The 113466-nt window shown below is 69.7% G+C and carries 104 protein-coding genes and 6 pseudogenes (2 of these 110 running past the window's edge); 39 read left to right on the forward strand and 71 right to left on the reverse strand.

All coding sequences use genetic code 11. The features are described from left to right. Positions 1–728: the 5' portion of a transporter substrate-binding domain-containing protein gene (locus QQY66_RS10425; RefSeq protein WP_301978859.1), read on the reverse strand. Its footprint begins 118 nt before the window's first position; the window shows 728 of its 846 coding nt (coding positions 1–728); its start codon is at positions 726–728; the stop codon falls past the left edge of the window. A 181-nt stretch (positions 729–909) separates the two neighbouring features. On the opposite strand from QQY66_RS10425, the gene QQY66_RS10430 reads away from it, so the two are divergent. The 6 genes from QQY66_RS10430 to thpD all read left to right on the forward strand — a co-directional run bounded on the left by QQY66_RS10430 (position 910) and on the right by thpD (position 6048). Further along, positions 910–2010, forward strand: coding sequence for an alanine--glyoxylate aminotransferase family protein (locus QQY66_RS10430; RefSeq protein WP_301978860.1), 1101 nt, complete (start codon positions 910–912; stop codon positions 2008–2010). Between the two features lie 29 nt (positions 2011–2039). Further along, a complete protein-coding gene (locus tag QQY66_RS10435) occupies positions 2040–2567 on the forward strand; it encodes a DinB family protein (RefSeq protein WP_301978861.1) in 528 nt (175 codons plus the stop codon). Positions 2568–2895: 328 nt separating this feature from the next. Continuing rightward, positions 2896–3414, forward strand: a complete 519-nt coding sequence (gene ectA / locus QQY66_RS10440; RefSeq protein WP_301978863.1) for a diaminobutyrate acetyltransferase — start codon at positions 2896–2898, stop codon at positions 3412–3414. A gap of 38 nt (positions 3415–3452) precedes the next feature. Then, positions 3453–4724, forward strand: coding sequence for a diaminobutyrate--2-oxoglutarate transaminase (gene ectB, locus QQY66_RS10445; RefSeq protein WP_301978864.1), 1272 nt, complete (start codon positions 3453–3455; stop codon positions 4722–4724). A 31-nt stretch (positions 4725–4755) separates the two neighbouring features. Next, positions 4756–5154: an ectoine synthase gene (locus tag QQY66_RS10450; protein WP_301987262.1), complete on the forward strand. Its 399-nt coding sequence runs from the start codon at positions 4756–4758 to the stop codon at positions 5152–5154. 6 nt (positions 5155–5160) lie between these two features. Further along, positions 5161–6048 (forward strand): ectoine hydroxylase, encoded by an 888-nt coding sequence (gene thpD, locus QQY66_RS10455; RefSeq protein WP_301978865.1) that lies wholly within the window; start codon positions 5161–5163, stop codon positions 6046–6048. A gap of 3 nt (positions 6049–6051) precedes the next feature. Here the strand turns inward: thpD and QQY66_RS10460 are convergent, their stop codons facing one another. The 6 genes and pseudogenes from QQY66_RS10460 to QQY66_RS10485 all read right to left on the reverse strand — a co-directional run. Continuing rightward, entirely contained in the window at positions 6052–7053 is a 1002-nt protein-coding gene (locus QQY66_RS10460) for a maleylpyruvate isomerase family mycothiol-dependent enzyme (RefSeq protein WP_301978866.1), read from the reverse strand. A 60-nt stretch (positions 7054–7113) separates the two neighbouring features. After that, a pseudogene (locus QQY66_RS10465) lies at positions 7114–7503 on the reverse strand (RNA polymerase sigma factor); the annotation flags it as partial. A 285-nt stretch (positions 7504–7788) separates the two neighbouring features. Then, positions 7789–8838, reverse strand: a complete 1050-nt coding sequence (locus QQY66_RS10470) for an aminotransferase class V-fold PLP-dependent enzyme (protein WP_301978867.1) — start codon at positions 8836–8838, stop codon at positions 7789–7791. A 107-nt stretch (positions 8839–8945) separates the two neighbouring features. Further along, a complete protein-coding gene (locus QQY66_RS10475; protein ID WP_301978868.1) occupies positions 8946–9665 on the reverse strand; it encodes a DsbA family oxidoreductase in 720 nt (239 codons plus the stop codon). Between the two features lie 75 nt (positions 9666–9740). Next, a complete protein-coding gene (locus QQY66_RS10480; protein WP_301987264.1) occupies positions 9741–10232 on the reverse strand; it encodes a GNAT family N-acetyltransferase in 492 nt (163 codons plus the stop codon). 108 nt (positions 10233–10340) lie between these two features. After that, positions 10341–10493 (reverse strand): annotated as a pseudogene (locus tag QQY66_RS10485) (AraC family transcriptional regulator); the annotation flags it as partial. Here QQY66_RS10485 and QQY66_RS10490 point away from each other — a divergent pair. Further along, positions 10487–11184 (forward strand): annotated as a pseudogene (locus tag QQY66_RS10490) (MFS transporter); the annotation flags it as partial. The pseudogenes QQY66_RS10485 and QQY66_RS10490 overlap by 7 nt on opposite strands. Here the strand turns inward: QQY66_RS10490 and QQY66_RS10495 are convergent. Together QQY66_RS10495 and QQY66_RS10500 are read right to left on the reverse strand one after the other, a co-directional pair. Beyond that, positions 11144–11752: a DUF1349 domain-containing protein gene (locus QQY66_RS10495; RefSeq protein WP_301978869.1), complete on the reverse strand. Its 609-nt coding sequence runs from the start codon at positions 11750–11752 to the stop codon at positions 11144–11146. The pseudogene QQY66_RS10490 and the gene QQY66_RS10495 sit on opposite strands and share 41 nt — an antisense overlap. A gap of 103 nt (positions 11753–11855) precedes the next feature. Beyond that, complete coding sequence (locus QQY66_RS10500) at positions 11856–13385, reverse strand: aldehyde dehydrogenase (NADP(+)) (protein ID WP_301978870.1); 1530 nt, start codon at positions 13383–13385, stop codon at positions 11856–11858. A gap of 133 nt (positions 13386–13518) precedes the next feature. Between QQY66_RS10500 and QQY66_RS10505 the strand changes: the two genes are divergently transcribed. From QQY66_RS10505 to QQY66_RS10530, 6 genes are all read left to right on the forward strand, one after another. Next, positions 13519–14292, forward strand: a complete 774-nt coding sequence (locus QQY66_RS10505; protein ID WP_301978872.1) for an IclR family transcriptional regulator — start codon at positions 13519–13521, stop codon at positions 14290–14292. A 4-nt stretch (positions 14293–14296) separates the two neighbouring features. Beyond that, positions 14297–14770, forward strand: coding sequence for a GNAT family N-acetyltransferase (locus tag QQY66_RS10510; protein WP_301978873.1), 474 nt, complete (start codon positions 14297–14299; stop codon positions 14768–14770). A 116-nt stretch (positions 14771–14886) separates the two neighbouring features. Continuing rightward, positions 14887–15891 carry a hypothetical protein gene (locus QQY66_RS10515; RefSeq protein ID WP_301978874.1) on the forward strand — a complete coding sequence of 335 codons (1005 nt, stop codon included), beginning with the start codon at positions 14887–14889 and terminating at the stop codon, positions 15889–15891. Then, a complete protein-coding gene (locus QQY66_RS10520; RefSeq protein WP_301978875.1) occupies positions 15888–17198 on the forward strand; it encodes a sensor histidine kinase in 1311 nt (436 codons plus the stop codon). Before QQY66_RS10515 ends, QQY66_RS10520 begins: the two co-directional genes overlap by 4 nt. After that, complete coding sequence (locus QQY66_RS10525) at positions 17195–17866, forward strand: response regulator transcription factor (protein ID WP_301978877.1); 672 nt, start codon at positions 17195–17197, stop codon at positions 17864–17866. The genes QQY66_RS10520 and QQY66_RS10525 overlap by 4 nt, the downstream gene beginning before the upstream one ends. 65 nt (positions 17867–17931) lie before the next feature. Next, the gene (locus tag QQY66_RS10530; protein ID WP_301978878.1) at positions 17932–19380 is read left to right on the forward strand and encodes a penicillin-binding protein 2; all 1449 of its coding nucleotides are present in this window, start codon (positions 17932–17934) and stop codon (positions 19378–19380) included. A gap of 96 nt (positions 19381–19476) precedes the next feature. On the opposite strand, the gene QQY66_RS10535 is transcribed toward QQY66_RS10530, so the two are convergent. Beyond that, on the reverse strand, positions 19477–20934 hold the full coding sequence (locus QQY66_RS10535; protein WP_301978879.1) for an NCS2 family permease: 1458 nt from the start codon (positions 20932–20934) through the stop codon (positions 19477–19479). Between the two features lie 252 nt (positions 20935–21186). On the opposite strand from QQY66_RS10535, the gene QQY66_RS10540 reads away from it, so the two are divergent. The 3 genes from QQY66_RS10540 (at position 21187) to QQY66_RS10550 (ending at position 25252) form a co-directional block, all read left to right on the forward strand. Then, positions 21187–21753: a SigE family RNA polymerase sigma factor gene (locus QQY66_RS10540; RefSeq protein WP_301978881.1), complete on the forward strand. Its 567-nt coding sequence runs from the start codon at positions 21187–21189 to the stop codon at positions 21751–21753. Beyond that, positions 21750–22607, forward strand: coding sequence for a hypothetical protein (locus QQY66_RS10545; protein ID WP_301978882.1), 858 nt, complete (start codon positions 21750–21752; stop codon positions 22605–22607). The genes QQY66_RS10540 and QQY66_RS10545 overlap by 4 nt, the downstream gene beginning before the upstream one ends. Positions 22608–23053: 446 nt before the next feature. Next, positions 23054–25252 (forward strand): family 43 glycosylhydrolase, encoded by a 2199-nt coding sequence (locus tag QQY66_RS10550; RefSeq protein WP_301978883.1) that lies wholly within the window; start codon positions 23054–23056, stop codon positions 25250–25252. A 73-nt stretch (positions 25253–25325) separates the two neighbouring features. Here the strand turns inward: QQY66_RS10550 and QQY66_RS10555 are convergent. From QQY66_RS10555 to QQY66_RS10635, 17 genes and pseudogenes are all read right to left on the reverse strand, one after another. Continuing rightward, a pseudogene (locus tag QQY66_RS10555) lies at positions 25326–26485 on the reverse strand (dienelactone hydrolase family protein). Beyond that, a complete protein-coding gene (locus QQY66_RS10560; protein WP_301978884.1) occupies positions 26472–27752 on the reverse strand; it encodes a polysaccharide lyase family 1 protein in 1281 nt (426 codons plus the stop codon). Before QQY66_RS10560 ends, QQY66_RS10555 begins: the two are co-directional and overlap by 14 nt. Beyond that, positions 27745–28872, reverse strand: a complete 1128-nt coding sequence (locus QQY66_RS10565) for a pectinesterase family protein (protein WP_301978885.1) — start codon at positions 28870–28872, stop codon at positions 27745–27747. The genes QQY66_RS10560 and QQY66_RS10565 overlap by 8 nt, the downstream gene beginning before the upstream one ends. A gap of 114 nt (positions 28873–28986) precedes the next feature. Then, the gene (locus QQY66_RS10570; protein WP_301978887.1) at positions 28987–30321 is read right to left on the reverse strand and encodes a polysaccharide lyase family 1 protein; all 1335 of its coding nucleotides are present in this window, start codon (positions 30319–30321) and stop codon (positions 28987–28989) included. A gap of 35 nt (positions 30322–30356) precedes the next feature. Further along, complete coding sequence (locus tag QQY66_RS10575; protein WP_301978889.1) at positions 30357–31157, reverse strand: rhamnogalacturonan acetylesterase; 801 nt, start codon at positions 31155–31157, stop codon at positions 30357–30359. Positions 31158–31294: 137 nt separating this feature from the next. Then, entirely contained in the window at positions 31295–32644 is a 1350-nt protein-coding gene (locus QQY66_RS10580; RefSeq protein WP_301978890.1) for a sugar ABC transporter substrate-binding protein, read from the reverse strand. Between the two features lie 63 nt (positions 32645–32707). Then, on the reverse strand, positions 32708–34708 hold the full coding sequence (locus tag QQY66_RS10585; RefSeq protein WP_301978891.1) for a pectinesterase family protein: 2001 nt from the start codon (positions 34706–34708) through the stop codon (positions 32708–32710). Positions 34709–34741: 33 nt separating this feature from the next. Continuing rightward, complete coding sequence (locus tag QQY66_RS10590) at positions 34742–36250, reverse strand: glycoside hydrolase 43 family protein (protein ID WP_301978893.1); 1509 nt, start codon at positions 36248–36250, stop codon at positions 34742–34744. After that, positions 36247–37092, reverse strand: a complete 846-nt coding sequence (locus tag QQY66_RS10595) for a PmoA family protein (RefSeq protein ID WP_301978894.1) — start codon at positions 37090–37092, stop codon at positions 36247–36249. Before QQY66_RS10595 ends, QQY66_RS10590 begins: the two co-directional genes overlap by 4 nt. Then, positions 37092–38243: a Gfo/Idh/MocA family protein gene (locus tag QQY66_RS10600; protein ID WP_301978895.1), complete on the reverse strand. Its 1152-nt coding sequence runs from the start codon at positions 38241–38243 to the stop codon at positions 37092–37094. Before QQY66_RS10600 ends, QQY66_RS10595 begins: the two co-directional genes overlap by 1 nt. After that, positions 38240–39523, reverse strand: a complete 1284-nt coding sequence (locus QQY66_RS10605; RefSeq protein WP_301978896.1) for a polysaccharide lyase family 1 protein — start codon at positions 39521–39523, stop codon at positions 38240–38242. Before QQY66_RS10605 ends, QQY66_RS10600 begins: the two co-directional genes overlap by 4 nt. Continuing rightward, a complete protein-coding gene (locus QQY66_RS10610; protein WP_301987265.1) occupies positions 39520–40410 on the reverse strand; it encodes a carbohydrate ABC transporter permease in 891 nt (296 codons plus the stop codon). Before QQY66_RS10610 ends, QQY66_RS10605 begins: the two co-directional genes overlap by 4 nt. 5 nt (positions 40411–40415) lie before the next feature. Then, the gene (locus tag QQY66_RS10615) at positions 40416–41354 is read right to left on the reverse strand and encodes a carbohydrate ABC transporter permease (RefSeq protein ID WP_301978897.1); all 939 of its coding nucleotides are present in this window, start codon (positions 41352–41354) and stop codon (positions 40416–40418) included. 96 nt (positions 41355–41450) lie between these two features. After that, positions 41451–43181, reverse strand: a complete 1731-nt coding sequence (gene araD / locus QQY66_RS10620; RefSeq protein ID WP_301978898.1) for an L-arabinonate dehydratase — start codon at positions 43179–43181, stop codon at positions 41451–41453. After that, positions 43178–44089, reverse strand: a complete 912-nt coding sequence (locus tag QQY66_RS10625; RefSeq protein ID WP_301978899.1) for a dihydrodipicolinate synthase family protein — start codon at positions 44087–44089, stop codon at positions 43178–43180. Before QQY66_RS10625 ends, araD begins: the two co-directional genes overlap by 4 nt. Then, entirely contained in the window at positions 44086–44766 is a 681-nt protein-coding gene (locus QQY66_RS10630) for a GntR family transcriptional regulator (protein ID WP_301978900.1), read from the reverse strand. Before QQY66_RS10630 ends, QQY66_RS10625 begins: the two co-directional genes overlap by 4 nt. 143 nt (positions 44767–44909) lie before the next feature. Continuing rightward, entirely contained in the window at positions 44910–45500 is a 591-nt protein-coding gene (locus tag QQY66_RS10635; protein WP_301978901.1) for a TIGR03086 family metal-binding protein, read from the reverse strand. Positions 45501–45737: 237 nt separating this feature from the next. On the opposite strand from QQY66_RS10635, the gene QQY66_RS10640 reads away from it, so the two are divergent. Further along, a complete protein-coding gene (locus QQY66_RS10640; protein WP_301978902.1) occupies positions 45738–46958 on the forward strand; it encodes an MFS transporter in 1221 nt (406 codons plus the stop codon). On the opposite strand, the gene QQY66_RS10645 is transcribed toward QQY66_RS10640, so the two are convergent. Beyond that, the gene (locus tag QQY66_RS10645) at positions 46895–48067 is read right to left on the reverse strand and encodes a hypothetical protein (protein ID WP_301978903.1); all 1173 of its coding nucleotides are present in this window, start codon (positions 48065–48067) and stop codon (positions 46895–46897) included. The two genes, QQY66_RS10640 and QQY66_RS10645, sit on opposite strands and share 64 nt — an antisense overlap. Continuing rightward, the gene (locus QQY66_RS10650; RefSeq protein ID WP_301978904.1) at positions 48064–49005 is read right to left on the reverse strand and encodes a 5-dehydro-4-deoxyglucarate dehydratase; all 942 of its coding nucleotides are present in this window, start codon (positions 49003–49005) and stop codon (positions 48064–48066) included. Before QQY66_RS10650 ends, QQY66_RS10645 begins: the two co-directional genes overlap by 4 nt. Positions 49006–49176: 171 nt before the next feature. Between QQY66_RS10650 and QQY66_RS10655 the strand changes: the two genes are divergently transcribed. From QQY66_RS10655 to QQY66_RS10690, 8 genes are all read left to right on the forward strand, one after another. Next, positions 49177–49986 carry an NAD(P)-dependent oxidoreductase gene (locus QQY66_RS10655; RefSeq protein WP_301978905.1) on the forward strand — a complete coding sequence of 270 codons (810 nt, stop codon included), beginning with the start codon at positions 49177–49179 and terminating at the stop codon, positions 49984–49986. Positions 49987–50272: 286 nt separating this feature from the next. Next, the gene (locus QQY66_RS10660; RefSeq protein WP_301978906.1) at positions 50273–51043 is read left to right on the forward strand and encodes a DeoR/GlpR family DNA-binding transcription regulator; all 771 of its coding nucleotides are present in this window, start codon (positions 50273–50275) and stop codon (positions 51041–51043) included. A gap of 120 nt (positions 51044–51163) precedes the next feature. After that, positions 51164–52534, forward strand: a complete 1371-nt coding sequence (locus QQY66_RS10665; protein ID WP_301978907.1) for a sugar ABC transporter substrate-binding protein — start codon at positions 51164–51166, stop codon at positions 52532–52534. After that, on the forward strand, positions 52531–53469 hold the full coding sequence (locus QQY66_RS10670; RefSeq protein ID WP_301978908.1) for a carbohydrate ABC transporter permease: 939 nt from the start codon (positions 52531–52533) through the stop codon (positions 53467–53469). Before QQY66_RS10665 ends, QQY66_RS10670 begins: the two co-directional genes overlap by 4 nt. Then, the gene (locus tag QQY66_RS10675; protein WP_301978909.1) at positions 53466–54311 is read left to right on the forward strand and encodes a carbohydrate ABC transporter permease; all 846 of its coding nucleotides are present in this window, start codon (positions 53466–53468) and stop codon (positions 54309–54311) included. Before QQY66_RS10670 ends, QQY66_RS10675 begins: the two co-directional genes overlap by 4 nt. After that, on the forward strand, positions 54308–55297 hold the full coding sequence (locus tag QQY66_RS10680; RefSeq protein WP_301978910.1) for a zinc-dependent alcohol dehydrogenase family protein: 990 nt from the start codon (positions 54308–54310) through the stop codon (positions 55295–55297). The genes QQY66_RS10675 and QQY66_RS10680 overlap by 4 nt, the downstream gene beginning before the upstream one ends. 189 nt (positions 55298–55486) lie before the next feature. Beyond that, complete coding sequence (locus QQY66_RS10685; RefSeq protein WP_301978911.1) at positions 55487–55708, forward strand: hypothetical protein; 222 nt, start codon at positions 55487–55489, stop codon at positions 55706–55708. A gap of 73 nt (positions 55709–55781) precedes the next feature. Beyond that, a complete protein-coding gene (locus QQY66_RS10690; RefSeq protein ID WP_301987266.1) occupies positions 55782–56999 on the forward strand; it encodes a TerD family protein in 1218 nt (405 codons plus the stop codon). Positions 57000–57059: 60 nt separating this feature from the next. Here QQY66_RS10690 and QQY66_RS10695 read toward each other — a convergent pair whose 3' ends face one another. The 5 genes and pseudogenes from QQY66_RS10695 to QQY66_RS10715 form a co-directional block, all read right to left on the reverse strand. Next, entirely contained in the window at positions 57060–58076 is a 1017-nt protein-coding gene (locus QQY66_RS10695) for a 1-aminocyclopropane-1-carboxylate deaminase (RefSeq protein ID WP_301978912.1), read from the reverse strand. A 14-nt stretch (positions 58077–58090) separates the two neighbouring features. Then, positions 58091–58729 (reverse strand): GntR family transcriptional regulator, encoded by a 639-nt coding sequence (locus tag QQY66_RS10700; RefSeq protein WP_301978913.1) that lies wholly within the window; start codon positions 58727–58729, stop codon positions 58091–58093. Positions 58730–58804: 75 nt separating this feature from the next. Next, a pseudogene (locus QQY66_RS10705) lies at positions 58805–59956 on the reverse strand (TROVE domain-containing protein); the annotation flags it as partial. A gap of 755 nt (positions 59957–60711) precedes the next feature. Next, positions 60712–62160, reverse strand: coding sequence for an alkaline phosphatase PhoX (locus QQY66_RS10710; protein ID WP_301978914.1), 1449 nt, complete (start codon positions 62158–62160; stop codon positions 60712–60714). A 187-nt stretch (positions 62161–62347) separates the two neighbouring features. Next, positions 62348–63772, reverse strand: a complete 1425-nt coding sequence (locus QQY66_RS10715; protein ID WP_301978915.1) for a hypothetical protein — start codon at positions 63770–63772, stop codon at positions 62348–62350. Positions 63773–64099: 327 nt separating this feature from the next. On the opposite strand from QQY66_RS10715, the gene QQY66_RS10720 reads away from it, so the two are divergent. Next, positions 64100–65926: an endonuclease/exonuclease/phosphatase family protein gene (locus QQY66_RS10720; RefSeq protein WP_301978916.1), complete on the forward strand. Its 1827-nt coding sequence runs from the start codon at positions 64100–64102 to the stop codon at positions 65924–65926. Between the two features lie 10 nt (positions 65927–65936). Here QQY66_RS10720 and QQY66_RS10725 read toward each other — a convergent pair whose 3' ends face one another. From QQY66_RS10725 to QQY66_RS10735, 3 genes are all read right to left on the reverse strand, one after another. Further along, complete coding sequence (locus QQY66_RS10725; RefSeq protein ID WP_301978917.1) at positions 65937–66680, reverse strand: SRPBCC domain-containing protein; 744 nt, start codon at positions 66678–66680, stop codon at positions 65937–65939. Positions 66681–66693: 13 nt separating this feature from the next. Continuing rightward, positions 66694–67299, reverse strand: a complete 606-nt coding sequence (locus QQY66_RS10730; RefSeq protein WP_301978918.1) for a helix-turn-helix domain-containing protein — start codon at positions 67297–67299, stop codon at positions 66694–66696. 71 nt (positions 67300–67370) lie between these two features. Beyond that, positions 67371–68054: an antibiotic biosynthesis monooxygenase gene (locus tag QQY66_RS10735; RefSeq protein ID WP_301978919.1), complete on the reverse strand. Its 684-nt coding sequence runs from the start codon at positions 68052–68054 to the stop codon at positions 67371–67373. A gap of 102 nt (positions 68055–68156) precedes the next feature. Here QQY66_RS10735 and QQY66_RS10740 point away from each other — a divergent pair, with 102 nt between their 5' ends. After that, positions 68157–68510 carry a putative quinol monooxygenase gene (locus QQY66_RS10740; RefSeq protein WP_301978920.1) on the forward strand — a complete coding sequence of 118 codons (354 nt, stop codon included), beginning with the start codon at positions 68157–68159 and terminating at the stop codon, positions 68508–68510. 11 nt (positions 68511–68521) lie between these two features. On the opposite strand, the gene QQY66_RS10745 is transcribed toward QQY66_RS10740, so the two are convergent. The 3 genes from QQY66_RS10745 to QQY66_RS10755 all read right to left on the reverse strand — a co-directional run bounded on the left by QQY66_RS10745 (position 68522) and on the right by QQY66_RS10755 (position 69797). Further along, positions 68522–68881 (reverse strand): DUF3618 domain-containing protein, encoded by a 360-nt coding sequence (locus QQY66_RS10745; protein ID WP_301978921.1) that lies wholly within the window; start codon positions 68879–68881, stop codon positions 68522–68524. A 65-nt stretch (positions 68882–68946) separates the two neighbouring features. Continuing rightward, entirely contained in the window at positions 68947–69624 is a 678-nt protein-coding gene (locus QQY66_RS10750) for a hypothetical protein (RefSeq protein WP_301978922.1), read from the reverse strand. After that, positions 69621–69797 (reverse strand): hypothetical protein, encoded by a 177-nt coding sequence (locus tag QQY66_RS10755; RefSeq protein WP_301987761.1) that lies wholly within the window; start codon positions 69795–69797, stop codon positions 69621–69623. Before QQY66_RS10755 ends, QQY66_RS10750 begins: the two co-directional genes overlap by 4 nt. Positions 69798–69939: 142 nt before the next feature. Here QQY66_RS10755 and dapA point away from each other — a divergent pair, with 142 nt between their 5' ends. Continuing rightward, positions 69940–70836, forward strand: coding sequence for a 4-hydroxy-tetrahydrodipicolinate synthase (gene dapA, locus QQY66_RS10760; RefSeq protein ID WP_301978923.1), 897 nt, complete (start codon positions 69940–69942; stop codon positions 70834–70836). A gap of 89 nt (positions 70837–70925) precedes the next feature. Here the strand turns inward: dapA and QQY66_RS10765 are convergent, their stop codons facing one another. The 6 genes from QQY66_RS10765 to QQY66_RS10790 all read right to left on the reverse strand — a co-directional run bounded on the left by QQY66_RS10765 (position 70926) and on the right by QQY66_RS10790 (position 77430). After that, positions 70926–71150, reverse strand: a complete 225-nt coding sequence (locus QQY66_RS10765; RefSeq protein ID WP_301978924.1) for a hypothetical protein — start codon at positions 71148–71150, stop codon at positions 70926–70928. A 301-nt stretch (positions 71151–71451) separates the two neighbouring features. After that, complete coding sequence (locus tag QQY66_RS10770) at positions 71452–72720, reverse strand: MFS transporter (protein WP_301978925.1); 1269 nt, start codon at positions 72718–72720, stop codon at positions 71452–71454. Positions 72721–73331: 611 nt separating this feature from the next. Continuing rightward, positions 73332–73913 carry a dihydrofolate reductase family protein gene (locus QQY66_RS10775; RefSeq protein ID WP_301978926.1) on the reverse strand — a complete coding sequence of 194 codons (582 nt, stop codon included), beginning with the start codon at positions 73911–73913 and terminating at the stop codon, positions 73332–73334. Between the two features lie 66 nt (positions 73914–73979). Then, positions 73980–74819 carry an AraC family transcriptional regulator gene (locus QQY66_RS10780; RefSeq protein ID WP_301978927.1) on the reverse strand — a complete coding sequence of 280 codons (840 nt, stop codon included), beginning with the start codon at positions 74817–74819 and terminating at the stop codon, positions 73980–73982. 380 nt (positions 74820–75199) lie between these two features. Beyond that, positions 75200–76195, reverse strand: coding sequence for a 2,3,4,5-tetrahydropyridine-2,6-dicarboxylate N-succinyltransferase (gene dapD / locus QQY66_RS10785; protein ID WP_301978928.1), 996 nt, complete (start codon positions 76193–76195; stop codon positions 75200–75202). Continuing rightward, positions 76192–77430 carry an MFS transporter gene (locus QQY66_RS10790; RefSeq protein WP_301978929.1) on the reverse strand — a complete coding sequence of 413 codons (1239 nt, stop codon included), beginning with the start codon at positions 77428–77430 and terminating at the stop codon, positions 76192–76194. Before QQY66_RS10790 ends, dapD begins: the two co-directional genes overlap by 4 nt. Positions 77431–77522: 92 nt before the next feature. On the opposite strand from QQY66_RS10790, the gene QQY66_RS10795 reads away from it, so the two are divergent. Next, positions 77523–78416 carry a winged helix-turn-helix transcriptional regulator gene (locus tag QQY66_RS10795; protein WP_301978930.1) on the forward strand — a complete coding sequence of 298 codons (894 nt, stop codon included), beginning with the start codon at positions 77523–77525 and terminating at the stop codon, positions 78414–78416. Here QQY66_RS10795 and QQY66_RS10800 read toward each other — a convergent pair. Continuing rightward, positions 78385–78942: a TetR/AcrR family transcriptional regulator gene (locus tag QQY66_RS10800; protein ID WP_301978931.1), complete on the reverse strand. Its 558-nt coding sequence runs from the start codon at positions 78940–78942 to the stop codon at positions 78385–78387. The two genes, QQY66_RS10795 and QQY66_RS10800, sit on opposite strands and share 32 nt — an antisense overlap. Further along, positions 78942–79262 carry a multidrug efflux SMR transporter gene (locus QQY66_RS10805; protein WP_210575738.1) on the reverse strand — a complete coding sequence of 107 codons (321 nt, stop codon included), beginning with the start codon at positions 79260–79262 and terminating at the stop codon, positions 78942–78944. Before QQY66_RS10805 ends, QQY66_RS10800 begins: the two co-directional genes overlap by 1 nt. A 173-nt stretch (positions 79263–79435) precedes the next feature. Between QQY66_RS10805 and QQY66_RS10810 the strand changes: the two genes are divergently transcribed. Next, positions 79436–80251 carry an AbfB domain-containing protein gene (locus QQY66_RS10810; protein ID WP_301978932.1) on the forward strand — a complete coding sequence of 272 codons (816 nt, stop codon included), beginning with the start codon at positions 79436–79438 and terminating at the stop codon, positions 80249–80251. Positions 80252–80297: 46 nt separating this feature from the next. Here the strand turns inward: QQY66_RS10810 and QQY66_RS10815 are convergent, their stop codons facing one another. The 8 genes from QQY66_RS10815 to QQY66_RS10850 all read right to left on the reverse strand — a co-directional run bounded on the left by QQY66_RS10815 (position 80298) and on the right by QQY66_RS10850 (position 86883). Next, on the reverse strand, positions 80298–80630 hold the full coding sequence (locus tag QQY66_RS10815) for a metal-sulfur cluster assembly factor (protein WP_301978933.1): 333 nt from the start codon (positions 80628–80630) through the stop codon (positions 80298–80300). Further along, positions 80627–81094 carry a Fe-S cluster assembly sulfur transfer protein SufU gene (gene sufU / locus QQY66_RS10820; protein WP_301978934.1) on the reverse strand — a complete coding sequence of 156 codons (468 nt, stop codon included), beginning with the start codon at positions 81092–81094 and terminating at the stop codon, positions 80627–80629. The genes QQY66_RS10815 and sufU overlap by 4 nt, the downstream gene beginning before the upstream one ends. Before the next feature lie 16 nt (positions 81095–81110). After that, complete coding sequence (locus tag QQY66_RS10825; RefSeq protein ID WP_301978936.1) at positions 81111–82367, reverse strand: cysteine desulfurase; 1257 nt, start codon at positions 82365–82367, stop codon at positions 81111–81113. Then, positions 82364–83128: a Fe-S cluster assembly ATPase SufC gene (sufC, locus tag QQY66_RS10830; protein ID WP_301978937.1), complete on the reverse strand. Its 765-nt coding sequence runs from the start codon at positions 83126–83128 to the stop codon at positions 82364–82366. Before sufC ends, QQY66_RS10825 begins: the two co-directional genes overlap by 4 nt. A gap of 7 nt (positions 83129–83135) precedes the next feature. Then, positions 83136–83453 (reverse strand): non-heme iron oxygenase ferredoxin subunit, encoded by a 318-nt coding sequence (locus tag QQY66_RS10835; protein ID WP_048585098.1) that lies wholly within the window; start codon positions 83451–83453, stop codon positions 83136–83138. Further along, positions 83453–84634: a Fe-S cluster assembly protein SufD gene (gene sufD, locus QQY66_RS10840; protein WP_301978938.1), complete on the reverse strand. Its 1182-nt coding sequence runs from the start codon at positions 84632–84634 to the stop codon at positions 83453–83455. Before sufD ends, QQY66_RS10835 begins: the two co-directional genes overlap by 1 nt. Positions 84635–84721: 87 nt before the next feature. Continuing rightward, on the reverse strand, positions 84722–86143 hold the full coding sequence (gene sufB, locus QQY66_RS10845; protein WP_301978940.1) for a Fe-S cluster assembly protein SufB: 1422 nt from the start codon (positions 86141–86143) through the stop codon (positions 84722–84724). Continuing rightward, the gene (locus tag QQY66_RS10850) at positions 86140–86883 is read right to left on the reverse strand and encodes a metalloregulator ArsR/SmtB family transcription factor (RefSeq protein ID WP_301978941.1); all 744 of its coding nucleotides are present in this window, start codon (positions 86881–86883) and stop codon (positions 86140–86142) included. Before QQY66_RS10850 ends, sufB begins: the two co-directional genes overlap by 4 nt. A gap of 161 nt (positions 86884–87044) precedes the next feature. Between QQY66_RS10850 and QQY66_RS10855 the strand changes: the two genes are divergently transcribed. The 4 genes from QQY66_RS10855 to QQY66_RS10870 all read left to right on the forward strand — a co-directional run bounded on the left by QQY66_RS10855 (position 87045) and on the right by QQY66_RS10870 (position 90682). Continuing rightward, positions 87045–87842 (forward strand): aminoglycoside N(3)-acetyltransferase, encoded by a 798-nt coding sequence (locus tag QQY66_RS10855; protein WP_301978942.1) that lies wholly within the window; start codon positions 87045–87047, stop codon positions 87840–87842. A gap of 81 nt (positions 87843–87923) precedes the next feature. After that, complete coding sequence (locus QQY66_RS10860; protein ID WP_301978943.1) at positions 87924–88847, forward strand: ABC transporter ATP-binding protein; 924 nt, start codon at positions 87924–87926, stop codon at positions 88845–88847. Further along, on the forward strand, positions 88844–89617 hold the full coding sequence (locus tag QQY66_RS10865; protein ID WP_301978944.1) for an ABC transporter permease: 774 nt from the start codon (positions 88844–88846) through the stop codon (positions 89615–89617). The genes QQY66_RS10860 and QQY66_RS10865 overlap by 4 nt, the downstream gene beginning before the upstream one ends. A gap of 21 nt (positions 89618–89638) precedes the next feature. Beyond that, positions 89639–90682 (forward strand): heme A synthase, encoded by a 1044-nt coding sequence (locus QQY66_RS10870; RefSeq protein WP_367666965.1) that lies wholly within the window; start codon positions 89639–89641, stop codon positions 90680–90682. A gap of 20 nt (positions 90683–90702) precedes the next feature. On the opposite strand, the gene QQY66_RS10875 is transcribed toward QQY66_RS10870, so the two are convergent. The 3 genes from QQY66_RS10875 to QQY66_RS10885 form a co-directional block, all read right to left on the reverse strand. Beyond that, positions 90703–91809: an amidohydrolase family protein gene (locus QQY66_RS10875; RefSeq protein WP_301978946.1), complete on the reverse strand. Its 1107-nt coding sequence runs from the start codon at positions 91807–91809 to the stop codon at positions 90703–90705. A 196-nt stretch (positions 91810–92005) separates the two neighbouring features. Further along, positions 92006–92326 carry a hypothetical protein gene (locus tag QQY66_RS10880; protein ID WP_301978947.1) on the reverse strand — a complete coding sequence of 107 codons (321 nt, stop codon included), beginning with the start codon at positions 92324–92326 and terminating at the stop codon, positions 92006–92008. A 60-nt stretch (positions 92327–92386) separates the two neighbouring features. Then, entirely contained in the window at positions 92387–93340 is a 954-nt protein-coding gene (locus QQY66_RS10885; RefSeq protein WP_367667076.1) for a heme o synthase, read from the reverse strand. A gap of 399 nt (positions 93341–93739) precedes the next feature. Between QQY66_RS10885 and tkt the strand changes: the two genes are divergently transcribed. The 5 genes from tkt to pgl are packed head-to-tail and all read left to right on the forward strand — an operon-like array spanning position 93740 to position 100459. Then, a complete protein-coding gene (tkt, locus tag QQY66_RS10890; protein WP_301978949.1) occupies positions 93740–95827 on the forward strand; it encodes a transketolase in 2088 nt (695 codons plus the stop codon). Between the two features lie 34 nt (positions 95828–95861). Beyond that, entirely contained in the window at positions 95862–96980 is a 1119-nt protein-coding gene (gene tal, locus QQY66_RS10895) for a transaldolase (protein ID WP_301978950.1), read from the forward strand. Between the two features lie 4 nt (positions 96981–96984). Beyond that, entirely contained in the window at positions 96985–98523 is a 1539-nt protein-coding gene (gene zwf / locus QQY66_RS10900) for a glucose-6-phosphate dehydrogenase (protein ID WP_301978951.1), read from the forward strand. Further along, a complete protein-coding gene (gene opcA / locus QQY66_RS10905; RefSeq protein WP_301978952.1) occupies positions 98520–99680 on the forward strand; it encodes a glucose-6-phosphate dehydrogenase assembly protein OpcA in 1161 nt (386 codons plus the stop codon). Before zwf ends, opcA begins: the two co-directional genes overlap by 4 nt. After that, positions 99677–100459, forward strand: a complete 783-nt coding sequence (pgl, locus tag QQY66_RS10910; RefSeq protein ID WP_301978953.1) for a 6-phosphogluconolactonase — start codon at positions 99677–99679, stop codon at positions 100457–100459. Before opcA ends, pgl begins: the two co-directional genes overlap by 4 nt. A gap of 60 nt (positions 100460–100519) precedes the next feature. Here the strand turns inward: pgl and QQY66_RS10915 are convergent. The 12 genes and pseudogenes from QQY66_RS10915 to rapZ all read right to left on the reverse strand — a co-directional run. Continuing rightward, positions 100520–100642: pseudogene (locus tag QQY66_RS10915) on the reverse strand (carbohydrate ABC transporter permease); the annotation flags it as partial. Between the two features lie 131 nt (positions 100643–100773). After that, the gene (gene pgi / locus QQY66_RS10920; protein ID WP_301978954.1) at positions 100774–102429 is read right to left on the reverse strand and encodes a glucose-6-phosphate isomerase; all 1656 of its coding nucleotides are present in this window, start codon (positions 102427–102429) and stop codon (positions 100774–100776) included. A gap of 73 nt (positions 102430–102502) precedes the next feature. Then, entirely contained in the window at positions 102503–103765 is a 1263-nt protein-coding gene (locus QQY66_RS10925) for an MFS transporter (RefSeq protein WP_301987267.1), read from the reverse strand. 139 nt (positions 103766–103904) lie between these two features. Next, positions 103905–104240, reverse strand: a complete 336-nt coding sequence (locus tag QQY66_RS10930; RefSeq protein WP_003957010.1) for an RNA polymerase-binding protein RbpA — start codon at positions 104238–104240, stop codon at positions 103905–103907. Between the two features lie 199 nt (positions 104241–104439). After that, entirely contained in the window at positions 104440–104670 is a 231-nt protein-coding gene (secG, locus tag QQY66_RS10935; protein ID WP_210576005.1) for a preprotein translocase subunit SecG, read from the reverse strand. A gap of 102 nt (positions 104671–104772) precedes the next feature. Further along, positions 104773–105549 (reverse strand): triose-phosphate isomerase, encoded by a 777-nt coding sequence (gene tpiA, locus QQY66_RS10940; RefSeq protein ID WP_301978955.1) that lies wholly within the window; start codon positions 105547–105549, stop codon positions 104773–104775. Positions 105550–105555: 6 nt separating this feature from the next. Beyond that, positions 105556–106767, reverse strand: coding sequence for a phosphoglycerate kinase (gene pgk, locus QQY66_RS10945; RefSeq protein WP_301978956.1), 1212 nt, complete (start codon positions 106765–106767; stop codon positions 105556–105558). Positions 106768–106890: 123 nt separating this feature from the next. Continuing rightward, entirely contained in the window at positions 106891–107898 is a 1008-nt protein-coding gene (gene gap / locus QQY66_RS10950; protein ID WP_186281558.1) for a type I glyceraldehyde-3-phosphate dehydrogenase, read from the reverse strand. A 235-nt stretch (positions 107899–108133) separates the two neighbouring features. Beyond that, complete coding sequence (locus QQY66_RS10955; RefSeq protein ID WP_301978958.1) at positions 108134–111085, reverse strand: M14 family metallopeptidase; 2952 nt, start codon at positions 111083–111085, stop codon at positions 108134–108136. A 151-nt stretch (positions 111086–111236) separates the two neighbouring features. After that, positions 111237–112220 carry a DNA-binding protein WhiA gene (gene whiA / locus QQY66_RS10960; RefSeq protein WP_301978959.1) on the reverse strand — a complete coding sequence of 328 codons (984 nt, stop codon included), beginning with the start codon at positions 112218–112220 and terminating at the stop codon, positions 111237–111239. Continuing rightward, positions 112211–113278, reverse strand: a complete 1068-nt coding sequence (gene yvcK, locus QQY66_RS10965; protein ID WP_301978961.1) for a uridine diphosphate-N-acetylglucosamine-binding protein YvcK — start codon at positions 113276–113278, stop codon at positions 112211–112213. The genes whiA and yvcK overlap by 10 nt, the downstream gene beginning before the upstream one ends. Beyond that, a protein-coding gene (rapZ, locus tag QQY66_RS10970) for an RNase adapter RapZ (protein WP_301978962.1) crosses the window boundary here: on the reverse strand, positions 113275–113466 show its 3' end. Its footprint extends 822 nt past the window's final position; 192 of the gene's 1014 nt are visible here — the last part of the coding sequence; its start codon lies beyond the right edge, outside the window — the gene reads right to left on this strand; its stop codon occupies positions 113275–113277. Before rapZ ends, yvcK begins: the two co-directional genes overlap by 4 nt.

A 113466-nucleotide genomic window follows, 5' to 3' on the forward strand; every position in this document is an offset into this window, starting at 1 on the left:
AGCTTGGTGTTGCCCTTCTTCACCGAGAAGCCGTACTGCTCACCGGTGTTGATCTGCTCGGCGACGTCGAAGGCGGCGGCGTTGGCCTTGTCCTTCAGCCAGCCCTGGACGACCGGGTAGTCGATGACGACGGCCTCGACCTGGCCGGTGCGCAGGCCGTTGAGGACGGCGTCGGAGGACTCGAAGGAGACCGGGTCGAGGCCCTTGCTCTTGGCGTAGTCCTCGCCGGTGGTCTGCGCCTGGGCGCCGACCTTCTTGCCCTTGAGCTCCGCGAAGGACTTGATGCCGCTCTTCTTGTCGACCAGCACGGCCTGGGTGGCCTCGAAGTACGGGTCCGAGAAGTCGACGTTCTTCTTGCGCTCCTCGGTGATGGTCATGCCGGCCGCGGCCAGGTCGCACTGGTCGGCGTTGAGGGAGCCGCCGGTCTTGAAGTTCTCGAAGGGCTGGTCGACGATGTTCTGCTTGACGCCCAGGTCCCCCGCGACCAGGTCGATCAGGGAGACGTCGAAGCCCTGCACCTTGCCGTCGATCTCCGACTGGAACGGCGGGTACGGCAGGTGCGTGCAGGTGGTGATCTGCCCGCCCTTGACCAGGGTGACCCCGCCGGCGGCGGTCTGCGTGCCGCTCGCGCCGTCGTCGTCCGATGAGCAGCCGGCCACGAGCACCAGCCCGGCCGTCGCGGTGGTGGCGGCCAGAATGCGGGCCCGGCGCCCGAGGACCGTGATCACGGGGACCTCCTGTGAGGGGAACTATGGGAAGACAGAGTTCCGATTATAAGGAGAAGTTTGAGTACCCCAAACCAAACCGATGGCCGAGTGGCCGTCCGGCCTAAGAAGTCGCCGGTCGAGAGGGGACATAGGCGCCCGTTACCCTCGATTCCGTCGGTCCCCGAAGTGAAGAGAGCCCGCCGTGACCCACCCCTTCCTCGATCTGGCCCCGCTGAGCGCCGCGCACTTCGCGTCCATTGAGAACCGCGTGGCACGACTGCTGCGTACCCGGCAGGACGTGGTGATCATGCAGGGCGAGGCGCTGCTGCCGCTGGAGGGGGCGATCCGCGGGACCGCCGGGCCCGGCACGACCGCACTGAACGTGATCACCGGGCCGTACGGGCAGACCTTCGGCGACTGGCTGCGGGACTGCGGCGCCACGGTGATCGATCTGGCGGTGCCCTATCACATGGCAGTCACCCCCGCGCAGATCCGGGACGCCTTCGCCGAGCACCCGGAGATCGACTTCGTGTCGCTGGTGCACGCCGAGGCCGCGACCGGCAATACCAACCCCGTCGGGGAGATCGGCGAGGTCGTACGGCAGCACGGCGCGCTCTTCTACCTGGACGCCGTCGCCTCCGTCGGGGCCGAGCCGGTACTGCCGGACGCGTGGGGCGTGGACCTGTGCGTGATCGGGGCGCAGAAGGCGATGGGCGGGCCCGCGGGGGTGTCGGCGGTGTCGGTGAGCGAGCGGGCGTGGACGCGGATGGCGGCGAATCCCCGGGCGCCGCGCCGGTCGTATCTGTCGCTGCTCGACTGGAAGGAGCGGTGGATCGACGGCGGGCGCCGGGCACTGCTGCACGCCCCGGCCCAGTTGGAGATGCTGGCGCTTCAGGCGTGTGTGGAGCGGATCGAGGCGGACGGTCTGGACACCGTGATGGCCCGGCACGCGGGTGCCGCCGCGGCGACGCGGGCGGGCGCGTCGGCGCTGGGCGGCGGGCTGGAGCCGTATGTGTACGAGGCCGCGGACGCGGCGCCGGTGGCCACGACGCTGCGGGCGCCGGCGGGGGTGGTGGCGTCCGAGCTGGTGTCGCGGGCGCTGGCGTCGGATCCCGCGCTGCCGCTGGCCGCGGGCGGGGGCGCGCTGGCCAAGGAGATGATCCGGGTGAACCACTACGGCGTCGACGCGACGCGGGGAGCGGTCCGGGCGAGTCTGGTGGCACTGGGGGCGGCGCTCGCCGAGAAGGGGCTGGAAGTGGACCTGGACGGGGCCCGGCGGGCGGCCGAGGCCGCCTGGGTGTAGTTGTCAGTGCGCCGTGCCATGCTCGCCCCATGACGTCCAACACATCCCTCACCCTCCCCGACGGTCGCCCCATCCCCCTCATGACCGGCGACGAACTCCCCATGCTCCAGAGTTGGTTGGCCTTTCACCGGGCCACGCTCCAGCTGAAGTGCGCGGGGCTGGACGACACTCAGGTGCGGCTGGCGTCCGTCGAGCCGTCCTCGCTCACCCTCCTCGGGCTCGTGCAGCATCTCGCCGAGATCGAACGGAACTGGTTCCAGCGGGTGTTCGCCGGGCTGGACGTGCCGCCGGTGTTCGGGGAGGAGAGCGGGTATGTCCTGGACCCCGACCGCGGGCTGGACGAGGCGCTCACGGTGTGGCGGCGGGAGGTCGCCCGGAGTGAAGAGCTGATCGCCGGGCGGTCGCTCGACGACACCGGGCGGATGGTGGACGAGCCCGTGGCCGGTCTGGAGGTCAGCCTGCGGTGGGTGCTGATCCACATGATCGAGGAGTACGCCCGGCACAACGGCCATGCGGACCTGCTGCGGGAGCGGATCGACGGAGTGACCGGAGCCTGAATTCGGCATTGAATTCCGGGATTATCGGCCTGCCATTCGAGAATTCAATCGAGAGCAGCTTCCCGTATTCTTCTGCCCGCTTTCCCCCGACCTAAACACAAAGATTTCGCGAACACCAACCGGTGCGTTTCGGGCAGATCTCGCGAGGGTTGCATGGTTGTGACGCGTTACACATCACCGTCGATTTGCCCGTTATGCGCAGGTCAAATCGCACCAAACCCCTCACTTCCATGCATCCGCTCACGCCCGCGCGATAACACATGAACCGCCGACACGTAACCCCGTCCGGCCATGCAATTCGGATTTTCCCTCGGTAAATTCAATTCGCATGACTGCCGCACAAGCAGACTTGCACGCAGACCTGCACATCGACCGTCCGGCGGTGTCGGACGGCGCCGCGCTCTGGCGAATCGCCAGAGACTCGGGGAAGCTCGACCTCAACTCCTCGTACAGCTATCTGCTGTGGTGCCGTGACTTCGCCGGTACGTCGGCCGTGGCGCGCGCCGCCGACGGAAGGCCCGTCGGCTTCGTCACCGGGTATGTGCGGCCCGAGCGCCCGCGGACCCTGCTGGTGTGGCAGGTGGCCGTCGACTCCGAGCACCGGGGACAGGGGCTGGCCGCCCGGCTGCTGGACGGGCTCACCGCGCGCGTCGCGGCCGAGCGCCCGCTGACCGACGTCGAGACCACCATCACGCCGGGCAACACCGCGTCCGAGCGGCTCTTCACCTCGTACGCCGAACGCCACGGTGCGCGCGTCGAGCGTGAAGTCCTGTTCGAGGCGGGGCAGTTCCCCGACGGTCCGCACGATCCCGAAGTGCTGTACCGCATCGGGCCCCTGTCCCTCTGACCTCCCCCACACTCTTACGCTTCGAGGAGCGATTCGTCGTGACCATCACCCAGCCCGACCTCAGCGTCTTCGAGACCCTGGAGTCCGAGGTACGCAGCTACTGCCGCGGCTGGCCCACCGTCTTCGACCGCGCGCAGGGCAGCCGTATGTACGACGAGGACGGCCACGAGTACCTGGACTTCTTCGCCGGCGCCGGATCCCTGAACTACGGGCACAACAACCCCGTGCTGAAACGGGCGTTGATCGACTACCTGGAGCGGGACGGCGTCACGCACGGGCTCGACATGTCGACCACCGCCAAGCGCACCTTCCTGCAGACCTTCCAGGACCTCGTCCTGCGCCCGCGTGACCTGCCGTTCAAGGTCATGTTCCCGGGCCCGACCGGCACCAACGCCGTGGAGTCCGCGCTGAAGCTGGCGCGGAAGGTGAAGGGCCGCGAGGCCATCGTGTCGTTCACCAACGCCTTCCACGGCATGTCGCTGGGGTCGCTCGCCGTGACCGGTAACGCCTTCAAGCGGGCCGGCGCGGGGGTCCCGCTGGTGCACGGGACGCCGATGCCGTTCGACAACTACTTCGACGGCACGGTCGAGGACTTCCTGTGGTTCGAGCGGCTGCTCGAGGACCAGGGCTCCGGGCTCAACAAGCCCGCCGCCGTGATCGTCGAGACCGTGCAGGGCGAGGGCGGCATCAACGTGGCCCGCCCGCAGTGGCTGCGGGCGCTGTCCGAGCTGTGCGAGCGGCAGGACATGCTGCTCATCGTCGACGACATCCAGATGGGCTGCGGACGTACGGGGGCGTTCTTCTCCTTCGAGGAGGCGGGCATCACGCCCGACATCGTGACCGTGTCCAAGTCCATCAGCGGCTACGGGCTGCCGATGTCGCTGTGCCTGTTCAAGCCCGAGCTGGACATCTGGGAGCCGGGCGAGCACAACGGCACCTTCCGCGGCAACAACCCCGCCTTCGTCACGGCCACCGCGGCCCTGGAGGCGTACTGGGCCGACGGGTCCGCGATGGAGAAGCAGACCCGGGCCCGCGGTGAGCAGATCGAGCAGGCGCTGATCTCGATCACCGAGGAGAACCTGGCCGACGTCAAGGAGTACCGCGGTCGCGGTCTGGTGTGGGGCATGGAGTTCCACGACAAGGACCGCGCCGACCGGATCGCGAAGCGTGCCTTCGAACTCGGGCTGCTCATCGAGACGTCCGGCCCCGAGAGCGAGGTCGTCAAGCTGCTGCCCGCCCTCACCATCACCCCCGAAGAGCTCGACGAGGGCCTGCGCGTCCTCGCTCGTGCCGTACGCGAAACCGTGTGAATCACCCCGAGACAAGGAGCTGTTGAGCACCGTGATCGTCCGTTCGTTCAAGGACATCGAAGGCACCGACCGGCATATGAAATCCGCGTCCGGCACCTGGGAGAGCAAGCGCATCGTCCTCGCCAAGGAGAAGGTCGGCTTCTCCCTGCACGAGACGATCCTGTACGCGGGTACGGAGACGTCGATGTGGTACGCGAACCACATCGAGGCCGTCGTATGCGTGCAGGGCGAGGCCGAGCTGACCGACGACGAGACCGGGCGGAAGTACACGATCACGCCCGGGACCATGTACCTCCTCGACGGCCACGAGCGGCACACGATGCGGATCAAGGAGGACTTCCGCTGCATCTGTGTCTTCAACCCGCCCGTGACCGGCCGGGAGGACCATGACGAGAACGGCGTATACCCGCTGCTGACCGAGGAGGGCTGACACCTCATGACCACGATCACGGACCTGTACCCCACCCGAGGCGCCGCCGAGGTGGCCGTACCCCGCCAGGACCCGGTCGTCTGGTCGGCTCCGGGCGCGCCGGGCCCCTTCTCGGCGGCCGATCTCCAGGTGTTCGAGCGGGACGGCTTCTTCGCTCTCGAGCAGATCATCACCGAGGACGAAGTCACCGTCTACCGGCAGGAGCTGGAGCGGCTCGTCACCGACCCGGCGATCCGCGCCGACGAGCGGTCCATCGTCGAGCCCAAGTCCCAGGAGATCCGCTCGGTCTTCGAAGTGCACCGGATCAGCGAGGTGTTCGCCGCGCTGGTGCGGGACGAGCGGGTCGTCGGACGGGCCCGGCAGATCCTCGGCTCGGACGTGTACGTCCACCAGTCGCGGATCAACGTCAAGCCGGGCTTCGGGGCCAGCGGCTTCTACTGGCACTCCGACTTCGAGACCTGGCACGCCGAGGACGGTCTGCCGAACATGCGCACGGTGTCCGTCTCGATCGCGCTGACCGAGAACTACGACACCAACGGCGGCCTCATGATCATGCCGGGGTCGCACAGGACGTTCCTCGGGTGTGCGGGGGCCACACCGAAGGACAACTACAAGCAGTCCCTCCAGATGCAGGACGCGGGCACCCCGTCCGACGAGGCGCTGACCTCGCTGGCCGGCCAGTACGGCATCAAGCTGTTCACCGGCCGGGCGGGTTCGGCGACCTGGTTCGACTGCAACTGCATGCACGGGTCGGGCGACAACATCACGCCGTTCCCGCGCAGCAACGTGTTCATCGTGTTCAACAGCGTGGAGAACGCGGCGGTCGAGCCGTTCGCGGCGCCGATTCGGCGGCCGGAGTTCATCGGGGCGCGGGACTTCACGCCGGTGAAGTGACTCTCACAGCCACGACAGCGACGCGGCCCGCTCCAGTACGTTCCGTACGGCGGCCGCGTCGCCTGTTTCTCCCCTCGGCACCGTCTCCGGCGCGTACCGCCCGCCGACGAGCAGGCAGAAGTCGACGGGATCGAGAGTGAGTTCGGCCTGTACGGGCTCGGCATCGGAACCCAGTACCCACTCCTCGCCCCCGGTGACCGAGAACAGCACCGGGGGCGCGGTGGGTCCGAGGGACAGGCCGAGGACACGGACGGCGAGGCGGACCAGCTGCCCCAAGTGCTCCTGGGGCGGCGGCGGGACCGCTAGGCCGAGGGCGCGGCCGATGTCGTCGGTGTGGATCCACGTCTCGAAGGCGCGTACCAGGAAGTGATCGGCGATGGGCAGCCGCATCCCCATCAACATCATGGCGCGTGCGGCGAGTTCGGCGTCGCGGGCCTCGGGCGTGCCGAGCAGCGCGTCCGCCTGCGCGGCCCATTCGGCCACGGTCTCCTGGGGCGTACGACCGTGCTCGTGGGCGATGACATCGGCGGTACGGCGGTTCCAGGCGTCCTGCCAGGGCGTGCCCTCCTCGATCCGCGAGGGCGGCACGCACGCCTCGACGCCCAGCCGGCCTGCCAGGTGCTCGTCGGCGGCAAGGAGGTGGGCGACGGTGGCATGCGCGTCCCAGTCGTGCACGACCGGTGTGGCCCACCGGCCCTCCAGTTCGGGCAGCAGAGCCTTGAGCCCGGCGACGGTGGCGGCGTAGGGGGCGGCGTGTCCGGCGGCTCGGAAGGCGGCCGGGCGGGTACGCAGGGCGAGGGAGAGCGCACCGTCGGCCGGCCGCGCGGGAGCGTTCAGCGGCGGCCCGTCCAGGAGTCGTACCGTCCCCCGCAGCCGTGCCGCCTCCGCCGCGCAGCTCTCGCACCCCGCCAGGTGCGTCCGGACGGTCTGCTCGTCGGCCGGGTCGAGGACCCCGAAGCCCCAGGCGACGAGCAGGTCACGTACCGCCTCATGATCGTCGGTCATCGCGCGCCTCCTCCCCCGCCTGTTCGTTGTGCCTGTTCGTTGCGAGTACCCCTCCCGCCATCATGCGCCCCTTTCGAGCGCCGGATCGGGCGGGTCGGCCAAAGTTTCCGCCAAGGTGCGCAGGGCGGTGCGCAGCCGGGTCTTGGCCGTGCCCTCGGGTATCCCCAGTTCCGCCGCGGCCTGCCGGTAGGTGCGGCCCGCGAAGTAGGCGAGGTGCACGACCTCCCGTTGCGGCTGCGGTAGTTCGGCGAGCGCGGAGTGCAGCAGCAGGGAGCGCTCCCGGTCGACGACCGTCTCGTCGGGGCCGGGTCCGGCGTCGGGGATGGCGTGCAGCGCGGAGTCGTCGGCGCGGGCGTCCTTGCGGTGCCGGGCCTCGCTGCGCACCCAGTCCACGGCCCGCCGGTGGACGAGCAGGGACAGCCAGGTGCGCAGGCTGCCCCGGCGCGCATCACGGACGGCGGACGGACCCCTGGTGCCCTTCCTAAGACTTGATCCGCAGTTCCCGAAGGAGATACGGACTGCATCCGGTCGGCTGGTCCGGGCGCTCCGGCGTGGTCACCTCGCGGTGTCTCATCCGGGGTTGCTCGGAGCCGGTCCGGAGTTCGGTGAGCAGAGGCCCGCAGGTCGGCGGGCTGCCGCAGGTGCTGTACCAAAGATCTGGCGGGCAGCACCCGATGCGGTTGACTCACACAGGCCGTCTCCTCGGCCGCCGTTGATCTTACCAGGCCGGTTGGTTCAGGAAGACAGGGCGTCCAGCAGGCGGTCGACGTCGGCCGTCGTGTTGTACAGATGGAAGGCCGCGCGCAGGTTGCCCGCGCGGTCGGAGACCTCGATTCCGGCGCTGCTCAGCTCGGGCCGGCGGTGGCCCAGACCGGGCACGGAGACGATCGCCGAGCCGGGGGCGGGCACGGGTTCGTGGCCGAGGGTGGCGAGACCGGTGCGGAAGCGGTCGGCGAGGGCCAGGTCGTGGGCGCGTACGGCGTCCACGCCGATCTCCTCCAGCAGGGCGAGGGAGTGGCGGGCGCCGGCGTAGGCGAAGAGTGCCGGGCTCTCGTCGAACCGCCGTGCGGAGTGGGCGAGTTCCTCGACCGGGCCGTAGCAGCTGTCCCAGGGCTCCTCCCCCGCGACCCAGCCGGCGAAGACCGGGGCGAGACCGCCGAGATCCTCCGGGACGACCAGGAAGGCGACGCCGCGCGGGCAGACGAGCCACTTGAAGGCGACGGAGGAGACGTAGTCGTAGTCGTCCGCGTCCAGGTCCAGCCAGCCGGTGGCCTGGGACGCGTCGATGTAGGTACGCGCCCCGTGCTGCTGCGCGGCGGCGCGGATCGCGGGCAGGTCGGCGATCCGGCCGTCGGCCGACTGCGCGGCACTCACCGCGACCAGCGCGGTGCCGGGCCGTACGGAGTCGGCGATCCGCTCCAGCGGCACCGTGCGCACCTTGAGGTCGCCGCGGATGTGGAACGGGGTCACCGTGGAGCTGAAGTCGGCCTCGGCGGTGAGGACTTCGGCGCCCTCGGGCAGGGAGGCGGCGATCAGGCCGGTGTAGACGGCGACCGAGGCGCCCGCCGCCACCCGGCGGTCGGGCACCCGGGTCAGACGCGCGAAGGAGGCGCGGGCGGCCTCGACGTCGGCGAACATGTCGGTCGGCCGCCCGGCAGCCGAGGCCTCCACGGCGGTCCGCACGGCGGCCACCGTCCGGGTCGGCATCAGCCCGGTGCTTGCGGTGTTGAGGTAGGTGCTCTTCGGGGCGAACTCGGAACGGACCAGGCTCTCGAAGGTCTCCATGGGTCCACTCTGGGCCCCGATGAAGTCGTAGTCCATTGCGTATTTTTGCGTGGTACCGCGAAGGAACGCTTATACATCGTCCCTGACCTGCGAGCTCAGTGCTGATGTCAGTCCTGGGGCACCGCGCAGCCCTCGGGACCGCAGGCCTCTGCCTCGGCTCCCTCGCCGACGAGCTTGAGCGAGGGCCGCTCGCCCCACGCCTGGGTCAGGGCCTGGGCGAAGGCCTCGGGGGGCTGGGCGCCGGAGACGCCGTACTTGCGGTCGAGGACGAAGAAGGGCACGCCGTTCGCGCCCAGTTCGGCGGCCTCGCGCTCGTCGGCACGGACATCGTCGGCGTACGCCTCCGGGTCGGCGAGGATCTTGCGCACGTCGGCCGCGAGGAGTCCGGCCTCCACGGCCAGCTCCACCAGCCGTTCGTCGCCCTCGGAGAAGAGGGAGCGCTCCTCGGCGAAGTTGGCCCGGTAGAAGACCTGGATCAGTTCGTCCTGCCGACCCTGTTCCTTGGCGAAGTGGAGCAGCCGGTGCAGGTCGAAGGTGTTGCCGTGGTCCCGGCCGCGGGTGCGGTAGTCGAGTCCCTCCGCGGCGGCCTGCGCACCGAGGTTGTCCTCCCCGGCCTGCGCCTGGGCCTCGCTCATGCCGTACTTCTTGGTGAGCATCGTGATCACGGGCTGGGTGTCGCCCTTGGCCCGGCCGGGGTCCAGCTCGAAGGACCGGTGCACCACCTCGACCTCGTCCCGGTGCGGGAAGGCCGCGAGCGCCTTCTCGAAACGGGCCTTGCCGACGTAGCACCAGGGGCAGGCGATGTCGCTCCAGATCTCGACGCGCATGTCTCGGCTCTCTCCAGGTCGTACGGGAACGGAGACTCCCTCCGCCGGAGTGTGTGAACATTCAAGCGGTCGTTTTCATTCCCAGCCGGTCGTGAGGTGCAGCCGCAGATGACGGCTCCCGTCGAACGGCTCCGCGACCCAGCCCCGGCGCCCGTAGAAGGCCCGAGCCCGCTGGTTGTCGACATGCACATCGAGTACGGCGGTGCGCTTGCGATCGACTCGCCACTGCTCGACACAGGCCGTGTGCAGGGCCGTGCCGATGCCGGAGCCCCAGTGGTCGGGGTCGACATGGAACTGGAACAGCCTGACCGATTCCGCGGGGGCTCCCTCGGGGGTGCGGAAGGACGCGACGCCGACGATACGGCCGCACTCGACGGCACACAGCACATGGGCGTCCGGCCGCCGGATCACGCCCCGCCAGGCGGCGATCCAGTCGGTGCCGTCATCCGGGACACCGCCCGGGTAGTACGTCGCCCGGGCCCGCGCATGCAGTGCGGCGACGGTGTCCGCCTCGGCGGGCAGGACCGTACGGATCACTCGGTTTCCGGTCAGCGGCTCCCTGATCATGCCACCGAGGACGTGCCGGCCGCCGTCGCGGTTCCGTGTTTTCCTGGTCGCCTCCGAGGCGCTCCAGCCGGTGTCGACGCTCTCGACACCGGCGCGCCTCTCCCGCTGGAGGCGGCTGAACTGGGCCCGGTAGGCGCTCGGGGCGAGGCCGGTGCGGCGGACCACGTGGGCGCGGAGGGAGTCGGCGATGCCCAGGCCGCAGGAGCGGGCCACCTGGTCCATGGGCAGGGAGGTGGTTTCCAGGAGTTCCTTCCACGCTCGCCTCGGCGGCCTGTGGCCTGGCGCCGAATCTGGCCACCCTGATCGGCGCGCGGACGGTGCAGGGCGTGGCGGCGGCCGTGGTCCTGCCGGCCTCGCTCGCGCTGGTGCGGCAGGCGTACGCCGATCCGGCGCGACGGGCCCGCGCGGTGGCCGTGTGGGCCACGGGCGGTTCGGTGGCGGGCAGTGCGCTGACGACGGCCTGGGACTGGCGCGGGATCTTCTTCGTCAACCTGCCGGTCGGTGCCCTGATCCTCGTACTGCTGGTGCGGGCCCCGCGCTCACGGCGCCGCCCGGCACCGCTCGACCTGCCCGGCCAGGTGACGGCGGTGGCGGCGCTCACGGCACTGACCTTCGCGGTGATCGAGGGCGGCACGGCGGGATGGGCGGCGCCGGCCATGGCAGTGGTCGCCGCTGTCGCGTTCGTCAGGATCGAGGCACGCCGACCTCACCCGGTCGTCCCCCTGGTGGCCCTGCTCCTCGTCCCCATGGCACTGGGCTGCGCCCTGACGGTGTCGCCGCTGACCGCGGCGTGCTCAACTCGGCGCGGCAGATGGCCGGAGCCCTGGGGATCGCCGCGTTCGGGACGCTGATCTCCGACGGTTTCGTGGCCGGTATGCGGTTGAGCCTCGGGATCAGCGCGACCCTGCTGCTCAGCTGCCGTCCCTCAGATCCTTCGGCCAGTCGGTCCTGAACTCGATGTGGTCGTACGTCACCACACAGCCCTCTCCCATCGGCGACTGCGTCATGAAGCCGACCAGGGCGGAGCCCGTCTCCGCCGCGTCGCCCAGCGTGAACAGCCGCACGAAGGTCCAGCGTTCACCGTCACGGGAGGCATGGAAGGCGAAGGAACGGCCGGTCCGGCTCACCCGGAGCCAGACCGAACTGCCCTCCACAGTGAAGGAGTTGGCGTCATCGGAGTGCCCCCGGGTGACCACCGTGCACACGGTGGGCACATCCGGGGAGTACTCCAGACACAGCTTCGCCCAGGCCCGCTCCCCGACATGGACGTACAACACCCCCGCGTCAAAGGCCGCGGCAAACCCGACGGTGACCCGAGCGATCAGCTGAAAGTCCCCGACGGGCGCCCCCAACAGCCGCGGCGCGTCAGAGGCGGGATCCAACGCCTCACCGGTGGGCGACACGAACCGATCCTGCCGGGCCCCGGCCCACCCACTGAGGATGCCGTCCTCATAGGCCCAGTGCCCGTCGGGTCCGTAGGTATGGAGGGGGAAAGGCAGTTCGGGAAGTTCCACGTCCATCCACCAAGTGTCTCAGGGGCTGCAACGCCTTAAGGGGCGCGGGGAACTGCGCGACAAGCCACAACGAACCCGCAGCCCGCAGACAACCGCACCCCCAACGGCGCTACCGCTCCAGACTGCCGTTGAACCGCCGAGGCAACCCCAGCGGATTCCCATCCCGAAGCTCCGCAGGAAGCAGCGCCTCAGGCGCCCCCTGATAAACAACCGGCCGCAACCACCGCTCAATAGCCGTACCGCCCACCGAAGTAGAGGTCGACGTCGTAGCCGGGTAGGGCCCTCCATGATGCTGCGCGGGCGCCACCGCGACCCCCGTCGGCCACCCATTCACCAGCACCCGGCCGGCCAGCGGCGTCAGATCGGCCAGCAGCTCGGGCCCACGCCCCTCCCCCGCCGCCTCCTCCGACGACAGATGAACCGTCGCCGTCAGATTCCCCGGCAGCCGGGACAGCACGCCCTTCGCCTCGGCCTCGTCCTCGTAGCGGGCCACCACGGTGACCGGCCCGAAGCACTCCTCCAGCAGCAGGTCGTACGCCCCCTCGCTGGTCAGCTTCTCGGCAGGCACCGTGAGGAACCCCGCACTGACGGTGTGCTCCCCACCCGCGCCCGGCGTCACCGGCGAGTCCACGTCGGGCAGTTCGGCCCGCTCGGCGACCCCGGCCACGAAGTTGTCGCGCATCCGGTGATCGAGCAGAACGCCCGCCTCCGTGTCGCTGACCGCCTCCGTCAGCGACTTGAGCAGCCGGTCGCCCGCCGCGCCCTGCGGCGCCAGCACGAGCCCGGGCTTCACGCAGAACTGTCCGACGCCCAGCGTCATCGAACCGGCCAGCCCCGTGCCGATGGCTTCCGCACGCTCGGCGGCGGCGGCCTCGGTGATGAGCACGGGGTTCAGCGAACCCAGCTCGCCGTGGAAGGGGATCGGGACCGGCCGCGCGGCAGCCGCGTCGAACAGGGCACGCCCGCCTCGTACCGAACCGGTGAACCCGGCCGCGGCGACCTGCGGGTGCTTGATCAGCTCGATGCCCGCCTCGAAGCCGTGGACGAGGCCCACGACGCCCGCGGGGATGCCGTGCGCCGCGGCGGCGGACCGCAGCACGGCCGCGACCAGCTCGGACAGGCCCGGGTGGTCGGGGTGTGCCTTGACGACCACCGGGCAGCCCGCGCCCAGCGCGCTCGCGGTGTCGCCGCCGGCGACCGAGAAGGCGAAGGGGAAGTTGGACGCCGAGTAGACGGCGACGACGCCGAGGGGCACCTTGTAGCGGCGCAGGTCCGGGATCGGCGGGGTCGCGGTGGCGTCGGGGTGGTTGATGACGACGTCGAGGAAGGCGCCCTCGTCGACGATGTCGGCGAAGGCACGCAGCTGGTAGCAGGTGCGCGCGAGTTCCCCGGTCAGCCGGACCGGGCCGAGCGCGGTCTCGGCGTCGGCGGCCTCGACGAGCTGATCCTTGGCCGCCTCGAGCCGGTCGGCGGCGGTCCGCAGGAAGGCCGAGCGGACCGTGCGGTCGGCCAGGGCGCCACGCGCGTCGTGCGCGGCACGGACGGCGGCGTCCACCTCCTGGGCTGTGGCCTCCACCGCAACCTGTTCCCGCTGCTTCCCGGTTCGGGGGTCGACACTCCAGACTGGTGCTGCTGCCACCGCGGGTCCCTCCACATATGTAATGCCGCAGTACTGGGTCATTCACCAGGGTCGTTCGATATGCTGAACGCTGTCTCTGATGGTGAATATGCTGTTGGAGACTATTTCCCGTCGAACGAAGGGGTCAAGGGCGATGTCGGCTGGCGAGACGGGGGGCGGAGCGCAGGTCAAGTCCGCGGTAAGGACTGTTGAACTGCTCGAGTATTTCGCCGGACGCCCCGGAATGCACTCCCTCGCGGCGGTCCAGGAGGCCGTCGGGTACCCCAAGTCCAGCCTCTACATGCTGCTGCGCACGCTGGTCGAGCTGGGCTGGGTGGAGACGGACGCGACGGGCACGCGGTACGGGATCGGCGTACGGGCACTGCTGGTCGGTACGTCGTACATCGACGGGGACGAGGTGGTCACGGCGGCCCGTCCGACGCTGGACCGCCTGTCGGACGACACGACGGAAACCATCCACTTGGCCCGTCTGGACGGCACGAACGTCGTCTACCTGGCCACCCGCCAGTCCCAGCACTACCTGCGCCCCTTCACGAGGGTCGGCCGCCGCCTCCCGGCCCACTCCACCTCCCTCGGCAAGGCGCTGCTGAGCACGTACACGGACGAACAGGTCCGCAAGATGCTCCCGGAGACGCTGCCCGCCCTCACCGAGAACACGATCACCGACCGCGAGAAGCTCATCGAGGAGCTGCACCAGGTCCGGGAGCAGGGCTTCGCCGTCGACCGCGAGGAGAACACGCTGGGGCTGCGCTGCTTCGGCGTCGCGATCCCGTACCGCACCCCGGCCCGGGACGCGATCAGCTGCTCGGTACCGGTGGCGCGGCTGACCCCGGCCCATGAGCAGATGGTGAAGGACGCGCTGTTCGACGCACGGGACCGGCTGACACTGGCCACCCGTAGGCTCTGACGCCATGAATGTGGAACTCCGCGAGGTTCACGACAGCGATCTGCCCGTCTTCTACCGGCAGATGAACGACCCGGAGGCCCTGTGGATGGCGGCCTTCACCCCGAAGGACCCGGCCGACCGGGACGCCTTCGACGCCCACTGGAAGCGGATCCGGTCCTCGGCCGGCGTCCTGCACCGTACGGTCCTGGCGGACGGTGACGTGGTGGGGCACGCGGCGGTGTACGGGGAGCCGGACGAGCGTGAGGTGACGTACTGGGTCGACCGGGCGTACTGGGGACGGGGTGTCGCCACGGCGGCCCTCCGGGTGCTGCTGATTCAGGCCCCTGAACGCCCGTTGTACGCACGGGCCGCGGCGGACAACGCGGGGTCGCTGCGCGTGCTGGAGAAGTGCGGCTTCCGGCTGACGGCCCGGGAAAGGGGTTTCGCGAACGCGCGAGGCGAGGAGATCGACGAGGTCGTGCTGACGCTGGAGGGTTGAGGCGCGGGGCCGCGGCTCGGGCTGAGGCTCTGGCTGAGGCCCCTCCCCCGTCCGGCGGAGGCGGATCGTCGTGGCGCAGGACGTGCCGGTCGGGCTCCGCACGGCAGCGTGGACGTATGACCCCGTCACTCGTCGCCACCAAGCCCCGCCGGCTCCTCCGTGCCGTCGCCGTCGCCTCCTGCGTGCCGTATCTCGCCCTCGAGGTCGCCTGGGTCGCCGGGAGCCGAGTGGGGATTCCGGACGGCGGTTCGCTGCTGGAGCACCGGACGTCCATGGCGGTCGCCAACAGCATCTCCGTGGTGCTGGACAGCGCCGTCATCGTGCTGGCGCTCGTGCTGACCCGGCCGTGGGGGCTGCGGGTGCCCGCGTGGCTGCCGGCGTTTCCGGTGTGGGTCGCGACCGGGCTGCTCGCGCCGATCATGACCGGGTTTCCGTTGCAGCTCCTCGTGAGGGCGCTCGGCGGGAGCGTGTCCACGGCCGCCGGCACCGGGCGTGAGCCCTTCCTCGACGAGTGGGTGTTCGGGGTCGTGTACACCGGGTTCATCGCGCAGGGACTGGCCCTCGGCACCCTGTTCGTGCTGTACGCCCGCGACCGCTGGGGCCACCTGTGGCATGGACGCGTGTGGGAGCTGCCCCGCGGTACGGTCGGCGCCGCCCAGCGCGTCACCGCGGGCGCCGCCGCCGTACTCGCCCTGCTGCCGCTCACCCTGCACCTGCTGTGGGCCTTCGGCGGTACGGCCGGGCTCAGTGCGGGACGGGCCGGCGACCGGACCTCCGACTTCTACGTCCTGGAAGCCATGACGGCCCTCTTCCTCGCCGCCGCCGTGGCCGGCGCCTGGCTGCTCGCCTTCCGGAGCGCCCCGGCGCTGCCCGTGAAGACGCCGCTCGCCCTCGCCTGGGTCGGTTCGGGTGCCGCCGCCTGCTGGGGCGGCTGGCTGGCGCTCGCGTCCCTGACGGGGGTCGACGACATCGCCGACCGCCCGACGCCGGTGATGCACCTCGCCTACGCTGGCCAGATGACCGTCGGCGTCCTGGTGGCGACCCTCGGCGCCCACTTCCTCGCGGAGCGGTCCGCCGGGACGAGGGACGGCTCTTCCGCCGCGGCGAAGCAACCGGCGTGAGCACGATCGCCCGGTTCCTGTTCGGCCGTCGGGCCCGCCGCCGCTGGATCCATCTGATCCTCGGCGGCGCGCTCGCGATGCCGTACGTCCTCGTCGGCTCGTTGGCCGTCGGCCCGGCGACCGGCTCCACGAACGTGTTCGGTTCCTTCACCCTCCAACTCGCCTCGTTCGCCCTGGGGTTGCCCATCGCCGCCCTCACCTCCCTGTTCCCGCTGACCCGGCCGCTCGAGGTCGCCGCCGTGCGGTCGCTGTGCGGTGTGGACGACGACCGGCTCGCCGACGGGCCCGCACGGAGCCGGTCCGCGAAGGGGCGTGCGGCGGCCTGGTTCACGCTGCATCTCGGTTTCGGCGGGATCATCGCCGGGATGTCGCTCGCGGTACCGCCGTTCGCGGTCGTGCTGATCGTGCTGCCCATCTTCGCCGGGCTGCGCGACCCCCGGCTCGGGCTGCCCGAAGCACTCGACCACACCTGGGCGTTGACGCTCGCACCGGTCGCGGGAGCGGCGGTGCTCGTAGCGCTCGCCGCGTGCGCGGCCGCGTCCGGGGCGCTGCTCGCCCGCTGGGCGCCCGCCCTGCTCGGCCCCACGCCCGAGGACCGGCTCGCAGCCGCCGAGGCACGCGCCGCCGACCTCGCCGTACGCAACCGGCTCGCCCGCGAACTGCACGACTCCGTCGGCCACGCCCTGAGCGCCGTCACCCTCCAGGCGAGCGCGGCCCGCCGCGTCCTCGACACCAACCCGGACTTCGTCCGCGAGGCCCTGGCCGCGATCGAGGACACCACCCGCCGCACGGTGACCGAACTAGACGCCGTCCTGGGCGTGTTGAGGAACGGCGACTCGACCGTCCCGGCCCCGACGCTCGCCGCTGACCTCGACGACCTCCTACACCGCACCCGCACGGCCGGCCTGCGCATCACGACCACGATCGACGTCGCCCCCGAGACCCTCCCGCCGGTCGTCTCCCGCGAGGCCTACCGCATCGTGCAGGAGGGGCTGAGCAACGCCCTCAAGCACGCCGACGACAAGCAAGTGACCCTGCACATCGAGGCCACGGGCGGCCACCTGGACATCGCCCTGGAGAACCCACTGAGAGACCTCGGTGGAGCGCCCCAAAGGGGCGCGGGGAACTGCGCGACCAGCCACAACGAACCCGCAGACAAACGACGTCCGGCGGAGCGCCCCCGCGGGCACCATGGACTGCACGGCATAACCGACCGAGCCCGCCTACTCGGCGGCACCGCACACGCAGGCCCCGTCGAAGACACCTGGCGCCTGCACGTACGCCTGCCGAGAAAGGGCCCCGCATGACCAGCCCGACGATCCGTGTCGTCCTCGCCGACGACGAGCGCATGGTCCGCACAGCCCTGCGCGCGATCCTCTCCGCCGAGCCGGACATGGCGGTCATCGGCGAGGCGGCGACCGGCGCGGAGGCGGTGTCGGTCGTACGGGACCTCCTACCCGACGTAGTCCTCATGGACGTCCGCATGCCGGAGGCAGACGGCATCAGGGCCACCGAACAGATCCTCGCGACGCTCGACGCACCACCCCGCATCGTCGTCGTCACCACCTTCGAGAACGACTCCTATGTGTACGACGCCCTGCGCGCCGGAGCCGCCGGGTTCCTGCTCAAGCGGGCGGACGCCGACACGCTCGTGCAGGCGGTACGGCTGGTCGCACGCAGCGACAGCCTGCTGTTCCCGTCCGCCGTACGGACCCTCGCGACCGAGCACGCGCGCGTGCACACCGCTCCGCCCGCCTGGGTGGCGAAGCTCACCGGACGGGAGAGCGAGGTGCTGCGGCTCATGGCGGCCGGACTGACCAACGCGGAGATCGCGCGGCACATGGAGGTCGGCCCGGCCACCGTGAAGACGCACGTGGCGGCGGTCCTGGCGAAGACCGGCACGCGGGACCGTACGCAGGCGGTGATCGCCGCGTACGAAGCGGGATTCCTGAAGTCGCCGCGGCCGGCTTCATGAACACCCGATGAGAAATACGGGCGGAACGGAACGATCCGCAACGCCTCGGTCGTCTTCTTGGCGGGATGAACAAGACGATCAGGCGCGCATCGGTCTTCGCGCTGCTGCTGGTGTTCGCTCTGCTGGTCAGGGCGACCTGGGTGCAGTTCTACGACGGCCAGGCACTCGCGGACGACAGCAAGAACCGGCGGAATGCGATCGAGACGTACTCGTCGCCGCTCGGGAACATCATCGTGGCCGGTGAGTCGATCACCGGCTCGGCACGGACGAAGGGCAGCGACCTCGCGTACAAGCGCACGTACACCGACGGCGAGCTGTACGCCGCGGTGACGGGCTACGCCTCGCAGAGCTACGCGCCCACGCAGTTGGAGGGCATCTACCAGGATCTGCTCAACGGCACGGACACCCGGCTGAAGACCCTGATGGACACGGTCACCGACAAGCGGGCCGATCCGGGCAACGTGGTCACGACGATCGACCCGGCCGTGCAGAAGGCGGCGTACGACGCGCTCGGCGACAAGAAGGGCGCGGCCGTCGCGATCGACCCGACGACCGGCAAGATCCTGGCGGTCGTGTCGACCCCGTCGTACGACCCGACGTCGCTGACCGACGCGGACACCGCCGGGACGGCCTGGAAGAAGCTCAACGCGGACTCCGACAAGCCGCTCACGAACCGCGCCCTGCGCCAGCCGCTGCCGCCGGGCTCGACCTTCAAGCTGGTCGTCGCGGCTGCCGCGCTGGAGGACGGGCTGTACTCGTCGGTCGACGAGAAGACGGACAGCCCCAACCCGTACCCCCTGCCGGGCACGACGAGGGCCCTGGAGAACGAGAACGCGTCCGCCCCCTGCAAGAACGCCACCATCCGCACCGCGCTGCAGTACTCCTGCAACAACGTGTTCGGCAAGATGGCCGTCGACCTCGGCCAGGACAAGCTGAAGGCCATGGCCGAGAAGTTCGGCTTCAACGACGAGACCCAGGACATACCCGTGCGGGCCTATCCCAGCGTCTACCCGTCCGGGATGGACAAGGCGCAGACCGCCCTGACGGGCATCGGCCAGTTCGACGTCACGGCCACGCCATTGCAGATGGCCATGGTGTCCGCCGCCATAGCCAACGGCGGCGAGATGGTCACCCCGCACATGGTCTCCGAGATCACCGACAGCGGCGGCAACGCACTGGAGAACTACGACGACAAGACCGACACCACCCGCATCGTCAGCTCCGACACGGCCGAACAATTGCAGTCCGCGATGGAAACGGTCGTCTCCAAGGGCACCGGCACCAACGCCCAGATATCGGGCGCCACGGTAGGCGGCAAGACCGGCACGGCCCAGCACGGCGAGAACAACAGCAAGACACCGTATGCCTGGTTCACGTCCTACGCGAAGGCCGGGGACAAGGAGGTCGCGGTGGCGGTGATGGTCGAGCAGTCGGACGCGGCAAGGTCCGAAGTAAGCGGCAACGGCCTGGCGGCCCCGGTAGCCAAGGCAATGATGAAGGCGGCGGTTGAGTAGCGCCCCGTCAGGGGCGCGGGGCTGTATCAATATGCGGCTCCGCCGCGTGGGCGCGACCAGCCACAACGAACCCGCACCCGACCGCGCAGCGAATCCTCACTTCACCCCGAGAACCTGCTCAATGGGGTCAATAGCGAAGTACACCAGGAACAACACCGACGCCCCCCACAGCAGCCAGTGAACATCCTTCGCCTTCCCCAGCACCGACTTGATCACCACATACGCCAGGAACCCCGCCCCGATGCCATTGGTGATCGAGTAAGTGAAGGGCATCACCGCGATGGTGAGAAACGCCGGGATGGCGATGTCGTACTTGTCCCAGTCGATGTGCTTGACCTGAGTCATCATCAGGAAGCCCACGGCGACCAGCGCAGGCGCCGCCGCCTGGAGCGGAACTATGGTCAGCAGCGGCGTGAGGAACAGGGCGAGTGCGAAGAGCCCACCGGTGACCAGGTTCGAGAAGCCCGTACGCGCCCCCTCGCCGACGCCCGCCGCCGACTCGATGTACGACGTCGCGGAGGACGCGGACGCCGCGCCGCCCGCGACCGCCGCCGCACCGTCGATGAGGAGGACCCGGCCGAGGTTCGGGACCCTGCCCTGCTCGTCCAGAAGACCCGCCTCCGCGCTGATGCCGACGACCGTGCCCATGGTGTCGAAGAAGTCCGACAGGATCAGCGTGAAGATCAGCAGGATGACCGTGATGACACCCACGTCGGTCGCGCTGAACGCGCCGAACAGGCTGAACTGGCCGATGAGTCCGAAGTCGGGGGTGTCGACGATCTTGTCGGGCCACTCCGGCGTGGTCAGCCCCCAGGCCTTGACGTCGGCGATCGAGTTGATGATGAGCGCGACGATCGTCATGGCGACGATGCTGATCAGGATCGCGCCCTTCACCTTCCGGGCGAGAAGCGCGATGGTGAGCAGAACCCCGAGGCAGAAGACGAGGATCGGCCACCCGGTGAGCGAGCCGGTGCCACCGAGCTGAACCGGCACGGTGGTGTTGGCGGCGTCGGGGATACGGCTGACGAAACCGGCGTCGACGAAGCCGATGAACGCGATGAACAGGCCGATACCGACGCTGATCGCCTGCTTCAGCGGCTGCGGAATGGCGTGCATGACGGCCTCGCGCAGGCCGGTCAGCACCAACACGCAGATCAGCAGGCCTTCGAGGACGATGAGGCCCATCGCGTCGTCCCAGCTCATCAGCGGGGCGATCTGGAAGGCGACGACCGCGTTGAGGCCGAGGCCGGCGGCGAGGGCGAGGGGCAGATTGCCGCCGATGCCCATGATGATCGTCATGACCGCGGCCACCAGGGCGGTGGCGGTGGTGAGTTGGACGGGGTCGAGCTGGTCGCCGAACTTGTCCTTGGCGCTGCCGAGGATGATCGGATTCAGGACAAGGATGTAGGCCATCGTGAAGAATGTGGCGAAGCCGCCGCGTATCTCACGGCCGAAGGTGGAGCCCCGTTCGGAGATCTTGAAGAACCGGTCGAGGCTGCTCACCGCGGAGGGCGCGGGACTTGGCCGGTCGGCCACCTTCTGCGAATCGGACATGGACCGGTACTCCTTGCTGCCTGGTTGATCAGTGTGCGGATGCTGGCTGGATTGTTCCCCTGTCGAACCCGTTTCAGGTTTTCTCCGTGTTACGGAATCAGGGCCGCTCTCACCGTGCGACCTGCCACACGGCGTTCGAAGCCTCGTACGAATCAGTTGTTCGACCACTGCTAGGCTTCCGCATCTCGACCGGATGGTCTCCGGACGATCACACGTCTTCCACATGCCACGCAGAGCCAGGAGAGGTCGCCCGTGGGCACAGTCGTCGACGACGCCGCCTCCGTGGAGTTCCATGCCTTCTTCGAGCGTCACTACACCGAACTGTCCCGTCTCGCCCACCTGTTGACGGGTGAACCGGACGCCGCCGACGATCTGGCGGCGGACGCGCTGCTGGCGCTGTGGCACCGCTGGGACCGGGTGCGCGCCGCCGATCATCCGGTGGCCTACGCCCGCGGAGTCGTCGCCAATCTCGCCCGTACCCGGATCCGCAGCGCGGTCCGCGAGCGGCGGCGGGTCGCCCTGTTCTGGTCGCAGCGCGAGGAGAAGACGGAGAACCCGGATGTCGCGGGCGTGGTCGATGTCCAGGAGGCGTTGCACAGACTTCCGTTCCGCAAACGGGCCTGTGTGGTGCTGCGGCATGCGTTCGACCTCTCGGAGAAGGACACGGCGCTCGCCCTGGGTGTCTCGGTGGGTACGGTGAAGAGCCAGACCTCGAAGGGAATGGCCGAGCTGCAAAGACTGCTCGGCACACAGGGTGCTCCGCAGAGGGTGCACGCGGCGATGGCGCGCACCAGTGACGCCGGAGGGAGGAACCGATGACCATGCGGCGGGACGTGCACGACGAGCTGCGCGCCCGGCTGCACGAGGCGGCCGGACAGCACGAGCCCGACCGCGCGCGCATCCTTGCCCGCGTCGAGCGCGGCATGACCGAGCAGACCCGGCCCGACCACCGGGCCACCCGCCCGCCGGTCTTCGGCTGGGTGCGGGTCGTCAGCGCCACCGCCGCGGTCGCCGGCGTGCTGGCCGTCGGCGGGTACGCGGTCGCCTCCGCCGTGAACGACGAACCCTCCCCGCAGCAGAGGGTCGCCGTCTCGCCGACGCCCACGCCGTCGCCGGACGCGACGAGCCGCGCCCCCCTCCCGCCGGTGGACCCGACGCAGAGCGCGCCGCCGAAGTCCGGGGAACCGAGCACCCCCGAATCGCCGTCCCCGTCCGCGCCCGCCGCCACCCTGGCGCCCGCCAACGGCGAGAAGGACGGCCCGCTCTGGTCGGACGGCTCGGTCGACCCGCACAGCAACGACTTCTGGGCACAGAGCAATGTGACCCTCCGGACGGACGAGCAACTCACCGCGCTGACCGTCCAGTTGAAGGTGAAGCAGACCGGCGGGGTGAGTTCCTCCGGCGCCTGGCGTGCGCTGCCCGAGCAGGACTTCACCTTCACCGTCGGCGAGCGGGACGGCTTCCTCGTCTACACCTGGGTGCTCAAGGAGGGCCGTACGGTCCCGAAGGGCGAGTGGGTGTTCGCCGGGCAGTACAACCATGAGCGCGGCGGGCGCGACGCGGGAGACGACGGCTACGCGGCGACGGCCGCCGCAGGGGGCCAACAGCTGTCCGTGGCGGGCGACTTCGCACGTCATGAGGGCGACGAGTCGGCGTCCGAGGGCGATTCGTAAAGAAGTTCCGAGAACGCGGCAACCTTTTCCGCACGTGTGGCGACGAGGAGACGTAAGGATGGCCCCTGACGCAACGCAATGCCGATTCTCCGCGTCTGACATCACGTACCAGTGATCCCATGGACCTGCTGATCTGAGCCCCCCTCGGTCAGCAGTCGCCGGCCTGAGCCCCCCTCGGCCGGCAAAGAAAGGCCCCGCCGGTGACGACCGGCGGGGCCTTTCGGTGTGCCCGTTGAGTTCATCGTCGACCCGATAGTCGTAGAACCGGTCGTCGATGCAGTCGCCGCCATGACCGGAAGAGGTTGCCGTGGCCTTGGCGAAAGCGACCGAAACTTTCGCCGCCCTCCATCTCATGCCTACCGATTGACGTGCTGTTTCCCACTGGTGACACTCCGAAGGCCGCCGCATCGTCCAACAGAAACGCCCACACTCCTACAGGACTGCCCATGCGCCCCAGAGCCGTGCTCGTCGCCTGTCTCGCCCTCCTCCTCACCCTTGTCACCGCTCCCTCCGGCACCGCGCAATCAGGAGCGCCGCCCGTGAGCAAGTCCAAGTACGCCGGCTATCTCTTCGCCTACTTCACCGGTGAGGGCACCGCCGACGGCGAGCAGATCCGCTACGCCCTCAGCCGCGGCAACGACCCGCTGCACTGGCGAGAGCTGAACGCGGGCAAGCCGGTCCTCACCTCCACCATCGGCGAGAAGGGCCTGCGCGACCCGTTCGTGATCCGCTCCCCCAAGGGCGACAAGTTCTATCTGATCGCCACCGACCTGCGTATGTACCGCAATTCCAGCGGCAGTTGGGACCACGTCCAGCGACACGGCAGCAAGTCCATCATGGTCTGGGAGTCCACCGACCTGGTCAACTGGACCGACCAGCGCCTGGTGAAGGTGTCCCCGGACAGCGCGGGCAACACCTGGGCCCCGGAGGCCTACTGGGACGACACGCTGGACGCGTACGTCGTGTTCTGGGCGTCCAAGCTGTACGCCGACGACGACCCCGACCACACCGGCTCGACGTACAACAGGATGCTGTACGCGACGACCAAGGACTTCCGCACCTTCAGCGAGCCGAAGGTCTGGGACGACCCCGGCTACTCGGTCATCGACTCGACCGTCGTGAAGCACAAGGACACCTACTACCGCTACACCAAGGACGAGCGGGACCCCACCTCCTCCAGCCCCTGCTCGAAGTTCATCACCGCCGAGAAGTCGACCACGCTGACGGACACCTCGTACGACTTCGTCTCGGACTGCATCGGCAGCGGCTCGATCGACCGCGGTGAGGGGCCGACGGTGTTCAAGTCGAACACCGAGGACAAGTGGTACCTGTTCATCGACGAGTACGGCGGCCGGGGCTACGTCCCCTTCGAGACCACCGACCTCGACTCCGGCAAGTGGACCATGTCCAAGAACTACCAGCTCCCCGCGAGTCCCCGGCACGGCACGGTGATTCCGGTGACGCAGGCCGAGTACGACCGGCTGCTGTCGGCCTACCCGGTCACACCGACGTCGGTCGTGGACGCGACGGCGAAGGGCCAGAAGGGGTACGCGGTCGTCACCGAGGCGACGAGCAAGGTCGTGCTGCCGATGCAACCCGGGGCGGATCTCCGGCACTTGGCGCCCCGGCTCGCCGTCGGCGCGGGTGCGAAGGTGACCCCGTCCAGCGGCACGCGCCGCGACTTCCGCAAGCCGCAGACGTACAAGGTGACGGCGGCGGACGGAACGACGAGAACCTGGACGGTCGAGGCGGTGCCGACCCGCAGCCCGGTCCTTCCGGGGCTGTACGCCGACCCCGACATCCGCTACATGGACGGCCGTTACTGGATCTACCCGACCACGGACGGCTTCCCCGGCTGGAGCGGTACGCAGTTCAAGGCGTTCTCGTCGAAGGACCTGGTCCACTGGAAGGACCACGGCGTGATCCTCGACCTGGGGCCTGATGTCTCCTGGGCCGACAAGAACGCGTGGGCTCCCGCGATCGCCGAGAAGGACGGCAAGTACTACTTCTACTTCTGTGCCGAGCAGCAGATAGGGGTGGCCGTCGCGGACTCGCCGGCGGGCCCGTTCAAGGACGCCCTCGGCAAACCCCTCGTCGCCAAGGGCGGTTCCCTCAGCGGCCAGATGATCGACCCGTCCGTCTTCACGGACGACGACGGTACGTCGTATCTCTACTGGGGCAACGGACGCGGCTACGTCGTCCCGCTCAACGACGACATGACCTCGTACGACCCGTCGAAGGTGCGGGACATCACCCCGGACAACTTCCGTGAGGGTGCCTTCGTCGTCAAGCGCAAGGGGACGTACTACTACATGTGGTCCGAGGACGACACCCGTAGCGAGAACTACCACGTCGCCTATGCGACGGGACCGTCCCCGCTCGGCCCGTGGACCAAGCGGGGCACGATCCTGTCCAAGCGCCTGGAGTACGGAATCAAGGGCACCGGCCACCACTCGGTGGTGAACACTCCCGGCACCGACGACTGGTACATGGTCTACCACCGGTTCGCGCTGAACGGCCCCGGCACGGCCGGCGGCGACGGCACGCACCGGGAGACGACCATCGACCGCATGGAGTTCGCGGCCGACGGCACGATCAAGCCGGTGGTGCCGACCCTGGAGTCGATCAGGCCGGTACGGCGCTAGCTCAGTCCGTCGTCGCGCCGATGGTGGTGCTGCCCGTGGTCAGGAACGTGGCCACGGGCAGCGAGCCGTCGGTTCACAGGACGGTGTCGAGCCAGGCGAACACCTCGTCCTGCATGCGGTCGTCGAAGACATGGCCGAGATCGGGCCAGACCTTCAGGCGCAGCCGCTCCTCGGCGTGGCGCGAGCGCCAGACGGCGGTGAGCTTGTCGTGGGCCACCCGTACGCCGTCGGCGGGGAAGAGGGGGTCCAGGGCGCCGCTGAAGAAGAGCATCGGCCTGGGGGCGGCGATGCTCGCCACGTCGGGGATGTCGAGGTGCCGGGCGAGCCCGGGGTGGAGCATGTAGTACGCCGACTGGCCGCGCAGGGTGTTGTTGCCGGGCACCATCATTTCCTTCAGGCCGGTCATCCAGCAGACGGCCGCAGTGGCCGCAACGGAGTCGGTCAGCGCGGCGGTCTGCCAGGCACGGAACGCGCCCATGGAGAACCCGACGGCCGCGACCCGGCGCGCGTCCACCCGGTCGAGGCCCGCCAGGAACCCGGCGGCGCGGGCGTCCTCGCGGGCCATGAGTCCGGCGAGCGAGGAGCCGAGATGGTAGAAGTTGGCGGCCAGCGCCTGCTGTTGGTCGTAGGTGAGCGGGCCCCGGTCGCCCCAGCCGAGCGCGTCCAGGCACAGCACGACGTACCCGCGCCGGGCCAGTTCGTCTCCGACGAACCGCCCGCTGAAGCACTTGTCGGCCCAGGCCTGCGCGGAGGCGAGCCGCGCGTCGTCGTACCAGGGCCGGACGAGCTTCTCCTTGCCGATGTCGAACCTGGCGCCGTGGTCGTGCAGCAGCAGGACCGCAGGGAAGGGCCCGGGGCCGTGCGGGGTGAGCAGGGCGCCACGGATGCGTTCGTAGCCGGTGAGGGAGAGGGTCACCAGCTCCCGCGTACAGCCGTCGGCTTCGGACCTGGCGCCGAACTCCGGGGTGTACGGGGTGTGTTCGTCCCGGTCGACGATCAGCAGCTCCTCGACCTTGGCGCGGGCGGCACGGCGCCAGGCGCGGAAGTCGCGGATCGGTGCCCGTCCCCAGGCGAGCGGGAAGGTGAGTCCGTTCTTGAGGGCGGGATGGAAGCCGGGCAGCGGGCCGTCCACCACGGCCGCCTCCGCCCCGCTCACCGCTCCCCGGCGAACAGCGCCGCTGCCCCGGCGCCGACCACGAAGGCCCGGCGTCCCACCGCGTCATGGCCGCTCATACGGCCTCCCGGTGCCGGCGTGGCGGAGGACGCACGCCTCGACCGCCTGCGCGGACCTGAGGGGCCGGTGGTCGTAGACGTCGGCGGGGTCCCAGCCGACATCGGTGGTGAGGCCGAGGCCGCTCGCCACCGCGTTCAGGTGGGCGGGGCGACCGTTGAACCAGGAGCCGGTGTCGCGGAAGCGCTCACCTCCGTAGTCCGCGACCGTGAGGGACGGGGAGCCCCGCCGGTAGCGGAACACATTGCGTTCGGAGAAGATCGCGGACTCCACGCCGACGCCGAGCGCATAGACGGTGTCGGCCGCCCGTCCCCGGTACACGTTGTTGACGACGTGCACCTGCCCGAAGCGGACGCGCGGGGCGCGCTGCACGATGTCGGTGAAGAGGTTCCGGACGAACGTCACCTTCAGGTGCCCCCGGTCCCGGTCACCGCGCCCGTCGCCGGAGCCGATGAGGATCGCCTTGTCGTGGTCGGTGAACCGGCTGTCGGAGACGGTGATGAAGTCGGAGCCGTCCTCGATGTCCAGCAGCCCGTCGTGCCGCTGGACGCGCTCCCCGTGGAAGCCGACGGGTGCCTCGCGGTCGCGGAAGCGGCCGTTGGTGAACGTGCAGTGGTCGATCCAGATGTGCTTGCCGGTGATGACGGTCATCGCGTCGAAGCGGGCGTCCCAGCTGCCCTGGGTGCCGTCGCCCGGCGACCAGGTGGTGAAGTGGTCCACGGGTGCTTCGAGGTGGAGGTTGCGGACGACGATGTTCGTGCCGGTGTTGACGGTCAGGAAGACCCCGAGGAGCCGGGCGTCGTCGCCGGCGCCGACGAGCGTGGTGTTGCTCGGCACGGTCAGCTGGATCTGCGCCTTCTCCTGGTTCGACCCGGTCTGCCGGAGCTGACGCTGCTGCCTGCAGTAGTCGTAGCGGGTGTCCGACCAGGTGGCGCCGTCCTCGCCGAAGCAGGACATGTACTTCGCGAGGTCGTAACCGGGTGCGTAGTCCTGCTCCCCGAGCAGCGAACCGTCGTCCGCCTCATGCCCGTTGACGTCACCGACGACTCGGATCACCTTGGGCGCGGTGGGGGCGCCGCGGTTGGCGAGTGCCTCCTTGAGCTCGGCGCGAGTGGACACCGTCCAGGTCGTGCCGCCCGCGCCGCCGGTGGTGCCGGGGCCGGTGGCGGCCCAGCCGACCGGCTCCCGCTCGGCGGCGGCAGCCGGAGCCGGCCAGGACAGGCACACGCACACGCACACGCACACGAGAAGGGCGGCGACCCTATGCACCGGGCCGCCAGTCGCCGAGGTACGTCTCCTTGGTGTGCGACCGGGCCTCGGCCGAGGTCAGTTGGGGCCGGTTCTCGTGGACCGTGACGACCGCGCCGGGGCCGTTGTTGCGGTACTCGGCGAAGCGCTGCTCCTGCCAGGGATGGGCGTCACGCATGTTGGCGTAGGGCGCGACCGCGTCGATGCCGGGGCCGAGCCAGGTTTCCCGGACGGTGAGCATCGGGCGGGCCGTGGTGCTGGAGCTGGGCACCCAGGGGCGGGCCACTTTGTAGTAGGCGTCGGGGGCCTCGCTCGTCACCCGGCCGCGCAGGACCAGGTAGCCGTGCGGGTTGGTGCGCTCCGTGGAGGGTGCGAAGACGAAGCCGTACGGGGCCGAGGAGAGGTCCGTGCGGTTGAGCGTGCGGAAGTGGCAGTGCTCGTAGACGGCCGTGGCCCGGCCGAAGACGAAGTCGACGTCGCCCTCGACATAGCAGTGGGAGAAGTACTGGCGGGCGAAGAGAGTGGAGGAGTTGGAGTCGGCGTACAGGGTGTCCTGGTGGCCGAGGAAGCGGCAGTGGTGGAAGGCCGAGCGGTCGCCCTGCACCTTGATGGCGACGGCCTGGGTGCCGCTGATCCCGGGGTGCTCTTCGCGCAGGAAGTCGTTGGCGAAGGTGATCCGGTGAGCGGTGAAGCCGTCCCCTCGGACGGTGGTGGTGGCCGAACCGGTGGTGCCGTAGGTGCCGGAGCCGTCCGGCTTGGGGGTGCCGGCCGCGTTGTCGTAGACGATGACGACGTCGCGCGGGCCGTCGCCGGCGCCGAGCCAGGTCATCTCCGTGCGGGAGCGGTCGACGGAGACCGTCTCCCGGTAGGTGCCCGGCGCGATGACGAGGGTCCAGCCGCTGCCCGGCGCGGCGGTCACGGCGGCCTGGACGGAGGTGAAGTCGCCCTGGCCCAAGGCGTCGACGTAGAGGGTCTGCGGGGTCAGGCGCGCGGCCGGTGAACCGTACCGGCCGAAGGGGCAGGACAGGGCATCGGCGGCCCGGGCAGGGACCGGTGCCAGGGCGAGCGTGGCGCCGGCACCGGCGCTCGCCGTCAGGAACCCTCTTCTGGAGAGGGGCGGCCGGAGGTGGGATGAAGGCATGGGTGTGCTCCTTCGGGGGTGCGGCTCGTGCAAAGGGTGCGTCGGACTGCTGCCTCGCGGTGGGGGTGCGGTGGCCGGGGCGGCGACATGCGCGCCCCGGCCCGGCGTGCTGCGTCAGCGCAGCCGGCCTGCGCCCGCGTGGGTGTCGACGATCCACGGGACCGCCCGTGGCGAGTCGACCTTGGTGCGCAAGGTCGGCGTCCAACCGGCGCCGGACTGGAGGGTCTCCTCGGGGATCTCCGCGTTGTGGACGGCGATCAGGTCGGTCAGCCTGCCGTTGACGTAGTTGTTCTCGGCGGTCAGCGGCGCCTCCTTCCACTTCTTCAGCGTCCTGGCCGGGCTGACCCCCTTCGGCAGCGAGAAGGCGTTGTCCGTGGCGTACAGCCGCGACTCGATGCCGATGCCGAAGGTGTAGACGTAGGGCTGGTCCTCGGTCACCACGAAGTGGTTGTTGTAGGAGTCGACCTGCCCGAACCGCACGCGCGGCGCGCGCTCGACGATGCCCTCGAAGCGGTTGTGGTGGAGGGTGACCTTGAGCTTGCCGGTGTCGTCCGCGGCGGCGCTGTCGCTGTTGCCGATCAGCATGGTCTTGTCGTGGTCCTCGAAGGAGTTCCAGGACACGGTCACGTGGTTGGCACCGCGCACGATGTCGACCAGCCCGTCGTGCTGCTGGTAGATCTCGCCGAAGTACGACGGCAGCGAGCTGTCGGGGTGACGCCCGTCGGTGAACGTGTTGTGGTCGAGCCACACGTGGGTGGAGCCGTAGACGACGACGCCGTCGTACTCGGAGTTCCAGGCCCCGGTGGTGCCGTCGGTCGGGTCCCACTGCGGGAAGCAGTCGATCGGGGCCTCGACGGTGAGGTTGCGGAGGATGACGTTGTCCACGCCCCTGATCTGCAGGCTGCCGCCGAGGATCCCGGAGCCCTTCCCGACGCCGACGATGGTGGTGTTGGCGGGGACGCTCACCTTGATGGCCTTGCCCTGGTTGTCCGCGGACGCGTCGCGCAGGTCCTCCTGCTCACCGCTGACCGGGGTGTCGTTGCCCCAGACGGCGGGGTCGTAGTCGGCGAGGTACTGCTGGAAGTCGTAGCCCTCGGCGGCGAAGGCGTCGCAGCCCTGGGAGACGGCGTCGATCATGCCCTTGACCTTGATGATCCTGGGTGCCGACCCTCCCTCCTTCAGGGCGGCCTGGAACTCCTCCCAGGTGGTGACGGTGTGGACATGCGCGGCGTCGGCGGCCGAACCGCCCGTCGTGCCCGCGCCCTGCGAGCCCCAGCCGTCGCCGGCGGCGAGCACCTGGCGGCCGAGGTCACGGCCCTGTGCCTGGGCACCGGCACCGGTGGTGCCGGTGAGACCGAGGACGAGCGCGGTGCAGCCGGCCAGGACGGCGGTTCTACGGGCGATCGCGGACCGGGTTATGGCATGCCCATGCCATGAATATGCGTTCATGTGAGCGGCTCTCTTCCGTTCTACGGGGGACGGGGCTACGCGGCGGCTTCGGGCCAGGTGATCCAGGACTCCGGGATCGCGTCGTCGAGCCGGCACACGTCCCGTGCTGCCAGCACACCGGTCCGCAGCAGCTCGCGCACCACGAGCCGCGCTACGGCGATCGCACCGGGCGGATTGAAGTGCGTGTTGTCCTGCTCGGTCTCGGTCCAGTTGAAGTACTTCTTCGACTCCTCGACACCCAGCTCCTGCCAGAGCGAGAGGGACAGCGCCTGGATGTCGAGCAGCGCGACATCCTCCCGCTCGGCGAGCGCACGCATCGCCGCGGGATACTCGCCGTGCGTGGTCCTGGCGTTGCCGGCGGTGTCGAACCTGCGGCGTTCGACCGGCGTGGCGAGGACCGGCCGGGCGCCCCGGGCGCGCGCACCGTCGATGTAGAGACGCAGATGGTCCTGGTACGTCGTCCAGGGCTCGGTGTACCGAGCGGGATCGGCGGTCTTCTCGTCGTTGTGCGCGAACTGGATCAGCAGGAAGTCGCCGGGCCGGATGGCGCCGAGGATCACATCGAGCAGACCCTCGTCGACGAAGCTCTTCGAACTGCGCCCGTTCATCGCGTGGTTGGAGACGGGCCGGTCCTTGTGCAGGAGGAAGGGAAGAGCCATGCCCCACCCGGTCTCGGGCGCGGCGTCGGCGTACTTCTGGGCGGCGGTGGAATCACCGGCGATGAAGAGGGTGCGGGTGCGGTGGCCGGAGCCGGCGTGAGCGGTACCGGTGGCCGCGAAGCTGAGCGGAGCGGCGGTCATGGCCGCCAGCGTGACCTGTCTGCGGGTTAGGGACACGGGGAGGTGCCTTTCTGGGAAGGGTCGTTCAGCGGTGCCTTTCAAACGTGGGGGGTGGCAGCGCCCTAGGGGCGCGGGGAACTGCGCGACCGGCCACCAGCAATCCGCAGCCGGCCACGCACAGGTGCGACCGAGATCTAGCCGTTACGCGAATCCCACTCGGTCTGAGCCTCGTTGAGCTGTCCGGCCAACGTGTCCAGGAACTCCTTGGCGCTCATGTCTCCGTTGAGCACCTTCTGGAAGTTCGGCTCGTTGTCGGCCTTGGAGATGGAGTTCCAGTCGGGCAGGTAGTACGGCAGCTGCACGATCGTCGTCGACCCGTCGTTCAGCGCCTCGGCCGCGAGCTTGGTCGGCTCGGCCTTGGAGATCCACGCGTCCTTCGCGGCATCCGTGTTGGACGGGATGGCGCCGGCCGATTCGTTCCACTTGGAGTTCGACTCGTGCGACGCGGCGAACTCGATGAACTTCCAGGCGGCTTCCTTGTTCTTGGAGCTCTTGAACAGGCCGAGCCCGTCGACCGGGTTGGAGACCTGGACCCGCTTGCCGCCGGGGCCCGTGGGCTGCGGGATGCCGCGGAACTTGTCGGCCCCGAGCGCCTTGACGTGGTCCTGATAGGAGCCGAGGTTGTGGTTCAGCATCCCGATGGTGCCGGAGTCCCACTGGGCGACCATCTTGGTGAAGTCGTTGTTCAGGTCGGCGGCCGGGGTGACCTTCTTGTACAGCGCCGCGTACTTCTCCAGCGCCGCGACGTTCTTCGGGTCGTTGACGGTGGTCTTCTCACCGCTGGCGTCCCAGAAGGACGTGATCCCGGACTGCCCGTACATCGCGTCCAGCGCCTGGGCGATGGAACCGGCGCCGCCACGGATCGTGTAGCCGAACTCGTTCTTCTTGACGTCGGTGAGCTTCTCCGCGGCCTCGTAGAACGTGTCCCAGGTGGTCGGCGCGTCCAGGCCCGCCGCCTTGAACAGGTCGGTGCGGTAGTAGAGGACACCGTTGTTGGCGGAGGTCGGGATCGAGTACAGCGCGTCGTCACCGCCCCCGGCGGCCTTCAGCGACGTGACCATGTCGTCGTTGAGCTTGCCGTTCAACGACGACTTGGCGAACCGGTCGTCCAGCGGATCCAGCGCCTCCTGCGCGGCGAAGCCCGCGAGCATCGCCGCGCCGACACCGCCGACGTCCGGCAGGCCGCCGCCCTGGATGGCGGTGTCCACTTTGGACTGGTAGTCGGTGGCGGGGATGCCGACGTACTCGACCTTGATGTCCGGGTTGGCCTTCTGGAAGTCGGCGATGACCTCCTTCCAGATGTCGGTGCGGACACCGCCGTTGTTGTCCCAGAAGACGATCTCGCCCTTGCCGCTGCCCTCTTCGCCCTTGTCTCCGCCGGCGCCGCTGCCGTCGTCACCGCAGGCGGTGGTGGTCAGGGCGAGGACGGAGCCCAGAGCGACGGCCACGGCGGCGCGCCTGCTTCTGCGGATGCTGATCTTCATTGGTCGGCTCTCTTCTTCTGGATCAAACACTTCTGGATCAAGCGAGCTGTGAAGTTGTGGGGGTCAGTGGCGGGCATACGGCGCCCAGTCGTCCGTGCCGTTGAGGTAGTCGGCGACGGTGTGCGTCCTGGCGTCGGCGGCGCTCATCTGCGGCCGGTCCGGGGTCACGGCCGCACCCGGGCCGTCGTTCTCGTACTCGGTGAAGCGCGCGTCCTTCCACGAGAACCCGCTCATGTCGGTCCACGGCGAGGACTTGATCGCGGCGGGCAGCCAGGTGTCGCGGATCAGGACCTGCGCGACGGCGTTCGGCTCGCCGCCCGGGTGCCAGGGCCGTCCCAGGTGGAAGGACCCGGCCGGCGCGTCGCTCACGATCTCCGAGTCGGTGATCAGGAACCCGTAGGGGTTGTCCTTGAAGGTCGAGGCGGCGGTGATCCAGCCGTTGTTGGTGGTTGAGCCGCGGTTGAGCGCGCGGATCACGGAGCGCTCGATGACGGTGGTCGCGCGTCCGTAGATGAAGTCGACGTCGCCCTCGATGTAGGAGTCGCGGACGTAGACCCTACTGATCACGTCCAGCTTGGGGCTGTTGGTCATCAGGGTGTCCTGGTTGCCCAGGAAGGCGGTGTTCTCGAAGACGATCCGGTCACCGTTCGTCTTCATCGCCAGCGCCTGCTCGCCCTTGAGCTCGTGGGCGGCCTCGTCGAAGTCGTTGCTGAAGGTGAGGTTGCGCGCGGTGACGTCGTTGGCGTCGATCCGCACGGTGGCGCTTCCGGTGGAACCGCCGTACTCGGCAGGCGTGTCGTAGACGATGACGGTGTCGGACCGATCCTGTCCAGTCCCCTGCAGCACGATGTTCGGCTTGTTCGAGGGGATGTGGACCTTCGCCCGGTACGTGCCCGGCGCGACCGCGATCGTCACCGTGCTCGCGTTCCCGCTCGGCACGGCGTCCACGGCGGCCTGCACGGTCGGGTAGTCGCCCGGGACGTGCAGCGTCACGGAGTCACCGATCTGCTTCTGTGGCCCGGAGAACCGCGTCACCAGCGCCGGGACGGCGGCGGCCGGGTCCAGCCGGTACCGGTAGAACTCCCGCGGATCGAAGGCGTCACCCCGCTCGTCGTGCCGCCCGGTGGTGTTCCTCAGGATCGACCCGCGCTCGACCAACTCGGCCGTCGCGTCCGCCTGGTAGGGGTGCTGGACGCCGTCGTAATAGCTGTTCTCCAGGACCATCTTGGTCCGGCCGCGCGCCCAGCTGCCGTACGTCCACACCGGGTCTCCGTCGCGCACCTGGTCCGTGAAGTAGTTGTTGTACAGGTGCGCGTAGGCACAGTTGTCGGCGGAGGGATTGCGCTGTTTCGTGCCGGTGAACCAGTTGTGGTCGATCGTGATCTCGGTGAGGACGTTGGTGGTCCAGCCGATCCCGAACGCCTTGTTGTGGTTGGTGAACTGGTTGGAGGAGACAGTGATGTACCGGCTGTCCTTGCGGATGTCGAGCAGCCCGTCACCCATGTGCGTGAAGCGGTTGTGGTCGATCCAGACGTGGTCGACGGTGTCCATCTGGATCGCGTCGAAGTCGGTGGTCTTGCCGTCCCAGTCGCCCTCGACATAGGAGTCGCGGATCGTCAGGTTGCGGATGATGACGTTGCTGGTGCCGGGGTTGAGGTGCAGCTCGCCGTGGACGATCTCGCCGGTGTCGCCGACGCCGATGATCGTCTTGTTCGAGGTCACGACGATGCCCGAGCCGAACGGCTCGACCTCGATCGCCCCCGACACCCGGATGATGTACGGCTCTTCGGCCGCCGCGTACTTGGCCAGCGCGGCCTGGTCGGTGACGGTCACGACCTGGCCGCCCGCGCCGCCGGTGGTGCCGCCGGCCAAGGAGGCGAAGCCGTGCGGCCGGTCGCTCCAGCGGTCGGCGGAGGCCGGGACGGCGGGGGCGGCCGGATCGGGGGTCGCGGCACGGGCGTCGCCGAGGGTCCCGAGGCACAGGGCGCCCACCAGGGCGATCACGGCGGCGACGACCCGGCCGTGCCCGGGTCTCGACAAGCGCTTGCTACGGAAGGGCGTCATTGCGGCTCCCAACAGGCTTACGGGTGACGTGCGTTACGAGGGGGTGATCCGGAACTCGGTGAAGACCGCGGCGCCGGCGTGTCCCCCGCCGACGGGCGCGAGCGCGAACAGTCCGAGCAGGGCGCCGACCCAGCGCCAGGGTGTGGCGGCGAAGACGGGACCGGAGGACGTCCAGCCGTCGCCGATGTCGTACGAGAAGCGGCAGCGTGCCCCGGAGCCGATCTCGATCCGCAGCCGGGCCCGTCCGCCGGGCGCGAGCCGCGGATGGGCGGCGTCCCGTTCGTGCTCGGCGACGGCCTCGGCGAACCGGTGCACCAGGTGGACCGTCCCGTCGGTCCCCCGTTGCAACCCGATCCAGCTGAAGGCGTCTCCGAGCACCGCGAGCCCTGCCCGGGACCCCGGCTCCTCGCTGTGCAGGTGCAGCCCGACCTCCACCGTGCAGGGCGTCCCGGGCAGCCGCTGGGTGAGGACGCTCGGCAGTTTGCGCAGGTCGTGGGTGTCGGCCGAGCGGACGCAGGTGAGGCGGAGGCCGTCGCCGGAGTGCTGGGTGGCCCAGCCGTCCTGCGGGTTGGCGGTCCACTGCCACTGGCGGCCGTGGCGTCCGCCGGGGAAGTCGTCGTCGGTGGCGGGCGCGGCGGCCGGCTGCGGTGGCAGATTCGGGCGCTTGTGTACGGCGACGGGGGCTCCGTCGTCGCCGAGTACCGGCCAGCCGTCCGTGCCCCAGCGCATCGGCTGGAGGTGGACGACCCGGCCGTACGCACCGCGCTGCTGGAAGTGCAGGAACCAGTCCTCACCGGACGGGGTGCGCACCCAGCCGCCCTGGTGCGGCCCGTTGACGTCGGTGTCCTTCTGCTCGAGGACGATCCTCTCCTCGTACGGCCCGAAGAACCCGCGTGAGCGGAAGGCGCCCTGCCAGCCGGTCTCGACTCCCCCGGCGGGGGCGAGGATCCAGAACCAGCCGTCGTGCCGGTAGAGCTTGGGGCCTTCGAGGGTGAACCAGCCGGGGATGCGGTCCCCGTCGACGATCACCTTGCCCTCGTCGAGAAGTGACGTCCCGTCAGGGTGCATCCGGTGGCCGGTGAGGCGGTTCTTGATGCCGGAGCGGGACTTGGCCCAGGCGTGGACGAGGTAGGCCTCGCCGGTCTCGTCGTCCCAGAGCGGGCAGGGGTCGATCAGGCCCTTGCCCGCCTTGACGAGGTGGGGGCGGGTCCAGGGACCGCGGATCTCGGGGGCGTTGATCTGGTGGATGCCCTGGTCGGGGTCGCCCCAGAAGATCCAGAACCGGTCGTCGTGGTGGCGGAGGGCGGGTGCCCAGACTCCGCAGTCGTGGCGTGGGGACCTGAACTCGGCCGCGGGCTCCAGGCGCCCGAGGGCGTGGCCGACCAGGGTCCAGTTGACCAGGTCGCGGGAGTGGAGCAGGGGCAGGCCGGGGGCGCGGCCGAAGCTGGAGGCCGTGAGGTAGAAGTCGTCGCCCACGCGGACCACGTCGGGGTCGGACCAGTCCGCGTCGAGGATCGGGTTGCGGTAGGTGTCGGTCGTCATGCGCTCACCGCCTTGCGCACCAGGGACGCCGCTTCGAGCCGGCTGATGCGGCCGTCGGCGACGACGGTGACGATCCGGCGGACGGCGGTCTCACCGGGCAGGATCGGCAGCCGCTCCTCGGCGGCGAGACAGGAGCCCACGCCGGGATACTCCGTGGCGCGCACGAACCACTGGTCCCAGCGGGTCTGTTCGGTGGCCCCGGCGAAGATCAGGGTCCAGGTGGAGCCCGCGAGAGCCACCCAGGCGGCGCGGGTGCCGTGGACCTCCTGCTCGCCCTCGCGGTCGATGGTGAACACGTCCGGCGTCGTGGACTCCTTGCGCGCCCGCCAGAAGAAGCCGCCGTAGGCAGCGCCGGGGCGGCCGTTGGTGGCCGGGCTGCCGATCGACAGCGGGGCGGAGGTGACGTTGGTGAGGGAGAAGGTGAGGTCCAACGCCCAGGCGGCGTCGGTGAGTTCGGTGGCCGCCACCGTACGGCGCTCGCGCAGCAGCTCAGCTCCCGTGGCCACCCAGCGCAACTCCTCCACGAAGCCGTCGGGGTCGCGGAGCTGGAACGCGGTGTGCCGCTGGGCTCCGTGGTTGTCCAGCTCGGTGGGGCCCCGGTCGCGGACGTAGGTGCGTCCGCCCCAGAAGTTGTGCCCCTCGACGTCGGGAACGGCGACACCGACGCCGAGGTGGTGTGTGTGGTCGGCGGGGCTCAGCTCGGTGACCGCCGTGCCGGCCAGGGTGGTGACGGGGTGCAGATAGGGGCGTGGGGAGAGCCGGGGGGCCAGCTCGGGCCGCGTCACATAGCGGGCGACCGGGCGGCCCGCGACGCGCAGGACCGGGGAGTCGGGGGTCGTCATCAGGTGCTCACCTCTTTCGGGCGCGCTTGCGGGAGCGCCCAGGGGGCGCCCAGCTCGGAGTAGAGGGAGAGGGTGTCGGCGGCAGCGGCGACGAGGCCGTCGACGCCGGGGACCACCCGGCGGCCCTCTGCGGGGACGAAGTGCCAGGCCTCCTCCGGCAGCGGGGCCGGGTCGGGGGCCAGTCGAATCGCTTCCACGACCTTCATGAAGGCGCCCGTCGAGTCCGGCGTGACCAGCAGCTCGGCGCCGGTGGTGACGTGGTCGACGAGGTTCTCCAGCAGGTCCGTACGGCCGTACTCGGTCTCCTCCGGACCGTGGTCGGCACGCTGGAGCAGCACGCGGTCCTGCTTGTACCAGAAGGTGATCCGGCCGCGGCTGCCGTGCACGAGGACGTACGGCTCATCGGGATGCTCGGCGCACAGGGTCGCGGCGACGGTGACCGAGCGGCCCTTTGTGGTGGTGACGCGGACGCAGGAGGTGTCGTCGGACTCGATGTCGTTGGCGCGCAGCAGCTCGGTCTCGATGTCGGTGACGTCCTCGGCGCGGGTCGTGCCGTTCAGCGCGAGGGCGGTGGCGACGGCGTGCGCGAGCGGGTTGGTCAGCACCCCGTCGATCACCTCGACGCCGTTCAGCCGCCGCTTTCCCGCCCAAGGCGCACGCCGGTAGTACGCCTCGGCGCGCGCCCAGGCCCCCGCCCCGCCGATGCCGACCAGTTCACCGATCGCCCCCTCGGCGATCAGCTCACGGATCACCGGCACCGCGTGCGAGCCCAGCGACTGGAACCCGATCTGGCAGGCGACGCCCGCCCGGGCGACCCCGTCGGCCATCCGGCGGAACTCGGCGTACGACGGCGCGGGCGGCTTCTCCAGCAGGAGATGCACACCCCTGGCGGCGGCCGTCAGGGCGAGGTCGGTGTGGGTCGGGATCGGCGTGCAGATCACGGCGATCCGCGCACCGGTGGAGTCGAGGAGGGCGCCGAAGTCGGACGACTGGGCGGGCAGTTCCCGGCCTTGGAGTTCCGCCTCGGTCAGCGGCGTCAGTTCGCAGATGCCGGCCAGGCGTACCAGCCCCTTGTCCTGGAGCCTGCGGATGTTCTCGACGTGCCAGCGGCCATGGCCACGCGCGCCCGCCAGGACGATGTCTACGGTCATGGGATCCTCCCTGCGCCCGCGCCGCGTGCCACCTCTCGGTCGGCCCGCTCGGCGCTGTCGATCTTTGTGTGCAGGGTAGGTGTCCAGCCGACGTCGGCCGTGAGATCGCGCTCGCTACCGGAGTTGTAGGCGTTGTAAATCGCCAGCAGATCGACCGGATAGCCGTTGAAGAGGGTGCCGGTCTGGTGCAGGGCGGTGCCGTTCCAGCTCTTCACCAGGTCGGCGACCTCGATGTGGCCGGGGGTGTGGAAGGCGTTGTTCTCGGCGTAGAGGGCGGACTCGACGGAGATGCCGAGCGAGTACCGGTAGTCGTCCTTGATGGCGTACCGGTTGTTGTAGACGTGCACCTGCCCGAAGCGGACGCGTGGAGCGCGCTGTACGACGGACTCGAACTCGTTGTGGTGCAGGGTCACCCGGAGCTTGCCGCGATCGCCCGTCGCCGAGTCGCCGCTGCCGATCAGCATCGCCTTGTCGTGGTCGGCGAACCGGCTCCAGGAGACGGTGATCAGGTCGGAGCCGTTGGTGATGTCCAGCAGGCCGTCGTGGCGGAGGTAGTTGCGGGCGAAGTAGGTGGGCTCCTTCGCGTCGGGGTGGCCCTTGTCGCTCGCGGTGATGTGGTCGATCCAGACGTGGGTGGCGCCGGTCAGCCACAGGTTGTCGTACGCCGTCTTCCAGTCGCCGAGGCCGCCGGTGTTGGGCTGCCAGACGGGGAAGCAGTCGTAGGCGTCGCGGAGTTCGAGGTTGCGGATGATGACGTTGCCCGCGTTCTTGACCTGGAGGCTTGCGCCTTTGAGTACCGCTGAGGAGCCGAGTCCGACGATCGTGGTGTTGGAGCCGACGTTCAGGACGACCCGTTCGGCCTGCTTCGCGGCGGACGCCTGGCGGGCCTCCTCCTGCGGGCCGCTCGGCTTCGCCCCACCCCAGGTGCGGGGGTCGTACGCGGCCAGGTACTTCTTGAGGCTGTAGCCGTCGGTGGCGTAGTCGGCGCAGTCCAGGTGGTCGCCGTCGTCGTCGGTGTTGGCGTCGATCGTCCCTGCGATCCGGATGATCTTCGGGGTGTCGCTGCCGCCGTCGAGGGCACGGACCAGTTCGGCGCGGTCGGTGACGGTGAAGACATGGGCGTCGTCGGCGGCTGAGCCTCCGGTGGTGCCGGGACCGTACGCCGCCCAGCCGTCGTTGGCGGGCAGGGTGTCGCGGCTGATGTCACGGTCCTCGGCGTGGGCGGGGACGCTGAGCGCGGCCAACAGCGCCAGCGGCACGATGAGTTGATGCTTTCTCATCCCTTCACCGCCCCCGCGCTGAAGCCGGTGATCAGCCACTTCTGGATGAAGGCGAAGACGATCACCACGGGTACGGCCGCGATGATGCCGCCCGCGGCGAGCGCGCCGAGGTCGACGCTGTCCGCGCTCATCAAAGTGTTCAGGCCGACCGGGATGGTCTGCTTCTCCTGGTTGTTGAGGAACATCAGGGCGAACAGGAAGTGGTTCCAGGAGTGCACGAAGGCGAAGGAGCCGACAGCGATCAGACCGGGGCGCAGCAGCGGCAGGACGACGATCCGGAAGGCCTTCATCCGGCCGCAGCCGTCGACCCAGGCGGCCTCCTCCAGGGAGTACGGCACGTTCTTGATGAAGTTGCTGATCAGGATGATCGACAGCGGTAGCTGGAAGACCGTCTCCGCGAGGATGACGCTGCCCAGCGAGTTGATCATCTGCAGTTCGGCGAAGATCTCGAACAGCGGAACCAGGAGCAGCGCGCCCGGCACGAACTGGGAGCACAGCAGCCCCAGCATGAACGCCCGCTTGACCTTGAAGTTGAACCGGGCGAGGGCGTAGCCGCCGGCCAGCGCGACGACCGTCGTCATCACCAGGGTCGCGACGCCGACGAGGACGCTGTTCTGGAAGTAGGTGCCGAAGGCCCGGTCCGTCCACACCTTCTCGAAGTGGTCGAAGGTCATCGGCCAGGGCACGAGCGAGGTGGAGCCGGCCGGACGGAGCGCGAAGAGCAGGATCCAGTAGAAGGGGATCAGGGTGAAGACCAGGTAGATCCCCAGCGGGGTGTAGATCTGCCAGCGTGGGGCCTCGTCCCAGGTGCGGCGCTTCTTCGCCGGACGCTGCGGCTCGGGGACCGGGCGGCGGGCGGCCGGGGCGACCGCGGTGGCCTCCTTGATGGTGCTCACTTGTCCTCACCTCCGAACTTGCTCAGCCGCAGATAGACCATCGAGCAGAAGAGCAGGATCACGAACGCGACCGTGGTCAGGGCCGACGCATAGCCGAAGTTGTGGGCGTCGACGCTGGTGTTGGCGATGTAGAGCGGGAGCGTCGTCGTCTCGCCCGCCGGTCCGCCGCCGGTGAGCGTGTAGAGCAGGTCGACGTTGTTGAACTCCCACACCGCCCGCAGCAGCGTGGACAGGATGATCGCGTCCTTCAGATGAGGCAGCGTGATGTGCCAGAACTGTTTCAGCCGGCTCGCCCCGTCGACCTCGGCCGCCTCGTACAGGTCCTTCGAGACGGACTGGAGGTCGGCGAGGATGAGGATCGCGAAGAAGGGCACGCCGCGCCATAGATCGGCGACGATCGCCGCCGGGAACACGGTGGAGGTGTCCGACAGCCAACTGGTGCCGTAGGTGCCGATGCCCATGTCGGCGAGGTAACGGGTGATGCCCGTCTGGGAGTTGTAGAGCAGCACCCAGATCGCGGAGGTCAGCACACCGGAGACGGCCCACGGCGAGAACACCAGCGCCCGGCCCAGCCCCCGCCCGACGAACGTCTGGTTGACGATCAGCGCCAGTGCCAGACCGAACAGCAGCTGCAGCCCGACCTCGACGAAGACCCACTTCGCGCTGAAGACCAGCGTGTCCCAGAAGACCGGGTCCTCGGTGAAGGCGTGGACGAAGTTGTCGAAGCCCGCGTAGCCGTTCCGCCAGGGTTTGGTGGGGTTGTAGTTCTGCAGGCTGTAGTAGAAGACGCTGAGCACCGGGTAGGCGATGAAGCCGAGCATCAGCACGGCGGCCGGGGCGATCAGCAGGTACGGCAGTCTGCGCGGGGTGGCAGAGGCACGGCGCCGCCGCCTCGGTGGCGCGGGCGGTTTCGCCACGGCTGCGGCTTGGGCCATGACTGTTCTCCGTTCTCGTGCGTTTGCTCGTGCGGGTGAAGCGCTTACCGATCAACGTTCGGGATCTCGGCCAAGAGGGGTCCGGCCGAGAGTGGTTCAGCCCGCGTACGGGTCCTGCACCTTGCCCGGCCGTGCGAGGAACTCGAAGTCGCAGCCGGTGTCCGCCTGGGTGATCTGTTCGTTGTAGAGCGCGCCGTATCCGCGCTCGTACCGCACGGGCGGCGGCGTCCACTCCGCCCTGCGACGCTCCAACTCTGCGTGATCGACGTTGAGTCGGAGCGTTCTTGCGTCGACGTCCAGGGTGATCGAGTCGCCCGTGCGCACCAGCGCGAGCGGGCCTCCGATGTACGACTCCGGCGCCACGTGCAGCACGCACGTGCCGTAACTCGTGCCGCTCATCCGGGCGTCGGAGATCCGCACCATGTCCCGTACGCCCTGCTTGAGCAGGTGGTCGGGGAGGGGCAGCATCCCGTACTCCGGCATGCCCGGACCGCCCTTGGGCCCGGCGTTGCGCAGCACCAGCACGCTGTCGGCGGTGATGTTCAGGTCCGGGTCGTCGATGGTCCGCTGCATCGTCCGGTAATCGTCGAAGACGACCGCGGGGCCGGTGTGCTTGAGCAGGTGCGGCTCGGCGGAGATGTGCTTGATGACGGCGCCGTCCGGGCAGAGGTTGCCGCGCAGCACGGCGACCCCGCCTTCCTGCGCGACCGGGTTGTCGCGTGGGCGGATGACGTCGTCGTCGTGGACGACGGCGCCCGCGATCTGCTCGCCCAGGGTTCCGTTCACGGTCGGCCGGTCCAGGTGCAGCAGGTCGGTGATCCGCGAGAGGAAGGCGGGCAGGCCGCCGGCGAAGTGGAAGTCCTCCATGAGGTACTTCCGTCCGCCGGGACGTACGTTGGCCAGCACCGGCACGGTACGCGCGATGCGGTCGAAGTCGTCGAGGGTGAGCTTGATGCCGGCCCGTCCCGCCATGGCGATCAGGTGGATCACGGCGTTGGTGGAGCCGCCGAGACCCAGGACGGTCGTCACCGCGTCCTCGAAGGCCTCGCGGGTGAGGATGCCGGACGGCTCGATCCCGGTCCAGGCGAGTTCCACGGCGCGGCGCCCGGAGGCGGCGGCCATCCGCTCGTGCCCGGAGTCGACGGCCGGTATCGATGAGGCGCCCGGCAGCGTCATGCCGAGAGCTTCCGCCGCCGCGGTCATCGTGGAGGCGGTCCCCATGGTCATGCAGTGACCCGGCGACCGGGCCAACCCGCCCTGGAGCTCTCGCAGTTCACAGTCCGTCAGGTTGCCCGCGCGGTGCTCGTCCCAGTACTTCCACATGTCGGTACCGGACCCCAGGGTCGCACCGCGCCAGTGCCCCGGCAGCATAGGACCCGCAGGAACGAAGATCGACGGAACATCGGCCGAGACCGCGCCCATGAGCAGCGCCGGCGTCGACTTGTCGCAGCCCCCGAGCAGCACCGCCGCGTCGATCGGATACGACCGCAGCAGCTCCTCCGTCTCCATCGCGAGCAGGTTGCGGTAGAGCATCGGAGTCGGCTTCTGATAGGTCTCCGAGAGCGTGGAGACCGGGAACTCCAGCGGGAAGCCACCGGCCTGCCACACCCCCCGCTTGACCGCCTGGGCGCGCTCGCGCAGATGGACATGGCAGGGGTTGATGTCGGACCAGGTGTTGAGGACGGCGATCACCGGGCGGCCCCGGTACTCCTCCGCCTCGTATCCCAGCTGGCGCATGCGAGCGTTGTGCGACCAGGTGCGCAACTGGCCCTCGGTGCCGTACCACTGGTGGCTTCTGAGTTCTTCCGGGCGCTTTCTGCCGGTCATATGGACCACCCCGCGGCTATCGCGGCGACCTCGGCGCGTTCGTCCTCGGGCAACGGCTTGCTCGGCGGGCGGACGTCGCGGCGGCACAGGCCGAGGGAGGCGAGGGCTTCCTTGACGACGGTGACGTTGTTGGCGGAGCCGTTGGCAGCGCGAAGTTCCTCGAAGCGGCGGATCTGCTCCCAGACCTTCATGGCGGCCGGATAGTCGCCGGATCGAAGCGCCTCGATCATGTTCTGCGAAACGGCGGGGGCGACGTTCACGAGTCCGGAGGTGAAGCCGGTGGCGCCCGCGGAGAAGTAGGAGGGGGCGTAGGGCTCGGCGAGGCCGGCGACCCAGACGAAGCGTTCCAGGCCCGCGTCGCGGGCGAAGGCGGCGAACTTCGCGGCGTCCGGGACGGCGTACTTCACGCCGATGACGTTCGGGCAGGCGTCGGCGAGTTCGGCCAGGCGGAAGCCGCTGAGCTGGGCGTTGCGGATGTACGGGATGACACCCAGCTCGGGCACGGACTCGGCGATGGCGAGGTGGTAGTCGACCCAGCCGCCCTGGGAGACGTACGGGTGGACGGGCTGGTGGACCATCACCATCTGGGCGCCGAGTTCACGGGCGTGACGGGCGGAGGCGACGGCGGTGGGTACGTCGTGGCCGACGCCGACCAGGACGGCGGCGCGGTCGCCCGCCTCGTCGATGGTCAACTCGGTGACGAGCTGCCGCTCTTGGGGCGTGAGGGCGTAGAACTCCCCCGTGTTCCCGTTCGGCGTGAGGATGCCGACACCGCCGTCGAGCAGCCGACGCAGCAGGGCCCGGTGGGTGTCCTGGTCGACGCTGCCGTCCTCGGCGAACGGGGTCACCGGGATCGCCACCACATCGGCCAGGGCCGCCCGCTGGGCCTCGAACGTCACGCTGCTCATTCCTGACCTTCCTCGTCCTGGTGCTCGGCCTGGATCTCTTCATGGGCCCCGGGGAAGGCCCGTTGCACGAACGACGCGATGTGCGCGTGGAGGGCGCGAGCCGCACCGTCCGCGTCGCCCTCCAGGGCCAGCCGCAGGATCTCCCGGTGCTCACCGGCCTCCCTCTCCCAGGAGGGCGAGGCCGCCCAGGCGACGGCGGAGACCAGAGCGGCCTGGTCGCGGACCTCGTCGAGCATCCGGCCGAGCAGCGGGTTGCCGCAGGGCAGGTACAGGGCGCGGTGGAACTCCCGGTTGGCGAGGGATCGTTCGGCGGTGTCGCCGGCCGCGTCGGCGCGGGTCAGCGCGGCGCGCGCGGCGTCGAGCGAGGCGCCGCGCCGGACCGCCCGCTTCAGCGCCTCGGGCTCCAGCAGCAGCCGCACGTCGTAGACCTCGCGTGCCATGTCCGCGTCCACCATGCGCACCGTGACGCCCTTGTACTGGTTCATCACGACGAGCCCGGTCCCGGCCAGGGTCTTCAGCGCCTCCCGCACGGGGGTCTTCGACACCCCGAACTGCGCGGCCAGCTCCGTCTCGACCAGGGCCTGACCGGGCGTCAACTGCCCGGTGAGGATGCGGCGTTTGATCTCCTCCTGCACATATTGCGTGCGGGAGGGGATCGGCGTGGGCACAGAGGTCATGCGCGCCTCTCGGATCTCACATATCGCGTCTCATATATGACGTACGAAGTACGACGCGTTGAAGGTAAGAGGGGCGCCATGTTTCGTCAATGCTTCTGACAGCTTCCGACAAAAGAAGTTGGGGTTGCGGCGAGGGCGTACGGTCACTGCCCGGGCGTCCACCCCGGGTCCCGGCCGCTCAGCCCCACCGCACGGTCGAGCAGCGGTGCGTCCTCCGGCACCGGGACGACCGGGCCGAAGATGCCGCCGCGGGAGGGATCGTCGGCCGCCGCGAGGAGCAGGCCGTAACACAGCCGGAGTGCGGCGGGGTCGGGCTCGTAGGGCTGGCCGGTGGCGCGGGCCAGGTCCCAGCCGTGAATGACCAGCTCGTCCACGGCGACGGCTCCGGCCTCCGCGCCCGACAGCGGAACGCCGCCCGCACGGGTCTCGCCGGTCCAGGCCGCCGGGTCGCGCCAGGCTTCGGCGAGTTCGTCGAGGACCTTGGGCAGTTCCTCGCGCCAGCCGGGTGCGATGTCCGGCACGGATTCGCCGGGGGCGGTGTCCGTGGAGGGGCCGAGGTCCTTGCGGCCTGCGTCGCGGAAGGCGGCGGCCAGGTGGGTGAGGTGCCCGAGCATGTTGCGCACGGTGTAGTCGGGGCAGGGCGTGACGTCCGCGAGCCGTTCGTCGGGCACGCCGTCCGCCAGGCGCGCCAAGATCCTGGTCTGCGGGCCGAGGTCGATGGTCGGCTCGGGCATGGCAGGTCCTCCTGATGTCGGCGATGCGGTCTCTGCTCAGGTGGTGGACCCGACCGCGGCGCAAAACTCATCGGCCGGTCCGTCAGACCATCGCTCAGGTCCGTTCCGTACGGCTGCCTCCTGGTCCGGACGGTCCGGACGACCGACCGGCGCTCGCCCTTCCATCGTCCTTCCGCAGCCGCACTAAGGCATCTGCCCGATGCCCGCCGCCCCGCCTTAGAACCACCATGACCAGGCATGACACCGACCTGGACAGTGCTGCGCGTGCTGCGCGACCGCAACGCGGGGCTGTATCTCTCCGGCGTGGTCGTCTCCGGCTTCGGTACGTCGGCCCTGTGGCTGGCGTCCGGCGTATGGGTCAAGGACCTCACCGGCTCGGACGGCCTCGCCGCGCTCAGCATGCTCGCCATGTGGGCGCCGACCCTGTTCGGCCCCCTGCTGGGCACGCTCGCCGACCGCACCCGCCGCAAACCTCTCCTCATCGCCACCAACGTGCTCCTGGCCGCCCTGCTGCCCACCCTCCTCACCGTCGACTCCGCGGACGGCCTGTGGCTGCTGTTCGCGGTCCTGTTCGTGTACGGCGCGGCGGGCGTCGTCCATGACGCGGCGGACTCGGCGCTGGTCGTCACCGCCGTCGACCGATCCCTCCTCGGCGATTTCAACGGGCTGCGGATGACCGCCACCGAGGGCATGAAACTCGTGGCCCCGCTGGCGGGCGCGGGCCTGTACACGGCGTACGGCGGCCCGAGCGTGGCGCTTCTGGACGCCATGACGTTCGTGCTGGCCATCGGCCTGTACGTCGGCCTCCGCGTCCGCGAGGAGAAGCCCCGGCCGCTCTCCGGCCGGCGTGGGCAGACGTCCGAGGGCGCCCGGCACCTGTGGGCGCACCCCCGGCTGCGCTCGCTCGTCCTCGCGGGCGGCACGACGATGCTCTGCGCGGGCGTGAACGGCGCGCTGGTCTACGCCGTCGTCGACGGCCTGGGCCACTCCCCCGCGTACGCCGGACTGCTCGCCGCCGTCCAGGGCGCCGGTTCCGTGGCGGTCGGCCTGTTCTCGGGCGCGGGGCTGCGACGCCTCGGCGCACCTCGTTTCGCGGCGTGCGGGATGGCGGTCACGGCCGTCGCGGCGGCCCTGCGGGCGGTGCCGTCCGACGCGGTCGCCCTGGTGTGCAGCGCGGCGATCGGCGCTGGGCTGCCGTGCGTGCTGATCGCCGCGCTGACCGCCGTACAGCGGGAGACACCGGATGCACTGCTGGGTCGTACGGTCGCCACGGCCAACACGTTGATGTTCGCGCCGAACGTGGTCGGGCTGGCCGTGGGCGCCGGTCTGGTCGAACTGGTCGACCACCGGCTGCTGTTGCCGTTCCTGGGCCTGGCGTGGCTGGTGGCGGCGGCTCAGCTCGCGGCGAGTGCGGAGCGCACCGTCTCCAGGTCGCCGTCCGACGCCAACCCGGCGTGATACAGCCGGATTTCGGTCGCCCCGAGATCCCGGGCGCGGGTCAGGTCCGCGGTGAGCGTGGCCGGGGTGCCGCCCATGCCGGAGACGACGGTGAAGTTGGCGGCGACGACAGCGCTCCCCTGCTCCACGCTGCCCTGCTCCACGAAGGGCGTGAGCAGACCCGGCCCACCCGCGCACGGCACGACCACACCGTCCGCGACCGACAGGATGTGCTCCGGGTCCACCCCCGCGTTCGCACCGCAGTGGTACGACACCGGGTCGGCGTGCAGCAGGACCTGGAAGCCGTCGGGAGCGGCGGCACGCACCGCTCGGACCGCCGCCTCCTGGAGCGTGCGGGCGGTGTCGTCGCGCCACGCGCGCGTGGCCGTCGCGTTCGTCTCGCCGAGCAGCTTCTCGATCGCCGCCCAGCCTCCGTCGGAGGGTGCGCCCTGCCACACGGGTTCCAGCGCGGTGCGTACGGCTGCCGCCAACTCGTCGGCGTCCAGGCCCTGTTCGCCGTACCCCGTGCGGCAGTCCGGGCAGAAGCAGAGCGACATCAGGTACTGCCCGGCGTCCCCGAGGCCCACCCCGCCGGTCTTGTCGTGGGCGTGCAGGTGCTGCAGCCCGTACCAGCCGAGGGACTCCAGTTCCGTGCCGCGCGCGCCGGGCCGTACCGCAGCCTCGGCGGCCAGGTCGGTCAGGTACGCGCGCGTGGCGGGCTGGGCGATGCAGGGCGCCCACGGGTAGCGGTCGCCGTAGGCGTTGACGACCGAGGTGTCCGGGTGCTCGGCGCCCATACGGGAGTTGTGCGCGAGGACGACCCAGGTGTGCACCTCCAGGTCGGCGTCCGCGAGCGCGGTGGCCGCCTCGCCGTAGGCGTCGCCCGGGGCCCAGTCACCGGCCGGGTACGGGCGCAGCTCCCGACCGTCCCACCGGTCGTCCGTGGGATACAGCACGGCCGCGTGCTCGGCGGTGACGATGCGGTGACGCGGGTGGCGGGGGGTGAGGGCGCGGGTGGAGTGGTAGGCGGCGGCGAGTGTCACCTGCCGCACGCCGAGCGCGGCGATCCGGCCGGGGGCCTCCGGGTCGCCGTTGACGTCCCAGGGGTAGACGAATGTCGACGCCTTCACGCATCCTCCTGCAGCAACTCGTAGCCTCTGTCGATGAGTTCGGCCAGCTGCTTCACATGTTCCCCGGCCGGTTCGTGCAGCGGCGACCGTACCGGACCGACGTCGAGCCCCCGCAGCCGTACGCCCGCCTTGACCAGCGAGACGGCGTAGCCGCGGCCCTGGGCGCGCAGGTCGACGAAGGGCCGGTAGAAGCCGTCCAGCAGCCGGTGGACGGTGGTGTCGTCGCCGGTGCCGAGCGCCCGGTGGAAGGCGAGGGCGATCTCCGGGACGAAGCAGAACACGGCGGAGGAGTAGAGGGCGATGCCGATGCCGCGGTAGGCGAGCTGGGTCTGTTCGGCGGTCGGCAGTCCGTTGAAGTAGAGGAAGCCGCCGGGGGCCTCGGTGCGGACGGCGCTCACGATGCGCTGCATGAGGTCCAGGTCGCCGAGTCCGTCCTTGAATCCGATGATCCCGTCCGTGCGGGCCAGTTCGACGGCCGTCTCCGGCGTGAACACGGCGTTGTCGCGCTGGTAGACGATCACGGGCAGCGCGGTCGCGTCCGCCACTTCCCGGTAGTGCCGCAGCAGCCCCTCCTGCCCGGCGACGACGAGGTACGGCGGCATGGCGAGCAGCCCGTCCGCCCCGGCCGTCGCCGCGAGACGTGCATATCGCACGGCGAGCGCGGTGCCGTAGCCGGCGCCCGCGACGACCGGGACGCGCCCCTCGGCCGCCTCGACGGCCGCGCCTACACAGGTCTCGAACTCCTCCGGCGTGAGCGCGTGGAACTCCCCGGTGCCGCAGCAGGCGAACACGGCGGCGGCCCCGGCCTCGACGCCCCGGCGGACATGGGTGCGGTAGACGTCCAGGTCGACCCCGCCGTCGGGGCCGTAGGCGGTGACGGGGAAGAACAGCGGCCCGCTGGGGATGCTCAGGCGTGCGGCAAGGGGGGCTGGCGTCACGGGCACTCCCTGTAACGAGGACGGCTGCATGCAGGATTCTGATCAGAGTTTACGTTTATGAACACAGGCTGCGCCACCCTTGACGAGCAAGGTCGGTGATCCTTAGCTTGTCCATGAATGTGAATACCGTGTGGTGCATGCATACGGCCCTGGACTCAAGGAGAACCGAGGATGCCAGCCCCCCGCACCGTTCTGCTCACCGGCGCCGTCGGCGGGCTCGGCACCCTGATGCGGGACCTGCTCCCGGACTACGGCTACGCACTCCGCCTGCTCGACCTGCGCCCGATCGAGGGCGAGCCGGACACGATCGTCGCCGACCTCACCGACAAGGGCGCCGTGCGCGAGGCCGTCCGGGGCGTCGACGCGATCATCCACCTCGCCGGCATCTCCCTGGAAGCCCCGTTCGAGAAAATCCTCAGGGCGAACATCGAGGGAACGTACAACCTGTACGAGGCGGCTCACCAGGAGGGCGTCGAGCGCATGGTCTTCGCCTCCTCCAACCATGCGGTGGGCTTCACGCCCCGCCCGCAGGGCGAAGACCCGCTCATTCCGATCGACACCCCGCGCCGCCCCGACACCTTCTACGGCCTGTCCAAGTCCTTCGGCGAGGACCTCGCCCAGTTCTTCTGGGACAAGCACGGCCTGGAGACCGTCTCCGTGCGCATCGGCTCCTGCTTCCCCGAGCCGACCAGCGTGCGCATGCTCTCGGTGTGGATGAGCCCGGCCGACGGCGCCCGACTCTTCCACGCGGCCCTGACCGCCGAGCACGTCGGCCACACCGTCGTCTACGGCTCCTCCGCCAACACCCGCCTGTGGTGGGACCTGACCACCGCGCGGGCCCTCGGCTACGCACCGCAGGACGACTCCGAGCCGTACGCCGAGAAGCTCATCGCCGAACAGGGCGAGCTCGACCCGGAGAACGTGGCGCACGCCTGCCTCGGCGGCCACTTCGTCAGCGATCCGCCGATCTGGCCGTACTGACGTCTGGCTTCACTCATACTTGCGCGAGAGCGCTTCTGCGGCGGGCGGGCACCGAACGGGCCCGCCCGCCGCCGCATCCGGGCACGGGTCCTGCCCGATCTCACGCCCTTTTCGACAGCCGTGCTGGTCCGAGGCGGGCACCGGTAGAGTCGAACGGGCACACACGGGCATTATCGGGCCCCCAACAGGCCTGGTCAGTGTCGGGCGCCCGCTGTAGAACTTCCTCCATGGGTCCCACCGGGCCCGAACGGGCAAGGAGCTCTCAGTACGAAGGCAGGTATCGGCCATGGGCGAGAAGACGGCGGAAGAGCGTCAGCGGGAGATCGTCCGCGTCGCTCGCGCCTCCGGCTCGGTCGACGTCACCGCGCTCGCCGCCGAGCTGGGCGTGGCGAAGGAGACCGTACGACGGGATCTGCGCGCCCTGGAGGACCACGGGCTGGTCCGCCGCACACACGGTGGCGCGTACCCCGTGGAGAGCGCCGGTTTCGAGACGACGCTCGCCTTCCGCGCCACCAGCCATGTCCCCGAGAAGCGACGCATCGCGTCCGCCGCGGCCGAGCTGCTCGGGGACGCCAAGACCGTCTTCGTCGACGAGGGGTTCACCCCCCAGCTCATCGCCGAGGCACTCCCCCGGGACCGGCCGCTGACCGTGGTCACCGCGTCCCTGCCGGTCGCCGGCACGCTCGCCGAGGTCGAAGGCATCTCGGTGCTGCTCCTCGGCGGCCGGGTCCGCTCCGGCACCCTGGCCACCGTCGACCACTGGACGACGAAGATGCTCGCCGGCTTCGTCATCGACCTCGCCTTCATCGGCGCCAACGGCATCTCCCGCGAACACGGTCTGACCACCCCCGACCCCGCGGTCAGCGAGGTCAAGGCGCAGGCCGTGCGCGCCTCCCGGCGCACCGTGTTCGCGGGCGTGCACACCAAGTTCGGGGCGGTGAGCTTCTGCCGGTTCGCCGGGGTCGGCGCACTGGAGGCGATCGTCACGAGCACGCTGCTCCCGACGGCCGAGGCCCACCGCTACTCACTGCTGGGGCCACAGGTCATCCGGGTCTGATCAATCGGGTCTGATCAACCGGGAACCGATCAACCGGGTCCGAAAATCCAACGCACCTCCTGTAGGGCACCCCCACGCCCGGCAACACCCCTTATCTCCCCAAATGTTCAGGAGCGATCCATGCGAACCCAGAGCCGTCGGAGGCCGCGAGCCACACTCGCCGCGGTCGCCGCAGGGACGCTGCTCGCCCCGCTGCTCACCGGCTGCTGGGTCGGCGCGGGCGGGGCCGGATCGGGCGGCAACTCGATCAACGTCCTCATGGTGAACAACCCGCAGATGGTGGAGCTGCAGAAGCTCACCGCCGCCCACTTCACCAAAGAGACCGGCATCAAGGTCAACTTCACCGTCCTGCCCGAGAACGACGTCCGCGACAAGATCAGCCAGGACTTCGCCAACCAGGCCGGCCAGTACGACGTGGCCACCCTGTCCAACTACGAGATACCGATCTACGCCAAGAACGGCTGGCTGCACGAGATGGACTCGTACGTCGCCAAGGATCCGGCGTACGACGAGCAGGACATCCTCAAACCGATGCGCGAGTCCCTGACCGCCGAGGACGGCAAGCTCTACGGCCAGCCCTTCTACGGCGAGTCGTCCTTCCTGATGTACCGCAAGGACGTCTTCCAGAAGAAGGACCTGACGATGCCCGCGCACCCCACCTGGCAGCAGGTGGCGGACCTCGCCGCGAAGGCCGACGGCGCCGAGTCCGGCATGAAGGGCATCTGTCTGCGCGGCCTGCCGGGCTGGGGCGAGGTCATGGCTCCGCTCACCACGGTCGTGAACACCTTCGGCGGCACCTGGTTCGACAAGGACTGGAAGGCCCGGCTCGACTCCCCCGAGTGGGAGAAGGCGGTGAAGTTCTATGTCGACCTCGTCCGTGACCACGGCGAGTCCGGCGCCGCCCAGTCCGGCTTCGCCGAGTGCCTGAACAACATGACCCAGGGCAAGGTCGCCATGTGGTACGACGCCACCTCCGCGGCCGGTTCCCTGGAGTCCGCCGGCTCCCCGGTCAAGGGCAAGGTCGGCTACGCGCCCGCGCCGGTCGAGAAGACCGAGTCCGCCGGCTGGCTCTACACCTGGGCCTGGGGCATCCAGGACGCCTCCCGCAACCCCGACAAGGCCTGGAAGTTCGTGTCCTGGGCGTCCAGCAAGCAGTACGAGCAGCTGGTCGGCGACGAGATCGGCTGGTCGAACGTACCGGCGGGCAAGCGCGCGTCGACGTACGAGAACCCCGACTACCGCGCGGAGGCCGCCGCCTTCCAGGAGATGACCAAGGAGGCCATCGAGGGCGCACGCCCGGGCGACCCGGGAGTGCAGCCGCGCCCGGCACCCGGCATCCAGTTCGTCGGCATCCCCGAGTTCACCGACCTCGGCACCAAGGTCTCCCAGGAGATCAGCGCGGCCATCGCCGGACGCCAGTCCGTCGACTCGGCCCTGCGCAAGTCCCAGCAGCTCGCCGAGAAGATCTCCGAGGAGTACGAGGGACGATGACCGCCACGACCACCGCTCCGATCGCCGCACCATCCGTCCGCGCCGAGAAGCGCCCCTCGGGCCGCATGCGCGCCTGGGCCACCCGTGCCCCCCTCCTCCCCGCCCTGATCTTCATGATCGTCGTGACCCAGCTGCCGTTCGTGGCCACGCTGGTGATCTCGTTCTTCGACTGGAACTCGCTCTACCCCGACGCCCGCGAGTTCACCGGCTTCGCCAACTACTCCGAAGTCCTCACCGACCCGGACCTGCGCCGTTCCGTATGGACGACGGTCCTGCTCACCGTGGCCGTGGTGCTGGCCAGCCTGGTCCTGGGCCTGGCCCTCGCGCTGCTCCTGGACCGGAAGTTCAAGGGCCGGGGACTGGTCCGCACACTGCTGATCGCCCCCTTCCTGGTGGTCCCGGTGGCCGCGGCGCTGCTCTGGAAGCACGTCCTCTACAACCCCGAATACGGCCTGTTCAACGGCCTGTTGCACTATGTCGGCGGCCCCCAGCCGGACTGGATCTCGAACACCCCGCTCCTCGCCGTCGAGGCCGCACTGGTCTGGCAGTGGACGCCGTTCATGATGCTGATCCTGCTGGCGGGCCTGCAGAGCCGCGACCAGCAGCAGATGGAGGCCGCGCGGGTGGACGGCGCGAGCGACTGGCAGATCTTCCGCCATCTGACGCTCCCGCACCTGCGCCGCTATCTCGAACTGGGCGCCCTGCTGGGCTCGATCTACATCGTCCAGAACTTCGACGCGGTCTTCACGATCACCTCGGGCGGCCTGGGCACCGCCAACCTCCCCTACACCGTCTACCAGACCTTCTACCAGGCCCATGAGAACGGCCTCGCCTCGGCCGCGGGCGTCCTGGTGGTCATCGGCTCGATCATCATCGCGACCCTCGCCCTGCGCGTCGTGTCGTCCCTGTTCCGCGAGGAGGTGGGCCGCGCATGAGCGACATCGCCGTACGCATCCGCAAGCGCAAGGGCGCAAGCCTGGGCCTGGTGGCCTGGCTGACCGGCATCGTCTTCTTCCTGCCCATCGCCTGGATGGCGCTGACGTCCTTCCACTCGGAGGAGGACGCGGCGACCAACCCGCCGTCCTTCGGGGCCGCCCTCACCCTGGACGGCTACCGCGAGTTCTTCGGCGCGGGCGGCGGCGCGAGCCCCTGGCCGTCCCTGATCAACTCGGCGGTGGCGTCGGTGGCGTCGACGCTGTTCGTCCTCGTCCTGGCACTCCCCGCGGCCTACGCCCTGTCGATCCGCCCGGTGAAGAAGTGGACGGACGTCCTGTTCTTCTTCCTGTCGACGAAGATGCTGCCGGTGGTGGCGGGCCTCCTGCCCATCTACCTGTTCGCCAAGAACACGGACATGCTCGACAACGTCTGGCTGCTGGTCATCCTCTACACGTCGATGAACCTGCCGATCGCGGTCTGGATGATGCAGTCGTTCCTCTCCGAGATCCCGGTGGAGGTGATCGAGGCGGCAAGGGTGGACGGCGCGAGGCTCCCGACGATCCTGGCCCGCGTGGTGGCCCCCATCGCCCTGCCCGGCATCGCCGCAACCTCACTGATCTGCTTCATCTTCAGCTGGAACGAGCTGCTGTTCGCGAGGGTGCTGACGGGCGTGGTCGCCGAGACCGCCCCCGTCTTCCTGACCGGCTTCATCACCAGCCAGGGCCTGTTCCTGGCGAAGGTGTGCGCCGCGTCGCTCGTCATCTCCCTGCCGGTGCTCGCCGCGGGGTTCGCCGCCCAGGACAAACTGGTCCAGGGCCTGTCGTTGGGAGCCGTCAAATGAAGGCCGCCGTCATCGAGTCCGTGGGCAAGGCCGTCGTCGCCGAGGTCCCGGACCCGACACCAGGACCGCGCGATGTCGTGGTCGAGGTCGCGGCGTGCGGCCTGTGCGGAACGGATCTGCACATCCTCCAGGGCGAGTTCGCCCCCAAGCTGCCGATCGTGCCGGGGCACGAGTTCGCGGGCGAGGTGGTCGGGGTGGGGACCCAGGTCACGGAGCTGTCGGTGGGCGACAGGGTGGCGGTCGACCCGTCCTTGTACTGCTACGAGTGCCGGTGCTGCCGTACGGGCCACAACAACCTCTGCGAACGCTGGGCGGCGATCGGCGTGACGACGGCCGGGGGTGCGGCGCGGTACGCGGTGGCTCCGGTGGCGAATTGCGTACGACTGCCCGAACACGTCCGTACGCAGGACGCGGCGCTGGTGGAGCCGTTGTCCTGCGCCGTCCGGGGCTACGACGTCCTGCAGTCCCGCCTCGGCGCCCACGTCCTGATCTACGGCTCCGGCACGATGGGCCTGATGATGCTGGAACTGGCCAAGCGGACCGGCGCGGCCAGCGTCGACGTGGTCGACGTGAACCCGACCCGCCTGGAGACAGCCCGCCGCCTGGGCGTCTCGTCCTCGGCCGCGAACCCCGACGAACTGGACCGCCCCCAGGGCTGGGACCTGGTCATCGACGCGACCGGCAACGCGGCGGCCATCCAGGACGGTCTGGAGCGGGTGGCGAAGGCGGGTACGTTCCTGCAGTTCGGCGTGGCGGACTACGCAACCCGCGTCACGATCGACCCGTACCGCATCTACAACCAAGAGATCACGATCACGGGTTCGATGGCCGTCCTGCACAGCTTCGAACGCGCGGCGGAACTCTTCGCGACGGGGGTCCTGGACCCCGACATCTTCATCAGCGACCGCATCCCGCTGGACCGGTACCCGGAGGCGCTGGACCAGTTCGCATCGGGGGTCGGCCGCAAAATCGTAGTGGTGCCGTAGCCCTTCCTCGTCCTCAAACGCCGGACGGGCTGAAAGATCAGCCCCTCCGGCGTTTGAGGAGCGGGGGTCCGGGGGCTGGCCCCCGAAACGGGGTCGAAGGGGCGGAGCCCCCCTTCAGGATGGGACGGGTAGGGCGGCGGGGGCGAAAATCGATGGGCCGCACCACTCCGCATCCGTACCATCCCGACCATGCCGAAACCCCAAGGCTTCCGCTACGAGGACCGCCCCGACGGCACCGTCCTGATCACGCACTCCGGCCGCCAGGCCACCATCCTGCGCGGCTCCCGAGCGGACCAGTTCCGCCACGAGGTCACCACGGCCGACCCACAACTCGTCATGGCCCGCTGGACCGGAAACTACAAACGCGGCAACGAACGCACCGCCCGGAATCACCCCCGCAACCGCCGCTGAACCCCAATCAGCCAATCGGCCCCCGGTAAGGGAACGGTAAAACACCCTCGCTCGTTCACCGGGCATGACAGCTATGACCCCCGGCTCGAACATCCCTCTCCCCACCGCGCGCGTGACGGTGGACGTCGCCGCGCCCGTGCGGCTCGACGTATCGGGCCTGCTGCTCACCGCCGACGGCAAGGTGCGCTCGGACGACGACTTCATCTTCTACAACCAACCCGCGGGCCCCGGCGTGACGTACCGCTCGGGCGGCGGCACCGCCCCCGACGCGATCACCGTGGACACCGCGGCCGTACCCCCCGGCATCGAGAAGATCGTCGTCACCGCCAGCCCGGACGCCCCCGGCCAGACCTTCCAGGGCATCGAGCCCACGGCCACGATCCGCAACGCGGACGACAACAACGCCCTGGCCACCTTCACGCCCCCGCAGCTCGGCGCCGAGACGGCCCTGGTGGTCGTGGAGATCTATCTGCGCAACGGCGTCTGGAAGGCCCGCGCGGTGGGCCAGGGATACGCCAACGGCCTGGCCGGCATCGCCACCGACTTCGGCGTCAGCGTGGAGGAACCGGCGCCCACCCCGGCTCCCGTGGCACCGCCCCAGCCGGTCACCCCGCCCCCGGCGGCGCCCACGCCCACGATGCAGCCCCCGGTCACCCCGCCGGCCCCGCCCATGTCCGCCCCGGCGGCGCCTCCGGCCCCCGCCCCCGGCGCCGGAAAGATCAACCTCGACAAGGGCCGGGTCAGCCTCCAGAAGAACCAGACCGTGTCCCTGATGAAGGGCGGCCGCCCCCTCCTCTCCCAGGTCCAGATGGGCCTCGGCTGGGAGCCGGCGTACCGCGGCAAGGACATCGACCTGGACGCCTCGGTCATCGCGTACGGCCCGCAGCGCAACCACATCGACAGCTGCTACTTCGGCAAGCTCCAGATCGTGAACGGCGCGATCCGCCACTCCGGCGACAACCTCACCGGCGAGGGCGGCGGAGACGACGAGGTGATCACCGTAGACCTCGGCCGCCTCCCGCAGGACGTCACCGGCCTGGTCTTCACCGTCAACTCCTTCTCCGGCCAGAAGTTCACCGAGGTCGCCAAGGCCTACTGCCGCCTCCTGGACGCCTCGACCGGCGAGGAACTGGTCCGCTTCGACCTCACCAGCGCCGAACCGCAGACGGGCGTGATCATGGCCAAGCTCATCCGTCAGTTCTCCGGCGAGTGGGAGATGACGGCGATGGGCGACTTCGTCAAGTCGCGGACGGTGCGCGGCATGGTGAAGCCCGCGGCCAAGTCGCTGTAGCGGCCGATACGAACGAACGCCTGGCCGCCCCCGACCCAGGGGCGGCCAGGCGTGCGGTCTCTAAAACAGCGCGCTGTATGCGTTCAGCGCGGGCTGCCCGCCGAGATGGGCGTAGAGCACGGTGGAGTCCCGGCCGATCTCGCCCCGCGAGACCAGGTCGATCATCCCGGCCATCGACTTCCCCTCGTACACGGGGTCGGTGACCATCCCCTCGGTCCGGGCGGCGAGCCGCATCGCCGCGAGCGTCGCCTCGTCGGGAATCCCGTACGTGCCCGCGTGGTAGCGCTCGTCCAGCTCGACGTCCGCTTCCGTCAACTCCTTCTGTACGCCGATGAGTTGCCCGGTGCCCTGCGCGATACGCGCGATCTGCTCCCGGGTGCGGACGGGCTCGGCCGACGCGTCGATGCCGATGACGCGCCGTGTGCGCCCGCCCGCCTCCTCCAGCGCACGGAACCCGGCGACCATGCCGGCCTGCGTCGACCCGGTGACCGAGCAGACGATCACGGTGTCGAAGAAGACGCCCAACTCCCGTTCCTGATCGGCGACTTCGTTGGCCCACGCGGCGAAGCCGAGGCCGCCGAGCGGATGGTCGGAGGCGCCGGCGGGGATGGCGTACGGTGTGCCGCCCGCCTCCTCCACCTCGCGCAGCGCCTGTTCCCAGCTCTCCTTGAAGCCGATCCCGAACCCGGCTCGCACAAGCCGTACGTCCGCGCCGGCGAGGCGGCTGATGAGGATGTTGCCGACCTTGTCGTACACCGAGTCGGGCCACTCCACCCAACTCTCCTGCACCAGCACGCACTTGAGCCCCGCGCGGGCGGCACAGGCGGCTACCTGACGGGTGTGGTTGGACTGCACCCCGCCGATGGAGACAAGCGTGTCGCAGCCCTGCGCGAGCGCGTTGGCGACCAGGTACTCCAGCTTGCGGGTCTTGTTGCCGCCGTACGCGACACCGGAGTTGCAGTCCTCGCGCTTGGCCCAGAGGGATGCGCCACCGAGGTGTTCGGTGAGGCGCTCCAGCCGGTGCACCGGTGAGGGGCCGAAGAGCAGCGGGTAACGCTCGTACGAGGAGAGGGGCATGGAGCCTCCTTGGCTCAGTCGGGGTCGGCCAGGTCCACGAGGGTGCGCCAGATCTCCGCCGTGACGCGGACCGCCTCGTCCACGTCCTTGTCCCCGCAGGCCGCGATCAGCCGTTCGTGCAGCCCGGGCGAACGGCAGGTGCCGCCCTCGCCGAAGCGGCGGCGCTCCAGCCGGCGGATGAGGGGGGTGTAGCGGGCGACGGTGGCTGCGGCGGCGCGGTTGCCGCTGCCCCGGACGAGGACGTCGTGCAGTTCGTCGTCGGCGCGCAGGGCGGTGTCGACGTCGCCCGCGCGGACGGCGGCGGCGAACCGCTCGTTGGCGGCACGCATCTTCTCGATGTCCGCGGCGAACAGCCGGGGCACGGCGACCCGGGTGGCCAGCTCGTGCATGGCTCCGACGACCGCCGCCGCGTCGCGTACGTCGCCCGCGACGACCGGAGTCACCCGTGTGTAGCTCTGCGGCTTGCTCTCCAGCAGCCCCTCGTCCACGAGGCGCGAGAACGCCTCCCGCACCGGCGCCCGCGACAGCCCGAGCAGCTGGGCGAACTCGGCGTCCCGGACGACCGCACCGGGCTCGATCTCACCGGCGACGATGGCGTCCCGGATCGCTTCGTAGGCACGGTCGCGGAGCAAAGTGCGCGGTACGGCTTCCACAAACTGAAATGTTAGATGTCAGTCGCGGCTGCGGACAAGGGTGTACCCCACACCGAAGTGCGGGGCACACCCTGCCTACGCCGTCCAGGGCCAGTCGGCGTCCCGACCGCTCTCCAGAAGCGGCACCATCCGGAACGCCGCGTCCGAGAGGCCGCCGAAGGTGTGGCGGTTGCCCTTGCCCGACGGGCCGTGGCCCGCCCGGTACCCGGCGAGGTTCCAGGTGTAGACCGGCACGTCGGCCGGGACCTGCTCGGTCGGGTCGCCGTAGGGGCTGAGGGCGTACTGCTCGTCGGTGACGATCAGCACCCGGTCCTGCCCCCGGAAGTGCGCGCGGACCGCCGAGGTGGTGTCGGTGCCGCCCAGGTCGCCGAAGCGGCCGAGGATCTTCAGCACCGACTCGCCCTTGCGGAAGTCCAGGCGCCGGCTCGAGGAGCCGAACTCCACCAGATCCGCGTCCGCCGCCCGCAGCGCGAGCGCCGTGCCGAAGATCGCCGCCGCGTCGGCCCTGTCGAGCTCCGAGCGGTCCGACAGGCGCGAGTAGAACATCGAGCCCGAGCGGTCGACGAGCACCAGCGTCCGGCCGGGCAGCGCGGGCACCTGGGCCAGCGAGTGGCCGAGCGCCTGCTCCAGTGGGTACGACCAGCGCAGCGAGGGCGCGTGCCGGTACGCGGCGAGGTACCGGAAGGGGAACTGCCGCGAGCGCGCGACCTCCGCCGGGTCGCTGATCCGGGCGGCCACCTGGGCGGCGACCTCGTCGGAGACACCGGCCTCGTCGAAGTTCCGCAGGTTGCGCACGAGCGCCATCGGGCCCATGGACGGGACGACGGCCTCCCAGGCCGCCTTGTCCATCGGCCCCTGCAGCCAGCCCGCCAGCGCCTCCCACGTCATTCCGGCCGCCGCGAGCCGCTCGGCACCGTCCGGCGCCGTGACGACCGCCCGCCGCTCCTCGACCGGCAGCGCCATCAGCTCGCGATGCGCGACGAGGACACGGCTGGACGCGGGCGCCACCGCCGTGTCCGGGTGATGCCGCCGGTCCAGCGCGTACTGGAACAGCTCGCCCTGCCACGGCTTCTCCGGGTCCGGCGCCGCGTGCACCAGGTTGAGGATGTCGCCGAAGCGGTAGCCCTTGGACGCGGTGTCGTACTTCAGCAGCGACTTGCCGCTGTAGAGCCGTCGTACGGCATCGGCGATGCCCCGCTGGACGGGCTGGGGGACGGCACCGCCGTGCGCCGGGCGAGCCAGACCTCTTGGTACCGGCGGCTCTGCTTCTGGCGCACCGGCTGGACGCGGGGGTTGTTCAGGTGCTGGTAATTAGGCGTCAGCGCATGGCAGTTCGGGCACAGGAGGCGGAGGTCCTCCGGACGGTTCTTCGTACGGTCGCCGTCAATGTGGTCGACGTGCAGAGGAATCCGCCCGGAGACAGGGTTGACTTCGGCCCAGCCGCACTTCTCACAGCGCTGCCCCCTGAGGAGGACGAGCCCCTGGCGCACCCTCCAGTCCGGCCTGCCGTCTTCCCTCGTGCCACTGATCTCGCCCGCTTGCCACGCAGCGAACCATCGCGCGAACGTGCCCGTGCGCTCGTAGCGGTCATCGTTGAAGCACTCCCACGAGCAGTACGGCCCGACACAGCGAGGGCGCCGCTCTGTCGTTCCGCAACGGAGGCACGGCGCGGGCTCCCCACGACGTGCCTCCGCCTCCTGCCTGCGGGTCTCGTTGGCGCAGGCACGGCCGCAGTGGACCGCGCCGCGGGTCAAGACGGGCTTGCCGCACTGAGGACACGGCGGCTTGGGCTTCCGGTGTGACTCAGCGCGCTGCCGCGCCGTCCCCTGGAGACTGCAGCGGTTGCTGCAGTAGCGCCTGCGTTTCTCCTTCACCGGAGTGCCGCACTGTTCGCACAACTTGGACATGCCGGAACGCTATGTCCAGCACCGTCAACCGTCCGCCGAATCAGACAGGCCCACCCGTTCGAGTGACCGTGCGTTCTACCGTTTCTGACGCTTCCAGGGCCCCGTGATGGCGAGCAGGATGCCCGGGTCCTGGATGTTCGCGTACAGGGTGCGGCCGCAGGGCGAGAAGGTGACGCCGGCGAACTCGCTGTACTCGGGCTCCTCTTCGGTGCCGATGTTCAGGTCGTTCCGGGCGATCGGATACGTGCGGCCGCTGTCGGTGGCGCCGAACAGGTGCTGGATGCCCTCGCCGTCCTCGGCGAGGATCAGGCCGCCGTACGGGGAGACGGTGATGTTGTCGGGGCCGTCGAAGGCGCCGTCCTTGGACGGATCGGCGTTCACGCCGAGCAGGACCTTCAGGGTGAGGGTGCGGCGCTTGGGGTCGTAGAACCAGACCTGGCCGTCGTGCGGCTGTCCGGGGCTCTCCGTGCGGGCGTAGGAGGAGACGATGTACGCGCCGCCGTCACCCCACCACATGCCCTCCAGCTTGCGGCAGCGGGTGACCTGGCCGGTGGTGAACTGCTTGCGCACGGAGGTCGTCCTGGCGTCGCGGTCGGGGACGTCGATCCAGTCGACGCCGTACACCGTGCCGATCTTGGTGGCGCGGGAGAGGTCGTCGACGAACTTGCCGCCGGAGTCGAAGCACCTGAAGGCCTCGAACGTGCCCGCGTCGTCGGCGAGGGTGCGCAGCTTGCCGCGGCCGTGGCGGAAGCCCTCGGGCGGGGTCCAGCGGTACAGCAGGCCGTTGGGGTTGGAAGCGTCCTCGGTCAGGTAGGCGTGGCCGCGCTTGGGGTCGATGACGACGGCCTCGTGGGCGTACCGGCCCAGCGCCTTGATGGGCTTGGGGTTCTTGTTGGCGCGCCGGTCGCAGGGGTCGACCTCGAAGACGTAGCCGTGGTCCTTGGTCATGCCCTTGGAGCCGGCCTTGTCCTCGGTCTCCTCGCAGGTGAGCCAGGTGTCCCAAGGGGTGCTGCCGCCGGCGCAGTTGGTGGAGGTGCCGGCGATGCCGACCCACTCGGCGACCTCGCCGCCGGGGCGCACCTCGACGACCGTGCAGCCGCCGGCCGCGGCCGGGTCGTAGACGAGGCCATCGGCGAGCGGGACCGGGGCGTCCGCGTCGGCGTACGGGCCGCCGATCTCGTGGTTGTTGACCAGCAGCGTGGTGCCGCGCGGGCCGTCGAAGGCGGCGGTGCCGTCGTGGTTGGACGGGGTGGTCTCGCCCGACTCCAGCTTGGTCTTGCCGCTGTAGGTGATGACGCGGTACTTGAAGCCGGCGGGCAGCGCGAGGATGCCGTCGGGGTCGGGGATCAGCGGCCCGTACCCGACCCGGCCGTGCGCGGCGTCCGTTCCCTCGGCCTCGCTCTCGACATCGGTGGAGGCGAGCGCGTTCGGTGCGGTGGCGAGGGCGCCGACACTGCCCGCGAGCGCGACACCGGCGCCGGTGATCGCGGAGTTTCTGGCGAAGTCCCTGCGGGTGAGCGACATGCTTACTCCTGTGACGGTGGGTATGCCGTGGAGGGTGGCGGACCTCGGTATGCGGCGCCACGCTCCCGCTCACGCTTTAACAGGAGTTGAATTCCGGGAGTCTCCAGGACACACGCTTCCACGAACGCCATAGGGACGCGGGGAACTGCGCGACCAGCCACAACGAGCCCGCACCCGCAATACGCGCTCAACCCCCTTGTTGCGACCGCGCCTTGAACGCCGCCTTCCGCGCCTCCTTGGCGACCCGCTTGTCCGGATGCAGCCGCCCCATCGCCTCCAGCACATCCGCGGTCGCCGGATGCTCCACCCGCCAGGCCGCCGCGAAAAAGCCGGCGTGCTGCTGAGCGAGCCCCTCCACCAGCCCCCGCAGTTCGTCGGAGTTGCCCTCGGCCGCGAGCTGTGCGGCGAGTGTGTCGATGGTCAGCCAGAACACCATCGCCTCGGACGGCGCGGGCACGTCCGGTGCCCCGTGCTCGGTGAGCCAGACCCGCGCCAGCCCGCCCAGCTCGGCGTCGTCGAGCACCTCCCGCAGCGCGGGCTCGGCCTCCGCGCCGACGAGTGACAGGGCCTGCTGGCAGCGCAGCCTCCGCAGTGGGGCACCCCCGTCGGACCCGCGCGCCGCGGCCAGCAACTCCCGTGCGGCGGCGAGGGGTTCACGGCGGGCCAGCCACTGCTCGGTCTCGGCCTGTGCGGCGGTCGGCGGGAAGCGGGAGGTTCCGTCGAGCAGCGCGTCTGCGCCCTTGTCCGCGAGGTCGCCGACGGCCGGCGCCTCGACGCCGGCCTCCAGCAGCCGCGCCCGCAGTCCGTAGAGCCCGAGCGGGGTCAGCCTGACCATGCCGTAGCGGGAGACGTCCGTGTCGTCGACCGGTGACGCGGGCTCCTCGTCGGCGTCGGCCATCAGCGCCTCGTCGACCGGCTGGAACTCGACGAGACCGGCCGGCGCCAGCATCCGGAACTGGTCGTCGAGGCGCATCATCGCGTCGGAGACCTGCTCCAGGACGTCGTTGGTGGGCTCCCCCATGTCACTGGGCACGATCATGGACGCGGCGAGCGCGGGCAGCGGCACCGGACCGCCGCCCGGACCGTCCTCGCTGACCGTCAGCACATACAGGTTGGCCAGCACCCCGTCGAGGAACTGCGCCTCGGCCTCCGGGTCCCAGCCGAGGGAGGAGAAGTCGATGCCGCCGCCCTCGTCGACCGCCTCGACCAGGTCGTCGAGGTCCGGGACGCTGGCGTCGGCGAGCACCGTCTCCAGCGCTCCGAGCCACACCGCGAGCACGTCGTGGGGCGAACCGCCGGTGAGCAGTGCGAGGTCGTCGCCCGTCACGACTGTGCCCTCTTCCTCGTCGGCGATCTCGACGAGCCCGGTGTCGACGGCGACCCGCCAGGCCTCGCCGGCACAGGCGGCGTCGTCGCCGGTCAGCCCGAGGGCCTCGGCGGCGGAGGGCAATTGCTCCTCGACGAGTCCGCCGCCGGCGTCGACGCGGGTCTCGGGCCCGGCCCAGCGGGCGAGCCGTGCCGCCCGGGACAGCAACGGCGTGGACAGCGCATCCCGCGCCAGCTCCGCTTCGGGGTGCAGCCGCACCGGCGGCAAGGGGGAGCTGTCTGACATGAACTGGTTCTCCTCGGGCGCGTTCTACCACTTAGACGCTCAGCGTAGACGGATTTACACCCATGCCGCCCGGTTCATCTTCCGGTCAGGCCCTGTACATGGCTGAAACCTTGACAACTGGCGTGATCAGGCAGGAGATTGACGCGCGTAGAGAACGGGGGACAACTGTTCACTCTTTCCTGGGCTGTTCACTCTTTCCCGGGCTGTTCACTCTTTCCCGGGCTGTTCACTCTTTTCTACGCGCGTCATACGCGCCTCATGCGCCACCCTTGCACCACCTCGCACCACTCTCGTCCCGGCGCCCACGTACGTCCCCGGAGGGATCCCTTGCCGAGCAGGAGTTCCACGCGCCTCGCCGCGCTCACCGTCGCCGCCGTCTGTTCCGCGGCGTCCACCATCGCCCTGACCTCTCCCGCGCACGCGGACGCCGTGCGCATTCATGACATTCAGGGCAGCACTCGAATATCCCCGTACGCCGGAAAGACGGTCACGGACGTGGCCGGAATCGTCACCGGCGTGCGCGCCTACGGCCAGTCCAAAGGCTTCTGGATCCAGGATCAGAGCGCGGACGACAACCCGGCCACGAGTGAGGGCATCTTCGTCTTCACCAGCTCCATCCCGAAGGTCGCCGTCAGCGACTCGGTGCTGGTGTCGGGCACCATCTCGGAGTACGTCCCGGGCGGGACCTCCTCCGGCAACCAGTCGATCACCGAGATCACCCGCCCGACGGTCACCGTCGTCTCCACCGGCAACGCGCTCCCGGCCGCGACGAAGATCGACGCGAAGTCGGTGCCCGCGGCCTACGCCCCGGCCGGCGACACCACCGCGAACGGTTCGGTCAACGGCCTGCCGCTCCGGCCGTCGGCGTACGCCCTGGACCGCTACGAGTCCCTGGAGGGCATGAACGTCCAGGTCTCCGACACCCGCGTGGTCGGCGCCACCGACCCGCACACCGAGCTGTGGGTCACGGTGAAGCCGTGGGAGAACCGCAACCGCCGCGGCGGCACGGTCTACGGCTCGTACACCTCACAGAACACCGGCCGGCTGCAGATCCAGTCGCTGGGCAAGGTCGCCGACTTCCCGGCCGCGAACGTGGGCGACACCCTCACCGGCGCCACCTCCGGCCCGCTGGACTACAGCCAGTTCGGCGGCTACACGCTCGTCGCCAATGAGATCGGCACGCTGAAGAGCGGCGGTCTGGAGCGGGAGACGACCCGCAAGCAGTCCCGGAGCGAGCTGGCGGTGGCGACGTACAACGTCGAGAACCTCGACCCGTCCGACTCCTCCTTCGAGGAGCACGCGGCTGCGATCGTGAACAACTTGCAGTCGCCGGACATCGTGTCCCTGGAGGAGATCCAGGACAACAACGGCGTGACCAACGACGGTACGGTGGCCGCCGATCAGACGATGCGGAAGCTGATCGACGCGATCGCCGCCGCGGGCGGGCCGACGTACGACTGGCGCTCCATCGACCCGGTGAACAACGAGGACGGCGGCCAGCCGGGCGGCAACATCCGCAATGTGTTCCTGTTCAACCCGGAGCGGGTCTCCTTCACCGACCGCGCGGGCGGCGACGCGACGACCGCCGTCGGCGTGACGAAGGTGCACGGCAAGGCGCGGCTGACCGCCTCTCCCGGCCGCATCGATCCGGCGGACACGGCCTGGGAGGACAGCCGCAAGCCGCTGGTGGGCGAGTTCGTGTTCCGCGGCAAGACCGTCTTCGTGATCGGCAACCACTTCGCCTCGAAGGGCGGGGACCAGTCGCTGCACGCGCAGTACCAGCCGCCGACCCGCAGCTCGGAGACCCAGCGGCACGCCCAGGCGACGGCGGTGAACGCCTTCGTCAAGGACATCCTGGCCAAGCAGCGGAACGCGGATGTGATCACGCTCGGCGACATCAACGACTTCGAGTTCTCCGGCACCACGAAGATCCTCGAGTCCGACGGCGCCCTGTGGTCGGCGATCAAGTCGCTGCCGAAGAGCGAGCGTTACACCTACGACTACCAGGGCAACAGCCAGGTCCTGGACCAGATCCTGATCTCCCCGTCGATCCGCTACAGCTGCGACTTCGCGTACGACAGCGTGCACATCAACGCGGAGTTCAACGACCAGATCAGCGACCACGACCCGCAGGTGCTGCGGTTCCGCCCGTAACACCGTGTGCCTAGGGCTGGCTGAACACTCCGTCCAGCCAGCCCTTCCACAGGTCCTCGTCCGTCTTGGCGTCGGCGCCCGGGGCGAAGTCGTGGACGGACATGCCGACCATGTAGCCCCAGTGGTTGCGGCCGAAGAAGCGGATCAGCGCGTCGTCCGTGCGCAGGCCGAGGAAGTACGGGTTGCGGAAGTCGACGACGGCATCGATGACTTGGCCCTCGGGACCCCGCACCTGCACCCGCTCACCCTCCGCCGTGTCGTCGGCGAGACCGAGCGCACGGCCCACGGTGACGAACGCGTCGGAGGTCTTGGACGCCTCGGGCCCGTCGAAGGTGGCGAACGCGGTGACCGGGCGGCCCCGGAAGCGGGTGAGGTACTCGCGCAGGGTGTGCATGTAGAAGTCGGTGTGCCGGTTGGCGCCGTCGTACTGGTTGTCCCAGTCGTCGACGAAGATGCCGCTGTGCACATACCGCACCCAGGCGCGCCGGCCCTCGTCGCGCGGCTCGATGGTGTAGTCGAGCTGGTTGACGGTCTGCTCGGAGATCCCGTCGACGTCCTCGACGCGGTTGGTGTAGCGGTGCGGCGGGTCCCAGGCGGTGATCGTGGATCCGAAGGGGCCCTTGCCGCCCTCACGCGGCTCGGGCGCCTCCATCGGCCACAGCCAGCCCCCCGTTCCGGCGGTGACGGCCTCCCACACCTCCTCAGGAGTGGCGTCGACTTCAAACTCGCGGGCGATCTCGAATTCCTTGGGCATGGTGCGCTCCTGGTCACTGACTCTCGTGGGTGGTCTCGGGCTTGACCGTGGGATGGAAGGCCACGACGATCCGGTGGTCGCGACCGCCATCGGCGTCCGGGGCGTCGTACTTGCGGATCAGTCCGCTCACGCCGGCCGTGAGTTCCTCGATGAAGGCGGCCCGGTCGGCGGCCGACGCGAACCGCACCTCACCGTCCAGCGCGAAGGTGGCGAGGCGTTTGCGCGCCTTCGCCGCGCCGGTGATCAGCGAGCCGACGTCCCGGACGAGCCGGGCGCCGAGCGCCAGCAGCCAGCGCGCGGACAGCTGGTCCCGGAAGCGGTCCGGATCGGGCTGCACGGAGGCGAGCGCGAGCGGCGAGATGACGTACGACGCCGCGGTCGCTTGCATCAGCCGCTCGGTGACATTGCCCTTGCGGCGCTCTCCGGCCAGCTCGACCAGGCCGTGCCGCTCCAGCGCTTTGAGGTGGTAGTTCACCTTCTGCCGGGGCAGCCCCACCTTGCCGGCCAGCATGGCGGCCGACGCGGGCCCGGCCGCCAGTTCGGCGAGCAGCCGGGCCCTGATGGGGTCCAGGGATACGGCTGCGGCCTCGGGGTCCTCGATCACGGTCACGTCCAGCATGGGTCCACGGTCTCACCGAAAACTTTTTTTGTCCAGGAGAATCGAGTGATCGGTGAATGGCTCCCAGGCGCTCAGTCAGGTACGAGGCCGAGGGCATAGCGGTACCGGGTGCCGGTGAAACCCTTGAGACCGGGATACGCCCGTACCCGCTCCCACTCCGGCGATGCGGGTGCGTCGATGGCCTCGTCGTAGGTCTGATCGCTCTCCCACGCGGCGTAGTTGAGGACGTGCGTGCCGTCGGTGCTCAGGTGGAAGTGCGCCGAGATGAGCCCGCGGTCGCTCTCCGGCGTGGTGGAGGCACCCAGGACGGCGTCCACCCAGTCCCGCCGCTTGTCCGCGGCCTCCGGCTCGAAGTCGATCCGCACGGTCACGATGAGCCCGGGCACCCGGAGGTCGCCGGCCACGCGCTCATGGCTGCGGTAGCGCCGGTACCGGGCGAGCGCCACCCGTTCGATCCCCGGTACGGCGGTGTCGATCTCGTCGTTGCGCTCCTGCCGGTGGGTCCGCGCGAAGCCCTCGTACGCCTGCTCGCTCGCCCACTGCGAGTGGTGCAGCAGCGTGGAGCCGTCGTGCCCGACGTAGACGTAGTAGCCGTACAGGTCGGCGACGGGCCAGGGGCGGTGCTCCCAGGTGTGCGCGATCGCCTCGACGGTCTGCTTCTGCCGCTCGGGCGTCCCCACCCGCCACGTGCTGAAGAAAGGCGCGCCGACCTCCGGGCGCGTGAGGTCGGGGTGGGTGTCGGTACGGCGGGTCATGTCGGCCTCCTGATCGCTGGGCGATGCCTGTACCGACCACCCTCCGACCTCAACCAAGCTTCAGGTCAAGCCCGTTCCCGCCCGCGCACTACCGTCTCCCCCATGAACACACGCAGCGCGTCCGCGGGCATGACCGGCCGACTGATGACCATGACCGCGCACCCGGGCAAGGGCGAGGAACTCGCCGCCCTCCTGCTGAGGGTCGCGGAGGGACTGCACGGCTTCCCGGGCTGTGAGATCTATCTGATCAGCCGGGACTCGGCCGATCCGGACACGGTGCATGTCACCGAGGTCTGGCGGAGCGAGGCCGACGCGCAGGCGGCACTCGCCGCGTCGCCGACCGCCGGTGCTCCGGCGCCCGCGGACGTCCTCGCGCTGCTGTCGTCCCCGCCCCGCCGCACGGATCTCACCGTCCTCGGCGGAGTGGGACTCCCCGCGGCGGACGGCCGGAGCTGACGCGACGCGGCTCAGTGGTGGCCGTTGTGCCGCCGCCGCAGCAGGCCCGCCGCGACCACCGCGCTCGCGGCAGCCCCGGCGACGACGACCGGCCGGGGGTGCCGCCGGCCGGCCTGGACGACGTTCGCGACGGGGCGCGGGACGTTGTGCTCCACGGTGTGGCCGGCCTTGGTGGCGGTGCTGCGCAGTTGCACGGTCATCGCGCCGGCCTTGTCCTTGAGGTCGGCGGCGCGGGTCTTGAGGTGGGCCTTGTCGGCCAACTCCTCGACGGTACGGCCGAGTCGGCCCCTGGCGTGCTCGAGCTGCTGCCGCAGTTCCTCGGGCCCCTTGGCCCCGCCTCCCGTGACCTTCGGTGCTGTCCTGTCCGTCATCGGTGTGCCCTTCCCGGGTGGTGCCCTGCCTCTTCGGAACACCCGGGTACCCGCACCCGCCCCCGCTACCCCTTCCCGCCACCGCCCGTCCCGCGCTCGCCGAGCCGGGCCAGCTGGGTCTGGAACCAGTCGAGGCGGGCCTGCAACAGGGCTGCCTCCGCGACGAGTTCGGGCATACCGAGGCCGGCCGCCGAGACCGCCGTACCGCCACTCCCGGCGATCACCCGCAACCCCTCCCCGGCCAGCCGTGCGAACCCGGCGAGCGACACGGACGTACGACCGCGCACGCAGCCCGCGCAAGAGGGGGCCAGCGCGTACCAGCCGGGCCTGCCCCAGCCGGCGTCGGCGAGGGCCGCCGCGACGGCGCCGCACGCGCAGGGTCCGACGGTCGCGGTGCGCACCCGCTGCCGGGCGTACCGGAAGCCGCGCTCGAACCGGATGTAGGCGCCCAGGACGGAGACTTCGAGCAGCACGGCCGCGCGGTGCTCGGCGGTGGTGAGGAGCGCCTCGGCCGCCGTACGGTCATGCACGCAGTGGAAACCGCAGTCGCAGCGGCGGTGCGGCGCGCGGTGCCGCAGTCCGTAGACGCAGCGTGCCTCGTCGAGGACCCCGTACGGCAGCGCGCCGCCCAGCGACACACCGGTGAACCCGGCCCGGGTGCCGTCCTGGGACAGCATCGGGTGGGCGATCTTGTATCCGGTCGGCGGCTCCGTCGGGCGTTCCTCCGGAAGCCGCAGCCTCATCGGGCGGCCGGCACCTCTTCGGGCGCGGACGCCTCGACTTCCGTGATCTCTTCGGGGAGTTCGAGTTCTTCCTCGTGGTTGAGCGGCTGCTCTTCCGCGACTCCGGTGGCGAGTGCCTTGCCGAGCTTCATGACGCCTCCCATGACCTGCCGTCGGTTGACCGTCTGGGCCATGGTGACCCATGAGGGGCGGGCTTGGACATAGGGCCTTGGGACGATCGTGCGCTCGCCGTCCGCCGATGTCGCAGCAACCCTTAGCCATACCTCGTAGCAGAATTAAGTGGAGCTACGCGATCGCCCTGCCGAGACTACTGCCATGACGACTTCCGGCTCCCCCTTCGGCCGCGCCCTCTGCGCCATGATCACGCCCTTCACCGAGGAGGGCGCGCTCGACCTCGACGGCGCGCAGCGGCTCGCCGAGCGGCTGGTGTCGGAGGGCTGCGACGGACTGGTGCTCTCCGGTACGACGGGCGAGTCACCGACCACCACGGACGCCGAGAAGTCGGCGCTCGTCGCGGCGGTCCGGGAGGCGGTGGGCAAGCGGGCGTCGATCGTGGCGGGCGTCGGCACCTTCGACACCCGGCACACGGTCGAACTCGCGCTGCAGGCCGAAAAGGCGGGCGCGGACGGCCTGTTGGTCGTCGCGCCGTACTACAGCAAGCCCCCGCAGGACGCCGTCGAGGCCCACTTCCGCGAGGTTGCCGACGCCGCCGGACTGCCGGTCGTGCTGTACGACATCCCCGGCCGCACCGGCACCCGTATCGAGCCGGAGACCATGATCCGGCTAGCCGAACATCCCCGAGTCGTCGCGGTCAAGGACTGCGCGTACGACTTCCTCGGCACCCAAAAGGTCCTCTCCCGCACCGACTTGGCGTACTACGCGGGCTGCGACGAGCACAACCTCGCCCTGTACGCGGTGGGCGCGACGGGCTACATCAGCACGGTCGCGAACGTGGTCCCACGCCAACTCCGCTCCGTCCTGGACGCGTTCGACGCCGGAGACACGGCGGAGGCGGCCCGCCGCCAGCAGCGGGCCACTCCGCTCATCGAGTTGATGATGTCGTCGGGCCTGCCCGGCACGGTCACGACGAAGGCCCTGCTCGGCGAACTGGGCCTGCCCGCGGGCCCGGTCCGCGCCCCGCTGCGGCCCGCCGGCCGGGAGGCGGTCGACGGACTGCTGGCGACGTACGAGGAGTTCATGGCTGCCGGCTGATGCGAAAAGGCCCGGGGGCCGTACCGCATGAGTGCGGTACGGCCCCCAGGTCGGGTACGGGCACGGATCGGATACGGATACTGCCGGTGTCAGCCCCAGCGGTAGCCGTCGCCGAACAGCAGGAAGTGCTCCAGTACGTCCTCCATCGGGTCGTCCACCTGGCCGACGTTGATCAGGCCGACCCGAGGGCCGTTGTGCGAGGCCGTATTGGTCTCGTCGGCGTGCGCGGCACCCGCCGGGAGCCAGCACACCATCACCGCGGTGACCGCCCCCGTCAGCATCCGTGCCACGGTCCTCGCCCGCTCGTTCGTCATCGCTCAGTCCCTTGTTACGCGGTTCGGCAGTTGATCGGACGCTGCGTCCACCCGTTCATCTGCCTAAACCTTGATCAGGTCACGTTGAGTAACCCGATCGTGCGGTTCGAGCACTCGGTGTGTACCCGTACGAGTGGGTTCAGTTGTGGCTGATCGGGAACGCAGCCAGACGATGTCGTCGTGGGTCTCTCTCCTTGCGCAAGTTCCTGCAAGTTCCTGGCCTCCACGTGCCATTGGGCGCAAGATCGACCCGGAGAGCCCCGACGGCAAGTCGCCCACCATCTACCTGGACGAGTCTGTTTCAGGATGCCTTTCGGTCGGCGGGCTTCTCGATCCCGGTGGTCACCCGTGCCCCTCGGAAGAGCACCGGGAGCCACAGGAGACATGCCAGCAGGGGGACCGCGGCGTAGGTGGCCATGCCCACACTGGAGCCCAGCCCGTCCATGAGCGCGCCGAGGACGAGATAGCCGATGCCGATGAGCGCCGACTCCACGAATGCGATCATCGACAGCAGACTCGCCCGGTGGCGCGACGGCACGGCCTCGTTGAACACGTTGTCCACGATCACGGCGGTGATCTCGGGAATCCCGACCAAGGCCAGGAACGCGGCGATGGTGACCCAGACAAGGCCGAGGCCGCTGAGGCCGAGTGCCGCGGCGAGCGTCACAAGAGACACCGGGACCATGACCCGATACCCGATGCGCCGGTCCGCGCGGTCCGACAGCAGCGGAGTGAGCCCGCCGGCGAAGAATCCCGCCGATATGACCACGCTGACCAATGCGGTGCCCGCTCCCTGATCGGAGAGGGTCTTCTGCGTAAAGATGATGTACGGCGTCAAAGTCGCATGCATCAATCCGGACACCACGACAAGCGTCACGAGCGCCGGCGTGGCGACCCGAAGCATCGCCCGCCACGCTGTGGCGTCGCCGTGCTCCTCGGCTCCGTCCTGCTCGTCCACCGCGTCCACGCCGCGGATCTCGGGCACCCGTGACATCAGCACCACCACGGCCAGGGCGAGGCACGCCGCCGAACCGGCGTAGACGACTCCCCAGGAAATCTGCTGCAGTTGGCCGCCGAGGACGATGGCGGCTCCGGAGGTGACCGTCCCGAGCATGGTGAACCGGGACTTGATCTTGACGTAGCCGGCCGTTGCACCACGACGCACGAGCAGGTCGTACAGCAGGGCGGTGTCCGAACCGGACACACATGCCATGCCCACGCCCTGCCCGATGAACAGCGCCAGGAACACCCAGTAGTTGGAGAACGCCACCTGACCGAGCAGACATCCAGCTATCAGCACTTGGCCGGTCACGATGCCGGCACGCCTGCCGATTCGGTCGGCGATGACTCCCGTCGGCAACTCCGCAAGTCCGCTGACCAGGTAGAGCAGCGTCTGCAGCAGGGCCACTTGCCCGGCGGAGAAGCCTCGCTGATAAAGGAAGATGACGAATACGCCGCGCTGGAACAGCGTGTTGGCGAGCACGGCGTATACGTAGAGCGGGCGCGTGACACTTCGTGCTGCATCGTCGACTGCAGCCGACCCGCCAAGGGCCTCCGTGGTGCCGGTCATGCCGCGGGCTCCCAGGCAGCCATCGCGGGCTCTACGAGGCCCGTGCGCAGCTGCTCAACGCCGTCTGTGGCGCATCCCACTACCCCAACTACCCCGCAGTGCTTCACCCGTCCACTCCCCCGCCCGCAACATCACGAACTCAACTGCCCGTCAGCGTACGGTCGCTGAACCACGCGTGCCCGATCGGACGGCGGTCTACGGGGAGCCACGGGGAATGTCGGGGAGGCACGCAGAAACTCCCAGGTCAGCAGTGCGCTTGACTGGGTCATCGAAACTCCGGGCCAAAGTCGCTACGCCGACCTCGAAACTCCGGTGGATGGTGGCTGGCGCTTCGGTCCCGGGGTAGGTGTCGAGGTCTTCCGAGGATGGAGGTTCCTACGCCGCCCATCCGGAAGACCTCGACGTGCCTGGGCGTGCCGGGTCCTGGAGGCCGATGACGGCACCGAGGGCTGGTGACGATCCGCCGGTTGAGCTGAACTTGCCGCGGGTGAGGTGCTGGGGCGGATCGGCGTCGGCTGCCCGACCAGGGACAGCGATGCGCAAACGCAGCCGGAGGCCCGATCTTGTGTCACCGTTCGCAGTGGACTTCTTCGCGTACCCGCTCAGATCGGTCAACGTCGCACCCGATAGCGCAGGTGAAGCACCCGGTTGCCCTGAATCACCACGTCAGGATCCTCCAACAGGTGCTGCGCGTGGACCGACCCGAAGTAGCGCTTGCCGGACCCGAAGACGACGGGTACGACATCCATGCGCACCTCGTCGACCAGGCCTGCGGCAAGCACCTGGCCGCCGACGTCGCCGGCGGCGACCTCGACGATGCGGTCACCCGCAAGCTCCTGCGCCTTGGCCACGGCTGCCTCGACGCCGTCGACGAAGTGAAACGGCGCCTCGGGGTCCCAGCCCTCGGGCTGCGGCCGGTGCGTCACGACGACCACGTGGTCGATCCCGCTCGGAGGCTTCCCGTCCCAGCCGTCCGTCAGGTCGAAGACGTGGCGGCCGGCGATTGTCGCCCCGATCTGGTCCCAGTACGGCCGGGTGTAGTCGTAGGACGTCTGCGACACCTTCAACTCGCCGCTCTCGTCCAAGGGGACGTCACCGCTGGTCAACCAGTCGAACAGCGGTCCGGGCTGGTCGTTCTCGTCCGCGACGAAGCCGTCCACCGACACCGAGCTGTACATGACTACTTTGCCCACGGGGCGCTCCTTTGCTTGGGGTGCCCTCAAAATTAGCGTGGCGTGAGCTGTCGCTCTTGTAAGAAATCAATCGGCCGGCAGCGGCCAGCCGTCCAGCGTGTGGCCGGGATGTTCGCGCAGGAACCGCCGCCGGACTTCGACGTACCGGGTCGGCGTGAGCCCGGTGAACGCCCGGAACTCGTGGCCGAAGTGGGCCTGGTCGAAGTAGCCTGCGCCACTGGCGAGCTCGCCCCAGTCGATCGGTCCGACGGGATTGATCGCGAACACGGTGGCGGTGAAGCGGTAGGTACGGGCCAGCCGCTTCGGCGTGACGCCGATGAGCTCCTTGAACCGCTGTGCCAGATGAGTGCTGCTGACACCGGCTGCCACGCTCAGGTCGCCGATCGGCGCCGCCCCGCTGGTCGCCGCGATGACGCTGCTCGTATGGCGGACCAGCCCCAGGCCGGCGGTCTCGCACAGCCGTCGCATCAGCTCCTCCTCGAGCAGCGTCAGCATCTCGTGCGGTCCGTCCGCCGTGGCCAGCCGGTCTCGCAGCTCAGCAATGGCGGGCCGGCCCCAAACCTGCTCTACCGTCACTGGCCGGTCACACAGCTCGACCGCGGGCATCGGCAGGAACGGCGCCAGCCCCCACGGCTTGACGTGCACACCGACGGACCGGGTCCGGGGTGGGTAGTCGAACTCCCACGCGCGGGTGGGCATGGCGACCACGCAGCCATCGGCGTACTCGGCCGTCTCGATGTCGGTGCCGGCGCGGATGCGGAACGGCGCCCCGAGGTTGACGATGAGCAGCGCCGACGGCGCCGGCGGCAGCGTCAGCCGGGCGTACGGCGACGCACCCTCCAGGTAATAAAGGTCGTCGATCAGCCCGTCCAGCGGCGGTCGCGGCACTCTGGACACGTACTCCACGCGCACAGTATCGCCGACGCCCCGCCGGCATCGCGCGCCGGGATGGTCCAGCCGCGCTGCACGACTCCGATCCGACCAATGCCACTCAACGTGAGCCATAGGGCTGCGTGTCTGACCCCGTGACAACGCGGACAGACGGCGGCGGACGAACACGGACTCCTACGGACCATCGCAGCAGACCAGATGCGCACTGGCCCAAGGTCGGCCGCCCGCCCAAGTCACTTCGGGACGAAGTGGATGCTCGCGCACGAGCGCCCTCCCGGGCCTTCCTGGGCCGTGGAAGGGCGCTCCACGATGACCAGCGCCGACAACTGCCGGCAGCTCAGCGGCAGGTCAGGGCGCTGATCGGTAAGGCGGCCGCAAGTCACGGCCGCCCACCATCAGTTGTGGCTGTGCAAGATCTCGTTCAGGCCGCCCCACACCGCGTTGTTCGGGCGGGCCTCGACCGTGCCGGTGACGGAGTTGCGGCGGAAGAGGATGTTGGAGGCGCCGGACAGCTCGCGGGCCTTGACGATCTGCCCGTCGGGCATGGTGACGCGGGTGCCGGCGGTGACGTAGAGGCCCGCCTCGACCACGCACTCGTCGCCGAGCGGGATGCCGACGCCCGCCTCGGCGCCGATCAGGCAGCGCTCGCCGATGGAGATGATCACGTTGCCGCCGCCGGACAGCGTGCCCATCGTGGACGCGCCGCCGCCGATGTCCGAGCCGTCGCCCACGACGACACCCGCGGAGATACGGCCCTCGACCATCGACGTGCCGAGCGTGCCGGCGTTGAAGTTGACGAAGCCCTCGTGCATGACCGTCGTGCCCTCGGCGAGGTGCGCGCCCAGGCGGACCCGGTCGGCGTCGGCGATGCGGACGCCCTTGGGCGCCACGTAGTCCGTCATGCGCGGGAACTTGTCGACGGACGTCACCTGGAGGTGCAGGCCCTCGGCGCGGGCGTTCAGGCGCACCTTCTCGATGTCGTCGACGGCGACCGGGCCGAGCGACGTCCAGGCGACGTTGGCGAGGAAGCCGAACATGCCGTCCAGGCTCTGGCCGTGCGGCTTGACCAGGCGGTGGGAGAGGAGGTGCAGGCGGAGGTAGACGTCGTGCGCGTCGGTCGGCTTCTCGTCGAGCGAGGCGATGACCGTACGGACTGCTACCACCTCTACGCCACGGCGGGCGTCCGGGCCGATGGCCTTCGCGGCGCCCTCGCCGAGCAGTTCCACGGCCCGCTCGGTGGACAGCCGCTCGGTGCCGGACGGGCCGGGCTCGGCCGAGAGCTCCGGCGCGGGGAACCAGGTGTCGAGGACGGTGCCGTCGGCGGCGATCGTGGCGAGGCCGGCGGCAACGGCTCCGCCGGTGGTGGTGCTGGGTGCAGTCATGTCGGTCATGAGGGCAACCTAACCGGCGGGGGGCGGGGTGGGCCAACCGGTGGGGGCGGCGTCTCAGGTGGCGGGCCGCTCGGGGTGGCCGTGGGTGCCGGGCGGCCCGTGGCTGCCGCCAGTACGGCCATGGCGGCCACCGCGCCGAGTCCCGCGCACAGGGGCCACAGCATCCCGGGTGCCCTCTCGTACAGCGCCCCGCCCAGGGGTGCCGCCAGGACCACGCCGCTGATGGACACTCCGGCGTAGAGGGACTGGAAGCGGCCCTGGACGTGCTCGGGAGCCTGGTCGGCCACATAAGCCGTCGCCGTTGTCTTGTAGAGCAGTTCGCCGAGGGTCAGGAGGGTCATCATCGTCACCGCCGTCACCAGGCCCGCGCCCAGCAGCAGCACGCCGTATCCCGCGGCCACGAGCAACAGGCCGATGCCGACGATCCGCAGCGGCGACCGTCGCCGCAGCGCCAGCGCCGCGGGCAGCTCCAGGCACAGCAGCACGGCGCCGTTGATCGCGAGCAGTGCCCCGTAGGTGCGCGTGTCCATGCCGTGGTCGGCGAGGAAGAGCGGGTAGGTGGAGTACTGCTGCCGGTAGACCACGTCGGTGACCAGGATCGCCGCGAGGAGGATCAGTACGGCCGGGCGTGCGCGCAGTTCCGGCCAGACCCGGCCGGTACCGCCGCGGGTCCGTGCGGCGCCTCGCGGTGGGACCACTCGGGCTGTCCAGCAGGCCAGCGTCAGGCTGCCCAGGCCTTCGGCCACATAGAGCCAGTCGTACGAGAACCTGGTCGCGACCACCGCGCCGAGCAGGGGGCCGACGGTGAAGCCGCCGTTCGCCGCCGCCCGTACGACTGCGAAGGCCTGGCGACGCGACCCCTCCGGCACGATGACGGCCACGAGCGCCGAGTTGGCCGCCCGCTGGACACCGGCGGCGTACTGGCACAGGGGCAGTGCGGCGTAAAGGGCCGGTGCCGGGAGGAGGGGGACAGCGGCCAGGAGCAGGCCGGATGTGATGGCTCCGGTCAGCAGTACGCAGCGGTGTCCGAAGCGGTCGCCGTACCAGCCGCCGGAGAAGTTGCCCGCGAGCAGACCGATGCCGCCGATCCCGCTGAGCAGGCCGGCCTCTGCCGTGTCGAGGCCCCGGGGCCCGGTGAGGTAGAGGAAGAGATAGGCGAAACTCATGCTCACGGCCATGTTGGCGAAGGTGCCGCAGGCCAGTAGCCAGACAGTTCTCGGTATGTCCTTGAGCACGCATCTCCCTAGTGAGTTTCTTTTGGGAACTCACTGTGTCAGCATGACAGCCTCGGGTCAACGACGACCGGTGGCGGAAGGGACGGACGGCCATGGCGCGCAGGACTCGCCTGGAGGACTCCACCTGCGCCATCGCACAGGCCTTGGACGTCGTCGGCGACTGGTGGACCCTGCTGATCGTCCGGGACACCGCGCGCGGAGTGCACCGGTTCGACGAGCTGCAGCGTGAAATCGGGCTGTCCAGAAAGGTGTTGACCGAGCGGTTGCGGCTTCTGGTGGAGGCCGATGTGCTCGTTCGGGTGCCCTATCAGGAGCGCCCTGTCCGGTACGAGTACCGGCTCACCCCCCGGGGTCTTGCCCTGTTGCCCGTACTCGTCGCCCTTCAGGACTGGGGGGATGCCTGGGTTCTGGGGGACGGGAGCACGACGGCCACCGCGGCGGAGGCGTCCGTCGAGGCGCGGCGGGTGCACGAGTTGACGGGCACGCGGGTTCCCGAACTGCACCTCGCCGATGACGGCGGGGAGTTGCGCGATCCCGTCGCGGCGGAGAGTCCGTTCACCGTTCTGTACTGCTTTCCGGGGGCCTATGCGCGCGCCGACTCCTATCCGCCCGGGTGGTCGGAGATTCCCGGCGCGCCGGGCTGCACTCTGGAGTCCTGTGCCTACCGGGACCGGCTCGGTGAGTTCCGCGCGGCGGGGGCGAGTGTGCACGGGGTGTCCACTCAACGTCCGGACGAGCAGCGGGCGTTCGCGGAGAAGGAACGGCTGGGGTTTCCGTTGCTGTCGGACTCCGGACTGGCCCTGGTCGCGGGGTTGCGGTTGCCGACGTTCCGGGCGGCGGGGGCAGACCGGCTGAAGCGGCTCACACTGGTCGTCGACCGGGAGCGGGTCGTACGGGACGTGCAGTACCCGGTCACCGATGTGGTGGGGAGCGTGGCGGCGGCGCTGGCCGTCGTCAAGGGGCTTGGCGCGGGCCAGAGGAAATGATCCGCGCCAGTACCTCGCGGGCGTACTCCTCATCGTACGTCTCATCGGTGAGAAGTACCTGGAGGCAGATTCCGTCCAGCAGCGCGACCAGGGCGCGTGCGGTGACCGGGTCCGTGCGCGGGGTGAGGCGGTCGGCCAGGTCCTGGGCCCATTCGGCGGCGACGGGGCGGAGGGCGGGGCGGCGCAGGGCGGCGAGGTAGAGCTCGCACTCCAGTTCCACGCCGGTGCGGTCGCCCGCGAGCCATTCGCCCATCCCGGCGGCGAGTTCAGAGGCCAGGTCGGTGTGCGGGTCATCCAGGGCGCCGCGTGAGGCGACCACCTTGGCGAAGCCCTCGTTGGCCTGGCGTAGGGCGGCGACCATCAGATCGTCCAGGGTCTTGAAGTGGTACGTGGTGGACCCCAGCGGTACGTCGGCCTCCGCCGCGACCGTGCGGTGGGTCAGTCCGGCGAGACCGCTGCGCCCTACGACTCGGATGGCGGCGTCGATGATCCGCTGGCGGCGTTCGGGGTCGTAGCGCCTGGCCATCAGTGCGCTCCCCCGAGGTTCAGCACCACCACGCCGCCCACGATGAGCAGGATTCCGGCGACCTTCGTGAAGGTCAGCGCCTCGTCGAACAGCCAGAGCCCGAGGACGGCGATCGTCGCGGTGCCTACGCCGGCCCAGATCGCGTAGGCCGTGCCTATGCCGACGGTCTTGAGTGTCTGGGCCAGCAGGGTGAAGGAGACGACATAGCCGAGGAACGTCAGAAGGGACGGCCAGAGCTTGCTGAAGCCGTCGCTGTACTTCATGGCGGTCGTCGCCGCCACCTCGGCCGCGATGGCGCCGATGAGGGTCAGATATCCCATGTGTACGAGCGTACACAACCGGTGGGACGGCGCCGACCCCGAATGCGGAAACCGCTCTCGCCAAAGGGGCTGCTCCCGGCCCCATTGGTCCACTACTGTTTCACCGTTCACATACCGGGTCTTCGCAGCCGCGGCCTGCCCTGTCGTTCATGGGCGCCGCTGAAGGACAGCGCATGCCAGACACCACGCCCCGCCCTCCGCGGAACCAACCCTGGGAGAACGGCTGGGTCCCTGACACCTCCCGGATACCGGGAACGCGACGCCTCTGGCTGGCCGGCACCCTCGCGGTGGCCACCGTCGCCGCGTGTGTCACGGCGATCGTCATGACGGACAGGGGAGTTGACGAAGCGTCGGGCACACCGGGGACCCCCGTCAACGCGACCCTGCCCGGCCTGATCTCCTTCGGCTCGCCCTCACCGAGTACGACGGCTCCCCCGAAGGGCAAGGGCGGCCTGTCCTCCCCTGAGCCCACGACGAAGGCACCGTCCCGGCACAGCTCCACGCCCACGCCCTCCGCCAGGCCGTCCAAGTCGACGGCACCGGAGGAGAGTTCACCGGCCCCCGTCTCCCACTTGAAGTCGGTCCGCGCGGTCAACTACCCCGACCGCTATTGGCACGCCACCGACGACTACGTGGCCCTCGACACGATCACCTCCGCCTCCGCCGCCGAGGACGCCACCTTCAAGGTGGTCAACGGCCTTGCGAAGTCGACCTGTTACTCCTTCGCCACCGCCGACGGCGGCTACCTGCGCCACCGCAACTTCGTCCTGCGCTCCGAACGCGACGACGGCTCCCCCCTCTTCGAACAGGACGCCACCTTCTGCCCCCGCCCCGCATCCTTCTCCGGAGCGGTCATGCTGGAGTCCGTGAACTACCCCGGCCGCTTCCTCCGCCACCGGAACTTCGTCGTCCGCCTGGAGTCGTACGACCACACCGACCTGTACCGCCGGGACTCGGCGTTCCGGGTGGTGGCAGGCCTCAAGGACTGAGGCCCCCGGATTCGCTCCAGGGGCCTCAAGACGAAAGGGCGGCTGCTCAGACGTTGAATCCCAGCGCCCGCAGCTGCTCGCGTCCGTCGTCCGTGATCTTGTCCGGGCCCCACGGCGGCATCCAGACCCAGTTGATGCGGAGTTCGTTGACGAGGCCGTCCGTGGCGGACTTGGCCTGGTCCTCGATGACGTCCGTCAACGGGCAGGCCGCGGAGGTCAGGGTCATGTCGATCGTCGCGATGTTGGCGTCGTCGATGTGAATGCCGTAGATCAGGCCGAGGTTGACGACGTCGATACCCAACTCGGGGTCGACGACGTCGTACAGCGCCTCGCGGAGTTCCTCCTCCGAGGCCGGCTTCATCTGGGCCGTGTCGCTCATGCCGTCTTCCTTTCAGCGGCGTCGGAGCCCAGCGCCTGGGCCGTCGCATCCTTCCACGCCATCCAGCTCAGCAGCGCGCACTTCACCCGGGCCGGGTACTTGGAGACACCGGCGAACGCGACCGCGTCCTCCAGCACCTCCTCCATCACGTCGTCGGGCTCGATCTTCCCCTTGGACTGCATCAGCTCCAGGAAGGTCTCCTGGATCTTCTGCGCGTCGGAGAGGTCCTTGCCGACCAGCAGTTCGTTCAGGACGGACGCCGAAGCCTGGCTGATGGAACAGCCCTGGCCCTCGTACGAGACGTCCTCGATCTTCGTGCCGTCGTACTTCACACGCAGGGTGATCTCGTCGCCGCACGTCGGGTTCACATGGTGCACCTCGGCGTCGCCATCCCTCAGACCACGCCCGTGCGGGTTCTTGTAGTGGTCCAGGATGACTTCCTGGTACATGGAATCCAGTTTCACCGTTTCAGCACGCCCCTCAGCCGAAGAAGTTCCGTACGTGCTCCAGGCCGTCCACCAGAGCGTCGATCTCGGCCGGCGTGGAGTACAGATAGAACGACGCTCGCGTGGTCGCAGGAATTCCGTACCGGAGGCAGACCGGCCGCGCGCAGTGGTGGCCGACGCGGACCGCGATGCCCTGCTCGTCGAGGACCTGGCCCACGTCGTGCGGATGGATGTCGCCGAGCGTGAAGGAGATCGCGGCGCCCCGGTCCTCGGCCGTCATCGGGCCGATGATCCGCAGGTCAGGGACCTCCGCAAGGCGCTTGACCGCGTACTCGGTGAGCGCGTGCTCATGGGCGAGGATCTTGTCCATGCCGATCGCGGACAGGTAGTCGATCGCCGCACCCAGCCCGACCGCCTGCGCGATCGGGGGCGTGCCCGCCTCGAACTTGTGCGGGGCCGGAGCATAGGTCGACGAGTGCATCGACACCGTCTCGATCATCTCGCCGCCGCCGAGGAACGGGGGGAGATCCTCGAGCAGCTCCTGGCGGCCCCACAGCACGCCTATGCCGGTCGGGCCGCACATCTTGTGGCCGGTGAAGGCGACGAAGTCGGCCTGGAGGGCCTGCACGTCCAGCGGCATGTGCGGCGCCGCCTGGGAGGCGTCGATGCAGACGAGAGCGCCGACCTCCTGCGCGCGGCGGATGATCGTCTCGACCGGGTTGACCGTCCCGAGGATGTTCGACACCAGCACGAAGGAGACGATCTTCGTCTTCTCCGTGATGATCTCGTCGATGTTGGAGAGGTCGAGGCGGCCGTCGTCGGTCAGGCCGAACCACTTCAGCTTCGCGCCCGTGCGCTGCGACAGCAGCTGCCACGGGACGATGTTGGAGTGGTGCTCCATCTCCGTGATGACGATCTCGGTCTCGTGGTCCACCCGGTAGGGCTCGTCGGCCCAGCCGAGCATGTTCGCCACGAGGTTCAGCGACTCGGAGGCGTTCTTGGTGAAGATCACCTCGTCGCGGCTGGGCGCGTTGATGAACGCGGCGACCTTGTCGCGCGCGCCCTCGTACAGCGCCGTGGCCTCCTCGGCGAGCACATGCACACCGCGGTGGACGTTGGCGTTGTAGCGCTCGTAGTAATCACTGAGTGCGTCCAGTACCTGGCGCGGCTTCTGCGAGGTCGCCGCGTTGTCCAGGTACACGAGCTTCTGACCGTCGTGGACCGTACGGTCCAGGATGGGGAAGTCCTTGCGGATCGCCTCGGTGTCGAGGAGGCCCGGCAGCAATGTCACGCTGATGCGCCGCCCTTCGTGTAAACCTCGTAGCCCTCGTTCTCCAGCTTGTCGGCGAGCTCGGCGCCGCCGGACTCCACGATGCGGCCGGCCGAGAAGACGTGGACGTAGTCGGGCTTGATGTAGCGCAGGATGCGCGTGTAGTGCGTGATCAGCAGGGTGCCGACCTCGCCGGTCTCACGGACGCGGTTGACGCCCTCGGAGACGACGCGCAGGGCGTCGACGTCCAGGCCGGAGTCGGTCTCGTCGAGGATCGCGACCTTCGGCTTGAGCAGCTCCAGCTGAAGGATCTCGTGGCGCTTCTTCTCACCGCCGGAGAAGCCCTCGTTGACGTTGCGCTCGGCGAAGGCGGGGTCCATGTTGAGGCGCTCCATGGCCTCCTTGACCTCCTTCACCCAGGTACGCAGCTTGGGGGCCTCGCCGCGGATCGCCGTGGCGGACGTACGGAGGAAGTTGGAGACCGAGACGCCGGGGACCTCGACCGGGTACTGCATCGCCAGGAACAGGCCCGCGCGGGCGCGCTCGTCGACGGACATCTCCAGGACGTCCTCGCCGTCGAGCAGCACGGTGCCGCTGGTGATCGTGTACTTGGGGTGACCCGCGAGCGAGTAGGCGAGAGTCGACTTGCCGGAGCCGTTCGGGCCCATGATGGCGTGCGTCTCGCCCTGCTTCACGGTGAGGTCGACGCCCTTGAGGATCTCCTTCGTGGCGTTGTCGGCCTCGACGGTGACGTGCAGGTCTCGGATTTCAAGCGTTGCCATGGGTGCCTCAGGACTCCTGGGTGAGGGAGACGAGTACGTCGTCCCCTTCGATCTTTACGGGGTATACGGGGACGGGGCGCGTCGCGGGGAGGCCGGACGGCTTGCCGGTGCGGAGGTCGAAGCTGGAGCCGTGCAGCCAGCACTCGATCTGGCAGTCCTCCACCTCGCCCTCGGAGAGGGAGACGTTCGCGTGGGAGCAGATGTCGTGGATCGCGAACACCTCGCCCTCGGTCTGCACGACCGAGACCGGCGTACCGTCGAGTTCCACCCGCTTCGGGGTGTCCTCCTCCAGCTCGCTCAGCCCACAGGCGCGTACGAACGTCATCAGACGGTCGCCTCCAGCTCCTCGTCGATCTTCACGAGAAGGCGCTCTTCGATGTCGTCGACGCCGATCTGCTGGACCAGCTCGGCGAAGAAGCCGCGGACCACCAGGCGGCGGGCCTCGTCGGCCGGGATGCCGCGGGCCATCAGGTAGAAGAGCTGCTCGTCGTCGAAGCGGCCGGTGGCGCTGGCGTGCCCCGCGCCGACGATCTCGCCGGTCTCGATCTCGAGGTTCGGCACGGAGTCGACACGGGCGCCGTCGGTCAGAACCAGGTTCCGGTTCATCTCGTACGTGTCCGTGCCCTCGGCCTTGGCCTCGATGAGGACGTCGCCGATCCACACCGCGTGGGCGTCCTGGCCCTGGAGCGCACCCTTGTAGGCGACGTTCGACTTGCAGTGCGGGACGTTGTGGTCGACCAGGAGGCGGTGCTCCTGGTGCTGGCCGGCGTCCGTGAAGTACAGGCCGAAGAGCTCGGCCTCGCCGCCGGTCCCCGCGTACTGGACGCGCGGGTGGAGGCGTACCAGGTCGCCGCCGAAGGTGACCACGACGGACTTGAAGGAGGCGTCGCGGCCGATCAGCGCGTTGTGCTGGCCGACGTGGACGGCCTTCTCGTCCCAGTCCTGGACCGACACGACGGTCAGCTTGGCGCCGTCGCCCAGGACGTAGTCGACATTGGCGCCGAGCACGGCGTCACCGGTGTGGTCGATGACGACAACTGCCTCGGCGAAGGCGCCCAGCTCGATGACCTGGTGGCCATAGGCGATCCCGCCCTCGCCGTGCACGGCGATCCGGATGGGCTCGGTGAGCACCGTCTCCTTGGGGACGGTGACCACGCCGGCCTTCTCGAACGCTGAGTACGCCTGGGCGGCGACGCGGTCCACCGGGGTGCCGGCCTTGCCGATCCGGGCGTCGTCACGGCCGACGGTCTCGACGATGACGCCCTCGGGGGCGTCGATGTCGACCTTCACGCCGTCACCGGTGGCGACCGCGGTGCCGTCGTGCAGCCCGCGCAGGCGCTCCAGCGGCGTGAACCGCCACTCCTCCTCGCGGCCGTGCGGGACCGGGAAGTCCGCCACGTCGAAGGACGGGGGCGCGCTCATGCGCGTGGCGACGGTCGACTCGGCGGCCACCGCGATCTGGCCGGCGGTGGTGGATCCCACCGGAATGTTCTGAGCCTCAGCCATGGCTGTCGGTCTGCTCTCTTCCTACGTGTTGCGATCCTCGGCCCGCCCCGGGAGGCGGGCCGCCTGATGCTGAAACGGCGGGGCGGGTCAGCCGACCGCACCTTCCATCTGCAGCTCGATCAGCCGGTTGAGCTCGAGGGCGTACTCCATGGGCAGCTCCTTCGCGATCGGCTCGACGAAGCCGCGCACGATCATCGCCATCGCCTCGAACTCGCTCAGACCGCGGCTCATCAGGTAGAAGAGCTGGTCCTCGGAGACCTTGGAGACGGTCGCCTCGTGGCCCATGGAGACGTCGTCCTCACGGACATCCACGTACGGGTACGTGTCGGAACGCGAGATCGTGTCGACGAGCAGCGCGTCGCACAGCACGTTCGACTTGGAGCCGTGGGCGCCCTCGCCGATCTCCACCAGACCACGGTAGGAGGTACGGCCGCCACCGCGGGCGACGGACTTCGACACGATGTTGGACGACGTGTTCGGCGCCATGTGGACCATCTTGGAGCCGGCGTCCTGGTGCTGGCCCTCGCCCGCGAAGGCGATGGACAGCGTCTCGCCCTTGGCGTGCTCGCCCATCAGGTAGACGGCCGGGTACTTCATCGTCACCTTGGAGCCGATGTTGCCGTCGACCCACTCCATGGTCGCGCCCTCGTAGGCGACGGCACGCTTGGTGACCAGGTTGTAGACGTTGTTCGACCAGTTCTGGATGGTCGTGTAGCGGCAGCGGGCGTTCTTCTTGACGATGATCTCGACGACCGCGGAGTGCAGCGAGTCCGACTTGTAGATCGGGGCGGTGCAGCCCTCGACGTAGTGCACATAGGCACCCTCGTCGACGATGATCAGGGTCCGCTCGAACTGGCCCATGTTCTCCGTGTTGATACGGAAGTAGGCCTGGAGCGGGATCTCCACGTGCACGCCCTTCGGCACGTAGATGAAGGAGCCGCCCGACCACACAGCGGTGTTCAGCGAGGCGAACTTGTTGTCACCGACCGGGATGACGGTGCCGAAGTACTCCTTGAAGAGCTCCGGGTGCTCCTTCAGCGCGGTGTCGGTGTCCAGGAAGATGACGCCCTGCTCCTCCAGGTCCTCGCGGATCTGGTGGTAGACGACCTCCGACTCGTACTGAGCGGCGACACCGGCCACGAGGCGCTGCTTCTCCGCCTCCGGGATGCCGAGCTTGTCGTACGTGTTCTTGATGTCCTCGGGCAGGTCCTCCCAGGACTCCGCCTGCTTCTCCGTGGAGCGCACGAAGTACTTGATGTTGTCGAAGTCGATGCCCGAGAGGTCGGAGCCCCAGTTCGGCATGGGCTTCTTGTCGAAGAGGCGCAGGCCCTTGAGGCGGAGCTTGGTCATCCACTCCGGCTCGCTCTTCTTCGCGGAGATGTCCCGGACGACGTCCTCGCTCAGACCACGCTTCGCCGAAGCGCCGGCTTCGTCGGAGTCGGCCCAGCCGTATTCGTACTTGCCCAGGCCCTCGAGCTCGGGGTGAGCAGTCTCCGTGGGCAGAGTCATGCGGGGTTCCTCCCGGCCGTGCTTGCAGATGCGTTATGGGTGTTCTTGGAAATCTTTGGGATGAATGTCGTACAGACGCCGTCACCGTGGGCGATGGTTGCGAGTCGCTGGACATGCGTGCCGAGCAGCTGCGAGAAGATCTCCGTCTCGACCTCGCACAGTTGCGGGAACTTCTCCGCGACATGGACCACCGGGCAGTGGTGCTGGCAGAGCTGCTCGCCGACCGGTGCGCTGCGCGCCGTAGCAGCGTACCCGTCCGCGCTCAGGGCCTTGGCCAGGGCTTCGGTCCGCTCCTCGGGGGCCGCGGCCTCGATCGCCTCGCGGTACACGGCGGCCTGCTCGGCGATCCTCGCCCGCGCGAAGGCCACGACCGCCTCGTCGCCGCCGAAGCGCTCCTGGATGTAGCGCAGGGCGTCCGCGGCGAGCTTGTCGTACGACTGGTCGAAGGCGTCGCGTCCGCAGTCCGTCAGGGCGAACACCTTGGCGGGCCTGCCGCGCGTCCGCGCGCCGTACACCCGCTGCTCGCGTGCCTCCACGACGTCGTCCGCGACCAGCGCGTCCAGATGCCGTCGTACGGCGGCCGGGGTGAGGCCCAGTCGGCCGGCCAGCTCGGTGACGGTCGAGGGCCCGTGGTCCAGGATGGATCGCGCGACCCGGTTGCGGGTGGACCGCTCCCCGGTCGCGAGCTCCTCCTGGGGGGCACCCGTCCGGGTCTCCCGAGCCTCGCCGACGTTTTTCACAACGCCATTGTTGCGTAATTCCTCAGGACCGGGCAAGCGGCGTCCCGCTCCGTGGACGGTGCCCTACGTCACTTAGGTATACCTAATCTGACCTGCGGAAACGATCTTTGATCGATCAATTCGGTGGCGCTTTCAAGACTCGTCCAGCACACTCCCGAACCATGCCCACACCCCCTCCGACCGGCCCTCTTGTCACGCGGACCACCCTCACGGAGGGTCTGCGCCAACTGGGTGTCAAACCCGGCGAAATCCTCCTCGTCCACTCCTCGCTCAGCTCCCTCGGCTGGGTCTGCGGAGGCGCCGTCGCGGCCGTCCGGGGACTGCTCGACGCACTCGGCCCCGACGGCACGCTCGTGGTCCCCGCCCAGTCCGGCGACCTGTCCGATCCAGCGGTGTGGAGCAACCCGCCGGTGCCCGAGGAGTGGTGGGAGACGATCCGGGCCACGATGCCCGCGTACGACCCTCTCGTCACGCCCACGCGCGGGGTCGGCGTCGTCCCGGAGACCGTACGGACGTGGCCCGGCGCCTTGCGCAGCGCCCATCCGCAGACGTCGTTCGCCGCGGTCGGCCCGCGCGCGGCCGAGGTGATCGGCGGGCACGCCACCGACTGCCGGCTCGGTGAGCGCAGCCCGCTGGCCAGGCTGGAGGCGCTCCACGCGCGCGTGCTGCTGCTCGGCGCCGGCTACGACGCGTGCACGAGCTTCCATCTGGCCGAGTACCGCATACCCGCGCCGCTGGTTCAGGTGGGCCGCCCCGGACCGGCCGGATGGGAGGTGGTGACCGAGGTGTCGATCACCTCGGAGCGCTTCGACGAACTGGGGCACGACTTCGAACGGGACCGTCCTGTCGTACGCGGGAAGGTGGGCGCCGCCGACGTACGGCTGTTCCCGGTGGCGGACGCCGTGGCCTACGCGGAGCGGTGGCTGGCCATGCACCGCCCCCGCGAGGAGGGATCCTGAACCCTCCCCCACTCTCGGCTCCGCTCGAGCGGAGGCACCCCCACGTCTGAGACGGCGAGCCCGTACCTAGACTCTGGACCCATGCGAAGTGAGCCCGTGGTCCAGGTCCAGGCCCTGGCGAAGCGGTACGGCACGAAGACCGCGGTGGACGGCCTCGACCTGGTGGCCCATGCGGGTGTGACCGCCGTGCTCGGACCCAATGGCGCGGGCAAGACGACGACCGTCGAGACCTGCGAGGGGTACCGGAAACCGGACTCCGGCAGGGTGCGCGTCCTGGGCCTCGACCCGGTGCGGCAGTCGGCCGCGCTGCGCCCCCGTATCGGCGTGATGCTGCAGTCCGGCGGCGTCTACTCCGGTGCGCGGGCCGACGAGATGCTGCGGCACGTGGCGAAGCTGCACGCGCACCCACTGGACGTGGACGGGCTGATCGAGCGGCTCGGGCTCGCCGGCTGCGGACGGACGACGTACCGCCGGCTGTCCGGCGGCCAGCAGCAGCGCCTGGCACTGGCGATGGCCGTCGTGGGGCGCCCTGAACTGGTGTTCCTGGACGAGCCGACAGCGGGCCTCGACCCGCAGGCCCGCCGCGCGACCTGGGACCTGGTGCGCGACCTGCGCACGGACGGTGTCTCGGTCATCCTCACCACCCACTACATGGACGAGGCCGAGCAGCTCGCCGACGACGTCGCGATCGTGGACGCGGGCCGGGTCATCGCTCAGGGCACGCCCGAGGAGCTGTGCCGCGGCGGCGCCGAGAACACACTGCGCTTCACCGGCCGCCCCGGTCTGGACGTGGGCTCCCTGCTCAAGGCCCTGCCCGTCGACTGCACCGCCGCCGAACTGACCCCGGGCTCCTACCGGGTCGCCGGCAAGGTGAATCCCCAACTGCTCGCGACGGTCACGTCCTGGTGCGCCCAGCACGGCGTGATGCCGGACCGGATCTCGGTGGAGCGGCACACGCTCGAGGACGTGTTCTTGGAGCTCACGGGCAAGGAGTTGCGCTCATGACGACGACCGTGGGCGCGTACGCGCCGAAGCCCGGCGCCGCCCCCCTCCCCCGCATGATCGCGGCGCAGGCGGTGCTGGAGACCAAGATGCTGCTGCGCAACGGCGAGCAGCTGCTGCTGACGGTCGTCATCCCGACGCTGCTGCTGGTCCTGTTCAGCACGGTGGACATCGTCGACACCGGCGCGGGCGAGGCCGTGGACTTCCTCGCCCCCGGCGTCCTCGCGCTGGCCGTGATGTCGACGGCGTTCACGGGACAGGCGATCGCGACGGGCTTCGAGCGACGGTACGGCGTCCTGAAGCGCCTCGCCTCCTCCCCGCTCCCCCGCTGGGGCTTGATGACGGCGAAGACGGCGTCGGTGCTGGTCACCGAGGTCCTGCAGATCGCCCTGCTGACAGTGATCGCCTTCGCCCTCGGCTGGTCCCCGCACGGCAACCCCCTGGCCGTACTCCTCCTCCTGCTCCTCGGCACGGCCGCCTTCTCGGGGCTGGGCCTGCTGATGGCGGGCACGCTGAAGGCGGAGGCGACGCTGGCCGCGGCGAATCTCGTGTTCCTGCTGCTCCTCGTGGGAGGCGGGGTCATCGTCCCGCTGGACAAGTTCCCCTCCGGCGCCCAGGACGTGCTCGGGCTGCTGCCCATCTCCGCGCTGTCGGACGGACTGCGGGACGTGCTGCAGCACGGGGCCGGGATGCCGTGGGCCGACCTGGGGATTCTGGCGGTGTGGGCGGTTGTGGGGCTGGGGGCGGCGGGGAAGTTCTTCCGCTGGGAGTAGGCGTCCGGTGGACCCTCGTGAATGTGTGCACAAGCGGCCCCCTACGATGGGTCCGTGCCAAACGTGACCCCCGCCGACGCCGTAGCCGCCGTGCGCAACCCGCTCGCCTTCATCGCCGCACGCTGGACCCCGAATCCCCGGACGGTTCAGCGGGCGGCCCTCGCCGCGCTCGTCATGTCGGTGGTCATCGTGGTGACCGGCGGCGCGGTGCGGCTGACCGGCTCGGGCCTCGGCTGTCCGACCTGGCCCAAGTGCACCGCCGACTCGCTGACCACCACCAGCGAGATGGGCCTGCACGGCGTCATCGAGTTCGGCAACCGCATGCTGACGTATGCGCTGTGCGCGGCCGTCGGCTGGGCGATCATCGCCGCGCGTTCCGAGAAGCCGTACCGGCGCAGCCTGACCCGGCTGGGGTGGGCTCAGTTCTGGGTCGTGATGGGCAACGCGGTGCTCGGCGGCATCGTGGTGCTGGTCGGCCTCAACCCGTACACGGTCGCCGCCCACTTCCTCCTGTCCTCGGCCCTGATCGCGATCGCCACCGTGATGTGGCAGCGCACGCGGGAGGGCGACGGGGTGCCGCGTCCGCTGGTCGGCAAGGTGGTGCAGCAGCTGGTGTGGGTCCTGGTGGGTGTCACCGTGCTGCTGATCGCCGTCGGCACGGTGGTCACCGGCACGGGTCCGCACGCGGGCGACTCCAGCGACGTGCCGCGCATGCATCTGCCGATGGGCATGGGCTGGGAGGACGTCAGCAAGGTGCACGCCGTGCTGGCCTGGATCGTGGTGACGCTGACCTTCGCCCTGTGGTTCGTACTCAAGGCGGTCGACGCCCCCAAGGGCCCGCTGCATCGCACGCGGGAGCTGTTCGTGGTGTTGCTGTCGCAGGGCGTGCTGGGGTATGTCCAGTACTTCACGAACCTGCCCGAGATCCTGGTCGGCGCCCATATGTTCGGCTCGTGCCTGGTGTGGATCGGGACGCTGAGGGTGCTGCTGGCCCTGCGGGAGCGGCCCGAGGGCGTTGTGGATGTGCCGGGCCCGGCGGCCGAGGCGGCCCTGACCAGGGCCTGACGCTCACCTCGTACGTCCGCTCACTCCAGCCCGTACACCCGCCGCGCGTTCCCGGCCGCGATCAGCCCCGCGACCCGCTGCGCGTCCGCCAGCGACCACGCCCCCTCGGCCACCCAGCCGCCCAGCACCCGCCCGAGCGCCTCGCGGAACAGCCGTGCCCCGACGACATGCAGCTCCGGCAGCCCCTGGGCCCCGCTGGAGAAGAGGATCTTGCCGAAGGGGGCCAGTTCGAGGATCTCGGCGAGGACGGTCGCGGCGCGGGCGCCGGTGCGGACCAGGGCGGCACCCGAGTCGGCGTAGACGTGCGGGAAGACGCCGGCGAGGTGGGCTGCGTGCCGGTGGTAGGGGTAGCTGTGCAGCAGGACGAGGTCCGTGCCCAGGCCCGCGGTGGCCCGTACGAAGTCCGTGAGCAGGACGGGGTCGGTGCGGTCGATGCGTAAACCCGGTTCGCCGAGCCCGGCATGCAGCTGAAGGGGCAGCCCCGACGCCACCGCGATCCACAGCAGGTGCCGCAGCAGCACCGGGTCGCTCAGCTCCCCGCCGACCCGCCGCCCCGCCAGCCAGCGCCCCGCCGCGCCGCGCACCTCCCCCGGCCCCGGCGGTTCGGGCGCCAGCGCCAGCCCGTGCCGCACACCTGCCACGGACGTGAAGGCGACGGCACTCCCGGCGGCTCCGTGCACCGATTCGGCGAGGTTGGCGAGGAACGACTCCACCGTGCCGGACGTGTCGGCGACCTGTTCGGCGAGCAGCTCCAGCCGTACGATCTCGCGCGCCTCGGCGGACGCGGCGGACGCCACCTCGTCGGGGCCGGTGAGGTCGCCGGGCAGCCCGGTGTCGATCAGATACGTCGTGATGCCGCTGCCGCGCAGCAGCCTGCGGCCCGATTCCAGTACGCCGAGTTCACGGCGCCGGGCGAGATAGCGGGCGGGCGGACAGTGCGGTTCCAGGCCGAGCAGCGGGGGGCACCAACGCCGTACGGCGAACCCGGTCTGGGTGTCGAAGAGGGTGGTGCCGGGCGCGGGCGGGCCCTCGGTACGGGCCAGCTGCGCCTCGAAGGTGCCAAGGCCCAGCTCTGTCCGCAGTACGCCATGGCAGTACTGGTCCACGAGGGACGGCGTCTCGATCATCCGGGCTCCCACCGTGCGGCGCTTGAACGGCCTAACGGGTGAACCGGCGTATAGGTGTCGCTGCCGGGAAACTCGTCGTATGGGCGACCCTCGTGGGGAGAACGGTGAATCGGCGGCTGCGGGGCGTCAGTGGCTGGTCATGCTCACGCAGCGGAGCCGCATATTGATACAGCTCCGCGCCCCTTGGGCGCGCTGGTCAACCGCCGAGCTGGATGCCCGCCATCCGCTTCCACTCGTACGTGCCCGTCGTCACCTTCGCCGCGAACTCCCCGTCGAAGTCCTCGTGGACCGTGATCCCGGACTTCTCCACCGCCTTCTGGGCGATCTCGTACGAGGGAGCCACCAGGTCGCCCCAGCCGCCGTCCTCACCGACGAGGACGATACGGGCGCCGCGCTCGCCGAGGTAGGCGACCTGCGCCTCGGCGCCGCCGTGGGCCTTGGAGAAGGTGCTGATCTGCTGGGCGAGCCGGGCCACCTTGCGCTCGGCCTTCGCGTCAACCTGCTGCGTGTCTGCCATGGTCAGGATGCTACTCACGGGTAGATCAGCTGGCGAGACCAGGGGCGTGTGACGCGTACGTCAGCGCAGGAACGGGTCCACCGCGACCGCGACGAAGAGGATCGACACATAGGTGATCGACCAGTGGAACAGCCGCATCTCCTTGAGCTTCGCGCCCGTCACCTCGGCCTTGGCACGGCTTTGCAGACCGTGCGCCTCCCAGAGCCAGAAGCCGCCGGCCAGCAGCGCGACCAGCGTGTAGAACCAGCCCGTGTAGCCGAGCGGGGTCAGCAGCAGGGACACCGCGACCATCACCCAGCTGTAGAGGACGATCTGCTTGGCGACCACCTTGTTGCTGGCGACGACCGGCAGCATCGGCACGCCCACGCGCGCGTAGTCCTCTTTCACCTTCATGGACAGCGGCCAGTAGTGCGGCGGCGTCCAGAAGAACATGACGAGGAAGAGGATGATCGGCGCCCACGACATGGAGTTGGTGACGGCCGACCAGCCGATGAGGACCGGAAGGCAGCCGGCGATGCCGCCCCACACGATGTTCTGTGAGGTACGGCGCTTGAGAATCATCGTGTAGACGACGACGTAGAAGAGGAGTGCGCCCAGCGACAGCCAGGCGGACAGCCAGTTGACGGCCAGACCGAAGAGCAGTGTCGAGACGACGGCCAGGGTGATGCCGAAGACCAGGCACTCGCGCGGGCTGACCATGCCGGTGACGAGGGGGCGCTGCGAGGTGCGGTCCATGAGCGCGTCGATGTCACGGTCGATGTACATGTTCAGCGCGTTGGCGCCGCCCGCGGAGAGGTAGCCGCCGACGCAGGTGAGCAGGACCAGCTTCATGTCCGGAACGCCCTGCTCGGCGAGGAACATCACCGGAACGGTGGTGATCAGCAGCAGCTCGATGATCCGCGGCTTGGTCAGCGCCACGAACGCCTTGACCCGGGCCCCTACCGGCCGCCGGCTCGGGTTCTGGCTCGCCCCGATTACCCCCGCAGGACGGGATTCAACGGCCGTCACGCACACCCCTGACAGAGACATCCCAGCAAGCCTGAACCGTGTGAAGTCCCGGTAAAGGCTCGCGCGTACCACGCCACTGTAGACGTTGCCCAGACCCGGACATTCGCGGGGGTGGGGTCGTGTTGAGCGGCGCCTGTGGACGAGCCCCGGGGCACTCGATTGAGCACTCCTACGAGCGGCTCCGTATTCAGATGCCGAGCACGAAACGGACCGGTCGGGAGGCGGATCCGGGGCTGCCCCGGCAGTCTGGAATGACTCGAAAAAACGCGCGTACTGGCGGGGGTAGGCTCGACAACGGCCGGGGCGTGCAGAGCACCGGCAATCGATGTGCATGACATGCACCGGCATGGCGACATGCGTGACGTTCCGACATGCGTGACATGTGGAGAGGAGCCCTGACCCAGGGTGAGCACCAAGCCGACCACCACAGACCTCGAGTGGACCGAGCTGGACCAGCGGGCCGTCGACACCGCCCGCGTCCTGGCCGCCGATGCCGTACAGAAGGTCGGCAACGGCCATCCCGGTACGGCGATGAGCCTGGCGCCCGCCGCCTACACCCTCTTCCAGAAGGTGATGCGGCACGACCCGGCGGACGCCGACTGGACCGGACGCGACCGCTTCGTGCTGTCCGCCGGGCACTCGTCCCTGACCCTCTACACCCAGCTGTACCTGGCCGGCTTCGGCCTGGAGCTGGACGATCTGAAGGCCTTCAGGACGTGGGGCTCGAAGACCCCGGGCCACCCCGAGTACGGCCACACCACCGGCGTGGAAACCACCACCGGCCCGCTCGGCCAGGGCGTCGCCAACGCGGTGGGCATGGCGATGGCCGCCCGCTACGAACGCGGTCTGTTCGACCCGGAGGCCGCCGAGGGCACCTCCCCCTTCGACCACTTCGTCTACTGCGTCGCCGGTGACGGCTGCCTCCAGGAGGGCATCTCCGCCGAGGCCTCCTCCATGGCAGGTCACCAGCAGCTCGGCAACCTGATCCTGCTGTGGGACGACAACCACATCTCGATCGAGGGCGACACCGAGACCGCCGTCTCCGAGGACACCGTCAAGCGGTACGAGGCGTACGGCTGGCACGTGCAGCGCGTCGCCCCGAAGCCGGACGGCGACCTCGACCCGCACGCCATCTACAACGCCATCGAGGCCGCGAAGCAGGTGACGGACAAGCCGTCCTTCATCGCGATGCGCTCGATCATCGCCTGGCCCGCCCCGAACGCGCAGAACACCGAGGCCGCGCACGGCTCGGCGCTCGGCGACGACGAGGTGGCCGCCACCAAGCGCGTCCTCGGTTTCGACCCGGAGCAGTCCTTCGAGGTCTCGGACGAGGTCCTCAACCACACCCGCGGCGCCATCGAGCGCGGCCGGCAGGCCAAGGCGGAGTGGGAGAAGTCGTTCCAGGAGTGGCGCAACAACAACCCGGAGCGCGCCACCGAGTTCGACCGCATCAGCAAGGGCGAACTGCCGACCGGCTGGGAGGAGAAGCTCCCGGTCTTCGAGGCGGGCAAGGGCGTCGCCACGCGCGCCGCGTCCGGCAAGATCCTTCAGGCGCTCGGCGCGGTCATCCCCGAGCTGTGGGGCGGCTCGGCCGACCTGGCCGGCTCCAACAACACGACCATCGACAAGACGTCGTCGTTCCTCCCGGCGGACAACCCGCTCCCGGAGGCCGACCCGTACGGCCGGACCATCCACTTCGGCATCCGCGAGCACTCCATGGCCGCGGAGATGAACGGCATCGCGCTGCACGGCAACACCCGTATCTACGGCGGCACGTTCCTCGTCTTCTCCGACTACATGCGCAACGCCGTCCGTCTGTCGGCCCTGATGCACCTGCCGGTGACGTACGTGTGGACGCACGACTCCGTCGGTCTCGGCGAGGACGGCCCGACGCACCAGCCGGTCGAGCACCTCGCCTCGCTGCGCGCCATCCCCGGCCTCAACATCGTGCGGCCGGCCGACGCCAACGAGACCGCCATCGCCTGGCGCGAGATCCTCAAGCGCTACACCAAGGTCTTCGGCAAGGGCGCCCCGCACGGTCTCGCGCTGACCCGTCAGGGCGTGCCGACGTACGAGCACAACGAGGATGCCGCGCGCGGTGGTTACGTGATGTTCGAGGCGTCCACGGGCACGCCGGAGGTCATCCTGATCGCGACCGGTTCCGAGGTGCACGTCGCCGTCGAGGCGCGCGAGCAGCTGGAGGCCGACGGGGTGCCGACGCGGGTCGTGTCCATGCCGTCCGTGGAGTGGTTCGAGGAGCAGGACCAGGGGTACCGGGACAGCGTCCTGCCGCCTTCCGTGAAGGCGCGTGTGGCGGTCGAGGCCGGGATCGGACTCACCTGGCACAAGTACGTCGGGGACGCCGGTCGCATCGTTTCCCTGGAGCACTTCGGTGCTTCGGCCGACGGCAAGGTCCTTTTCCGCGAGTTCGGGTTCACTGCCGAGAACGTGGCCGCCGTAGCGCGGGAATCGATCGCCGCAGTCCAGCGCTGACGCTCACATACGACACGTAGGAGATGCATTTTCCATGACAGACGCACTGAAGCGCCTCTCCGATGAAGGCGTCGCGATCTGGCTGGACGACCTGTCGCGCAAGCGGATCACGTCCGGCAACCTCGCCGAACTGATCGACGAGCAGCACGTCGTGGGCGTCACCACCAACCCGACCATCTTCCAGAAGGCGATCAGCAGCGGCGACGGCTACGAGCAGCAGCTCGAGGACCTCGCCGCCCGCAAGGTCACCGTCGAAGAGGCCGTCCGCATGATCACCACGGCGGACGTCCGCGACGCCACCGACATCCTGCGCCCGGTCTTCGACGCCACCGGCGGCCAGGACGGCCGGGTCTCGATCGAGGTCGACCCGCGGCTGGCGCACAACACCAAGGCGACGATCGCCGAGGCCAAGCAGCTGGCCTGGCTGGTGGACCGCCCGAACACACTCATCAAGATCCCGGCCACCAAGGCGGGCCTGCCGGCGATCACCGAGGTGATCGGCAACGGCATCAGCGTCAACGTCACGCTGATCTTCTCGCTGGAGCGCTACCGCGAGGTCATGGACGCCTACCAGGCGGGCCTGGAGAAGGCCAAGGCCAAGGGCCTGGACCTCTCCCTGATCCACTCGGTGGCCTCCTTCTTCGTGTCCCGCGTGGACACCGAGATCGACAAGCGGCTCGACGCCCTCGGCACCGACGAGGCCAAGGCGCTGCGCGGCAAGTCCGCCGTCGCCAACGCGCGTCTGGCCTACCAGGCGTACGAGGAGGTCTTCTCGACGGACCGCTGGAGCGCGCTGGAGAACGCGGGCGCCAACAAGCAGCGTCCGCTGTGGGCCTCGACCGGCGTGAAGGACCCGGCGTACAAGCCGACCCTGTACGTCGACGACCTGGTCGCCCCGAACACGGTGAACACCATGCCGGAGGCCACCCTCCAGGCCACCGAGGAGCACGGCGAGATCACCGGCAACACCATCGCCGGGACCTACGAGCAGGCCCGCGCCGACCTCGACGCGGTCGAGGCGCTCGGGATCGCGTACGACGACGTGGTCCAGGTGCTGGAGGACGAGGGCGTCGACAAGTTCGAGGCGTCCTGGAACGACCTGCTCAAGTCGACCGAGGCGGTCCTCGACCGCCTCGCCCCCTCGGAGGGCTGACACCTTGTCTCCCCTTTCCGGTTCCGGAGCGAATCCGCTTCGTGACCCCGCCGACCGACGGCTCCCGCGTATCGCGGGGCCGTCGGGCCTGGTCATCTTCGGTGTCACGGGCGATTTGTCCCGGAAGAAGCTGATGCCCGCCGTGTACGACCTCGCCAACCGGGGTCTGCTTCCGCCGGGCTTCTCCCTGGTCGGCTTCGCGCGCCGCGAGTGGCAGAACGAGGACTTCGCGCAGGAGGTCCACGACGCCGTCAAGGAGCACGCCCGTACGCCGTTCCGTGAGGAGGTCTGGCAGCAGCTCATCCAGGGGATGCGCTTCGTCCAGGGCACCTTCGACGACGACGACGCGTTCGAGCGGCTGCGCGCCACCATCGAGGAGCTGGACAAGGCCCAGGGCACGGGCGGCAACTTCGCCTTCTATCTGTCGGTGCCGCCGCGCTCCTTCCCGGTGGTCATCCAGCAGCTGAAGAAGCACGGCCTCGCCGACCAGACGAGCGGTTCCTGGCGGCGCGCGGTCATCGAGAAGCCGTTCGGCCACGACCTGAAGTCGGCCGAGGAACTCAACTCGACCGTCGAGGAGGTCTTCGCCCCGGACCAGGTCTTCCGTATCGACCACTACCTGGGCAAGGAGACCGTCCAGAACATCCTGGCGCTGCGCTTCGCCAACACGATGTTCGAGCCGATCTGGAACCGGTCCTTCGTGGACCACGTCCAGATCACGATGGCCGAGGACATCGGCATCGGCGGCCGTGCGGGCTACTACGACGGCATCGGCGCCGCCCGTGACGTCATCCAGAACCACCTCCTCCAGCTGATGGCGCTCACCGCGATGGAGGAGCCCGCCTCCTTCGACGCGGACGCGCTGGCCGCCGAGAAGACCAAGGTGCTCGGCGCGGTGCGGCTGCCGAAGGACCTGGGCCGGGACACCGTCCGCGGGCAGTACGCGGCGGGCTGGCAGGGCGGCGAGAAGGCGGTCGGGTACCTCCAGGAGGAGGGCATCGACCCCCACTCGAAAACCGACACCTACGCCGCGATCAAGCTGGAGATCGACAACCGCCGCTGGGCGGGCGTCCCCTTCTATCTGCGCACCGGCAAGCGGCTCGGCCGCCGCGTCACCGAGATCGCGGTCGTCTTCCAGCGCGCGCCCCACTCCCCGTTCGACCACACGGCGACGGAGGAGCTGGGCAAGAACGCGATCGTCATCCGCGTCCAGCCCGACGAGGGCGTCACCGTCCGCTTCGGCTCCAAGGTGCCCGGCACCTCGATGGAGATCCGGGACGTCTCCATGGACTTCGCGTACGGCGAGTCGTTCACGGAGTCGAGCCCGGAGGCGTACGAGCGGCTGATCCTGGACGTCCTGCTCGGCGACTCCAACCTCTTCCCGCGCACCGAGGAGGTCGAGCTGTCCTGGGAGATCCTCGACCCGATCGAGGAGTACTGGGACAGCAACGGCAGGCCCGCGCAGTACCAGGCCGGAACGTGGGGACCCGTCGAGGCGGACGACATGCTCGAACGAGACGGACGGAGCTGGCGCCGGCCATGAAGATAGACCTCACGGACACCACGGCCAGCAAGATCAACAAGGCGCTCGTCCAGGGCCGCCGCGCCATCGGCACGCCCGCCGTCGGCATGGTCCTCACCCTGGTCATCGTCACCGACGAGGAGAACGCCTACGACGCCCTGAAGGCCGCCAACGACGCGTCGCACGAGCACCCTTCGCGCACGCTGGTCGTCATCAAGCGCGTCTCCCGCTCCCCGCGCGACCGTACGGCCTCCCGTCTGGACGCCGAAGTGCGGGTGGGCGCGGACGCCGGTACCGGCGAGACGGTGGTGCTGCGGCTGTACGGCGAGGTGGTGGGCCACGCCCAGTCCGTCGTCCTGCCGCTGCTGCTGCCGGACGCGCCGGTGGTGGTGTGGTGGCCGGTCAACGCACCGCTCGACCCGGCCCACGACCCGCTGGGCGCCCTGGCGCAGCGCCGGGTCACCGACACCTACGCCGCCGAGCAGCCCGTACGGGAACTCAGCGCCCGCGCCGACACCTACGCTCCCGGCGACACGGATCTGTCGTGGACCCGCATCACGCCCTGGCGCTCGATGCTGGCCGCGGCCCTGGACCAGGTCGTCTGCGAGGTGAAAGCCGTCGAGGTGGAGGGCGAGGAGTTCAACCCGAGCTGCGAGCTGCTGGCGATGTGGCTCGCGGACCGGCTGGACGTCCCCGTGAAGCGGTCGCTGTCGTCGGGCCCCGGTCTGACGGCCGTCCGTATGGACACCAACTGCGGCCCGATCGTCCTGGACCGGGCGGACGGCTCCCTGGCGACCCTGTCCATCGAGGGCCAGCCGAACCGTGCGGTGGCGCTGAAGCGGCGGGAGACGGCCGAGCTGATCGCGGAGGAGCTGCGGCGGCTCGACCCGGACGACACATATGCGTCGGCGCTGCGGTTCGGGGTGGAGCGGCTGAACGCGGCGCCCAGGTCGGCGGTTCGGGGAGCCGAGGCCGCGGTGGCCAAGGCCGAGCAGGCCGTTGCCTTGGCCGAGGCCGCCGTGGCCGAGGCGGAGGAGTCGCCTGCCGAGGAGTCGCCTGCCAAAGGAGACTCTCCGGCCAAAGGAGAAGCGGTCCGCACTCCCGTCGAGTCGGCTGCCAAGGCTCCCGCGAAAGACGCGACGGCGGAGGCACCGGTGAAGAAGGCGGCAGCGAAGTGAGCACCCCGCAACTCGTCGTGCACCGCGACAAGGAACTGATGGCGCAGGCCGCCGCGGCCCGGCTGATCACGAAGATCGTGGACGCCCAGGCCTCGCGCGGCTCCGCGTCGGTCGTGCTCACCGGTGGCCGCAACGGCAACGGTCTGCTCGCCGCGCTCTCCGCCGCCCCCGCCCGGGACGCCGTCGACTGGGGCCGACTCGACCTGTGGTGGGGCGACGAGCGGTTCCTGCCCGAGGGCGACCCCGAGCGCAATGTCACGCAGGCCCGCGAGGCGCTGCTGGACGCGGTTCCGCTCGACCCGAAGCGGGTGCACGCGATGCCCGCCTCGGACGGTCCGCACGGCGCCGACGCGGAGGCGGCAGCCGCCGCCTACGCCGAGGAACTGGCCCGTGCCGCGGGCCCGGAGAACCACGGCGCCGTGCCCACGTTCGACGTCCTGATGCTGGGCGTCGGCCCGGACACCCACGTCGCTTCCCTCTTCCCGGAACTGCCCGCCGTACGCGAGACCGAACGCACGGTGGTCGGCGTCCACGGCGCCCCCAAGCCCCCGCCCACCCGGGTCACCCTCACGCTCCCCGCGATCCGCGCGGCCCGCGAGGTATGGCTGCTGGCGGCCGGCGAGGACAAGGCGAACGCCGCGGCGATCGCCCTGTCCGGCGCGGGCGAGGTCCAGGCTCCGGCGGCGGGTGCCTACGGCAGACAGCGCACCCTGTGGCTGCTGGACGCCGCGGCGGCGTCCCAGCTGCCGCGCTCGCTGTATCCGCCGGCTTCGCCCTGAGCACAGCCCTTCGGAGGCCCCAGGTGGATCCACCTGGGGCCTTCCGCATACCCGGCCCCACTTGACCGACCCCGCCATCACCCCCTGCACGAAGTGCCGCTGGAACGCGAAGAACACCACGACGGGCACGATCAGCGACACAAAGGCGCCCGGTGCCAGTACGTCGATGTTGCTGCCGAACTGCGCCGCCCTGCCCGCAGCCCGCGCGGCCGGCCGCCGACTCGCCGACACCCTGAGCGCCGTGGCGTAGAGCCGCGGCGGAGCCGGCTCAGCGGAAGCGGACGGCCGCGCGCCGTCCGCTGCCCGCATCGCGGTCACTGCCGGCCGCGCAGCTCCCGGTACTTGGCGACCAGTGCCTTGCTGGACGCGTCCAGGCCGGGCACGTCCGCGCCTTCGGTGAGGGCGGGCTCGACGCGCTTGGCGAGGACCTTGCCGAGTTCGACGCCCCACTGGTCGAAGGAGTCGATGTTCCAGACGGCGCCCTGCACGAACACCTTGTGCTCATACAGCGCGATCAGCTGGCCGAGGACCGACGGGGTCAGCTCGCGCGCGAGGATCGTGGTCGTCGGGTGGTTGCCCAGGAACGTCTTGTGCGCCACCAGCTCCTCGGGCACACCCTCGGCACGCACCTCCTGAGGCGTCTTGCCGAAGGCCAGCGCCTGCGTCTGTGCGAAGAAGTTCGCCATCAACAGGTCGTGCTGCGCCCCCAGTTCGTCGCTCAGTTCGGCGACCGGCTCGGCGAAACCGATGAAGTCGGCCGGGATCACCTTCGTGCCCTGGTGGATCAGCTGGTAGTAGGCGTGCTGCCCGTTGGTGCCGGGCGTGCCCCAGACGACCGGCCCGGTCTGCCACTCCACCGGAAGACCGTCCCGCCCGACGTACTTGCCGTTGGACTCCATGTCCAGCTGCTGCAAGTAGGCGGTGAACTTGGACAGGTAGTGGCTGTAGGGCAGCACCGCATGCGACTGGGCGTCGTGGAAGTTGCCGTACCAGATGCCCAACAGGCCCAGCAGCAGCGGCACGTTGGCGTCGGCGGGCGCGCTCTTGAAATGGTCGTCGACGATCCGGAACCCGTCGAGCATCTCCCGGAACCGGTCCGGCCCGATGGCGATCATCAGGGACAGGCCGATCGCCGAGTCGTACGAGTACCGTCCGCCGACCCAGTCCCAGAACTCGAACATGTTGGCCGTGTCGATACCGAAGTCGGAGACCTTCTCGGCGTTGGTCGACAGCGCCACGAAGTGCTTGGCGACGGCTTCCTGACCGGCCTTCAGCTCACCCAGCAGCCAGTTGCGGGCCGAGGTCGCGTTGGTGATCGTCTCGATCGTGGTGAACGTCTTGGAGGCGATGATGAACAGCGTCTGAGCGGCGTCCAGGTCACAGATGGCCTCGTGCAGGTCGGCCCCGTCCACGTTCGACACGAAGCGGACCGTCAGGTCGCGGTCGGTGTAGCTGCGCAGCACCTCGTACGCCATCGCCGGGCCGAGGTCGGAGCCGCCGATGCCGATGTTGACCACGTTCTTGATGCGCTTGCCGGTGTGGCCGGTCCAGGCGCCGGAACGGACCCGCTCGGCGAAGTCGGCCATCCTGTCGAGCACGGCGTGCACACCGGGGACCACGTTCTCCCCGTCGACCTCGATCACCGCGTCCCGCCGCGCGCGCAGCGCGGTGTGCAGCACGGCGCGGTTCTCGGTGGTGTTGATCTTCTCACCGCGGAACATGGCGTCACGGAGGCCGGACACATCCGTGGCAGCGGCCAGCTCACGCAGCAGCCGCAGCGTCTCGTCGGTGACGAGGTGCTTGGAGTAGTCGACATAAAGGTCGCCGACCTGGAGCGTGTAGCCGGAGCCGCGGCCGGGGTCGGCGGCGAACAGCTCGCGCAGTTGCACCTCGCCGAGTTCCTCGCGGTGCTTGGCCAGCGCGGTCCACTCGGGCTTCTGGTTGAGCCGGGTACGGCTTTCTGCGTTCATCTCGGACTTCAGCCTTCTTTCCTACCTGTCCTGCCTGCGTACCTTGCCCCGCTGCCGGTCCCAACCTAGTTGATCAGCGCGTGACGTGAGCTGTCGTGGTGTCGTCGTGCGGTGCAACAACAAGTACGTTCACCTTGAGCGCGGGTATCAGCGCGGTGACGGACAGGACGAAGAAGGCCGCCGCGAGCAGGGCCGGGGTGTTCAGTCCCCAGGTGGTGGCGACGGCTCCGCCGAGCAGGGCGCCCAGTGGTGCCCCGGCGACCCCGACCGTGCGGAAGGCGGAGCTGACCCGGCCCAGCAGTTCGGCGGGGCTGCGCTGCTGCATCAGGGTCGTGGTGTTGACGTTCCACACCATGCCCATGAATCCGAACACGGCCAGCGCCGTGGCCAGCCCGACGAGGCTGCGCACCGAGCCCATCACCATGAGCGCGCCGATCTGCACGATCCCGGCGAGCAGCACCCCGCGGACCCGCCCCACCCGGGCGATCAACGGTCCTCCGGCCACTCCGCCGGCCAGGCTGCCGACCGTGTACGCCGTCATGGCCACCGCGTATCCCGTGGTGCCCGCGTCCAGCCAGCCCGTCACCAGGAGCACCAGCGTGGCGATGAGGGCGCCCATACCGATGTTGCACAGGGCGGTCGCGGCGCACAGGCCGCGCAGGGCCCGGTCCCGCCACAGGGTGCGCAGCCCTTCCGCGATCTCCCGGCGCAGGGTGCTGCCCGCCGGTCTTGGCTTTCGCTCGGGTGGGGCGGTCCGCAGGGTGGCGACCAGTGCGGCCGCCACGAGATAGGTGACCGCGTCGGCCGCGAAGGGCACCGCCGCTCCGGCCGTGATCAGCAGTGGCACGACCGGCGCGCCCAGCAGACCGCCCGCGAGGCGCTGCCCGGTCATCAGGCGCGCATTCGCGCTGCCGAGTGCCGCGCGGTCCACCAGGGCGGGCAGCAAAGCCGTCGACGCGTTGTCGAAGAGGGTCTGGAGGGTGGTCAGAGCGAAGGCCAGCGCGATCAGCAGGGCGATCGAGGCGTGTCCGAGAGCCACGGCCGCCGCGAAGGAGGCGACCAGCAGCCCTCGTACCGCATCGACCATCCACATCGCGCGCCGCTGATCCACGCGGTCGGCGACGGCTCCGCCCAGCAGCCCGAAGACGATCCAGGGCAGATAGCCACAGGCGGTCACCGCGGCGATCAGCATCGGCCGGTCGGTCAGTGTCGCGGCGAGCAGCGGCAGCGCGGCCGTACGCAGCGCATCACCGAAGCTGGAGAGCACGGCGGCACTCCACAGCCGCCCGAACCCCCCGCGCCACGTCGGCGCACACCTGTCCCCCGTCACGACCATCGCCACGTCTCCCCCTCACGATTCGCCCGATGCACAAACCGTAGAGGGCACCACTGACAATCGGCCCGGGAGCGGAGGCCCGGCGGCCCGCAAACAGCTCCGGCCAGGCACCTCTCGGTACCCGGCCGGTCCTCAACTCCTAGATTTCGCCCCGCAGTTTGGCGAGTGCCTCGGCGAGGATCGCCTCGCCGTCAGCGTCGCTGCGCCGCTCCCGTACATACGCGAGGTGCGTCTTGTACGGCTCGGTGCGCGGCGGGTCCGGCGGGTTGTCCCGGTCCTGTCCTGCGGGGAAGCCGCAGCGCGGGCAGTCCCAGGTATCGGGGACCTGCGCGTCGCTGGCGAAGCTGGGCTGCGTCTCGTGCCCGTTGGAGCACCAGAAGGAGATGCGCAGCCGGGGCGCGGACTCGCCCCGCTCGGCCTCGCCCATCGGCCCCGCCCCGACCCGGCTTCCTCGGATCGCGTTGCCACTTGCCACGGTCGTAACTCCCTGCGTGATGGTGCCGCGAAGCGAGTCGGCGTTTCGCTTCGCTGCGAGCGCCTCAGTCTACGTAAGGCCCAACGCGCGTCCAGTGATTGGAGTTACAGCCCTCACACCTAGACGCAAGCCCCATGATAGGCCGCGCTCAGCTGCGCGTACCGAACATGGGGCCTTACGTACGGAATGTGCGTGCCGATCAGTTGTTCACCTTCATCAGAAGGCCGAGCACAACGATGCACGCGAACCAGAGCAGCCCGACCACCAAGGTGATGCGGTCGAGGTTGCGCTCGGCGACCGAGGAGCCGCCGACGGACGACTGCATGCCGCCACCGAACATGTCGGAGAGGCCGCCGCCCTTGCCCTTGTGCATCAGCACCAGCAGCATCAGCAGACCGCTGAACACGATCAGGGCGATCGAGAACCCCATAACCACGGCTGGACCAACTTCCTCGGATCTGGATGGACGACAGGGGCACAGCCACCGGGCTGTGCCCCCGCAAGGGTACGACGTTCCGCCGCTACCGCATACTCACTGGTCGCGGAAGCGCACGATCTTGACGAACTCGTCGGCGTCCAGCGAGGCGCCACCGACCAGCGCGCCGTCGATGTCGGCCTGGGCCATGATCTCGGCCACGTTGCCCGCCTTGACGGAGCCGCCGTACTGGATGCGGACCTGCTCGGCCAGCTCCTGGGTGTACAGCTCGGCGAGCTTGCCGCGGATGGCGGCGCAGACTTCCTGGGCGTCCTCGGCTCCGCAGACCTTGCCGGTGCCGATGGCCCAGACGGGCTCGTAGGCGATGACCACGGACTCGGCCTGCTCGGCGGAGAGGTCCTTGAGGCCGCCCTCGACCTGGGCGAGCGTGTGCGTGACGTGGTTGCCCGCCTCGCGCACCTCCAGCTCCTCGCCGACGCACAGGATCGGGGTCAGGCCGTGCTTGTAGGCGGCCTTGACCTTGGCGTTCACGATCTCGTCGGTCTCGGCGTGGTACTGCCGGCGCTCGCTGTGGCCGATCGCCACGTACGTGCACTTCAGCTTGGCCAGCATCGGGCCGGAGATCTCGCCGGTGTAGGCACCGGAGTCGTGCGCCGAGATGTCCTGGGCGCCGTACCTGATCTTGAGCTTGTCGCCGTCGACCAGGGTCTGCACGGAGCGCAGGTCGGTGAAGGGCGGCAGGACGGCGACCTCGACGGCCTCGTAGTCCTTGTCGGCCAGGGCGAAGGCGAGCTTCTGGACGTGCGCGATGGCCTCGAGGTGGTTGAGGTTCATCTTCCAGTTGCCCGCCATGATCGGCGTGCGCGTGCTCATAAAGGGTCAGTCCTCCAGTGCGGCGAGGCCGGGGAGCGTCTTGCCCTCGAGGTATTCGAGGGAGGCGCCGCCACCGGTCGAGATGTGGCCGAATGCGGTCTCGTCGAAGCCCAGGGTGCGCACGGCCGCGGCGGAGTCGCCGCCGCCGACCACGGTGAAGCCCTTGGACTCTACGAGTGCCTGGGCGACCGCCTTGGTGCCCTCGGCGTAGTCGGGGTGCTCGAAGACGCCCATGGGGCCGTTCCAGAAGACGGTGGCGGCGTCGGCGAGCTTCGAGGCGTACAGCTTGCGGGACTCCGGACCGATGTCCAGGCCCATCTGGTCGGCGGGCATCGCGTTCGCGGCGACGGTGGTGGGGTTCGCGGGTGCCTTGGTCTTCAGGTCCGGGAACTCGGTGGCGGTCAGCACGTCGACGGGGAGTACCAGCTCGACGCCGCTCTTCTCCGCACGCTCGATGTACTCCTTGACGGCCGGGACCTGGTCCTCCTGGAGGAGGGAGATGCCGACCTCGTAGCCCTTGGCCTTGAGGAAGGTGTACGCCATGCCGCCGCCGATGAGCAGCCGGTCGGCCTTGGCGAGCAGCTGGTCGATGACGGCGAGCTTGTCGGAGACCTTGGCGCCGCCCAGCGCGACGACGTAGGGCCGCTGGACGTCCTCGGTGAGCTTCTTCAGGACACCTACCTCGGTGGCGATGAGGTAGCCGGCGTAGTGCGGCAGGCGGGCCGGGAGGTCGTACACGGAGGCGTGCTTGCGATGGACGGCGCCGAAGCCGTCGCCGACGTAGACATCGGCGAGGGCGGCGAGCCGGTCGGCGAAGGCGCCGCGCTCGGCGTCGTCCTTGGAGGTCTCGCCGGCGTTGAAGCGCAGGTTCTCGATGACGGCGACGTCGCCGTCGTGGAGGCCCGCGACCACGGACTTCGCGGACTCGCCGACCGTGTCGGTCGCGAACGCCACGCCCCTGCGCAGGAGTTCACCTAGGCGAGAGGCGGCAGTGGCGAGGGAGAAGGCCGGGTCCGGGGCGCCCTTGGGGCGGCCCAGGTGCGAGGCGACGACGACCTTGGCGCCCGCGTCCGCGAGGGCCTTCACGGTGGGCAGCACGGCGCGGATGCGGCCGTCGTCGGTGATGGTGCCGCTGTCGAGCGGGACGTTCAGGTCGGCGCGGACGAAGACCCGCCGGCCGGCCACGCCTTCGGCGAGGAGTTCGTCGATCGTCTTCATGAAGAGGGCTCCTGGGAGGGCTGGTGGTCCAAGAGTGCTGATCTGTACGTGAGTCAGGGCTCGGACGGCGCGTCCCTGCGCTGCCCGAGCCCTGCGTTCACATCGAGGTGCCTGCTCTGTGGATCAGAGCTGGTTGCCGACGAAGACCGTGAGGTCGACGAGGCGGTTGGAGTAGCCCCACTCGTTGTCGTACCAGCCGAGGATCTTCACCGACGTGCCCTCCTGGACCATGGTCAGGGAGGAGTCGAAGGTGCAGGACGACGGGTCGCTGACGATGTCGGAAGAGACGATCTCGTCCTCGGTGTAGGACAGGTAGCCCTGCAGCTCGCCCTCGGAGGCCTTCTTGAAGGCGGCGTTGACCTCGTCCTTGGTGACCTCGCGGGACAGCTCCACGACGAGGTCGGTGGCCGAGCCGGTCGGGACCGGGACCCGCATCGCGATGCCGTCCAGCTTGCCCTTCAGCTGCGGCAGGACCAGGGCGGTGGCCTTGGCGGCACCGGTGGTCGTCGGGATGATGTTCTCCGCGGCGGCACGGGCGCGGCGCAGGTCCTTGTGCGGGAAGTCCAGGATGCGCTGGTCGTTCGTGTACGCGTGCACCGTCGTCATCAGACCCTTGACGATGCCGAAGTTCTCGTCGAGGACCTTGGCCATCGGCGCCACACAGTTGGTGGTGCAGGAGGCGTTGGAGATGACGTGGTGGTTCGCCGGGTCGTACTTGTCCTGGTTGACGCCCATCACGATGGTGATGTCCTCGTCCTTGGCCGGGGCCGAGATGAGGACCTTCTTCGCACCGCCCGCGATGTGCTTCGCGGCGTCGTCCTTCTTGGTGAAGATGCCGGTCGACTCGATGACGATGTCGACGCCCAGCTCGCCCCACGGGATGTCGGCGGGGTTGCGCTCGGAGAGCACCTTGATCGTGTGGCCGTCGACGGTGATCGTGTCGGCGGTGTGGGTGACCTCCTGCTTGAGGCGCCCCAGGATCGTGTCGTACTTCAGCAGGTGAGCGGTGGTCGCGGTGTCACCCAGGTCGTTGACAGCCACGATCTCGATGTCTGCACCCTGCTCCAGCAGCGCGCGGAAGTAGTTACGACCGATGCGGCCAAAGCCGTTGATGCCTACGCGGATCGTCACGAACCGATCTCCTCGTTGGTACGCCGGTTTCGAGACCGGCGAGCTGTATGGGATGTCCCCGACCGCCTACGACCCTACCTCCCTGCGGCCTCGGTGGTGACATCGAGATGCCCCATACACGGCAGGGCGGTCCGTACCCACCAGTAGGGGTACGGACCGCCCCGACCGAGAGACGTGATCACTCACAGATCACTCGATTTCGCTACGGAGAGCCGGTCACCGTTGACCGGCCGGTTCACCCCTCGATCGCCTCCAGCGCCTTGCCGATCAGGGTCGTACGGCCGATGGGCGCGGTGACGTGCTCCAGACCGAAGCCCAGCAGCACGGTGTCGTCCGTGGTCACGGCGCCGTACGTCTTGAACAGCTCGCCCGCGCGTCCCCAGTCCTTGACCACCGCGGGACTGCCCGCGGGCGGTCCGGGGGTGGTCCAGGCACCCAGCGACGTCTCGAAGCCCTCGGTCTGAGCCGCGTTGCCGCCGATCACGACGGACACGTTGTCGGCGAGGACGCCGCGCCCACCGCTGCCGGGGTCGGTGACGTAGCCGAGGGAGACCTCGACCTTCTTGCCGGCGTACGCGGAGAGGTCGAAGGAGACCTCCTGCCAGCCGGTCGACGACCCGGTGAAGCTGTTCCAGGAACCGGACGTGCCGGTGGCCGTGCAGGCCCCTCCGGCGAGCGTCAGATACCGCTTGAGGGCGGGATGCGCCTGGATGAAGTACCCGGCGTCGCACTCGGCGGGCACCGCCGTGCTGGTCGCGCCGCCTGCCTCCGGGAGCGTGGTCCAGTCGTCGGCACCGGCCGTGTGCGCCTCCAGGAGGGCGTGGTCGTAGCCCTTCTCCGTGTCCCAGAGCAGCCTGGTCCGCAGAGTTGGATTTTCGGACGCACTCACCGAGGTGAGGTCGATGGTGCGGGTGAGGCGGTTCCAGGCGTAGTCGCTGTGCGTGACGGCGGCCATGGAGGCGCCTTCGTACGGGCCGTACGGATTGACGGTGCCGGGGTAGGCGCCCGCTCCCGCGCTCTCGAACTGCGGGAAGGTCTCCACGGGCAGCGTGTCGGAGGTGACGCTGTAGGACCCGGCCGCGTTCAGCGGGTTGCCGGGAGCGCCGCCCAGCGGTGTGGTGGCGCCCGCGAGCGGGCCGGAGCCCTGGAAGGACGTGGCGTCCGGCAGGGACGTACGGGTGTAGGCGCCCAGGTAGTACTGGCTGAAGTCGTTCGACAGGGTGCCGCCTCCGAGGTCGACGGAGCCGCCGGCCTGCTCGCCCGCCTCGATCAGCTTGCCGCCCTCGTTGAGGAAGGCGCGCAGCTGGAGCTGGGTGGCGTTGCCGGGGACGCCGGCGCCCGTGTAGTGGACGACCGTGTCGAAGTGGCTGAGCACGCCGAGCGCGTCGGGCGCGCCCTGGGTGGCGACGTCCCAGACGATCGCCCTGCGGCCGTTGGCCTTCAGCGCGTCGACGTAGGTCTTGGCCTGCGTGGCGGCCGCGCTCTCTTCGGCGACAACGAGCGTGTCGGCCCTGGGCCGTTCGGCGATCGTGTAGGTGAAGTGCTTGCTGGAGACGGTCTTTCCACTCCTGGTCCTGCCGGTGAACCAGACCTCGACCTTGTCGCCGGGCTCGCCGTCCCGGACCTTCGCCCGGTACTCGTCGAAGTGGATGTTGTCCTCACCGCCGTAGGTCTCTCCGCCCTTCCAGGGCCGCAGAGCGTTGTCCCGGGTACGGCCGCCGTTGACGCGGTACTTGAGCTCCTTGTCGCGCACCGACTTCCGTGCGACGACGGAGACTTCCTGGGCGGCGCCGCGGGAGTACGACGTCGTGAGCGGGGCCGGGGTGAAGTCGGCGGCCTTCAGGCCGACCGAGGAGGACGGCTGGTCGGGGTGGGCGGCGGACTCGGCGACGGAGAGCGCGAAGGGGATGTTCTTGGCGAACTCCTGCTGGATCAGGGTCTCGTCGTCCGGGAAGGTGAAGATCGACTGACAGTCGTCCGGATTCCACTGGTCGTCGGGGTCGACGCTGGATGCGGCTTCGCAGGTCGACATCTCGGGGGTGAACATCGCCATGCCGTTGACGTTCGCCGCATGGCCGTCGGACTCGCCGTTGGTGGTGTACAGCTCCGAGGAGACCTGCGGGTGGTAGCCGGGGATCGCGGAGTTCTCCGGCGTGCCGGCGAGGGCCTCGTACACCACGTCGTCCGGGGTGGATGTGGCGACCTGCCAGCCGACTCCGTAGAGGAGGAGTTCGGCGGCGGAGTGGTAGTTGATGCCGTACTCGAATCCGATCCGCCGCTCGAAGGCGTCCAGGGCACGGGTCTCGGGCTCGGAGTTCGGGGCCGCGCCACGGTAGGTCTGGCTGGTGGGGTTGGGGGACGAACCCTCGTCGTCGTAGCCCCACTTGTAGGCGAAGTTGCGGTTGAGGTCGACGCCGTCGCCGGTGCTGATGACGCCGTCGCCGTTGACGTCCCGCAGGTTCTTGCGCCACAGGCGGTTGTCGGAGTTCTCGAAGGTGTAGTCGTAGCCGTCGGGGTTGGCCGTGAGGACGAACCACAGTTCCGTCGTGTCGACGATTTTCTTGATGCGCTTGTCGGTGGCGTAGTTGTCCACATAGTGGTGCATCAGCCGCCGGGTCATCTCCGGGGTGATCCACTCGCGCGCGTGCTGGGCGGAGAGATAGAGGACGGAGGGCTTGGCGCCGTCCTTCGTCTTCTTGGCGTTCTTGGTGAGCTTCAGCGCCAGGATGTCCTGGCCGTTGATGGACTTGCCGATGGAGACGACCTTGGTCAGGCCCGGGTTGGCCCGTGCGGTGGCGAGGATCTCCTGCCGCAGTCCGCCGTCTGAGCTGTACGGCCGGAACACGCCCTCGGCCGCGGCCTCGACGCGGGCCTCTGCCTTGCCGGAGAGCGCGTGCTCGGTGAGGCCGACGCCCTGTTTCTCGAGCTTGTCGGCCTGTTGGTCGGTGAGATAGACCTCGACGGTGGCCGTGCCCTTGTCGGGCACCCGCTCGCCGAGTTCGTGGCCGTCCTGGCCGGTGGCCAGCAGCAGGGGTACCTGCTGCTGGGTGACGTCGGCGCGGAAGACCTTGACCTCGTCCCCTCCGGAGGACGAACTACCGCTCTGCGCCTGGGCGATGGGTGCGATGCTCGCTCCACCGATCAGGAGCGTGCCGACAGCGAGGATCGATCTCGCTCTATGTCTCATGAACCCCCCTAGCAAAAGTCGCCACAGCAGCGAACAGATGCCAGGCTCATGACAGTTCATGATCGAGTCAAGAGTGCCTCAACGCTGTGCAACACGCCGGTGCCGACGCCCAGTTGAGCGTCGGCACCGGCGTGTTGCGAGTGCGTTCGGGTCAGCCGGCGTCGGCCATCTCCTCCGTGAGGCTGGACTCCGTGCCCGGAATGCCGAGGTCCTGGGCGCGCTTGTCGGCCATCGCGAGCAGTCGGCGGATACGGCCCGCCACGGCGTCCTTGGTCAGCGGGGGGTCGGCGAGCGCGCCGAGCTCCTCGAGAGAGGCCTGCTTGTGCTCCATGCGCAGCCGGCCTGCCGCCGCGAGGTGCTCGGGCACGTCGTCGCCGAGGATCTCCAGGGCGCGCTGGACGCGGGCGCCCGCGGCGACGGCCGCGCGCGCGGAGCGGCGCAGGTTGGCGTCGTCGAAGTTGGCGAGCCGGTTCGCCGTGGCCCGGACCTCGCGGCGCATCCGGCGCTCCTCCCAGGCCAGCACCGACTCATGGGCCCCGAGCCGGGTCAACAGGGCGCCGATGGCGTCTCCGTCGCGGACGACGACCCGGTCGACGCCGCGTACCTCACGGGCCTTGGCGGCGATCGACAGACGGCGGGCGGCGCCGACGAGAGCGAGCGCGGCCTCGGGACCCGGGCAGGTCACTTCCAGGGAGGACGAGCGGCCGGGCTCGGTCAGCGAGCCATGGGCCAGGAAGGCGCCGCGCCAGGCCGCTTCGGCATCGCAGGTGGCCCCCGAGACCACCTGCGGGGGCAGGCCGCGGATCGGGCGGCCGCGGCCGTCGACCAGGCCGGTCTGCCGGGCCAGCTGGTCACCGCCGGCGACGACCCGCACGACGTAGCGCGAACCGCGGCGCAGCCCGCCGGGTGCCATCACGATCAGCTCGGAGCTGTGGCCGAAGATGTCCAGGATGTCCCGCTTGAGCCGGCGGGCCGCCATCGCGGTGTCCAGCTCCGCCTCGATCACGATGCGCCCGCTCACCAGATGGAGGCCGCCGGCGAACCGCAGAACGGCGGAGACCTCCGCCTTCCTGCAGCAGGTCCGGGTGACGGGGAGCCGGGAGATCTCATCCTTCACCGCTGCCGTCATCGCCATGGGCCGATCCTTCCATGCATCCGAAAAATACGGTCGTACGCGGCGGCCAGCAGCTCCGGGTCATGCCTGGGGCTGCCGTCCCTCCGGGCCACCGGTGCCAGCTCGACCGCCGCACCGAGCCGCTTGGCGGCCTCGGTGAGTACAGCGCGGTCGGGCACGGCGGCCTCGTCGGCCAGCACCACGTCCAGGGCGAGTTTAGGGGCGTGTCGTCCCAAAACCTCCAAATGACGCTGCGGGGAGAAGCCCTCGGTTTCTCCGGGCTGCGGGGCGAGGTTCAGGGAGAGTACCCGGCGTGCCTTCGTCTGCGTGAGGGCGTCCAGCAGCTCGGGCACGAGCAGATGCGGGATGACCGAGGAGAACCAGGAGCCGGGGCCGAGCACCACCCAGTCCGCGTCGAGGACCGCTTCGACGGCCTCGGGGACGGCGGGCGGGTCGTGCGGTACGACGTGCACGGACTGCACCTCGCCGGGGGTGAGCGCGACGGTGGCCTGGCCGCGGACGGTGTCGACGTCCTCGGGCCGGTCCGGGTCGTGGCCCTTGACCAGGGCCTGGAGCTCCAGCGGTACGGCGGACATGGGCAGCACGCGGCCGTGCGCGCCCAGCAGCTTGCCGACCAGGTCGAGGGCCTGGACATGGTCGCCGAGCTGCTCCCACAGGGCGACGATCAGCAGATTGCCGACCGCGTGGTCGTGCAGGTCGCCCTGTGACTGGAAGCGGTGCTGGATGACGCGGGACCAGGTCTGGCCCCAGTCGTCGTCGCCGCAGAGCGCGGCCAGCGCCTTGCGCAGGTCGCCGGGCGGCAGCACGCCCAGCTCATCGCGCAGGCGCCCGCTGGAACCGCCGTCGTCGGCCACCGTGACGACGGCGGTGAGGTCGCCGGTGATCCGGCGCAGTGCGGCGAGCGAGGCGGACAGGCCCATGCCACCGCCGAGGGCGACGACCTTGGGCTGTGTGCCGCGGCGGCGTGCACGGCCGCCGCGGGCCTCGGCGGGCCGGCCGGCCCGGGCCTCGGGCACGGCCCGGCGCAGCCTGCTCAGCCGCGGTGTACGTCCTGTCATTCCCGTCCCATGTCCCGGTGTACGACCACCGTCTCCACACCCTCGGCCGCGAGACGCGCGGCGAGCTTCTCCGACACGGCGACCGAGCGGTGCTTGCCGCCGGTACAGCCGATGGCGATGGTCACATAGCGCTTGCCCTCACGGCGGTACCCGGCCGCGATCAACCGCAGCAGTTCGGCGTACCGGTC

The sequence above is a fragment of the Streptomyces sp. DG2A-72 genome, assembly GCF_030499575.1.
In the GTDB taxonomy this organism is placed as follows: Bacteria; Actinomycetota; Actinomycetes; order Streptomycetales; family Streptomycetaceae; genus Streptomyces.

Coding starts and splice junctions, on each gene's coding strand:
- QQY66_RS10435 (WP_301978861.1), top strand. CDS start 2,040: ATGACGTCCAACACATCCCTCACCCTCCCCGACGGTCGCCCCATCCCC.
- ectA (WP_301978863.1), top strand. CDS start 2,896: ATGACTGCCGCACAAGCAGACTTGCACGCAGACCTGCACATCGACCGT.
- thpD (WP_301978865.1), top strand. CDS start 5,161: ATGACCACGATCACGGACCTGTACCCCACCCGAGGCGCCGCCGAGGTG.
- QQY66_RS10460 (WP_301978866.1), bottom strand. CDS start 7,053: ATGACCGACGATCATGAGGCGGTACGTGACCTGCTCGTCGCCTGGGGC.
- QQY66_RS10470 (WP_301978867.1), bottom strand. CDS start 8,838: ATGGAGACCTTCGAGAGCCTGGTCCGTTCCGAGTTCGCCCCGAAGAGC.
- QQY66_RS10475 (WP_301978868.1), bottom strand. CDS start 9,665: ATGCGCGTCGAGATCTGGAGCGACATCGCCTGCCCCTGGTGCTACGTC.
- QQY66_RS10480 (WP_301987264.1), bottom strand. CDS start 10,232: ATGATCAGGGAGCCGCTGACCGGAAACCGAGTGATCCGTACGGTCCTG.
- QQY66_RS10495 (WP_301978869.1), bottom strand. CDS start 11,752: ATGGACGTGGAACTTCCCGAACTGCCTTTCCCCCTCCATACCTACGGA.
- QQY66_RS10505 (WP_301978872.1), top strand. CDS start 13,519: ATGTCGGCTGGCGAGACGGGGGGCGGAGCGCAGGTCAAGTCCGCGGTA.
- QQY66_RS10510 (WP_301978873.1), top strand. CDS start 14,297: ATGAATGTGGAACTCCGCGAGGTTCACGACAGCGATCTGCCCGTCTTC.
- QQY66_RS10515 (WP_301978874.1), top strand. CDS start 14,887: ATGACCCCGTCACTCGTCGCCACCAAGCCCCGCCGGCTCCTCCGTGCC.
- QQY66_RS10525 (WP_301978877.1), top strand. CDS start 17,195: ATGACCAGCCCGACGATCCGTGTCGTCCTCGCCGACGACGAGCGCATG.
- QQY66_RS10530 (WP_301978878.1), top strand. CDS start 17,932: ATGAACAAGACGATCAGGCGCGCATCGGTCTTCGCGCTGCTGCTGGTG.
- QQY66_RS10535 (WP_301978879.1), bottom strand. CDS start 20,934: ATGTCCGATTCGCAGAAGGTGGCCGACCGGCCAAGTCCCGCGCCCTCC.
- QQY66_RS10545 (WP_301978882.1), top strand. CDS start 21,750: ATGACCATGCGGCGGGACGTGCACGACGAGCTGCGCGCCCGGCTGCAC.
- QQY66_RS10550 (WP_301978883.1), top strand. CDS start 23,054: ATGCGCCCCAGAGCCGTGCTCGTCGCCTGTCTCGCCCTCCTCCTCACC.
- QQY66_RS10565 (WP_301978885.1), bottom strand. CDS start 28,872: ATGCCTTCATCCCACCTCCGGCCGCCCCTCTCCAGAAGAGGGTTCCTG.
- QQY66_RS10570 (WP_301978887.1), bottom strand. CDS start 30,321: ATGAACGCATATTCATGGCATGGGCATGCCATAACCCGGTCCGCGATC.
- QQY66_RS10580 (WP_301978890.1), bottom strand. CDS start 32,644: ATGAAGATCAGCATCCGCAGAAGCAGGCGCGCCGCCGTGGCCGTCGCT.
- QQY66_RS10585 (WP_301978891.1), bottom strand. CDS start 34,708: ATGACGCCCTTCCGTAGCAAGCGCTTGTCGAGACCCGGGCACGGCCGG.
- QQY66_RS10590 (WP_301978893.1), bottom strand. CDS start 36,250: ATGACGACCGACACCTACCGCAACCCGATCCTCGACGCGGACTGGTCC.
- QQY66_RS10595 (WP_301978894.1), bottom strand. CDS start 37,092: ATGACGACCCCCGACTCCCCGGTCCTGCGCGTCGCGGGCCGCCCGGTC.
- QQY66_RS10600 (WP_301978895.1), bottom strand. CDS start 38,243: ATGACCGTAGACATCGTCCTGGCGGGCGCGCGTGGCCATGGCCGCTGG.
- QQY66_RS10605 (WP_301978896.1), bottom strand. CDS start 39,523: ATGAGAAAGCATCAACTCATCGTGCCGCTGGCGCTGTTGGCCGCGCTC.
- QQY66_RS10615 (WP_301978897.1), bottom strand. CDS start 41,354: ATGGCCCAAGCCGCAGCCGTGGCGAAACCGCCCGCGCCACCGAGGCGG.
- araD (WP_301978898.1), bottom strand. CDS start 43,181: ATGACCGGCAGAAAGCGCCCGGAAGAACTCAGAAGCCACCAGTGGTAC.
- QQY66_RS10625 (WP_301978899.1), bottom strand. CDS start 44,089: ATGAGCAGCGTGACGTTCGAGGCCCAGCGGGCGGCCCTGGCCGATGTG.
- QQY66_RS10630 (WP_301978900.1), bottom strand. CDS start 44,766: ATGACCTCTGTGCCCACGCCGATCCCCTCCCGCACGCAATATGTGCAG.
- QQY66_RS10635 (WP_301978901.1), bottom strand. CDS start 45,500: ATGCCCGAGCCGACCATCGACCTCGGCCCGCAGACCAGGATCTTGGCG.
- QQY66_RS10640 (WP_301978902.1), top strand. CDS start 45,738: ATGACACCGACCTGGACAGTGCTGCGCGTGCTGCGCGACCGCAACGCG.
- QQY66_RS10655 (WP_301978905.1), top strand. CDS start 49,177: ATGCCAGCCCCCCGCACCGTTCTGCTCACCGGCGCCGTCGGCGGGCTC.
- QQY66_RS10660 (WP_301978906.1), top strand. CDS start 50,273: ATGGGCGAGAAGACGGCGGAAGAGCGTCAGCGGGAGATCGTCCGCGTC.
- QQY66_RS10665 (WP_301978907.1), top strand. CDS start 51,164: ATGCGAACCCAGAGCCGTCGGAGGCCGCGAGCCACACTCGCCGCGGTC.
- QQY66_RS10670 (WP_301978908.1), top strand. CDS start 52,531: ATGACCGCCACGACCACCGCTCCGATCGCCGCACCATCCGTCCGCGCC.
- QQY66_RS10675 (WP_301978909.1), top strand. CDS start 53,466: ATGAGCGACATCGCCGTACGCATCCGCAAGCGCAAGGGCGCAAGCCTG.
- QQY66_RS10680 (WP_301978910.1), top strand. CDS start 54,308: ATGAAGGCCGCCGTCATCGAGTCCGTGGGCAAGGCCGTCGTCGCCGAG.
- QQY66_RS10685 (WP_301978911.1), top strand. CDS start 55,487: ATGCCGAAACCCCAAGGCTTCCGCTACGAGGACCGCCCCGACGGCACC.
- QQY66_RS10690 (WP_301987266.1), top strand. CDS start 55,782: ATGACCCCCGGCTCGAACATCCCTCTCCCCACCGCGCGCGTGACGGTG.
- QQY66_RS10695 (WP_301978912.1), bottom strand. CDS start 58,076: ATGCCCCTCTCCTCGTACGAGCGTTACCCGCTGCTCTTCGGCCCCTCA.
- QQY66_RS10710 (WP_301978914.1), bottom strand. CDS start 62,160: ATGTCGCTCACCCGCAGGGACTTCGCCAGAAACTCCGCGATCACCGGC.
- QQY66_RS10715 (WP_301978915.1), bottom strand. CDS start 63,772: ATGTCAGACAGCTCCCCCTTGCCGCCGGTGCGGCTGCACCCCGAAGCG.
- QQY66_RS10725 (WP_301978917.1), bottom strand. CDS start 66,680: ATGCCCAAGGAATTCGAGATCGCCCGCGAGTTTGAAGTCGACGCCACT.
- QQY66_RS10730 (WP_301978918.1), bottom strand. CDS start 67,299: ATGCTGGACGTGACCGTGATCGAGGACCCCGAGGCCGCAGCCGTATCC.
- QQY66_RS10735 (WP_301978919.1), bottom strand. CDS start 68,054: ATGACCCGCCGTACCGACACCCACCCCGACCTCACGCGCCCGGAGGTC.
- QQY66_RS10740 (WP_301978920.1), top strand. CDS start 68,157: ATGAACACACGCAGCGCGTCCGCGGGCATGACCGGCCGACTGATGACC.
- QQY66_RS10745 (WP_301978921.1), bottom strand. CDS start 68,881: ATGACGGACAGGACAGCACCGAAGGTCACGGGAGGCGGGGCCAAGGGG.
- QQY66_RS10750 (WP_301978922.1), bottom strand. CDS start 69,624: ATGAGGCTGCGGCTTCCGGAGGAACGCCCGACGGAGCCGCCGACCGGA.
- QQY66_RS10755 (WP_301987761.1), bottom strand. CDS start 69,797: ATGGCCCAGACGGTCAACCGACGGCAGGTCATGGGAGGCGTCATGAAG.
- dapA (WP_301978923.1), top strand. CDS start 69,940: ATGACGACTTCCGGCTCCCCCTTCGGCCGCGCCCTCTGCGCCATGATC.
- QQY66_RS10765 (WP_301978924.1), bottom strand. CDS start 71,150: ATGACGAACGAGCGGGCGAGGACCGTGGCACGGATGCTGACGGGGGCG.
- QQY66_RS10770 (WP_301978925.1), bottom strand. CDS start 72,720: ATGACCGGCACCACGGAGGCCCTTGGCGGGTCGGCTGCAGTCGACGAT.
- dapD (WP_301978928.1), bottom strand. CDS start 76,195: ATGACCGACATGACTGCACCCAGCACCACCACCGGCGGAGCCGTTGCC.
- QQY66_RS10795 (WP_301978930.1), top strand. CDS start 77,523: ATGGCGCGCAGGACTCGCCTGGAGGACTCCACCTGCGCCATCGCACAG.
- QQY66_RS10800 (WP_301978931.1), bottom strand. CDS start 78,942: ATGGCCAGGCGCTACGACCCCGAACGCCGCCAGCGGATCATCGACGCC.
- QQY66_RS10805 (WP_210575738.1), bottom strand. CDS start 79,262: ATGGGATATCTGACCCTCATCGGCGCCATCGCGGCCGAGGTGGCGGCG.
- QQY66_RS10810 (WP_301978932.1), top strand. CDS start 79,436: ATGCCAGACACCACGCCCCGCCCTCCGCGGAACCAACCCTGGGAGAAC.
- QQY66_RS10815 (WP_301978933.1), bottom strand. CDS start 80,630: ATGAGCGACACGGCCCAGATGAAGCCGGCCTCGGAGGAGGAACTCCGC.
- sufC (WP_301978937.1), bottom strand. CDS start 83,128: ATGGCAACGCTTGAAATCCGAGACCTGCACGTCACCGTCGAGGCCGAC.
- QQY66_RS10835 (WP_048585098.1), bottom strand. CDS start 83,453: ATGACGTTCGTACGCGCCTGTGGGCTGAGCGAGCTGGAGGAGGACACC.
- sufD (WP_301978938.1), bottom strand. CDS start 84,634: ATGGCTGAGGCTCAGAACATTCCGGTGGGATCCACCACCGCCGGCCAG.
- sufB (WP_301978940.1), bottom strand. CDS start 86,143: ATGACTCTGCCCACGGAGACTGCTCACCCCGAGCTCGAGGGCCTGGGC.
- QQY66_RS10855 (WP_301978942.1), top strand. CDS start 87,045: ATGCCCACACCCCCTCCGACCGGCCCTCTTGTCACGCGGACCACCCTC.
- QQY66_RS10860 (WP_301978943.1), top strand. CDS start 87,924: ATGCGAAGTGAGCCCGTGGTCCAGGTCCAGGCCCTGGCGAAGCGGTAC.
- QQY66_RS10865 (WP_301978944.1), top strand. CDS start 88,844: ATGACGACGACCGTGGGCGCGTACGCGCCGAAGCCCGGCGCCGCCCCC.
- QQY66_RS10870 (WP_367666965.1), top strand. CDS start 89,639: ATGTGTGCACAAGCGGCCCCCTACGATGGGTCCGTGCCAAACGTGACC.
- QQY66_RS10875 (WP_301978946.1), bottom strand. CDS start 91,809: ATGATCGAGACGCCGTCCCTCGTGGACCAGTACTGCCATGGCGTACTG.
- QQY66_RS10880 (WP_301978947.1), bottom strand. CDS start 92,326: ATGGCAGACACGCAGCAGGTTGACGCGAAGGCCGAGCGCAAGGTGGCC.
- tal (WP_301978950.1), top strand. CDS start 95,862: ATGACAGACGCACTGAAGCGCCTCTCCGATGAAGGCGTCGCGATCTGG.
- opcA (WP_301978952.1), top strand. CDS start 98,520: ATGAAGATAGACCTCACGGACACCACGGCCAGCAAGATCAACAAGGCG.
- pgi (WP_301978954.1), bottom strand. CDS start 102,429: ATGAACGCAGAAAGCCGTACCCGGCTCAACCAGAAGCCCGAGTGGACC.
- QQY66_RS10925 (WP_301987267.1), bottom strand. CDS start 103,765: ATGGTCGTGACGGGGGACAGGTGTGCGCCGACGTGGCGCGGGGGGTTC.
- secG (WP_210576005.1), bottom strand. CDS start 104,670: ATGGGGTTCTCGATCGCCCTGATCGTGTTCAGCGGTCTGCTGATGCTG.
- tpiA (WP_301978955.1), bottom strand. CDS start 105,549: ATGAGCACGCGCACGCCGATCATGGCGGGCAACTGGAAGATGAACCTC.
- pgk (WP_301978956.1), bottom strand. CDS start 106,767: ATGAAGACGATCGACGAACTCCTCGCCGAAGGCGTGGCCGGCCGGCGG.
- QQY66_RS10955 (WP_301978958.1), bottom strand. CDS start 111,085: ATGAGACATAGAGCGAGATCGATCCTCGCTGTCGGCACGCTCCTGATC.
- whiA (WP_301978959.1), bottom strand. CDS start 112,220: ATGGCGATGACGGCAGCGGTGAAGGATGAGATCTCCCGGCTCCCCGTC.
- yvcK (WP_301978961.1), bottom strand. CDS start 113,278: ATGACAGGACGTACACCGCGGCTGAGCAGGCTGCGCCGGGCCGTGCCC.